Genomic DNA, 115,343 nt, shown 5'->3' on the forward strand with positions numbered 1-115,343 from the left:
AAAGGGTGGTCGCAGGCTGCGGCGCTACCTTGGCCGCTTGCGCGGAGGGGGCGGGGATGTCCGTATTGCGCTGCTCCGCAGCGAGGGAAAGGGTGGTCGCAGGCTGCGGCGCTACCTTGGCCGCTTGCGCGGAGGGGGCGGGGATGTCCGTATTGCGCTGCTCCGCAGCGAGGGAAAGGATTGACCCAGGCTGCAGAACCACCTCGGCCGCTTGCGCGGGAAGAGTGGGGAGGTCCGTCTTACGCTGCTGCGCAGCGAGGAGAGCAAGACCGATCTGCGCCGCGACCTGGTCGATCCCCTCCTCGATCTGCAGGTCATTGAAGTCCGTCAGCTTACGACCGCCGCGGTCGATCGCAAACAACGGCTTGGCGACGGAGGCATTCCCGACCGCCTTCGCGGCAGAATGGCAGCTGGCCAACCCGGCGTTAGAGAACTTCGGGGTGCGGACCGCCCTACCCTTGCGAACGTCCGTGTCAATGAAGGAAATGCCCTGGGCATCCGTGCGCCACCGCGCCATCACTTCCACAACTTGGCCATCGTCGGCCGTCACGCGATGCGTCGCCTCGTCGATCGGCACTGCCGCCGAGATCTTGAATTCATCGAGCAGGTACTTGGCGAACCGCTCGACCAGGAGGTAGTCGTCGTCAGCCAGGAAGAGCAGGTGCGCTTCCGGGTAGCGCTTGCGCAGCCACCGCGCCACGGCCAAGATGTTGCCGGCATTGAGAGCGACCACCACCGGCAGATCGTAGCCAGGTGCGACTGAGTCCCTCGCGGTTTTGCACGTCGCGTAACCTTCGCCAACGGCGATGACAGACGCGCGCTCGAGATGGCCGAGAGCGTGCATGACGCCGACCGCATCCATTCCCTTGTTCAGCTTCTTATCGCCGGTGGGGTCGATCTTCTGCAGCCCGAGCAGTTGGCCATCCCGCACTAACGGGATCAGCAGTTTGCCGTCCTGGCCCACGCGCAACCCCTCGGCCGCAACCTGTTTACGGTCAAGGTAAGGGTGGACGAGCGGTATGCCCTCCGCCTTGCGCCACTGGTCGCGAGCGCGGTTAGCCGCCAAGCGGGCCTCTTCTTGACGCTTCTCTTCCTCAGCCCTCTCCACATCGCGCTGGCGCCGCACGTACTCTTGGCGCTCGCCGTCCGACATTGCCTCGGTGTCGATCTTGACCGGCACCGTGTTGCGATTCTCACCTTGGAAGAACCCGAAGGCGCCGGTAACCACGGTACGGCCGCTATCAAGCGTCAGCTCGCGGAGGATGTACCATCCCTTCTTTTCCGGCCCAAAGCGCTGGAACTTTCCGTTCATTTTCGGATGGCCGGCCGGCAGTGGAGGCATGCCATACTCGGCCATCTGTGCTACGACTTGCTCGCTGCTGCTCATCCGCGCTTATCCTTGCACTCCAATGTGATACTGCTCTTGTAGGCGACGCGCTCGTCCGCATAGCGGGACGGGATGTCGCGGTATTCAAAGGCGCCAGGGCGAATGACCCGGACTGGCGTACGGTGCCGGGGGGACAGGGGAGCCGTTGCCGGCGCCGGCCCGACGGTGGTTCGTACGGGCATAGCAAACTCGGACAGTTCACGGAATTTCATCACGTGCCTTCCTGGCCGGAGTGCGGCGCATAGACATGCACCATCAACTTAACCAACTCGCCGATTACCCTTTGCATTCGTGCAGCATCCTCTTCGAGCAGAGCACGCTCACGGCTGTCGATGTTGTCGTCCTCGACAGCCTCCCTAAAATGACTGGAGAAAGTGCCGAGTTCGGCATAAAGGTCTTGGAATTTTTTCATCAGGTCGACGTCGTCGCAAAGCGGGTCGTCGGGCAGCTGGACGAACATCCCGCCAGATGCTGCGGCGATCGCTTCAGCGTAGAACGTCGTGCCAGAAAGCCGCTGCAGCGCCAGACTGTGCTCGTCGGTCAAAACTTGGCCCTTCACCTCGTAGGCGCGGTTGCGCAGAGCGGCAACGGTCAGGCCCAGGTACGTGGCCGCCACATCCCACCCTCCTGGCGCCGCCGCAATCATCTTTAGCTTTGCATTACGCAGATCCATACACTCCCCCGTTTTATTTTGGTTTTGCCAACATCGCGTGAGCGTTATAGTTCGGCAACATTACAAAAACATAAGAAACCATGACATCAACCGCACTCATCAGAGCGGTCCAGCAACAGCACCTGGTGCGATGGATTGACAACGGCTTCGTCCGCACGCTCGAACCCCACTTCTACGCACGTGTGCGCGGTGGCAGAGAAGTCCTGATTGCCTTCCAAATCGCTGGCGGCCCTTGTACTGAAGATCGTCAGTGCTGGAAGGTGATTGATGTGAAGGACGCCATAGCCGTAGCCGACGCGGAGCGCTTTGCCGTGCGACGAGACGTGCCGCCACACCTGCGGGAACTGATCCAGCTGGCCTATGCGCCGACATCGCTAGACGCCTCAGGATTGACCGATTCACCTAGGAACAACGGGCCACGGAGATAGGCCCAGTCGATGTCCGGGCGCAGGTCTTCACAGAGAATTTCTCCCCTGGATGCTTTATCGATCTTGATGCAGAGATCGGCACCTAGACGCTGCTGGACGCTGATGGCTTTGCGCAGGTATTGCTCACTCGTGCCGCAATCTGCACAAAATGCAGCCCTTTCAGACTTGCCTAGGGCGTTGAGGAATCGAAGTAGTTTGTCCATGGGCAAGCATATTACTAAACGGTAATGAAGGAAGTCAATACCATTTGGTGATTTACTCTTTGGTAATCGGCTAGGACAATTGGAGTTATGGAAATTCAAGACATCCGGCGCGCGCGATTAGCGCAGCTGATAGACGAGCGATACGAGGGGTCGCAAGCCAGGTACATCGACGAAACGGGCGAGAACCAGGGGGAGATTTCAGCCCTACTTCGCACCAAAAAATCGTTTGGGGAAAGGAAGGCCAGAAAGCTGGAGGCGAAGTCAAACCTCCCTATAGGCTGGCTCGACACTCCCATTGATAGGCCAGCACCCACGAAGGTAGGCGAACCTGAAAAGCTCGAGCAAGGGGCCAGGCTGAGGATAGTCGAAACAGTAGAGCCGCAATGGATGGCTCTGGTGTACGTGTCGCAACGCGAGCTGGAACTGCTGACGCACTATCGCCAAGCCGGCGACACCGGAAAAGGCCTTGTCGAGCTTGCCGCAGCTTCTGCAGCCGACAATGAACTAGGAACGGGTTCCGCTCACCAGTCGTAGTACAGGCTGCGCCTGGGCGGGATAACGGGTAGCCATTGCCCTAGCCAGTTTTAGCATCTCCTTACGTGCCTCCGGAGTCATTGCCCGGAGCGCCTCCTTCATTTCTTTGAAATACTCTTCCACGTCGCCACCTGCGTCCTACACGCGCAATATTACGTGTGTGTAATATCCTACACCAAAATTACTGTATGAATATACAGTAGATGACATTTTTTCACTGTACGCCGGCGTTGTATCGTCGGCTTTTTTTTCCCTCAAGCTCCCGCATTACCCCGAATATTACCAAATGGTGTTGACTATTCTCATTACCGTTTAGTAATATTGAGCCGTTATCACTTCCCACATAGGAGGCAGTATGCGGCGCTTTCACGTAACAGTTCGAACAGGCGGACAACCGCAGATGTACTACGCCATCGCACCATCAGCTGCGTTGGCCTACGACTCTGCAGCTGAAGAACAGGGCGATCGTATCTACAGCATTTCAGTGAGGCCGGCATGACTACCGCCCCACGTTTAGGAACCGGAGAACTGCACTGCGCGCTTGAAGCTGCACGCGACCTGGCCGCTTTGAATTCGTTTTGCGCCACTCACGCATGCTCGGCAGAGCAGGTTTCCACGGATGGCCGTCGCCTCGAGCTTCCCAAGGTTTTTGAGCTGATGCGCTCGCGCGGTATCGAGGTTGCTGAGCCTGTTCGGGCACCACTGCAGCCCAAGCCAGGATTCACTGGTTGGCTCGTACACATCCGCATGCCACGGGCTGAGTTTGATATTGGCTTCTTCACCGTCAATCCAGCCCCTGCTGGCGCGCCACCGAAGCGCGCGCGGAAACCGCGCATGGAGCACGCATGACCAACGCCGCTATCACTACACTGGCGCCGGCCGCCTCGGCCATTGTTGTCGACGAGCTCGTCACCGACCAGGGCGTTTATGGCTTGTACGAACTGGCGCGCCTGCGGCGGTCTCCCGACAATCGCAAGCGCTTCAATGAACTCGCGCTGCAGGAGCTGGCCGCCAGCATCAAGGCAATGGGCGTCGCGCAGCCGATCCTGATTCGCCCGGTCACTCCGACCCAAGAGGCACCGGAGGAATACGAGATCGTCGCCGGCGAGCGGCGTTACCGCGCATCGATCATCGCAGGCATGACCACGATCCCGGCACTGTGCCGCAGCCTGAGCGACCTGGACGCCGCCAAGATCCGCATCCTCGAGAACCTGCAGCGTGAAGACCCGCATCCGATCGAGGAAGCTGAAGGCTACCAACTGCTGATGCAGCAGCACGGGTACAACGCCGACGAGCTGGCCGAGGAGGTCAACAAAAGCCGCTCGTACATCTACGGCCGGCTGAAGCTGTGCGCCCTAACCAACCTGGCTCGCGACGAATTCTTCGAGAACAAGATCTCGGCGTCGATCGCGCTGCTGATCGCGCGCATCCCAGTAAAAGCGCTGCAAGAGAAGTGCCTGCTGGAGATCACGGGTCGCTGGGACGGCACACTGTCCTACCGAGCAGCTGCACAGCACATCGAGCGCAACTACATGCTCGACCTCAAAAGGGCAGTTTTCGACATCGCAGACGGTAGCTTGATGCCGGCGGCTGGCCCGTGTGGTGCGTGCCCCAAGCGCGCTGGCAATCAGCCAGAAGTCTTCGTGGATGTAAGTGCAGACGTCTGCACAGACCCCGTTTGCTTCAAGAAAAAAGGCGAGCTTCACCATGAGCGAGCAAAGCTGCAGGCGGCAAATGCCGGCATAGCGGTCCTATCGGGGGAAGCGGCAAAGAGGGTCATGCCGCACGGCTATATCAGCAACCTGAAGGGTGGGTTTGTAGCCGTCGATCATCGCCATTACTTTAACGGCGAGTTCCAGACATTCCGTGACGTTTTGGGCGATGCGCTGCCACCCACTACGCTTCTCGAGGACCCACGCGAACAGGCCTTGCATCACGTAGTCCAGTTGGACCTCGTACAAGCCGCCCTCGAAGCGAAAGGTATCAAGGTGCCAGGCAAAGACACCTCGAGTAGCGCGCGCGAACGGGCAATGGAAGCGGCTGCAAAGCTCGAGCGCGAATACCGCAAGCGCCTGCTGCGCGCAACGCATGACGCCTCGCTGATGATGAACCTGGTCGACGTGGATTTACGCCTTATCGCTACCCAGATGTTCGGCAACCTCCCAGGGGGAATGGCCTCGAAAAAGTTCCTGATGGAGCTTTACGGCTGGACTGAAGAAACGATCGCCCATCCATACCGCGAGAACGTGAGGAAAGCCGTCGACGCGTTCACCCCAGCCCAGCTGAATCAATTCATCCGTGACTGCTCGCTGTGCCTTGAAATCGACGTCCACACCTATACCGATCCCAAGTCGGAACCCACCAATATGCTCGCGTTCGCGGCTCGCACCGACGTCGACGCGAAGAAGATCCGCGCGGGGGTTGACGCTGAGGCGAAGGCCAAGGCCAACAAGAAGAAAAAGCCAGCAGCGCAGCAGAAGGCCAAGAAGGCGGCCGCCGCTAATGCAGAGCCGGTAAAGACCGAGGACGTCACCCCCGACCTGGCGAAGCTGCAGCCGGACCAGCTGCTCGACTTCATCAGGGCTAATCCGGATCAGATCAACGATCTGGCGAGCGTAATCATCATGCGCGGAACTGACGAATTGACCGCAGCCTTCAGCGAAGCAGCCGCGCAGCTTGGCTACGCACCGTATGGAGGCATCTATCGCCCAGTCGAGCAGGCCGACATCGGCGAACTGGTGGCGCCCCTGATTTCCGGAAAACCAACCACTTCCCAAACGAGAACGAACCCATGAAGAACTTCACCATCAAAATTAATACCGAACAATTCAACGGCTCTATTCGCAAGTGGACTGCATCCCTTGCTTCTGCTGCCGCAATCTTCCGGAAGTCCTTGCTCGAGCTGACCGCCGTTGCCGACATGCGCCCCGCCCCTTGCGGCAACATCCTTGGATTACTGGACCACCTTTGTGACCACGATGAGGCCATGCGCATTTGGGTTCTTCGATGGCTCGCCTATCAGCTGCGCACGCCAAGCGCCCACATGTCGACCGCGGTCGTCCTTAACGGCGGCCACAGCTCTGGGAAAAGCCTGTTCCTTCGTTACGTGGTAGCTCAACTGTTCGACAACGAAGTGCCGTTAATCCAGGCACGTCAGCTGCAGAACGTCTTTAATGATTGGGCCAGCGACGGCGGGCTGGTCATCGTTGACGGCCGCTTCTCGGAGACCGATGCCATGTGGATGAAGCGCTACATGACGGCGCCAGAGATCGACATCCATTCGAAAGGACGAGCATCGCGCACGATTCCAAACACGCTCAACTTCATTTACCTGAGTCAGGCGGACGACTTCTGCACTCCCATGGGTTCCCGCCGCTTCACCGTGATCGACGTCCCCCCAGCACGAAACAAAGAGTTCTACCACGCGATCCTGCATGAGATTGCATGCGGCGGTGTGGAGTCCTTCCGCAACTACCTCCTGCACGAGCTCGACATGGCGGGCTTCAACTCGAGCACGCCGGCGCCGGCGCCGCAGCTGATCAACCCCCAGGAGGCCGCGTGATGGAAGGCAAAGCTCACCCAACCATGGCGCATTACGCGTATGCGGTTGGTGCACGCGACGCTACCAACGGGGGCGGCTGGGAGTTGCAGCTGGTAAAAGCTGGCAAGGTAACCGCAAGTGCCGATTTCCCAGCAGCAGAAGGCCCCGCCGAACTCGAGGCCTTCTTCGCCGCCATGGATGCTGGTGAAAGCTGGCTGCTGTCGAAAGCGCTGCTGCACGCTACGCCGCTTACCTATCGCTGCTTATGCCAAGGTTGTCTGCGCGTACCTCGCTTCAAAGCCAGGCCACAGATCGACATCCTCGATGTGGCCGACTACGTGCAGTGCGAATGTGGCGGGCAACTTTGCGACTGTCCCTCATGTATGGCGACTGCGGACCTGCTCGAAGCCGGTGTGCGGGATCACGAGCAACTGAGCGTGGCCAGCCCGATGACCAACTGGACGGCGAACGGCGGTGCTGCATGATCCCGGCAATGACCGACCCGCTGGGTCGCCACTGGCGTCAGCCAAGCGACATCCGTGAGGCACCGATGGATGACAAGCATGTGCTTCTGACGCGGCGCCAGATCGCCGGCCTACCCGAGTATTCCAGCAGCTATCCATCCGGCACCTACGACGGTAAGTGCTGGATGCGCGCCAACGATGGCGTGCGCTACCTCTGCTGGTACCAGCCGCACCCCACGCCAGGAAAGATCGGGATCGGGCACCGCGTCATCTTGGAAATTTAAAACGCCTGATCGAAGCCGGCCGGGACACAGCCTTGGTCGGATCTGCCAACACAAAGACGAGTTTCAAAATGCAAACCGAATTCATGCTCTTGTCGATTTACAACAAGCCACGCTTGACCCTTAAAGAGGTATGCAGCGCGATCGGCATGTCGATCAAGACGGCATATAACCATCGTTCCGCAAACACCTTCCCTATCCCGATGGCCGGCGATCCTCTGCATGCTGACATCCGAGATGTGGCCGCTTACGTTGACGAGCTCAGGGCGGCTGGAAAGAAGCCCACAGAAAAATCGTGAATGTTCACATAAATTCCTTGGGGGAGTAACTAGCATGGGGACGATTAAAGATGGCGCAGAGCCTAAGCCTAGCCCGAGCAAGCGAGGAAGAAAACCGACAGGGAAAGCACTCACTGGTTCCGAGAGACAAGCTCGACGACTTGCGAAACTAGAGGCAGCAGGCAAGACGCTGCTGCCTCAGGTAGTAGTTTCTCAGGAGGTTCAGCAGGCGCTCGCGAAATACATCAAATTCAAGGATATGACGCTCGGCGATGCCGTTGAGCGCATACTTCGCGACAGACTGCTACGCCCCCGATAAGCTGTCCAGGCCACCACCTCCTACACCAAAGGGTGGACACGAATCGTTTTACTCCAGCTGGGTGTCGGCGACGAGCCTTCAATGGCGGAAATCTCTACCTCGCCCACCCAAGCAAACCACATCTGCAGCTCAGCCACGCCCGACTCTGCATCGAAATTCTGCCTGGCGCTATCGTTGTCGTGGTAATCACGTTTTATCCAGTTCATGTACGGCAGAGTAATGAACCAAGCACCCATGCCAGTCTGCCCCTCACGGCGTGGCCCTTTCAGCTCAATGTGAAGTCGAGTACCAGGAGGAATCTCCGCTCGCATGGACACCCGCTCGTCCACATGCACATCCTTCACAGAATTCGCCAAGATGTTCTTGCCATAGTTTCCAGCGGGCGGATAGGTAATCGTGGCCGAAGGCAGGTTCTGTATTGAGCTATTCCGGGCTTCAAAGAAGCTCTTGATCTTGTCGAATATCCGCGCACCTGCCCAGCCCATGCTGAGGAATATGACAGCAAACGTTGCTGCAGCCCATGGCTTAGCGTTAAGCCAGTCCCAGTTTTTTTCGAGGAAGTCCAGAAAAGCCATTTGCCAGAATGGAGGGATGATCGGACTTTTATTGTACGCCTGAAATAGTTCCCGCAACTTCCTTACTAGGATTGCTACGTTCCTATACGCCGCTAACGTAGCAGAGCAGAAAATTCATTGCTACAAAAATGCTACGAAATAGCAAATCCTCCTATGAAGAACATGCCTCATCTGTCCAGTCCATCATGGGGGCGACCGACAGGCGGCGGCCCGGCACCTGCGCGGGGATTGTTTCGAGAGTCATGTGGGGAAAACGAATGGGGACGCCGAGGATGCCGGCGTCAGGGTCCGGTATTGTACACAGCTATGGTGTCCGGTGCTGCGGCCGGTTCAGTCCCAATACCCGGTTTTTGCGACGAGCTCGAGGTAATCCTCGCGGGTCACGCCGACAATGATCTTGTCGTGATATTGCCCATCGCGGAAATACCATTTCCTGCGCACGCCCTCTTCTTTCCAGCCGCATTTCTCCAGGTAGAACCGGATCGAGCGGTGGTTATACGCGATCATGTCGCCATCGAGCCGGTTCAGGCCGAGCTCCATGAAGGCATACCGCATGATGGCGAAGACGGTATCGCGGGCATAGCCCCGGCCGCGCAGATTCGCCTCGCCGATCATCATCCCGTGGAAGGCCGTCCTGTTTTTCCAGTCGATATTGATGAGATTGGCCGTGCCGATGATGCCTTCGTCGGGCGTGTCGATGCACAGGACGTGGTCGGTAAGGTTACCGTCCTTGCGCGAGCGGATCCACTCCTCGGTCGAACGGCTCGAGAAGGGAAAGTGCCATCCGCCCAGCATATTCCATACCTCGGGATCGTTGCTCCAGCGATGCAGCCGCGGCATGTCCTCGTTTTCCGGGGCGCGCAGCTTGACGATTTTTCCGTGGATATTCACGTGGTCTCCTTGGGTGCTTGCATTATCGGTTTACGAACTGCGTGCAGAGCGCAACGATGCGCGCCATGTCGGATTCGTCGTAGCGCTGGTCGCACGGCAGCGGCAACAGCTGCCGCACGAGGCGCGCTTCGGTACTGCCGGCATCGGCCTGTTCGAGTACATCGGGCCAGTAGGTAGCCACGAAAACCCGCTGGGCAATCAGCGCCGCGCGCAGTCCTTCGGCGTCGACCAGCAGCGGATAACACAGCGGCCCGTCGATGCGCGCCGGATCGAGCGCAAGCCGGTTCAGGTGGCCGAGCCGCTCGTGCAGGTAACGGAAATTCCGGTTCCTGCGCTCCCGCACCGAGGCGAAATCGACGGTGGCAAGGATACGCCCCGTCAGCAGCGACATGCGGCGCGGCTCCAGGTCCGCCAGGGAAGCTTCACTCCGCACGTAAGATTGGTAACCGGATTCCGGCGACACGGCCAGGCGTTCCAGCTGCGCCTCTACACGCTGTCTGGACAGCTGATCCTGGACAGCGGGCGCTTCCAGGGGCAAGTCCGTGACGACCAGTCCGCCATCGGGCACACCGAAAAACTTGCGCGGCGAGTAGATGACGGCAAGACAGGGCCGCGGCGGCGCAAAGAACGCCTGGCAATGATCCAGTACCACCTGCCCGGGATTGAACCGCGTCAGCAGGCGCGCGACGACATCGCCGCACACGCCGAAATAATCGACGTAATACAACCAGTCGGCAGCCTGCAGGTCGATGGCGGTGGCGACCTCGAACCCTTCGTCGATCGCGTACGGCACGGCCTCGACGCCGGCTTCGCGCAAGGCGGCGTACATCGAATCGCAGAGATAGCGCGGCATCCATACGCGCCGGGGCTTGCCGACCCTGAGCAGGGCCAGGAAGGCCGACCGCGCCGACTGGTAGCGATGCGCCTGCGGAAAGGGAAGCGCACGGGGCGGCGGCAGCTCGAGTTCGAAATAGCCGCCGATGGCGTTCTCGCTCACGCCGCCCTCCCCGCCTGGACCAGCTCGCGTACGGCGCGTGCGTCGTTGAACATCAGCGCATCGAGTATCGACAGGCCCGGTTGGAATTCGGCGGCAAACTGCCTGTATGCGTTCAGGCGGGGCTGGACGAAATGCAGCCGGATGCCCGCGGCGGCAAAAACGTCTTCGCTGTAGAGTTCGCGGCCACCGGGTGGATTGAAATAGTCGCTCGCCTTTTCACGCCGGCAGATATCCACCACGCGCGCCGCACCCGACAACTGCTCGTTCCCGTAGATGGCCGACGACTCGACGAATTGCGTGTCCAGGCCCGCATAGGCGCACACCATGCGCACGCTCGTGCGTGCGATGGCGGCGATCGACGTTTCTCCGGAATCGAGCGTCGCCTGGAGCAGGTCGTTTGCCGTCTTGAAGTAAGGCGCTTTCGAATACGCATGCCTTACGCTCTCGAGCATTTTCTTCTTCCACGCTGTGCCGGGCTGTACCGCGATCTGCCTGATCTTCAGGAAGGGGCTGGCGCCGGCAAGTGGAATGGTGAAATAACGCACCGCCCCGCCCAGGTACAGCCGGTTGCGGTTGATCCAGCCATTCTTGATGAAATTCACGTCGTCATAAAAGACGAATTTGTCGACGGACGCCGCAAGCTGGAAATACCCCAGGTAGGGAAACAGATAGGGCTGCATGATGGCGAGCCGCATCAGCCGCCCCCCGCAATGACATCGACCACGCGGCGCACGCCTTCATCCGGCAGGTTCGGATAAATCGGCAGGCACAGGACCTGGCGCGCCATGCTGGCCGCCACCGGCAAATTGCCCGGCTGCGCAGACGGCATGCCGCGGTACATCGGGAAATCGGTAATCAGCGGGTAGAAATAGCGCCGGGCGTAGATGCCCTGCGTTTTCAGCTTGTCATACAGGCCGTCCCGGTCGAGCGCATAGCCGGGTTCGACGAGAATCGGGAAATACGAGTAATTCGACACGGTTTGCCCGGCGTCGGCCAGGCACCGTATGCCGGGGACATGCGCCAGCATCTCACGGTACATGCGGTCGATTTCCGCGCGGCGCGCAATGGCACGGTCAACGCTCTTGAGCTGGAGCATGCCGAACGCAGCATTGATTTCGCTCATCTTGCCGTTGATGCCAGGCGCGACAACCGTCAATTCGTCGACAAAACCGAAATTCTTCAGGTGATCGATACGCGTCTTCGTCTTGGCGTCGGGGCAGACGATGGCGCCCCCCTCGAAGGTATTGAAGACCTTGGTGGCGTGAAAGCTCAGCACCGACAAGTCGCCGTGCTTGAGCACGCTTCCATCATGCCGCTGCACACCGAATGCATGGGCGGCATCGTAGATGACCTTCAGGTTGTAGTTGTCCGCGATGCGTTGGATGGCATCGACATCGCACGGGTTGCCGTAGCAATGGACGGGCATGATGGCCGTGGTCTGCGGCGTAATCGCGGCTTCGATCCGTGCGGGGTCGAGATTGAGCGTTTTTGGATCGATGTCGACGAACACGGGCTTGATGCCGTTCCAGAGCAGCGAGTGCGCCGTTGCAACGAAAGAATACGGGGTCGTGATGACCTCGCCGGTCACCCGCATCGCCTGCAACGCGGTCACCAGGGCAATGGTTCCGTTGCTGAACAAGGCAAGATGATCGACGCCAAGGTACTCGCACAGGGCGCGCTCGAGCTGCTGGTGAAACGGACCGCCATTCGTCAGGATCTTGTTTTCCCAGATCTGCTCCAGGTAAGGATAGAAATCCTCCAGCGGAGGGAGAGACGGTTGGGTGACGTAGATGGGTTGATCGTCGTTCATGATTGTTTGTCCGCGCCACGTGCCATGGGAACCGGGATTATCGCTTGTGTTGCCTTGTGGCTATAAGGAGAGCAGGACGGGAAAACACGGTCAATTCGCTGCGCACCGTGCGCTTCATCCCGGCCGGCGCTGGCCAGCCCGGCGACCAGGCGATCGACATGCGCGCGCCAGTCCGGCATTTGCAGGCCGAAGCTGGCTTCGAATAGGTGCGTGTCGAGGCGCGAGTTGCGCGGGCGCGCGGCCGGCGCCGGCCAGTCGCGAGCAAGCACCGGCAGCACCGATTCCGGCCCTGCCTTCAGTTCCGCGCCGCGGGCGAGCGCCTCGGCCAGCAGGTGCTGCGCGTAGCCGTGCCAGGTGGTCGCGCCGGCTGCCGCGAGATGGTAGGTGCCCGACAGGGCGCGCGCCGCCGGGCCCGCATCGCGCAGGCTGTGCAGCGCCAGCGCGGTGGCGTCGGCGATCAGGTCGGCGCCGGTGGGCGCGCCATGCTGGTCGGCAACGACCTGGAGGCTGTCGCGTTCCTGCGCCAGGCGCAGTATGGTTTTGGCGAAATTGCCGCCACGTGCAGAGAAGACCCAGCTGGTGCGCAGGATCAGGTGCCGCGCGCCGCTGGCGCGGATGCGCTCTTCGCCCTCGCACTTGGTGCGGCCATAGACGGACAGGGGGTTGGTCGCGTCGCCTTCGACATACGCGCCCTCTTTCGCGCCGTCGAACACATAGTCGGTCGAGTAATGCACGAGCCAGGCGCCGCAGGCCGCGGCCTCCTCGGCCAGCACGCCCGGGGCCAGCGCATTCACACGGTGAGCGGTGGCGGCGTCGCCCTCGGCCTTGTCGACGGCCGTGTACGCGGCGGCGTTGACGATCACGTCCGGGCCGAAGGCGGCGATCGGCGCGCGCAGCGTTTCCGGATGGGCGAAATCGGCGTCGGCGCGGCCCAGCGCGCGCAAGCTGCCGAGCGGTGCGAGCGCGCGTTGCAGCTCCCAGCCGACCTGGCCGTCTTTTCCGAACAGGAGGATTTTCATGCCTGAACCGTCATAACCCGTGGGTGTCCTGCGTTTGCAGAGCCGGCAGATGCCTGATTGCATCCGCAGTCTCCCTTCATCTAGAATAGCGGGAGCAACATCTCGTTCTTGCGCATCGCCGGCATGTGCACTTCCCCCCACTCTATCTCGTACAACCATGAGCATTGTAATCATTAACTGGCGGGGGGGAGAAAACGATCCCTTCACCTATTTCAGCGCGTGCATGAAGCAGGCGTTCGAACGCATGGGGCGCCCGACGCACGTCGTCAACCTCGACGATTCGTTCATGCAGGAGATGGCGCGCGTCAACGACGAGGGGATCGATTTCGTCATCTCGTGGCAGGGTATCGGCCTGGACATCGGCGCGACCGACGCCGATCCCACCACCCTCTGGGACCGGCTGCAGGTGCCGGTGCTGTGCTATCACGGCGACCATCCATGCCACATGCCGGGCAATCACAAGGCCATGTCGCCCTGGGTCGAGCATATCTACAGCACGGCGTCGTTCGCCATGTTCGCCAACCGGTTCCTGCCGCGCAGGAGCGGTGCCAGCTTCTTCCCGCCACCGGTGTCGTTTACCGATGGCGTCCAGGGCCGCTTCGAGGGCGATTTCTTCGTCTTCCCCAAGAACATCGATGATGTCGAGTCGACCCTGGCAAACTGGCGCGCGGCGCCGGACCGCCCGGTGGCGCGCTTCCTGCTCGGCGCGGCGGACGCGATCATCGGCGAATTCAGGAACGGCAATCGCAACAACCATCACGACATCATCGACGGCATGCTCGATGCGGAGTCGATGGCCATCCTGTGCGAGGACCTGGAGAACGAGGAGCTGGTGGTGCGCGTCCACCTCCATATGCTGCTCGACAAGATTCATCGAAATACGGTCTCCGAGCACGTCATCAACGAGCTCGAGGATGTGCCGCTGAAGATCTACGGGCGGGGCTGGGAGCGGTTCGAGCGCAGGCAGAATCCGCGTCACGAATATCTCTCGTTCGACGCGATGTCGGACAATGCTTTCCAGTATGCGTCGCGCTACGGCATTCTCGATGCGGCGCCGATCCATGATTCCCTGCACGACCGCACCGTCCGGGCCATGGGCAATGGGTCGGGCTTCCTGATGGGATCGAACTGGTCGTACGAGACCTTCCTGGCCGCCGACTACGGCAATTTGTTCTTCGACGGCACGCCTGGCGGATTGCGCGACCGGGCGGAACGCGTGATGCAGTCGCCCGAGGCCCATCGGGCGCTGTGCCGCGATTTCGCGCAGCAATACAAGCGCAATTTCTCGCTCTTTAATTTCATCAAGTATTTCGAGGGAATGAGCGAGATGGTCAAGACCCGGGCCAGGGGCTGATCCGGCACGACGATCGCTATTCGACGCCTTCGTCAACCGGCGCCGGCCGCTCCCCGATCTGCTGGCGCCACATCGCGTAATACAGTCCCTTGAACGCGAGCAGCTCGCCATGCGTGCCGCTCTCGACGATCCGCCCCTTCTCCAGCACGAAAATCGTATCGGCGTGCATTACCGTCGACAGGCGGTGCGCGATCAGGATCGTGATCTGGGTGGCGCGCGCGGAAATCTCGCGCACCGTGTTCGTGATCTGCTCCTCGGTCAGCGAATCGAGGGCGGACGTCGCCTCGTCGAAGATCAATAAAGCCGGCTGGCGCACCAGGGCGCGCGCGATCGACAGGCGCTGCTTCTCGCCGCCCGACAGCTTCATGCCGCGCTCGCCGATCACCGTGTCCAGGCCCTCGGACGAGCGCTCCAGCAGGTAGGCGCAGGACGCCGCGCGCATCGCCGCCACGATCTCCTCGTCGCTGGCGTCGGGCGCCACGAAGCGGATGTTGTCGCGGATGGTGCCGGCGAACAGATAGGTTTCCTGGGTCACGAAGCCGATCTGGCGCCGCACCCGGTTGTAGCGCAAGGCCGTGGTAGCCACGCCGTTATAGAACACCTCGCCCTCGTTCGGCGTGTACAGGCCGACCAGCAGTTTCACCAGGGTCGACTTGCCCGAGCCGGAAGGCCCGACAAAGGCAATCGTCTGGCCCAGCCTGGCGTCGAAGGAAACGCCCCCCAGCGCATCTTCCTGCGCCCCCTTGTGGCGAAAGCGCACGTCCTGGAAGCGCAGCTCGACCAGCGGACCGATCTCGACCGGGTCGGGCGGGCGGCGTTCGATCGGCTTGTCGATCAGGTTCTTGAAGTTCATCAGCGAGGCCTCGGCTTCGCGGTGCGCCAGGATGATGTTGCCCAGCTCCTGCAAGGGCGTGAAGATGGCAACCGAGATGAATTGCATGGCGATCAGCTCGCCCGTACTGAGCACGTCGCGGAAGATCAGCCACAGGAGCGCGAACAGGATCGCCAGCCGCAGCAGGCTCAGGGTCGAGCCCTGCAGGAAAGACAGCAGGCGGATCCGCTTCACCTTCTGCATCTCGAGCGCGAAAATGGCGTCGGTCTGGCTGCGCAGGCGCCGGATTTCCGGGAAAGTCAGGCCCAGGCTCTTGATCAGCTCGATATTCCTCAGCGACTCGGTAATGAAGCCGGAGTTGCGGTTGGTCTCGCGCACGATCGAGCGCTGCTGGGTCTTGATCTCGCGGCTGAGCAGGCCGGTCAGGCCGCCCAGCACCAGCACGCCGACCAGGAATACCGGCACCAGCAGCCAGTGTTTCGTCACCGCATACCAGATCAAAAAGCCCACCCCGACCAGGGCGGCAAACGCCGTGTTGATGAAGGTATTGATGAAGCGCTCGCTGTCGGCGCGCACCTTTTGCAGCAGGGCCAGCATCTCGCCGCTGCGCAGGTCCTCGAATTCCTGAAACTTCAGTCTCAACAGGTGCCGCAGGCCGTCGTTGAAGATCGCCACGCCCAGCTTTTGCACCACCAGCCGGGTCACGTATTCCTGCAGGGCCTTGGCCAGGCGCGACAGCACGGCCACCAGCACGGCCAGGCCGAGCAGGCGCAGCACGCGTGCAACGAGTTCGGTGTCGTCGGGGCGGCGGCTGGTCACGCCGTCGATGATCTTGCCGAAGATGATGGGGTCGACCAGGGCCAGCACCTGGCTGATGCCGGCCAGCAGCAGGGCGAGCAGGCCCAGGCGCCAGTGCGGCTTGAGGTAAGTCCAGAGGATGCGCATGTGTCCATCTTAACAACGCCCGCCGGGGCGCCGCGCACCGATGAGATCGCCGTTCATGCAGGCGACATTGATCGTGCACGATTCCGGTGAAAGAATGGCCGGGTCTCTTTGCGAGGACGACCATGGACTTCTCGACGATAAGGCCCATCCTGGGCGGCCTGGCCGGCGCGGCCGTGGCGGTGCTGATCGTGCGTGCCTGGAAGCCATGGGTCCCGACCGGCATGCCGGGCAAGTCTCCCGATGCCCTCCTGCGCGATTACCGCGCCGCGATCCGGACCGCGAACCTGTGCCTGCTGGCCGGCTTGCTGGTGCCGCTCGCGCTGTACGGCGTGGGCGCCGTCGCGCACCCGGACTGGCGCCCGCTCGCCGCCGGCGTCGGCACCGGTTGCCTGGCCGCCCTGCTGGCGCTGGCCCTGCTGCCGCGGCTGCGCGGGGGCAGCGCGCGCGAGGCCTTTGTCGCCTTTGCCATCTCGCAGGGCGCGCCGCTGTTCTTCCTGTACGGCGTGCTCGGCATCGGCGCCCTGCTGCTGCCGCTGGGCGTGACCCACTTCATAGGCTGAGGCCGGCAATATGCCCGGGCCTGTCAAGGCCGCACGCCCCGTCTGCTTCTGATATGGCTCAGTTGTGGCGCCGGCCGCGTCGCTTATCGTTGATCTCGGCAGCAGCGTTCGTCCGCCTTGCCATCGATCAACCTTCAGTGCATTCACCCGTGAGGTCTATCATGCTCTTACGCAAATATCTGTACGCCCTGGCGCTGCTGCCCATCCTGTTCGCCCCGCTGCAGGGACAGGCGGCGCCGCTGTACACGGTCACCGCCCTGCCCACGGGGTTCAATTCCTACGACATCAATAACCTCGGCCAGATCTCCGGCTACGTCCAGAGCGAACCCGGCGCCGCCACCTATGCCGCGCTGTACGCCGGCGGCACCATTACCGAGCTGGGCGGCCTTGGCGGCAGCTTCAGCTATGCGCGCGCCCTCAACGACGCCGGGCAAGTCATCGGCAGCGCCTCCACCGCGTCGGGCGAATTCCACAGCTTCCTGTACAGCGGCGGCAGCCTGGTCGACCTTGGTGCGGCTGCCAACGCCGTCAACATCAACAACCGCGGCGATGTGGTCGGCCAGCTCAGCATCACTGGCGGCTACACCGGCTTCCTGTACCGCGGCGGCAGCTTTACCAAGCTCGGCAACCTCGGCACCGGCGACGTCGGCATCGCCTGGGACATCAACGACCACGGCAAGATCGTCGGCGAATCGAACATCAATCCCGAGCTGCACGCGCCCTTCCACCCCTTCCTGTACAAGAACGGCAGGCTGACCGACCTCGGCACCCTGGCCGACCGCGAAAACAATTCCGCGCGCGTGATCAACAACGCCGGCCGCATCGCCGGCTACAGCGAAGCCGAGGGCGGCGGCCTGCACGTCTTTGTCTTCGAGAACGGGGTCATGCGCGACGTCGGCTCCTTCGGCGGCCTGAACCTCGACGTGGCCGACATCAACGAGCGCGGCGCCTTTGTCGGCAGCGCCTCCACCTGGGACGGTCCGACCGTCGGCTACATCTCCTTCGGTGGCGAGCTGATCGACCTGAACACGCTCATCGATCCGGCCTCGGGCTGGGTGATCGGCGGCGCCTCGGGCATCAACGACCTGGGCCAGATCGTCGCCAACGCCTGCCGCGACTTCGAGTGCAGCTCGGTGCGGCTCGACCTGGTCAGCGCGGTGCCGGAACCGGGCATGGCGCTGATGCTGCTGCCGGGCGTGCTGGCCGTGGCAGGGGTGCGCCGGCGGCGCATGCGCCAGCACCAGCGCTGAGCGGGTGCTGGCCGGGCATCGAAAGGCATGGGCGCGGGCACTCTGGCGTGTGCGCCGCATGGGCATAAAAAAAACCCGCTGCGAGCAGCGGGTTCTTCGGATACATCGGCGCGGAAGCGGACCTGGGGTCCGCTTCAGTTTCCGCTTCAGTTTCCTATTATGCGCCTTCGCGCGATGCCTTCTTGCGCTCGTGTTCCTTCAGGTAGCGCTTGCGCAGGCGGATCGATTTCGGGGTGATCTCGACCAGCTCGTCGTCCTCGATGAACTCGACCGCGTATTCGAGCGACATCTGGATCGGCGGCACCAGGCGCACGGCTTCGTCGGTACCCGACGAACGCACGTTGGTCAGCTGCTTGCCCTTGATCGGGTTCACGACCAGGTCGTTGTCGCGCGAGTGGATGCCGATGATCATGCCCTCGTACACCGGGGTGTTGTGCTCGACGAACATACGGCCGCGGTCTTGCAGTTTCCAGATCGCGTAGGCCACGGCGGCGCCGTCGTCCTGCGAGATCAGCACGCCGTTACGGCGGCCAGCCAGTTCGCCCTTGGTGTTGTCGACCGGTGCGTACTCGTGGAACACGTGGCTCATCAGGCCGGTGCCGCGGGTCAGGGTCATGAATTCGCCCTGGAAGCCGATCAGGCCGCGTGCCGGGATCAGGTATTCCAGACGAACACGGCCCTTGCCGTCCGATTCCATGTTCTGCAGGTCGCCACGGCGGCGGCCCAGTTCTTCCATCACGCCGCCCTGGTTGGCTTCTTCGACGTCGACGGTCAGGTTTTCGTACGGCTCGTGGCGCACGCCATCGACCATCTTGTACACGACGCGCGGACGCGACACGGCCAGCTCGAAGCCTTCACGACGCATGTTTTCCAGCAGAATCGTCAGGTGCAGCTCGCCGCGGCCCGACACTTCGAAGGTGGTGTCGTCGTCGGTCGGCGACACGCGCAGGGCCACGTTGGCCTTCAGTTCGCGCTCGAGACGCTCGCGCAGCTGGCGGCTGGTGACGAACTTGCCTTCGCGGCCGGCCAGCGGCGAGTTGTTGACCATGAAGTTCATGGTCAGGGTCGGCTCGTCGACGGTCAGCATCGGCAGGGCTTCCGGCACATCGGCGGCGCAGACGGTCGAACCGATGCCGATTTCTTCGATACCGTTGATCAGGCAGATGTCGCCGGCGACGGCTTCGTCGACCAGCACGCGCTCCAGGCCCTTGAAGTTCAGCACCTGGTTGATGCGGCCGCGGATCGGGGTCGAATCAGGGCCGTTCATGACCACGACGTCCTGGCCGGTCTTGACGCGGCCACGGTTGACGCGGCCAATGCCGATCTTGCCGACGTACGAGGAGTAGTCCAGCGAGGTGATCTGCATCTGCAGCGGGCCGTCCGGATTGTCGTCGCGCACAGGCACGTACTTCAGGATGGCGTCGAACAGCGGCTTCATGTCGCCGTCGCGCACGTCTTCGGTCAGGCCGGCGTAGCCGTTCAGGCCCGAGGCGTAGACGATCGGGAAGTCGAGCTGCTCGTCGTTGGCGCCCAGCTTGTCGAACAGTTCGAAGGTCTGGTTGATGGCCCAGTCGGCGCGCGCGCCCGGACGGTCGACCTTGTTGACGACGACGATAGGCTTCAGGCCCAGGGCTAGCGCCTTGCGGGTCACGAAGCGGGTCTGCGGCATCGGGCCTTCCTGCGCATCGACCAGCAGCAGCACCGAGTCGACCATCGACAGAACACGTTCCACTTCACCGCCGAAGTCGGCGTGGCCCGGGGTGTCGACGATGTTGATGTGGGTGCCTTCGTACTCGACCGCGCAGTTCTTCGACAGAATGGTAATGCCGCGTTCTTTTTCGAGGTCGTTCGAGTCCATCACGCGGGTGTCCACGGCCTGGTTCTCACGGAAGGTGCCGGACTGGCGCAGCAGCTGGTCGACCAGGGTGGTCTTGCCGTGGTCAACGTGGGCGATGATTGCAATATTACGAATTGCGCGTTTGGTATTTGACATGTGATTTCAGCGTGGATTTGCGTGATGTACGGATGTGTACGGTGCTGCCAATTTCGGAAACCGACTAGTATAGCACGCGGATGTGACGTATCAATGAAAAAGCCCCGCGTTTTCAATAGCTTGCCGGGATTTCAAGGGTTTTTGCGGTTTCGGGATGGCTACGGATCAGCAACCGTCCCGATTTCCTAATGGAATTAATCAGTGCTGTGCAGCGATCAGGCGCTCCGGCGCCAGGATGGACCACTCCTGCAAGTTCGCCGTCCCCAGCAACTTGCCCTCGTGGTACACGCGTACCCTGCCCTGCTCCGGCGGCACCGTCACCGCTTCCTTGCCGAGCGCCAGGCGCTGGCCGTTCAGGAAGCGCTTGGCCAATTCAGGCGTTAATTCCACCGCAGGGAAGGTCGACAGCAAGGCATCGACCGGGGCCAGCAGCGAACGCGGATCAGCATGTGCCTGCAAGGCTTCCAGCGTGATCATGCCATCGAGCGTGAGCGCCCCGACCTGGATCCGGCGCAGCGCATTCAGGTGCGCGCCGGTGCCGAGCGCCGCGCCGATGTCCTCGCCGAGCACGCGCACATACGTTCCCTTGCTGCAGGTAACACGGATCCGAAGCATTGGTGCTTCATACGCAATCAGCTCCAGCGCGTGGATGGTCACCGGCCGCGCCTCGCGCTCCAGCACAATGCCTTCGCGCGCATATTCGTACAGCGCCTTGCCGTCGCGCTTCAGGGCCGAGTACATCGGCGGCACCTGCAGGATCGGGCCGCGGAAACGCGCCAGCGCCGCTTCGATCGCATCGAGCGTCACGTCGACCGCACGGGTCTCGATGGCCTCGCCCTCGGTATCGCCGGTGTTCGTCGTGATGCCGAGGTGAACCGTCGCCTCGTAGGTCTTGTCCGCTTCCAGCAAGTCCTGCGAGAACTTGGTCGCCTCGCCGAAGCACAGCGGCAACAGGCCGGTGGCAAACGGGTCGAGGGTGCCGGTATGGCCGGCCTTTTTCGCGTTCATCACGCGCTTGGCCTTGATTAGCGCATCGTTCGAGGACAAACCGACCGGCTTGTCGAGCAGGAGCACGCCGTCGACGAGGTCGCGCGGCTTTTTCGGAGGGCGGGCGTTCACTTGCTGTCGTCGTCGGCGTCGGGTGCGGCTGGTGCGGTGCCGTCATCGAAGTCGGCCGCGCGCACGGCATTCGCCTGGTCGATCAGGGCCGACATCTGCAGGCCGCGCGAAGTCGAGGTGTCGTGCACGAAGTGCAGCGACGGCAGCGTGTGGATGTGCAGGCGCTTGCCGAGCATGTTGCGCAGGTAGCCGGACGCCTTGTTCAGGCCGTCGAGCGTCAGCTTGACTTCTTCCTTGCTGTCTTTCAGCAGGGTGAAGTAGATCTTCGCGTGCGCGTAATCCGGGGTGAGCTGGACTTCGGTCAGCGTGACCATGCCCACGCGCGGGTCTTTCAGTTCGAACGCGATCAGTTCCGACAGGTCTTTCTGGATCTGGTCGGCAACGCGCAGGCCGCGCTGGGGAATGTTTTTGCTGTGTTTTGCCATGTTTCTTGATTAGGTTTGGTGACAATGGTACATCGATCGTGCGCGGACGGGCGCAAACGAAAAAACGCCACCGGCCGGGCGCGAGCCCGACTGATGGCGTTCCTGGCATCCCTGCAAATTACAGGGTACGCGCCACTTCCGTCACTTCGAACACTTCCAGAACGTCGCCGACCTGGATTTCGTTGTTGTTCTTCAGCGAGAGGCCGCACTCGAGGCCGGCACGCACTTCTTTCGCATCGTCCTTGAAGCGCTTGAGCGAGTCGATCTCGCCGGTCCAGATGACGATGTTGTTGCGCAGCAGGCGGACCGACGACGAACGCTTGACGACGCCATCGGTGACCAGGCAGCCCGCAATCGCGCCGACCTTCGACACCAGAATGACCTGGCGAATCTCGACCTGGCCGGTGATGGTCTCGCGCTTTTCCGGCGCCAGCATGCCCGACAGTGCCGTCTTGATCTCGTCGATCGCATCGTAAATGATGCTGTAGTAACGGATGTCGACGCCGTTGGCTTCCGCCACCTTGCGCGCCTGGCCGTCGGCACGGGCGTTGAAGCCGATGATGACTGCCTTCGAGGCGACCGCCAGGTTGACGTCGGATTCGGTGATGCCGCCGACCGCCGCATGGACGACCTGCACGCGCACTTCCGAAGTCGACAGCTTCTGCAGCGAGCCAACCAGTGCTTCCTGCGAACCCTGCACGTCGGTCTTGATGATCAGCGGCAGGTTCTTCACCTCGCCCTCGCCCATCTGGTCGAACATGTTTTCCAGTTTCGCCGCCTGCTGCTTGGCCAGCTTCACGTCGCGGAACTTACCTTGACGGAACAGACCGATTTCACGCGCCTTGCGCTCGTCGGCCATGACCATGACTTCTTCGCCGGCTGCCGGCACTTCGGTCAGGCCCTGGATCTCGACCGGGATCGATGGACCGGCTTCGGCGATGGCCTTGCCGTTCTCGTCGAGCATGGCGCGGACACGGCCGTAAGCCGAACCGGCCAGCACCACGTCGCCGCGGCGCAGGGTACCCGATTGCACCAGGATCGTCGCGACCGGGCCACGACCCTTGTCCAGACGGGATTCGACCACCAGGCCACGGGCCGGTGCGCCGACCGGCGCCTTCAGTTCCAGCACTTCGGCCTGCAGCAGCACTTGCTCGAGCAGGTCGTCGATACCGGTACCGACTTTCGCCGACACCGGCACGAATGGCGAATCGCCACCGTATTCTTCCGGCACCACACCTTCGGCGACCAGTTCCTGGGTCACGCGGTCGGTGTTCGCGCCCGGCTTGTCGATCTTGTTGATCGCCACGACCAGCGGTACGCCGGCAGCTTTTGCGTGGGCAATCGCTTCCTTCGTTTGCGGCATCACGCCGTCGTCCGCCGCCACCACCAGGATGACGATGTCGGTTGCCTTGGCGCCGCGGGCACGCATTGCCGTAAAGGCTTCGTGGCCCGGGGTATCCAGGAAGGTGATCATGCCGCGCGGGGTGTCCACGTGGTATGCGCCGATGTGCTGGGTAATGCCGCCGGCTTCGCCCGCGGCAACCTTGGCGCGGCGGATGTAGTCCAGCAGCGAGGTTTTACCGTGGTCGACGTGGCCCATGACGGTCACGACCGGTGCACGCGAGGTCGACTCGAACTCGGCATGCGCACCCTGGTCGGCCAGGATCGCTTCAGGATCGTCCTCGGCGGCAGCGAAGGCCTTGTGGCCCATCTCTTCCACCACGATCATCGCGGTTTCCTGGTCCAGCACCTGGTTGATGGTGCACATCTGGCCCAGCTTCATCAGCTGCTTGATGACTTCCGACGCCTTGACCGACATCTTGTGGGCGAGTTCGGCCACGGTGATCGTTTCAGGAACGTGGACGTCCTTGACGATCGCCTCGGTCGGCGCCTGGAAGTTGGTTTCGCGGTCGTCGCTGTGCGAACGGCGGCCACCGCTGCGGCCACCCGAACGCCAGCCGTCGCGGCCGCTCGGCGCGCCGGTGTTGCCACGGGTCTTGGCGCCGCCTGGAGCGCCGCGCTTCTTGTCGTCCGACCAGGTCGAGGACACGTTCGCCGACTTGATCGACTTCTTGTCGCCCGGCTTCTTGTCGCCCGGTTTCGCGGCGGCGCCGTCGGCCGGCTTCTTGTCGGCAGGCTTGTGCAGCGTGCCGGCAGGTGCGGCCGGCTTGGCCGCCACTGGCGCAGGCGCCGGTTCCGGCGCCTTGATCACGCGGCGCGGCTGGGCCATCATCAGCTTGATCTGGGCCACTTCGTCGGCCACGGCCTTGCGTGCACGCTCGGTGGCGGCAGCACGTTCGGCAGCGGCCTTGGCGGCTTCGTCGGCCTTTTGCTTGGCGTCGGCGGCGGCGGCCTGCTTGGCCTGCTCGCCGGCGGCGGAGCTGGCGGCAGCGGCTGCGGCGGCTTCGCGCTTGGCCTTTTCGTCGGCATCGCGCTTGGCCTGCTCTTCGGCGGCACGGGCCTGCTCGGCGCGCTCGGATTCGAGCTTGGCCAGGCGTTCCTGCTTTTCGCGCAGGTCGGCTTCCTGGCGCGCGACGAGTTCGGCGTGACGGCGCGCCTCTTCCTCGCGGCGTGCGATTTCGGCTTCGTCGATCACGGGTGCGGCAGGTGCGGCAGGTGCGCTCGGGGCCGGGTCGTCACGTTGTACGAAGGTACGCTTCTTGCGCACCTCGACCTGGATCGTGCGCGATTTGCCCGATGCGTCAGCCTGCTTGATCTCGCTCGTTTCCTTGCGGGTGACCGTGATTTTCTTTTTCTCGGTCGATTCGCCCGCGCCGTGGGTACGGCGCAGGTGGTTCAGCAGCTTGTCCTTATCATCTTTCGACAAGGGATCTGACGTCGAACTTTTCTCGACGCCGGCAGAACGCAGCTGCGTCAGCAGCAAGTCTGCAGGCATCTTCAGTTCGGTGGCAAATTGGGCTACGTTGTTACTCGCCATTCAGTCCTCTTTTCTATGTGTCGCGGAGATGATAAAGATTTGCAAATTATGCCTTGGCCGTTTCTGCAAGGCTCCAGGCTTTCGCCTGCAGCGCCTTGGCGCGGTCGTCATATTTACTGTCGACCAGCTTCATCTCATCGTCGGTCACATCATTAAATTCGTTCTTGATCAGTTCACGGGCGCGGTCCGACGGCAGCGACAGGATGGCGCCGAATTCGTCGTATGCGAGACCCGCAAATGCTTCCACCGTCTTGATGCCGGCCAGGCCGAGCTTGCCGGCGGTGCTGCGGTCCATGCCTTCGAGGTTCACCAGCGCCTCTTCCATGCCTTCCAAACCTTCTTCGGATGCAATGGCTTCGGTCACCAGCGCGTCACGGGCGCGGGTACGCAGTTCGTTGACGGTTTCCTCGTCGAAGGATTCGATTTCGAGCATTTCGGAAATCGGGACGTACGCGATTTCTTCAAGGCTCGAGAAGCCTTCTTCGACGAGGATGTCGGCCACTTCCTGGTCAACATCGAGCTTTTCCATGAACAGCGCACGGATTGCCGCCGTTTCCTGGGCCACCTTGTTGGCCGATTCCTCGGCCGTCATGATGTTGATCTTCCAGCCGGTCAGTTCCGACGCCAGGCGCACGTTCTGGCCCGAACGGCCGATCGCGATTGCCAGGTTTTCTTCATCGACCACCACGTCCATGGCGTGCTTTTCTTCATCGACCATGATCGACGAGACGTTGGCCGGGGCCAGTGCGCCGATGACGAACTGGGCCGGATCGTCGGACCACAGCACGATGTCGACGCGCTCGCCGCCCAGCTCGCCGGTCACGGCCTGCACGCGCGAACCGCGCATGCCGACGCAGGTACCGATCGGGTCGATGCGCTTGTCGGCCGTGTAGACGGCGATCTTGGCGCGCACGCCGGCGTCACGGGCTGCCGATTTGATTTCCAGCAGGCCCTGCTCGATCTCCGGAACTTCCAGCTCGAACAGCTTCATGATGAATTCCGGCGCGGTGCGCGACAGGATCACCTGCGGGCCGCGCATGTTGCGGTCGACGCGCAGGATGTAGGCACGGACGCGGTCGCCGATGCGCAGGTTTTCCTTCGGAATCATCTGGTCGCGCGGCAGGCGTGCTTCGATCTTGCCCGACTCGACGATCGCATCGCCGCGTTCCATGCGCTTGATGGTGCCGGTGACCAGCGAATCGCCGCGCTCGAGGAAGTCTTGCAGGATCTGCTCGCGCTCGGCATCGCGCACGCGCTGCAGGACGACCTGCTTGGTGTCTTGCGCGAAACGGCGGCCGAACTCGACCGATTCCACCGGTTCTTCGATGTACTCGTCGACTTCGATGTCGGCGATCTGTTCTTTTGCTTCGAAATGCAGGATTTCCTGGTCCGGCAGTTGCAGGCCGGCTTCATCCGGCACCACGTGCCAGCGGCGGAAGGTTTCGAATTCGCCATTGTCGCGATCGATGCTCACGCGAATGTCGACCTCGCCTTCATAGCGTTTTTTGGTGGCCTGGGCCAGGGCGAACTCGAGCGCCCCGAAGACCACTTCCTTATCGACGTTTTTTTCGCGCGCAAGCGCATCAACCAGTAACAAAATTTCGCGACTCATGCTTTGCGACTCCTAAAATCCACCTGTGGCACCAGACGTGCCTTGTCCAATTCGGCCAGCGTAAATTCCAACAACGCCAGACCATCTTTACCTTCAAATTCCAGACCGATCTTGTCGCCTTCCGGCGCGACCAGGATGCCCGTATAGGTCTTCCGGTTCGCGGTGCCCGGCATGGCGACGCGCAGCTTCACCGTGCATTCGTGGCCGGCGAAGCGCTCGAAATCGGCCAGGGTGCGCACCGGGCGGTCCAGCCCGGGCGACGAAATTTCCAGACGCTCGTAATCGACGTTCTCGACGGTCAGTACGTGCGACAACTGGTGACTCACCGTTGCGCAATCCTCGACCGTGATCGGCCCCTTTTCGTCCGCGACGGCAGCGGGGAAATCGATAAACACGCGCAGGATGCCACGCTCGCCCCGTTCGACATCAACGAGGTCGTAGCCGAGGCCACCGACTGTCTTGGCGATCAAATCAAACTGCTGCACGACACTTCTCCAGGGCTTTAAAACGTTTTACCAAAAAAAAAATGGGCATCTGCCCATCTTTTTGTATTCACTACCCAACCAGATGAAAGCACTTGCACCAAATTAATACTGGGAAGAACTCCGGATTAGGCTGCAAATTATAACGTATTCGAGGGCGTGCTGCAATCGACATACCATTTTATGAGCAAGCAAACAACGGGCGCGCGCGATAAATGTAGGGTGGGTTCTCGAACCCACCACTGCGGTGCTGGCGTCTCGTGGTTTTGTAGGGTGGACATTCGTAGTGCTGGCATTTAGCCAGCCCTACTGTCCACGCTGTCTCACCGCTTGAACATCGATAACGATGATCCCGGGCCCCCCTACATGAGGACGAGGCGCCGATGTTCAAGAGGTGCGACAGCGTGGACTCGGGAGTCCACCCTACGAACGACAACCCGCCCAGTGCTCATCCGCTCAAGCGGTGGGTTCGAGAACCCACCCTACCGGTGATTGCCGGGGCGATCGATCAACCGCGGCGGCCGCGGCGCGGCAGGCCGTGCTCGGAACCGCGCGGACCCTGGCCGCCGCGACGGCCGCCGCCGCCGGTGCCGGCAAAGCCGAACGTGGTCTGCAGTGGATCCGGCTGGCGCGGACGGCTGCTGCCGCCATTGCCACCGCTGCCCGGACGGCCCGAGGCGCCGCCGAAGCCGCCGGCGTTACCGCCACGGCCACCCTTGCCCCCTTGCGGACGTCCGTTCGGGACCGTCGACAGGCCGGCGTTGCGTTGCGGCGCGCCGGCGCGTGCGACCTGCGGGCCGAACGGGTCGACGTTCTTGTTGGCGTCGGCACGGTCGATGCGGTTGCCGTCGGAACGGCGCGGATCGGCCGGCTGGCCACCCTTGGCGCCCTTGCCGCCCTGCGCACCGCCCGCGGTGCCCTTCTTCTCGATGCCGAAGGCCGACATGAAGTTGCGCACGTCGTTTTCTTCCAGCTCTTCCCAGCGGCCTCGCTTCAGGCCCGACGGCAGGGTCATGGCGCCGTAGCGGGTACGGATCAGGCGCGAGACGGTCAGGCCGACCGCCTCGAACATGCGGCGCACTTCGCGGTTGCGGCCTTCGCCGATCACCACGCGGTACCACTTGTTGATGCCTTCGCCGCCGCCGTCGACGATCTTGGTGAATGCCGCCTTGCCGTCGTCGAGCTCGACGCCGGCCAGCAGCTTCTGGCGCATGCCTTCTTCCAGCTCGCCCAGGGTACGCACGGCGTACTCGCGGTCGATGTTGTAGCGCGGGTGCATCAGGCGGTTGGCCAGGTCACCGGAGGTCGTGAACAGCAGCAGGCCCTCGGTGTTGAAGTCGAGGCGGCCGACGGCCAGCCACTTGCCGGTCTTCATGGTCGGCAGGCGGTCGAACACCGATGGACGGCCTTCCGGGTCGTCGTGGCTGACGATTTCGCCGGCCGGCTTGTGGTACACCAGCACGCGCGGCGGCTTGGTGTTGTTCACCTTGCGCTGGATGAGCTTGCCGTTGATGCGCACGGCGTCGGTCGGCAGGATGCGCTGGCCGATGTGGGCCGGCTCGCCGTTCACCGACACGCGGCCGGCAACGATCAGGTCTTCCATGTCGCGGCGCGAGCCGAGACCGGCTTCGGCCAGCACCTTGTGCAGCTTCGGCGCGTCGTCGTCGGCGGTCAGGTCGCGGCGCACCTTCGGCTTCTGCTGGCCCTGGCCGCCGTCGTTGGCGTCGAAGGCGTCCGAGGTGACGAAGGAGAACACGGCGTCGGCATCGTTGCCGCCCTTGCCCGGCTTCTGCTTGCCGCCCTTGCCCTTGTTACCGTGGGCGCCGCGCACCTGCTGGCCCGGCTGCGGGGCCTGGCCCGCCTGCTGGGCGCCTGGCTGGCCAGGCTTCTGGGCATTCTTCTGGTTCTTCTGCTTGCCCTTGCCTTTGCCCTGGCGCTGCTCGCGCACCGGCTCCGCGGCGCGCGGCTCTGCCACGCCCTCGGCGCCGGCTTCCGGCGCAGCAACGGCTTCAACCTGCGATGCCGCAGCCTCGGCCTGGAGCAGTTCGCGCTGGCCGCGCTGCTCGCGCATCTGGCGCGGACCGCGCGGCTTGCGCTGGCCCTGCTCCTGGCGCGGCGCGGCGGCCGCAGGCGCGGCCTCGGCGGCTGCCACCGGTGCGGCCGGGGCCGCGGCTGGCGCCGGCGCGCTGACGGCGGCCTGGACCGGCGCCTCGGCCTGGACCTCGGCCTTTGCTTCGGCGGGCTTGGCCTTGGCCGCGCGCGGCTTGCGTGCGGCCGGGGCCTTCGGTGCAGGCTCGGCGGCGGCGGCGGCAGGCGCAGCGGCGGCAACAGGCGCAGCAGCGGCGGCATCGCCCTCGGCGGCAGCGGCAGCCTTGGTGCGGCGCTTCGGCTTCGCAGCCGGCGCGGCAGCGTCGGCCGGGACCGCGGCGGCGGCGGGCGCTTCGCTCACGGCGGGCGCTGCAGCAGCGGCGGCGGCCTTGGTGCGGCGCTTCGGCTTGGCCGCGTCGCCCTTGCCCGGCTCGGCCGGAGTGGTCTCGGTGGTGTCAGTTGGATTCATCATTCGTGTCATTGTTTTGCTGACCTGGTACCGAGCCGGCGGCCGGTTGCGGGTCATGAATCGGCACTTCCACTTGGGAAGCCCCTTGTTCGTCTTCGGCCGCCGCTCCCGCGGCTGCCCTGTCAAAATTATCGTTCAGCGCCGCTTCCAGCGCTTCCAGCGAGCGCCCGTCGGCGGCGTCGGCGATCGCCTCGAGCGGCGGCAACCCGCCCAGCGACGCCAGGCCCAGGTCGTCAAGAAATTGCTTGGTCGTACCCAGCAGGGCGGGCCGCCCCACCACTTCGCGGTGGCCGATCACGTCGATCCAGCCACGGTCTTCAAGCATCTTGATCGTCTGCGAGTTCACCGCGACGCCGCGGATTTCCTCGATGTCGCCGCGCGTGACCGGCTGGCGATAGGCGATGATCGCCAGCGTTTCCAGCGTCGCGCGCGAATACTTCGGCGGCTTTTCCGGCGAAATCCGGTCCAGGTAAGGCTTCATTTCCGGGCGGCTCTGGAAGCGCCAGCCCGAGGCCAGGCTGACGATCTCGATGCCGCGGTCGCGCCAGTCGTGGCGCAGCTCCTCGAGCAGCAGCTTGATCGTGTCGGAACCGACGCCGATGCCAAGCTGCCTGCCGTTCGCATCGACGTCGGCGAACAGCTTCTTCATGCCATGGATCGACATCGGCTCGCGTGCGCACAGCAAGGCGGTTTCGAGGATCCGCTTGGCCTCGTCAGTCTTCATTCTCGATGTTGTCAGGCTTGTCAGCTCAATATAAATACTTACCTGCCAGCGCCTCCGGGCGCGGCAAATATCATCGTGCGGCTGCCGCCGTGACGCGACCGGCTATCAATGCCGGTGGCCGTCGCGAACGGAACGCGGTTCACGGTACTGCTCGTCGAAACTGGATGCGTGGCCCGCGCCTGGATGGGACGGGCACAATACGGTAGCAGGACAGGACCCGGCTACAGGCTGCTCGCTTGCCAGGCGGGCAACGGGTTGGTGATCTAGCGAAACAGGCTTGCCGGTTTTGCCGGCGCACGCACGGGGCGCGGAGCCATCGTTTCTTCCAACTGCGGGTCATTGTAACCGATAAAACACGGGAACGGCCACTTGCGCAAGGGTGCGCAGTCCGGTTTGGGATCAAGCCGACAGTTTTTCCGCCAGAATCGCCGACACGCCAAGGAAAGCCGGATACTGCGCCGTGATCACGTAGGTCGGCACCTGGGACAGGTAAGAAGAGAACCTGCCCTTGCGCTCGAAGCGGCTGCGGAAGCAGGATGCGGCGAAACGTTCGCCCAGGCGCGGCACGATGCCGCCGCCGATGTACACGCCGCCCTGGGCGCCCAGCGTCACCGCCAGGTTGCCGGCCGCGCAGCCGAGCATGCCACAGAAGACTTCGAGTACCTCGCTCGCGAGCGCGCATTCGCCGGCCATGGCGCGGCGCGAAATCTCGGGCGCGCCGATCGCTTCCGGCTGCTGGCCGCGGTAATCGGCCAGCGCGCGGTAGATCAGCTCGACGCCGGCGCCGGACAGGAAGCGCTCGGCCGACACGTGCTCGAACTCGCGCCAGGCAAATTGCAGGATTGCGACTTCGAGTTCGTTCGCCGGCGAAAAGCCGACGTGGCCGCCCTCGCCGGACAGCGCGGTCCAGCTGTCGCCGACCGGGATCAGGCCGGACACGCCGAGGCCGGTGCCGGCGCCGATCAGCGCCAGCGGTGCGTTCGGGCGCGCGGCGCCGCCGCCGACCTGCACCTTGTCGCTATCGGGCAAGTGCGGCAGCGAACGCGCCAATGCATAGAAATCGTTCACCACCAGCAAAGTAGCAAAACCCAGTTCCTGGCGCATGCCCTCGATCGAGAATTGCCAGTGGTGGTTGGTCATGCGCACCTGGTCGCCATCGACCGGATTCGCGATGGCGATCGCGGCGTGGCTGACCTTGCCGAAGCCTGCCGTTTCCGGCGCAGCGAGATAGCTGCGAATGGCGTCGGCCAGCGTGCCGTGGTCGGCACAGCCCAGCACCTGCACCGCTTCGAATTTCCCAGGCGCCGTTTCCAGCGCAAAGCGGGCATTCGTGCCCCCGACGTCGGCCAGCAGGCGCGGTTGATCGAAACGGGCAACGGAGGAAACGATGGCGTTAGGCAAAGAAGCAGTCATTGCGGCACAGGAGGCGGGTGATCCTCCAAGCTTACTGGATTTCTTTACGGGAGTACAAGTTTATTTTGTAGTTTAGGTACAAAGGTCCCGCTGAAAGTCGCGCAAATACATGTCTTTATGCGTAGTACAGTTACGTCCGGAACGGTGCGAGCTCGGGCGCCAGTTCCGCCGCCGGCGTGGCATGGTGGGCGTTCCAGGCATCGAGCCCGCCCTGCAGCGGCCGCGCGCGGTGGAAACCGTTAGCCAAGAAGGCCTTGGCAACCTGGGCGGCGGTGACGTCGTTCGGGCAGCTGCAATACACGACGATGTGCCGGTCGCGGTCGAGCCCGGCCATCAGCTGGCCCGGCTCGCATTCCGCATACAGCAGCGCGCCGGGAATCGCGTGTTCCAGCGCCTGCGCCGTGACGCTGCGCGCATCGACGATCAGGGGATCGTGGCCGCCGTCGATCAGCGTCTTCAGTTCGGCAACGCCGATGCGCGGCAGGGCCATGCTGGCGCGGTGACGGCGCCGCTCCACATATTTATAGGCAACGAACAGCGCCAGCAGCGTCCCGACCACCATCAGCGCGGTGCTGCCCATGGTTTCCAGGCCGTCGAGCACGCGGTCGACGCTGTCGTGGAAGAGCATGCCGACCGCCAGCCCGCTGCCACCCCAGAGCAGCGCGCCGGTGGAAGCAAAGCCAAGGAAATGGCGGGTGCGGGTGCCGAGGGCGCCCGACATCGGCGCGGCAATCGCATTGAAGCCGGGGATGAACTTCGAGACCAGCAGCGACTTCGGCCCGTAGCGGCGGAAGCGGTCCTCGGTCTGGTTGACGCAGGAATCCGGCGACAGGGAAATGCGGCAGAGCAGGCGCAGCACGCGCTTGCCGTAATAGCGTCCGGCACGGAACCAGAAATAATCGCAGATCAGGCAGGCCAGCAGCACGGCCAGCAGGCACAGCTGCCAGCTGGCGCCGCCATCCATGGCCATGGCCCCGGCCACGACCAGCACGGGAAAGGCGGGAATCGGCAGGCCGAACTGCTCCAGCAGCACCGTGCCGAAGACGAGCAGGACGCCGTAGTTCTGGATCAGGAGGATAAGTTCGGACATGCTGTGATGGTAACGGAAATCTTCCTGCCCGGCTGGCAGCGGCCGGTTTTCCCCGGGGGATTGCAACACTGGCGCAACAGTCAGGCGCCACGCGGGATCGCAGCCAGCAAGGCCCTGGTGTAGTCGTGCTGCGGGTTGCGGTACAGCGCGTCGGAATCGGCCATCTCCACCACGCTGCCCTGGTGCATCACCATCACGCGGTCGGCGATGTAGCGCACCACCGACAAATCGTGGGATATGAAGATGTAGCTCATCTTGTACTCGTCCTGCAGGTCTTGCAGCAGGTTCAATACCTGGGCCTGGACCGACACGTCCAGCGCCGACACCGATTCGTCGCACACCAGGATCTCCGGCTTCATGGTGAGGCAGCGGGCGATGGCGATGCGCTGGCGCTGGCCGCCGGAAAATTCGTGCGGATAACGGTGATACGCCGCGGCCGGCAACCCCACCCGTTCCAGCAGCGCCATCACGATGGCGGTGCGCTCCCTGTCGTTTGCGCCGATGCCGTGGATACGCATCGGTTCCAGCAAAATCTGGCCCACCGTAAAACGCGGGTTCAGCGAGGCATAGGGATTCTGGAAAATGATCTGGATGCGGCGTTTATAGGCGCCGTATTCGCGGTCCGACATGCTGACCAGGTCCTTGCCGTCGAACAGGGCGCTGCCGCCGGTGGCGCGGTGCAGGCGCAGCAGCGTCAGGCCGACCGTGGTCTTGCCCGAGCCGGATTCGCCGACCACGCCCAGGGTCTTGCCGCGCGGGAGGGTGAATGACACATCCTTGACGGCGCGGAACTCGCGCTTGCCGAACAGCCCTTCGCGCAGCCAGAAGCTTTTTTGCAGGTTCTTGACCACCAACACGTTCTCATCGTCCGGCGCATAGCCGCGCGTACGCTGCGGCAGCACGATGGACGCGGCGCCCTGCCCGCGCATGAAGTCGTCGATCACGGGCAGGCGCAGCGGACGTTCGTCCAGCTTCGGGCGGCAATGCAGCAGGGCTTGCGTGTACAGGTCGCGCGGCGCGCCGAACACCTGCGCCGCCCTGCCCTCCTCGCGCACTTCGCCATGGCGCATCACGATCACGCGGTCGGCAATCTCTCCCACCAGGCCGAGGTCGTGGGTAATGAACAGCACCGCCATCCGGTGTTTCTTTTGCAGCCTGGCGATCAGCTCCATGATCTGTTTCTGGATGGTCACGTCGAGCGCCGTGGTCGGCTCGTCGGCGATCAGCAGCTTCGGTTCGCAGGCAATGGCCATGGCGATCATGACGCGCTGCTGCTGGCCGCCGGACATCTGGCTCGGATAGGCATCGATCTTGCGCGCCGGGTCGGGAATGCCGACTTCTTCCAGCAGTTCAAGGGTGCGGGCGCGCGCTTCGCGTTTGCTCATGCCCAGGTGCAGGCGCAAGACTTCGCCGATCTGGAAGCCGACCGTGAACACCGGGTTCAGCGAGGACATCGGCTCCTGGAAGATCATGGCAATGTCCTTGCCGCACAGGCGGCGCCGCTCCGCCGCCGGCAGGTGCAAGATCTCGCGGCCATCGAACTGCACGCTCGACCCGGGGTCCACGACGGTCGTGTCCGGCGGCAGCAAGCCCATCACGGCCAGCGAGCTGACCGACTTGCCGCTACCCGATTCGCCCACCAGCGCCACGGTGGCGTTCGCCGGCACGTCGAAGGAAATGCCCTTGATCGCCTCGACCGTGTTCTTCTTGTCGGTGCGAAAGGCAATGCGCAGATTGCGCACCCGCAGCAGCATCTTGTCCTGGTCCGTCATGCCGGCCTCACTTTAATTTCGGGTCGAGCGCATCGCGCAGCGCGTCGGTGAACAGGGAAAAGGCCGTCACTAGCAGCTCCATGGCGCCGGCGGCCGCCGCCAGCTGCCACCACTTGCCGAGGATCAGTTCATTTTGCGCTTCATTGAGCATGCTGCCCCAGGACACGGTGCCGACCGGCACGCCGAAGCCCAGGAAAGACAGGATGACTTCGGCCTTGATGAAGCCGACCACCAGGATCGACACCTGCACCAGGGCCACGTGCGAGACGTTCGGGAAAATGTGCGAGAACATCTTGCGCCAGCTCGAGGCCCCGATGGCGTCGGCCGCCATCACGTATTCGCGCGCCTTGTGCTTGATGTACTCGGCGCGGATCAGGCGGTAGGGCCCGGTCCAGCCGGTCAGGCCCAGGATCAGGACGATGGTGGTCACGCCCTTTTGCTGGAGCACGGCGGCCACCGTCAGGATCATCAGGATCGAGGGAATCGAGGTGAAGATGCTGTAGAACCAGTTGAAGAAGTCGTCGACGTAGCCGCCATAAAAACCCGAGATGGCGCCGAACAGGGTGCCCAGCGCCACCGCGACAAAGGCGGCAACCAGGCCGACCACGATCGATGTCTCGCCGCCCTTGATCGTTTTCTTGAGGATGTCGTGGCCCCATTTATCGGCGCCAAAGGGCAGCGTCAAGGCCTTGGCCACGGGCGGATGCGTGGCCTGGACCTCGCGCTTCAGGGTGTCCAGTTCGTCGGCCAGCGGGTCGAAAGCATTCGGCGGCGTCGGCCGTTGCGGCTGGGCCAGGGCGGCCAGGGCCGGATTCGCGCCGACAAAGCCTGGTGGCGCGTAATTGACTGCGACCTCGTCTTCCCAATCGGCCGCGACCAGGCCGCCCGCGGACAGGACCAGCATCAGCAGGAACAGGCCGACCACGGCCAAGGCCGCCATGGCGATGCGGTCGGCGCGCAGGCGGCGCCAGGCGAGCGCCCACAGGCCGGGCGAAACGGGGTGATCGGTCATTTGAGCTGCACGCGCGGATCGACGGCCTGGTACAGCAGGTCCGCCAGCAGATTGAACACCATGGTCGCCGCCGCCACGTACACGGTGATGGCCTTGATCACCGGGAAGTCGCTGCGCTCCACGGCCAGGATCACTTCGCGCCCGATGCCGGGAATGCCGAAGAAACGTTCCAGCAGAAAAGCGCCGATCAGTAAGGCCGGCAGGTTCGCCATCACGTGGGTGATGATCGGGATTGCCGCATTCCTCAGCACGTGCACCCAGACGATGCGCCGCTCGCCGAGGCCCTTGGCGCGTGCGGTGCGCACGTAGTCCTGGTTGACCTCGTCGAGCACGAAGCTGCGGTACAGGCGCAGGGTCGGGGCGATCGACACCGCCAGGCCGATGATGATGGGCAGCAGCGCGTAATGCAGCAGGTTTTCTCCCAGGCTGTTGCCCCAGCCCTGAACCGGGAACAGGCCGAGTTTATAGGCGAAGAAGTACTGGAACACGATGATGTAGACCAGGATCGAGATCGACATGCCGACCGTGCAGGCGACCATCACGGCGCGGTCCGTCAAGGAACCGCGCACGAAGGCGATGGCCAGGGCCAGGGCGATGCCGAGGAAGGTTTCCAGCAGCGTGAGCGGCACCAGCACGGTGAGCGAAGGGCCGAGGCGGCTGGCAATGATGTGCGAGACCGGCTCGCCGGTGCTCCAGGCGTTGCCGAAGTCGAAGGTGAGGATTTGCTTCAGGAAGATGCCGAGCTGCACCCAGACCGGCTGGTCGATGCCGAGCTGGGCGCGGATGTTGGCGATCGCCGCTTCGTCCGCCATCTTGCCCGCGAGTAGGTAAGCCGGATCGCCGCCGACCCAGTTGAACAGCACGAACACGAGGACGATCACGCCGGCCATGGTCGGCAACATTTGCCACAGGCGCCGCAGGAGGTATGCTGCCATTCTTGTTCAGGAAGCCCAGCGATAAAAAGGGTAACGATAGCGCATATCAGGCGCGGCGATCCATCAACTTATTGTTGGCCCCTATAACGTAGGGTGGGTACTCGTACCCACCACTCGCCGTCGGCGGCGATGCGGTTCGCTGCCGTTCAACATGGTGGGTACAAGTACCCACCCTACAACTGCGATCACCGTAGGGTGGACACCTGTGTCCACGCTGTCTCATCGGTTGATCATCGGCGCATTGTGCCATTCGCGGCCCACCCCACCCTACCAAGCCATCGCTGGGATCACAAATCTTCGCGCAAACGCCGCTGGCGCACCGCCGCCGCCAACCCCTCCAGCACACCAATACTGGTCTCCCAGTCGATGCACCCATCCGTCACCGACTGCCCATAAGTCAGTTCCTTGCCCGGCACCAAATCCTGGCGCCCCGCCACCAGGTGCGATTCCACCATCACGCCCACGATCCGCTCGTCACCGCGCGCGATCTGTCCGGCAATGTCCGCGCACACCGGCACCTGGTTCTCCGGCTTTTTGGAACTGTTCGCATGCGAGGCATCGATCATCAAACGCGAAGCCAGGCCCAGGCCGGCGATCTGGCGGCACGCCTCGTCGACGCTGGCGGCGTCGTAGTTCGGGGTCTTGCCGCCGCGCAGGATGATGTGGCAATCCTCGTTGCCGGCCGTGGAGACGATGGCCGAGTGCCCGCCCTTGGTCACCGACAGGAAGTGGTGCGGCTGGGATGCCGCCTTGATCGCCTCGGTAGCGATCTTGATGTTGCCGTCGGTCCCGTTCTTGAAACCCACCGGGCAGGACAGGCCGGAAGCCAGCTCGCGGTGCACCTGCGATTCCGTGGTCCGGGCACCGATCGCGCCCCAGCTGATCAAATCGGCGATGTATTGCGGGCTGATCACGTCGAGGAATTCGGTGCCGGCCGGCAGGCCCATCTCGTTGACGTTGCGCAGCAGCTCGCGCGCCATGCGCAGGCCGTCGTTGATGCGGAAGCTATTGTCCATGTAGGGGTCGTTGATCATGCCCTTCCAGCCGACCGTGGTGCGCGGCTTTTCGAAATACACGCGCATCACGATCTCGAGGTCGCCCATGAAGCGCTGGCGTTGCTCGGCCAAGCGGCGCGCGTACTCGAGCGCGGCCTTCGGGTCGTGGATGGAGCAGGGGCCGATGACCACCATCAGGCGGTCGTCCTGGCCGTGCAGGATGCGGTGCAGCGCCACGCGCGCATTCGCCGCGGTCTGCTCCGCCGCCGGCGTCACCGGAAACTCGCGGATCAGGTGCGAGGGCGGCGTCAGTTCCTTCATTTCGCGGATGCGTAAATCGTCGGTGCGGGGCATGCTGTACTCCGTTATCTGGTCTGGAAATAAAAAAACCGCCATCGCTGGCGGTTTCTGGTGTTCGGTCCTGGGTTGCTTGCTGTTGCGTGTACCCGCCGCTACTCCACCGCCTGAAGGCCGGAAAAGCCAAAATAAAACCAGCGGGTAAAGAAAGCAGCGTTGCGCATGAGGGATCCGAAAATGGTCGAATCGACTATAACGCCAATGCGTGAAGATTGGCAAGCCTTTTGTCCGTAGCGTAAACATCGCTTCATTGACAAGCGGTTGCGACAAACGCACAGCCGCGCAAACGCCAGAATGACGTTTGAGAGATATCAGACGTGTCGTTGCCGGCAATGCAAAAGTCAGGACAAGCCCCGGTTCAGCGGTGTTTGTCTTTATCGAGAATCAATTGCTGTGTGTTGATTGTCTGAGTGAAAGCAAACAGGCGCGACATGGACCGGAATTTCCACACGTTCTGGAGTCCGGACATGACTGAAACCCTGATATCCCGTTCCGTGCGCCGCATCTTTGCCGGCGGCGGCGCGGCCGGCCTGGTCCTGCTGGCGCTGCCGCCGGCGCAAGCCCAAGAAGCGGCGCAACGGCCCATCGCGCGCGTCGAAATCACCGGCAGTAACATCCGCCGCGCCGAAGCCGAAACCGCCTCGTCGGTGATCACCGTGAACCGCGCCGACATCGAGCGTTCCGGCAAGAGCACGGTGTCGGAACTGCTGCAGACCCTGGCGGTGGACAACCAGGGCTCGGTGCCCACTTCCTTCGGCAACGGCTTCGCGGCCGGCGCTTCCGGCATCTCGCTGCGCGGCCTGGGCACGGCCTCGACCCTGGTGCTGCTCAACGGCCGGCGCATGGCGCCCTATGGCCTGGCCGACGACGGCCAGAAAGTCTTCAGCGACCTGAACGTGATCCCCACCGACGCCGTCGACCGCATCGAGATCCTGAAGGACGGCGCCTCGGCCATCTACGGTTCCGACGCGATTGCCGGCGTGGTCAACATCATCCTGCGCCGCAACTTCACCGGCACCACGGTGCGCGGCCTGCTCGGCATCAGCGAGGAATGGGACGGCGAAGAGCAGAACTTCGCCATTACCCACGGCTTCGGCGACCCCGACAAGGACCGCTACAACGTGCTGCTGAACTTCGAGTTCAAGCGCAGCAACGACATCTGGCTGCGCGACCGTGGCAGCCGCGACCACATCGGCCGCATCGATCTGCGCCGCTGGGGCTATTCGGCGCTCCAGAACCTCGGCGGCACCGGGGCCATCACCACCAACAACGCGGCCGGCAACGCCATCAACGGCAACGTGCGCAACCCGACGACCCTCGACTACTACAACCGCGGCAACCTCGACCCGGCCACCGGCTTCACCCGCTTCTTCCCCGGCGCGGCCTGCAGCAACTTCACCAATCACCCGCAGGGCGACCCCGGCGGCGGCTGCCTGATCGACTCGACCCTGGTCTACAACCAGATCCAGCCCGAGCAGGAAAACTACAGCCTGTTCGGGCGCGGCACCTACCGCCTCACGCCCACCATCGAGGGCTACGGCGAGGTCAATCTGTACAGCAGCAAGTCCTCGTCCTCGACCACGCCGTCCACCGTCAGCGCCTCGGTCGGCTATCCGGGCGGCCCGGTCAGCAACGCCGCCTCGCTGCTCGGCGCAGCCCACCCCGACAATCCCTATTTCGGCACCGCCGCGCGCCTGCGCTACCTGGCCGGCGACGTCGGCCCGCGGGTGTCGAACATCGATTCCTTCTTCTCGCGCCTGCTGGCTGGCGTGAAGGGCGAAGTCGCTGGCTGGGACTACGACACCTCGCTGCTGTTCTCGCGCAGCACCGTCACCAACGAACGCCATGGCCAGCTGCAGCGCGACGTCACCTTTGCCCTGCTCAATCCCGACGACACGGTGAACGTGGCCTCGGCCCTGGCCACCAGCCCGGCCTATGCGGCGCTGCCGCCGGGCACCTTCTGGCGCATCGGCGAAAACGCCGGCCTGAACGACCCGGCGGTGTATGCGGCGCTGTCGCCGATGATCCGCAACAGCGCCGAGACCAAGATCATCCAGGGCGACTTCAAGGCCACCCGCGAATTCGGGCAACTGGCCGGCGGGCCGATCGGCGTGGCGGTCGGCACCGAATGGCGGCGCGAGGAAACCGAACTCGGCCCGAGCACCGGCACCGAACGCGGCAACGTGATCGGCCTCGGCTACTCGGCCTACCGCGGCGCACGCAACGTGTTCGCGCTGTACGGCGAGGCGCTGGCGCCGGTGCTGCCGGGGGTCGAGGTCACCGGCGCGCTGCGCTTCGACGACTTCACCGACGTCGGCCGTTCCTGGACGCCGAAGGTCGGCGTGAAATGGACGCCCTCGCGCCAGTTCGCCCTGCGCGGCACCTTTGCCAAGGGCTTCCGCGCCCCGAGCGCGGCCGAGAACGGCGTCGGCGGCCTGGCCGCGTTCGCCACCGCCGAGGACCCGCTGCGCTGCGCCCTGGGCGTGACGGCGGCCTGCGACCCGGCGAATATCGCGGTAATCACCTCGCCCAACCCGGACCTGTCGCCGGAGCGCTCGCGCAGCTACAACATCGGCTTCATCTGGGACCCGCTGCCGCGCACCAGCATCTCGGTCGACTTCTGGAAGATCAAGCGCAAGAACGAGATCAACCAGGAGCTGACCGACGCCGCGATTGCCGCCGGCAACGTGGCGCGCGACCCGAGCACGGCCACCGGCATCCCGGGCGACCCGGGCGCCATCACGGCGGTGCTGGCGAACTACGTCAACTCGGCGCAAACCAAGGTACGCGGCATCGACCTCGACGCCCGCCACACGCTGCGCCTGCCCGATGGCTGGGGCAATTTGCTGCTCGACGGCAAGCTGACCTACCTCGACGAATGGGTGCGCACCGAACAGGACGGCAGCTCGCGCGACTTTGCCGGCACCCACGGCAACTGCGACGTCACCAACTGCGTCGGCACCCCGGACTACCGCGCCAACCTGCGCGCGACCTGGGACCGGGCCGACTGGCGCGTGTCGCTGAACGCCAACTACCGCGGGCCGATCGACAACGTGCTGTTCAAGGGCGACCCCGACGGCTGCGCCAGCCACTACGCCAACGGCGACGACGCGCCGCGCAACTGCGAGCTGGCCTCCTTCACCACCTTCGACCTGGTGGTGCGCTGGAAGCCACAGCCGCAGTGGGAGGTGTTCGGCACCGTGGAAAACCTGTTCGACAAGGTGGCGCCGCTCGATCCGCTCACCTACGGCGCCCAGGCCTACAACCCGCTCGACTACCTGGGTGCGGTGGGACGCACCTTCTCGCTGGGAGCGCGCTACACGTTCTGAAGGTGGCTGAAGACAGGATGCGCAGCGGGGCCGGCAGCGGCAGGCCTGCCCCGCGCTCCCGTGTTGCCGGTGCATGCGTTCCCTGTGGTGCGCATGCCACGGCTTCCCGTTCTTACCGTGGGTCCGGCCGGCGAATCGCCCGCCGCTTCCCGCCCCGTTTGACCGAAATCACCCAAACCGGATAAGGCGGTGCAAGACTCGATTCCAGGCACCTCGGCGCAACATCTGTTTATTCCTAAAAACAATTGTTTGTCAAGGAAAGACGATGTGGCGCAGCGAGGCGATCACGACACCATTCGGGAGCTGATCATGCACGAAACCATCCTGTCCCGCGCGCTGCGCCCGCTGTTCGGCGCCGCCGGCCTGAGCCTGCCCGCCTGTCTCTTCCTGTGCCTGCCCGCCGCGGCGCAGGAAGCGCAGCGCCCGCCCGAATCGCCGGCCCTGCAGACGCAGCCGGCCGAACAATCCGCCGCCCAGCCGATCCAGCGCGTCGAAGTCACCGGCTCTTCGATCCGGCGCATCGCCGCCGAAAGCTCGCTGCCGATCACCACCATCCGCGCCGCCGACTTCGCCAAGCAGGGCCTGACCACGGTGCAGGAAGTGCTGAACACGATCCCGATGAACCAGACCTCGACGGTCGCCTCATCCGCGGTCGGCTCCGGCACCGGCGGGCGCGCCGTGGCCGACTTGCGTGGCCTGGGCGGCGACAAGACCCTGGTGCTGCTGAACGGCCGGCGCCTGGCCAACCACCCCTACTTCGCCGACACGGTCGACCTGAACATCATCCCGGTGGCGGCGCTGGAACGGGTCGAGGTGCTGCGCGACGGCGCCTCGGCCATCTACGGCACCGACGCCATCGGCGGCGTCATCAACTTCATCACCAAGCGCTCGGTCGAGGGCGGCGCCCTCACCTACGAGGGCTACGAGCCCTGGCGCCAGGGCGGCGGCAACGAGCAGCGCATCAACCTGTCGGGCGGCTGGGGCAACCTGGGGCGCGACGGCATCAGCATGTTCGGCGTGCTCGACTACCACCAGCAAAGCGCCCTGCGCGCCACCGAACGCGCCTTCTCGCGCACCGGCGTGCGGCCCGAGCGCGGCATGAACGAGGTCAGCGGCACGCCCTTCCCCGCCAACTTCTTTTCCGACCTTGGCGTGACCGGCAACCCCGGCTACGCCAGCGGCTGCCGCCCGCCGGATTCGCTGCCGGCGGCGGACGCCCCGGTCTGCGCATTCGACTACACCCAGTACAACGACAACATCCCGAAGACGCGCCAGCTCAGCGCCATGGGCAAGGTCAACCGCCAGTTCACGCCCGAGCACCTGGGCAGCCTGGAATTCGTCTGGGGCCGCAGCACCAACGAGTCGCGCGTGGCGCCGCCGCCGATGTCGAACATCGGCATCGTCATGACCGCCGCCAGCCCGTATTACCCGGGCAACGGCGCGGTGCCGGCCTTCCCCGGCCTGAGCGGCGAAAACCTGGACATCAGCTGGCGCCCGGTGGAAAGCGGCCCGCGCGAGAACTACGACAGCAGCAGCACGGCGCGCCTTCAGGCCAGCCTCGAGGGCACGATAGCCGGCTGGGACTACAACACCGCCATCTCGCACTCGGTCGGGCGCGCGAAAAGCACCTTCCGCGGCGGCTACCTGGTGGACCAGCGCATCATCGACGGCGTGGGCGCCGGCATCCTGAATCCCTTCGGTCCGCAAAGCCCGGCCGGGGCCGACTACCTGAACAATTCCCTGCTGCTGGGCGAATACGTGCATGCGCGCATCAACAGCAGCGCCATCGACGGCCGCGTCAGCCGCGAACTGATGACCCTGCCCGGCGGCGCGCTCGGCTTCGCCCTCGGAGCCGAGTTCCGGCGCGACCGCGCCAAGTATTTCGTCAACCGCGACCTGGCCGGACAGGCCTCGAGTTCCGGTTATGCCGATGCCCAGAACCAGTCGGGCCAGCGCAGCATCTATGCCGTGTTCACCGAATTGAATGTGCCGGTCATCAAGGACCTGGAGCTGAACTTCGCCGGCCGCTACGACCACTACAACGACGTCGGCGGCAGCTTCAACCCCAAGGTATCGCTGCGCTGGCAGCCGACGCGCCAGGTGCTGGTGCGCGGTTCCTTCAACAAGGGCTTCCGCGCCCCGACCCTGTTCGACCTGTATGGGCCGCAATCGACCACCAACAGTTCCGACACCTACAACGACCCGGTGCTGTGCCCGAACGGCGTGCCGGTGGCGGGCGCCAACCCGAACGTGGTCTGCGGCCAGCAGCAGGACATCCGCCAGGGCGGCAACCCCGACCTCAGCCCGGAACGCTCGCGCACCTACAGCGCCGGCGTGGTGTTCGAGCCGGTGCGCGCGCTGACCGTGTCGCTCGACTACTGGAACATCAAGCTGAAGGACCAGATCAGCGCCCTGGCCGAGCAGACCATTTTCTCCAACTACCCGCGCTACCAGAACCTGTTCGTCTACAACGCGGCCGGCACCAGCCTCGACTACGTGCTCGACATCACCGACAACCTGGGCGAAGTGCAGACGCGCGGCCTCGACCTGTCGCTGCTGTACCGCATGCCGCGCAGCCCGGTCGGCAACCTCAGCGTCAGCCTCGACGGCACCTACGTCAACAAGTACGAATACCAGAACGAGCGCGGCGGCCCCTTTACCCAAAACGCCGGCCGCTACGCCGACGCCTCCCCGGTCTTCCGCTGGCGCCACAACTTGCTGTTCACCCTGGTCCGGGGCGACTACACCTTCAACCTGTCGAACCGCTACATGTCGCACTACGAGGACCAGAACACGGCGGTGGCGCCGGAGTTCTTCAACAAGGTCGGCCATTACTCGACCTGGTCGGTGTCGGCCACCTTTACCGGGAATCCGAAGTTCGAGTTCACGGCCGGGGTCAAGAACCTGTTCGACGAGACACCCCCGTTCACCAACCAGGTGACCAACTTCCAGCTGGGCTACGACCCGCGCTACACGGACCCGCTGGGGATCACGCCGTACATGCGGCTGACGTACAAGTTTTGAAGGTGCCGTAAGACCAGGGCACGTTCGGGCTTCCAGGCCGATCGTGCCCGATACGACGTAATCATTTCTGGTTCGGCCTGACGCACGCTGATTGATTGCTCCTATCTGCGCTAATCGGTAACCCGGCTTCTTCACCCGGCACGCTCATGGTGCGCTGGCATGTCACGGCATGACCATGCTTTGCCTGCCTATCAGCGCGTGAAAAGCGGCGCGGCAGCATTCCCAAGCACTCTTATCTTTTATTCACCTGGCAGACCGTTCGGATACTGCTGGGCAGTCAGCGTATTAATTTCAGACAAGCTGTGCCTTTCAACAAGACGCAACAATTGTCGCTTCGGTACATGCGATCCGCTAGTACCGATGCATGCGGCAAGCTCAGCATCCATGCCTTATATGCCCAGATGCAGAACAAAGAAAATCGACGTCGGAACATCAGCCTGGCTGGCGGCGAGGTTTTCGAACCACACGATACGGCCAATGACCAGCCATGACGATCATTTCCATGTCGAATTGAAGATAACGACCAAATGAAAAATACAGTGTTGATTGTTGCAGCCACAATTCTGGTGTCGATCGTTTGTTCCATCAGCGCAGCCGAATGGCCTGCGCCGTATCGGCAATTCAGTGGCAAATACGCGATCTATTCCGGGGAACTGGGGGATCAACAAGCGCCGACGCGGACCGAAACCAAGGTGTCGTTCATCGTGGACGGGCAGCCTGCGAAAGAGCTGTTCGATGCGATGTATCCCGATGACAAAGAAACTTGTGGAGGCGAAGGCGCTCGCGCTCGTACGAAAGGCAATGTTTGGTGTACTTACCACCCGGGACGAGGCTACAAGTGTTACTTCGGTTTCGATCTCAAGACCGGCAAGAGTATCGGTGGTGGCATCTGCTGAAGATGTATCGCAAGTACAGGGAAACTGCCTGCCTCGGGAAGCGCCTGTGCCCAGTGAGCTGTCATGCTTCTGAATGAAGAACGGCCCGGTCGAACAGTCGACTGGGCCGTCAAGATCTTGCCTCGGCTTTACGCCGTATTCAAACGTATCAGGCCGTCCCGCCCACCGTCACGCCATCGATACGCAATGTCGGCTGGCCCACGCCCACCGGCACGCTCTGGCCTTCCTTGCCGCACACGCCCACGCCCGAGTCCAGGCGCATGTCGTTGCCGATCATGGAGATGCGGTTCATCACGTCCGGGCCGTTGCCGATCAGGGTCGCGCCCTTCACCGGGTAGGTGACCTTGCCGTCCTCGATCATGTAGGCTTCGCTGGCCGAGAACACGAACTTGCCGTTGGTGATGTCGACCTGGCCGCCGCCAAAGTTCACCGCGTACAGGCCGTTTTTCACCGACGCCAGGATTTCGCCTGGGTCCTTGTCGCCGCCCAGCATGTAGGTGTTGGTCATGCGCGGCATCGGCAGGTGGGCAAAGGATTCGCGACGCGCGTTGCCGGTGATCGGCATCTTCATCAGGCGCGCGTTCATGGTGTCCTGAATATAGCCCTTCAGGATGCCGTCCTCGATCAGCGTCGTGCACTGGGTCGGATTGCCCTCGTCGTCCATGTTCAGCGAGCCGCGGCGGTCCTTCAGGGTGCCGTCGTCGACCACGGTCACGCCCTTGGCCGCCACGCGCTGGCCGATCATGCCGGCATACGAAGATGAACCCTTGCGGTTGAAGTCGCCTTCCAGGCCGTGGCCGACGGCTTCGTGCAGCAGCACGCCGGGCCAGCCCGGTCCGAGCACGATGGTCATCGGGCCGGCCGGGGCCGGGCGCGCTTCCAGGTTCACCAGCGCCGCTTTCACGGCTTCGTCGGCATAGCGTTCCAGCACTTCATCGTCGAAGTAGCCATAGTCGAAGCGCCCGCCGCCGCCCGAGGAACCGGTTTCGCGGCGGCCGTTCTGCTCGGCGATCACGGTCACCGACACGCGCACCAGCGGGCGGATGTCGGCCGCCAGCACGCCGTCGCTGCGCACCACCAGCACCACGTCGTATTCGCCGGCCAGGCCCGCCATCACCTGCACCACGCGCGGATCCTTCTTGCGCGCCATTTTCTCGACGCGCTCAAGCAGTTTCACCTTGGCGGTGGCGTCGAGCGAAGCGAGCGGATCGTTCGGCAGGTAGAGCGAACGCCCACCGGTCGGCTGGGCCATCGAGGCCACCTTCACGCGGCCGGCGCCGGCGCGCGCGATGGTGCGCGTGGCCGCCGCCGCGTCCAGCAGGGCGGACTCGGAAATCTCGTCGGAATAGGAAAAGGCGGTCTTCTCGCCGGAGATGGCGCGCACGCCCACGCCCTGGTCGATCGAGAAGCTGCCGGTCTTGACGATGCCCTCTTCCAGGCTCCAGCCCTCGCTCTTGGTGAACTGGAAATACAGGTCGGCATAGTCGACCTTGTGGGTGAACATCGTTCCCAACGTGCGCAGCAGCTTGGCTTCGTCGAGGCCGAAAGGCGTCAGCAGCACGTCGCGCGCCACGGCCAGGGAGGAAAGATTCGGTTCGAATGGGATCATTTTGCGTCTGTTTCTCGTGTGGATTGGGGCATTGTGCCATATCCGCCGGGTTTGCATCGGCGTGCCGCGGCACCCGAAGCGGGGCCGTAGCGGCGGCATTCACACCCTTACAGTTTGCGGTGGCGCAGCGCCGGCAAGCTCTCGCGCACGCCGGCAAGAAAAGCCGGGTCGAGCTCGCCCGCCACCACGCCCTCGCCTTCGCGCAGCACGGCCTTGACTTCGCCCCAGGGGTCGACCAGCATGCTGTGGCCAAAGGTGCGGCGGCCGTTTTCGTGGGTCCCGCCCTGGGCCGAGGCCAGCACGTAGCACTGGTTCTCGATGGCGCGGGCGCGCAGCAGCACTTCCCAGTGCGCACTCCCGGTGGTGTGGGTGAACGCGGCCGGCACCACGATCAGCGCGCATTCGCCCATCGCCCGGTACAGCTCGGGAAAGCGCAGGTCGTAGCAGACCGACAGGCCGACGCGCCCGAACGGCGCCTCGAAGCTGCCCACCGCCTGCCCCGGCACGATGGTGCGCGCTTCGTCGTAGGATTCGCTGCCCTTGGTGAAGCCGAACAGGTGGATCTTGTCGTAGCGGCTGATTTCCTGCCCTTGCGGGTCGTAGACCAGGGTGGTGTTCATGACCTTGCCGGCATCACTGGATACCAGCGGCAGCGTGCCGCCGATCAGCCAGATACCGTGCTCGCGCGCCAGCTGCGCCATGCATTCCTGGATCGGCCCGCTGCCCGGCTGCTCGGCCCGGGCGACCTTGTCGGCGTCGCTCATGCCCATGATCGGCCAGTACTCGGGCAGGGTCACGAGGGTGGCGCCGCCGGCGGCGGCTTCGCCCACCAGGCGGCGCGCGGTGGCAAGGTTGTGCGCCACGTCGGGCGTGGACACCATCTGGACTGCGGCTACGCGGGCTTGCATGTCGCTTTTCATGTCACTCCTCTCAGGTCACTCTTTTCTTGCGGTGGGCGAGCGTGGTCGCTCGGGCGGGCGGTCCGGCGGATTGTCGATCTTGGTAATCGTCGGCGATTTCCACGGTCCTGTCACCTGCATCTGGTAAGTCAGGGCCTTCATCACCGGCGCGCGCAGGAACAATTGCGCCAGGTAAGAGCCAAGGCCGATCACCGGGTTCACGGCCAGGCCATACACCAGCGGTCCGGTGCCGAGATTGAACTCCGGAATCACCACCACGCGCAGGTTGGTCGATTCGTTGGCGATGTCGGCCGTGCCGTCCATCAGCACCGTCGCCGCCACGCCGTGCATCTTGAGGTTCTCGGTGCGCACCACGCCCTTCGAGATCATGGCGTTGGCCGTGATGCCGTCGAACGCCAGGCCTTCCGAGAACACGTCGTGGAAGTCGAGTTTCAGCAGGCGCGGCAGGGCCTGCAGGCTGAGCACGCCGAGCAGCTTGGCCGCGCCCGGGTCCTGCTTCAGGAACTGGCCGCCGCCCACGTTCATCTCGATCTGGCCCGACAGCGAAGGAATGTCCAGCGCATACGGCAAGCCGTTCCAGGACAAATCTCCGGAGATCTTGCCCTTGCCTCGCCTCAGGGTTTCCGGGAAGCCGAGCCGGTCGAGCAGGCGCCCGGCATCCAGGATGTCGAGGGTGAAGTTCATGCCGGTATTGCTCTTGCCGTCCTTGGTCAGCCAGCGCCCAGTGGCGCGCAGCTGGCCGTCGGGATTGGCCAGGCTGAGGCGGTCGATGCGCCATTCCTTGCCGGCCAGCGCAGGCACGTTGCTCGCTTGCAGGTCCAGGCGCCCGAACTGCTTGTTGAACAGTTCGAAGCGCTCGGCCACGATGTCGAGCGCCGGGATGCTGGCCGCGCCGGTGTTCGATTCGAGCAGGTCCTTGACCTCGGCCGCCGCCGATTCCGGAATGTCGAGGAAGGCCAGGCGCGCCGTGACCTTGCCCACGCCCCCCTGCTGCTCGCTCCAGCTGAGGTAGCCGGAGGCCTGGCGCGACTGCAGATTCGCCAGCCAGACGTTGCCGCGGTGGGTGGCGCCGACCACCACGTCGGCCATGCGGCGGTCGGCCACGAAGAGTTCAGTGGCGCGCGCGGCGATCGTGGTCGGCACCACGTATTGCGAGAAGTTGGGACCCGAAGCGCCTGCCGTGCCGCCCTCGCCTTCGCCGTCGCCGGCAATCGTGCGCGCCGCCGCCAGCCAGGCGTCGACGTTCACCGACTTCATGTCGACGTTGATCATCATGCCCTCGTCGGGCTGCGGCGCCGGCACGTTGACGCCGATGCCGCCGCGTTCCACGATCCAGGGTGCGCGCGGCTGATGGCTGCGCTGGTAGCGCGCAAAGACGGCATTCCCGAGCGACAGGCGCAGCTGGTCGCGGCCCACGCCCTCGACGGTCGGCTCGCCCTCGAGCACGAAGCGTAGCGGCAGCGCCGTGTCCTGCGCCTTGTTCAGCGGCGCCGGGAATTCCAGGCCCAGCCCGGCCAGTTCGGACTCCACCGTCACGTTCAGGCGATGGTCACGCACGCCGATCGTGCCGCTGTAGCGGGTACTGCCCGACAGGCGCGTGGCCAGGCGCGCCACCGCGGGCGCCGGCGCGCTGCGGCGCATGCCGTCGGCCGACAGAGTGCCGGCCAGGCGGATCGCGATCGCGCCGTCCTTCTGGCTGCCGCCGGACAGGGCCAGCGGCCCGCCCAGGAAGCTGGCGCCGACCCCGTTCAGATTGAAGCCGCGCTCGTTGAACTCGACCTTGCCGAGCGCCGCCTGCAGCGGCGGCAAATCGGGAAGCAAATTGACGTCGTTGTTCTGCAGCTGCAGGGCGCCTTGCACCCTGGTTTCGTGCAGGTCGGCCAGCGGCATCTGCAGTTTGAGGCTGAGGCCGGCATTGCCGGTGCCGCGCGTGTCTTCGGTGAAGTGGCCGATCCAGCCCAGCACCGGGCTGGCCGCCACGTAGCCGAGGAAGCCCTGCAGCGACCCGCTGGCGCTGCCGTCGATGTCGAGCACGGAATCGTGGGAACCGAGGTTCGGGATCACGGCGCGCACGTTGCGCAAGTCGAGGCCGAAGCTGCGCAAGGTGTCGCCGCGGATTTCCATGCGGTCGCGCTCGAACACGATGCTGCCGTCGATGGCCTCGGCCAGCGGCCAGGCCGGCTTGTTGTCCGGCGTGCGGTGGCCCGGCGCGTATTCGAGCACGGCGCCGGCCAGGCGCCCGGCCACCCGGAACTCGCCGCGCGCGCGCTCGGCCGCGTTCGCTGCGCGGAAAGGGAATTGCGACAAGTCGCCGCGCAGGCGCAGGCGCACGTCTTCCAGCATGCCGCCCTGCAGGGCCGTGGCAAGCCACTCGCGCAGGTGTTCCGGCGTGGCGTTCGGCAGGAAGCGGCCGACCTCGGCGATGCGGAAGCCCTCCAGGCTGCCGGTGAAGTCGGCCACGCCGGGGCCGTGACCGGGCCCGAGCGGCAGCTGGTGGCGCCCGGACAGATTGCCGCGCAGGCTGCCTTGCGCAAAGGCCAGCTTGTCCACTTCCACCAGCAATTGTTCCTTTGGCTCATAGCGCCAGCGCGCCTGCAGCGCCAGGCTGTCGAGCGGCATCGCCGGTTCCGGGAACCAGGCCGGCATGCGCAGCGCCAGGTCGGTCGATTCCACGCTGATGCTGCCGCCGTCCTGGGTGGCGTCGATGCTGCCCGTCAGGTTGTCGATGCCCGGCAGGGCCGGCCGCGCTGTCCCTGCACCTGCGCCCGCGTCCGCGGCCGGCCTGGCCGCCTGCGGCTGCAGGCCCAGGCCCGCCACCCTGCCCTTCACGCGGTAGCCGGCCAGTTGCGGGTAGCGGCCGTCCCAGGAGGCGGAAAAATCGAGCAGCTGGCCGCGCGGGGCGAAGTCGGCCAGCGTCTGGCGCTGCAGGTCCGAGAGCGGCAACTGCGCCGCCAGCTGGGCCAGGGCCGCCAGGTCGACCTGGCTGGCCTCGACCGCGACCCGCTGCGGCTTGCCGGCGCGCGCGGGCGTAAAGGTTTCGCTGACGGTGGCGGGCGGCAGCACGCGGCCGTCGTTCAGGGCCACCGTGAAGTTTTCGATGGCCACGGTGTGGCCGTTGGCGCCGAAGCTCGGCTTGCCCTCGGTGTCGGGCAGCAGTTCCTCGTGCGCCGAGAGCCGGCCCGACACCCGCGCCAGGCGCAGCGGCGGCAAGTCCGGCGCCATGCGCGCGGCCACCCCGGCCAGGGCCAGGTCGGCGGTAAAGCCCGCCAGGCGCGCACGGTCGAGCTGCATCCAGGCGCGCAGCGAGCCCTTGCCCTGGCTCAGCTGGAAGGGGTAATCGATGTATTGCTTCCAGGCCGCCAGGTCGGCTTCGCGCAGGTCGGCATACAGTTCGCCCTTCCAGCGCGCCATGTCCGAAGCGCGCCCGCCGAAGCGCGGATGGGTGAAGCGCGCGCGCACGTCGAGCGGGCGCGCCAGCGCGCTGGGGGGTGTGGCCTTCAGGGCGACGCGGTGGGTGCGCCAGCGGTTCTGCAGCACCAGCGAGACGTCGCGCAGGTCCAGCGGCGCGGCGCCGCGCAGGCCGTCGGTCCAGGTGACCTGCCCTTCGCGGATCACGATCTCGCGCTGGCGGAACACCCAGTCGCCGCCGGCGCCGCCCTTGTCATCCTTGGGGTCGATGCGCACCCCGGCCACGTAGAACACGCCGTCGCCGGCGCGCCGCACGTCCAGCTGCGGGCGGATCAGCTCCAGGGTCTCGAAACGGGGTTCGGCGGCAAACACGCTCCACCAGGAAAAGGTGGCCGAGACCGACGGCAGGGCCAGCACCTGGCGCCCGGCGCCGTCCTTCAGGGTGACGTCGCCCAGGAACAGCGAGGGATGCAGGCCGCTCCAGGAAGCATAGATGCGGGAGATGGCGACCTGGTTGCCGAGCGCGCGGCTGGCCAGGCGCTCGATGTCGCCCTTGTAGATATCGATATTCGGCAGGATCGCGTAGCGCAGCGCCAGGAACAGAATACCCAGCCCGAAGTACACCGCCAGCACCAGCTTGATGGTGAACCCGAGCACATGATGCGAGGCCAGGTTGGCATACCGGTAGGCGGCACGCAGCCGCCGCCAGCGCTCGGCCAGCGGCGAATGGTCCTGAGACGCCTCGGGCGCCTGCGGTTCCGGGTTGTGCATCAAAGTGCTCAAAGGCTCGCCGTAGGTTGTTTCTTCAATATCAGAGCGCTTGCTAGGTTCGCGGCGTCTACCTTACCATCGGTGCTGACCCTGGCAGCACGGCGGGCAATTCTACCGCAAGCACGCCCCCCGGAACGCTTTTACTCTTCTGCAGGACTGCCGATGACCACCCCGATCGCCCCCCCGACGTCAACCATTTCCGCCACCTGCGCCTCGCGCTGGTACCAACGCTGGGTCGACGCCGCCCCCGACCGTCCCGAGCGCGTCGGCAAACTGGCCCAATTATCGCTGGCCCGGCAGGATTTCGGCGCGTTATTGGACACTGAGCTGGCGGCCGGCATTCCCTTGCCGCGCGCCATGCGCCGCCTGCGCAATCTCTTGCTGGCAGGCTTGATCCGGCGCGACCTGGAAGGCCTGGCCGACCTCGACGAAGTCGTCACCGCCATGACCGGCCTGGCCGACTTCGCGATCCGCACCCACCTGCGCGAGCTGATGGCCGAACAGGTGGCGGCCCACGGCATGCCGGTCGGCGCCGAATCCGGGCGGCCCCAGGAAATGATGGTCTTGGCCATGGGCAAGCAAGGCGGCGGCGAACTGAACGTCTCCTCGGACATCGATTTGATCTTCGTGTATCCGGAAGACGGCGAGACGGCCGCCGGCCCCGGCCAGCGCGCGCTGTCGAACCACGAATTCTTCGTGCGCCTGGGCCGCAAGCTGATCGGCGCGTTGTCGGAAGTGATCGAGGACGGCTTTACCTTCCGGGTCGACATGGCGCTGCGCCCGAACGGCAAGTCCGGACCGCTGGCGGCCAGCCTGAACATGGTGGAAGAGTACCTGATCGTGCAGGGGCGCGAATGGGAGCGCTATGCCTGGGTCAAGGCGCGCGCCGTCACCGGCTTTGAGGAAGACATCGCGGCCCTGGACGCCATCGTGCGGCCGTTCGTCTTCCGGCGCTACCTCGACTTCGGCGTGATCGACGCCATCCGCAACATGCACGCCCAGATCCGCGCCGAAGTAAAACGCCAGGAACGCCTGCATCCGGACCGCAGCAATAACGTCAAGCTGGGGCGCGGCGGCATCCGCGAGATCGAATTCCTGGCCCAGGTCTTCCAATTGATACGCGGCGGGCGCGACCCGGCCCTGCGCGAACGCTCCACGCGCCAGACCCTGCGCCTGCTGGCCGAGCGCGAACTGATGCCGCCTGCCACCGTCGAACGGCTGCTGGAAGCCTATACTTTCCTGCGCAACCTGGAGCACCGCCTGCAATACCTGGACGACGCCCAGACCCACACCCTGCCCCCGCTCGAACCTGACCGCGAGCTCGTAGCGCACATGATGGGCCTGCCCGACGTGCCCACCCTGCTCGCCCGCCTGGAAGAACAGCGCGCCTTCGTGGCGGCCGAATTCGACGACATGTTCGCCGACAAGAGCGCCGCGCCCGATGAGGAACGCGCCGAACTGGAAGCGATCGCCGCCGACCCCGAGCAGGTCGGTGCGATCGAGGCCCACCTGGCGGCGCTCGGCTTCGGCGACCCGGCCGATAGCGCGCGGCGCCTGGTGGCGACCTGGCAGGCGCCGCGCCTGCAAAGCCTGCCCGACGCCAGCCGCGCCCGTTTATTGTCGCTGGTGAACCTGGCCCTGCCCCAGGTCGCGGCCACGGTCAAGGAAAGCGGGGTCGGCAGCCACGGCGCGACCCTGGGGCGCCTGCTCGACTTCCTGGAAGCGGTGGCGCGCCGCTCGGCCTACCTGTCGCTGCTGAGCGAATACCCGCACACGCTCGAGCGCGTGATCCGCATGATGCACGCCAGCGGCTGGGCCGCCACCTTCCTGACCCAGCACCCGATCCTGCTCGACGAACTGCTTGACGACCGCGGCGGCATCGACGACCCGGCCCAGGTGGCGGCCAGCCTCGACGCCCGCCTGCAGGAAGCCGAAGGCGATACCGAGCGCCAGCTCGACATCCTGCGCGAAACCCACCATGCCCAGCAGTTCCGCCTGCTGGCCCTGGACCTGGCCGGCGAACTCTCGGTCGAGCGCCTGGCCGACCATTTGTCGGCGCTGGCCGACGTGGTGGTGGCGGCCACCGTGCGCTGGGCCTGGAAGACGGTGGCCTCGCGCCACGTCGAGGAACCGCGCTTTGCCGTCATCGCCTACGGCAAGCTGGGCGGCAAGGAGCTGGGCTATGTGTCCGACCTCGACGTGATCTTCCTGTTCGACGACGAGGACGACATGGCGCCCTCGAACTACGCCCGGCTGGCCCAGCGCTTCATTACCTGGATGACGGCGCATACCCCGGCCGGCATCCTGTTCGACATCGACACCGCCCTGCGCCCGGACGGCGCCAGCGGCATGCTGGTCAGTTCGGTGGCGGCCTTCGAGCGCTACCAGCGCCAGTCGGCCTGGGTCTGGGAGCACCAGGCCCTGACACGCGCGCGGTTTTGCGCCGGCGACGCCGCCATCGGGGCGCGTTTCGAGGGAATCCGGGAGGAAGTATTGCGGCGCAACAGGGAGGACCAGGCCGCGGAGCTGAAGGCCGAGGTCGTCAAGATGCGCCAGCGCATGCACGATGCCGCGCCGAGGCACGGCGTGCTGTTCGACCTGAAGCAGGATGCCGGCGGCATGATCGACCTCGAGTTCATCGTCCAGTACCTGGTGCTGCGCCATGCCCATCTGTATCCGCAATTGACGGCAAATGTCGGCAACATCGCCCTGCTGCACCGCTTCAGCGAACTCGGCCTGATCGACCGTACGCTGGCGTCGGCGGCGGCCGATGCCTACCGCGCCATGCGCAAGCTGCAGCACCAGCGCCGCCTGCAAGGCAAGGAGGCGCGGGTCGATGCCGCCCTGGTCGCGGCGCACGCAGCACGCGTGACCGAACTCTGGAAAAACTGCCTGGATTAAGCAGTACGCAGCGAGCACTTTTTATGTGCTTCGCCGCGCTTTTTTTGTGCATTGCCGCAACATTCACCCTGCATAACGCGCCGGATTTGTGCGAAAAAATGGGGTTGTCTTTTAACAACAACGTGTTTGTTTATATGTATTGACATTGATCAATCATCAATGCTTTCATAGATGAGCGTATTTACTATGCGCAACGCGTTGGATCAATAGACAACAGCCGCCACGAGCGGCAAAAAATCCGGAGAGCACATGCAACAACGTACCAAGATCGCGCTGGCCGTCGCCGTCGCCCTTCAATCCATGATGTCTTTCGCGCAGGCACAAGAAGCCATGCAGCGCGTCGAAGTTACCGGTTCGCGCATCCGCCAGGTCGACCTGGAAACCGCACAGCCGGTCCAGGTGATGACCCAGGAACAGATCCAGAAAACCGGTCTGGTCACCGTGGGCGACATCCTGAATTCGATGGCCGTCGCCGGCACCCCGGCGTTCAGCAAGGGCTCGACCCTGACCTCGAACCGCGAACAGGGCGGCCAATACATCAACCTGCGCAATCTTGGTTCGCAACGCCTGCTGGTCCTGGTCAACGGCAAGCGCTGGACCACCACCGTGGCCGGCTACACCGACACCTCGACCATCCCGGCATCGATGATCGAGCGCATCGAGATCCTGAAGGACGGCGCCTCGTCGATCTACGGCTCGGACGCGATCGCCGGCGTGGTCAACTTCATCCTGAAAACCTCGATGGAAGGCGGCCAGGCCAGCGTGTACGTCGGCCAGAACGAAAAAGGCGACGGCAAGAACCGCGACTACTCGCTGAGCTTCGGCACCGGCAGCGACAAGGCCTCGCTGATGTTCGGCCTGACCCACACCGAATCGGGCGTGGTCTGGGCCAAGGACCGTGAGGAAACCGCCTTCAGCTATGGCCCGAACCACCCGACCGGCAACCTGGGCGGCAGCGGCTGGGGCCGTATCCGCCAGGTCAGCGCCACCGGCGCCGCGACCGGCTTCAACCAGCACCTGAACCATACCGGCGGCTACGACGGCACCGGCGTCGGCCAGAACTCGCGTGACCGCAACAGCTACCACACCTACAGCACCACCAACTTCGACGACACCTTCAACACGACCAGCCAGATGATGTTCCAGTCGCCGAACACGCTGACCTCGATGTTCACGAAAGGTTCGGTCGAACTGCCGTACAACATGCGCTTCAACAGCACGGCCATGTTCGCGAAGCGCGATTCGTCGCGCCAGAACGCCGGCTATCCGGTCAACTCCCTAGTGCAGAGCAAGTATCCGGTCTACATCGACAAGAACAGCTACTACAACCCCTACGGCAACGGGGCACCGGGCGTCGCCGCCGGCGCCGGCCAGGACCTGTTCTTCTACCGCCGCACCATCGAAGTGCCGCGCGTGACCGAGAACGAAAACCAGACCCTGCACATCGACGCGTCCCTGGAAGGCGAATTCTCGCTGCGCGGCCTGCCGTGGAACTGGAACGTCGGCTACAACCACAACAAGGTCAGCGGCAGCGTGCTGTCGACCGGTAACCTGAACCTGCTGAACCTGAAGAAGGCCCTGGGCCCATCCTTCATGGGCTCGTCGGGCGTGCAGTGCGGCACCGCCGCCAGCCCGATCCCGCTGGCCGAGTGCGTACCGTTCGACATCCTCGGCGGCCCGAGCGCCTCGACCCCGGCAGCGCTGGCCTACGTCATGTCGACCGGCCAGGCGACCTATGGCAGCACCGTCAACAGCGCCACCGCCGACATCACCGGCGAACTGTTCTCGCTGCCAGCCGGCGCCGTCGGCATCGCCGCCGGCCTGGAACGCCGCGAAGTGCGCGGCTACGACCGTCCGGGCCAGTTCGAGCAATCGGGCTACTCGACCGACCTGGCCGGCAACTCGACCACCGGCCGCTACTCCGTCAAGGAATTCTACGCCGAGCTGCAGGTGCCGGTCCTGAAGAGCCTGCCGTTCGCCGAACTGCTCAGCCTGAACATCGCCTCGCGCTACTCGGACTACAGCAACTTCGGCCACACCACGAACAGCAAGGCCAGCTTCATGTGGAAACCGATCCGCGACATTCTGGTACGCGGCACCTACGCCGAGGGCTTCCGCGCCCCGACCGTGGGCGACACCTTCGGCGGCGGTTCGCAGTCCTACGACAATTACCTGGACGCCTGCGACATGACCAACGGCGACGCCTCGATCAGCCCGACCACGCGCGCCAACTGCCTCGCTGCCGGCGTGCCGGCCAACTTCCGCCAGGTCAACCAGACCGGCGCCTTCGTCGGCAGCGGCGGCGGCCAGACCCCGACCCCGTTCAGCACCGGCGCCGGGAATGCCTTCCTGACCCCGGAAACGGCCAAGACCAAGACCGCCGGCATCGTCTACAACCCGTCCTTCCTGACCGGCCTGAGCGTGGGCCTGGACTGGTTCAACATCCGCGTCGACAACCGCATCACCGCGGTCAGCGCCAGCTATGTCGTGAACCAGTGCTACGTGAGCGGCGTCGCCGGCTTCTGCTCGGCGATCCAGCGCGATCCGGTCACCGGCCAGATCGTCAACCTGTCGCGCGGCAATGCCAACCTGGGCCAGCTGGAAACCGAAGGCCTGGACCTGAACCTGGCCTACCGCCTGCCGCGCACCTCGTTCGGCCAGTTCGGCGTGCGTTCGGACACCAGCTACGTCGACACCTTCCGCACCCGCACCACCGGCGACTGGACCAACATCGCCGGCGAGTACTACTACAACCGCGTGAAGTCGAACGTCTCGCTGGACTGGAGCCTGGGCAACTGGAGCGCCACCTGGACCGCGCGTTACTACAGCGGCACCAAGACCCACTGCTGGTCGAACACCGCGACCCTGGTCGCCGAGTGCAGCAACCCGCAGGACGTCGTGAGCTGGGGCACCGGCTACAACAAGTTCGGCTCGCTGACCTACAACGACGTGTCGGTTGGCTATGCCTTCCCATGGAAAGGCAAGCTGATGATCGGCGCCAACAACGTCTTCGACAAGAAGCCGCAAGTCGTGTACGACACCGCATCTGCCTTCGGCGGCAACTCGTCGGGCTCGTCGGTGAACCCGGACATGCCGGTCGACCGCTTCGTCTACGTGCGCTACAACCAGGCATTCTGATCCCGCTTGCCTGAAACAAATGCCCGCTTCGGCGGGCATTTTTTTTGCACCGCCGCAGTGCATGCCAAACGCCTGCCGGCAAATCGCTGGCGTTTCAGATTTTGTAACCGTCTTGTCACATTTTGCTCGTCCACCTCACCAGGCAGGTGCGTTCAAGCCTATTCCTACCGACACCGCCTGTAACTATTGGTTTCAATCCGAAGGAAGCATGCACTGGTACGGTGCAGTTTTTAGCATGCATATTCCCACATTACAGGAAAAACAATTCCCGCTCCGGCGGCGATTTAACGCAGTTTTTGCACTGCACAAAAAAATTTTGTTTGGCCAAATCCCGTGGTGTATAGGCTTCATTGCTTCGCCAAGAATCATTATTTCCCGTACGTCAAGTATGCACTTGTAAAAAAGACCATCGTAAATACGCCTCTTTACAACATTAACAAATTTAAATTTCTAGTTGTTGACAAGAACATCTCGTGGATGATTCCATTGACGGGTTGGAAGATTGTCAAGCGTCAAATTTGACCCCGTTGACATCTTTCAGTTGGTCGCAGAGCGACACTTTCCGTCGCGGCGCCGCCAAGGCTGCGCTGCGTTTTCACCCTAGGAGTTTTGCAAAATGATGGAAAAAATCTTGTCCCGGTCGGTCCGTGCGATCTGCCTGGGCGGCATGACCCTCGGCATGCATGCTGCGTTCGCCCAAGAAGCGTCCCAGCCACTGCAGCGCGTCGAAGTCACGGGTTCGCGTATTCGCCAGGTCGATCTGGAAACGGCACAGCCGGTCCAGGTGATGACCCAGGAACAGATTCAGAAGACCGGTCTCGTGACCGTCGGCGACATCCTGAACCAACTGTCGTCGGCCGGTTCGCCGGACTTCAGCAAGGGCGGCTCGCTGACCTCGAACCGTGAAAACGGCGGTCAGTACATCAACCTGCGCAACCTGGGCTCGCAACGCCTGCTGGTGCTGGTCGATGGCAAGCGCTGGTCGCAGACCGTCGACGGCTTCACCGACATGTCGACCGTTCCATCGGCCATGATCGACCGCATCGAAGTGCTGAAAGACGGCGCCTCGTCGATCTACGGCTCGGACGCGATCGCCGGCGTGGTCAACATCATTCTGAAAAAACGCCTCGAAGGCGGCCAGGCCAGCGTGTACATCGGCCGCAACCAGGAAGGCGACGGCCGCAGCAAGGACTTCTCGCTGACCGCCGGCGCCAACAGCGACAAGGTTTCGCTGATGTTCGGTCTGTCGCACACCGAGCAAGGCGTGGTCTGGGCCAAGGACCGCCCGATCACCGCTTACCCGCGCACCGACCGCTACCTGACCGAAGGCCTGGGCGGCGGCCCATGGGCCAACATCTGGAACGCCGACGGCAGCATCGACGTCGTGCTGAACCACACCGGTGGCCCGCAGGGCGACGGCGTGGGCGCCGATTCGCGCAACCTGGCGAACTACCACCCATGGGACGGCAACCTGGTGAACGACAAGTTCAACAGCGCGTCGCAGATGATGTTCCAGATGCCGACCAAGCTCGACACCCTGTTCACCAAGGGCACCGTCGAACTGCCGTACGGCGTGCAGTTCCAGACCACTGCGATGTTCTCGCAGCGTAAGTCGAGCGCCCAGGTCGCCGGCTACCCACTGCAAACCGGTACCCAATCGTCGTACCCGGTCTACATCGACAAGGACAGCTACTACAACCCGGTCGGCAGCTCGGTCGTCGGCGCCGCCGCCGCCCAGGACCTGTCGTTCCAGCGCCGTACCGTCGAAGTGCCGCGCCTGACCGAAAACCGCAACGATACCTTCCACGTCGACGCCAGCCTGTCGGGCGACTTCGAACTGCGCGCCATGCCATGGAACTGGAGCGTTGGCTACAACCACAGCTCGGTCAAGGGTTCGACCCTGGGCACCGGCAACGTCAACCTGCTGAACCTGAAGAAGGCCCTGGGCCCATCCTTCATGAACGCTTCGGGCGTCGTCCAGTGCGGCACCGCCGCCAACCCGATCGCCCTGGCCGAATGCGTGCCGTTCAACATCGCCGGCGGCCCATCGGCCTCGACCCCGGAAGCACTGCGCTACGTCATGTCGACCGGCCAGGCAACCTACGGCAGCACCGTCAACAGCGCCACCGCCGACATCGGCGGCGAGATCTTCGCCCTGCCAGCAGGTAACGTCGGCATCGCCGGCGGCCTGGAGCACCGCGAAGTGCGCGGCTACGACCGTCCGGGCCAGTTCGAGCAATCGGGCTACTCGAGCGACCTGGCCGGCAACCCGACCTTCGGCCGCTACACCGTCAAGGAAGCCTACCTCGAGCTGAACGTGCCGGTCCTGAAAGACCTGCCGTTCGCCGAACTGCTGAGCGTCAACCTGGCGTCGCGTTACTCGGACTACAGCAACGTCGGCGACACGACCAACAGCAAAGCCAGCTTCATGTGGAAACCGGTGAAAGACGTGCTGGTCCGCGGTACCTGGGCTGAAGGCTTCCGTGCTCCGGCACTGGGCGACACCTTCGGCGGCGGCCAGCAGTCCTTCGACGACTACCTGGATCCTTGCGATGCGCTGTATGGCCAGCGTAGCGACCCGGCAGTCGCCGCACGTTGCGCGGCAGCCGGCGCAGGCGCGAACTTCCGCCAGCTCGACCAGACCGGCGTCCCGATCACCAGCGGTGGCGGCGGCCAGAGCCCGTACCCGTTCATGGCCAGCGCCGGCAATGCCGAGCTGACCCCGGAAACGGCCAAGACCAAGACCGTCGGCTTCGTGTATAACCCATCGTTCCTGCCAGGCTTCTCGGCATCGCTCGACTGGTTCAACATCAAGGTCAGCAACATCATCACCGCCATTGGCGCGACCGACGTTGCCGAGTACTGCTACGTGCAGGGCATCCAGGGTTATTGCGATGCGCTGAAGCGTGACCCGATCACCGGCCAGATCATCTCCCTGAACCGCGGCAACGCCAACAAGGGTGTCCTGGAAACCGAAGGTCTCGACCTGTCGCTGTCCTACCGCCTGAAGCGTACCGCCTACGGCCAGTTCGGCGTGCGTTCGGAAACCAGCTACGTCGACAAGATCCGCGACCAGGAAGCTGCTGGCGAAGAGTGGACCGACTACGCCGGCCAGTACTTCTACAACCGCGTCAAGTCGAACCTGTCGCTGGACTGGAGCCTGGGCAACTGGAACGCGACCTGGACCGCCCGCTACTACAGCGGCGTGAAGGATCGCTGCTTCAAGACCAACGAACTCGAGTGCTCGAACATCGGCGGCGAAGCAAGCTGGGGCAAGAACTACAACAAACTGGGCAGTGTCACGTATAACGACGTCAGCGTCGGCTACAAGACCGCCTGGAATGGCCAGGTCCTGGTTGGTATCAACAACCTGTTCGACAAGAAGCCACGCATGACCGTGTCGGGCGCAGCTTCCTCGTCGTACGTCGATGCCGACTACCCGATCGACCGCTTCTTCTACGTCCGCTACAACCAGTCGTTCTAATGGCTGAGGTCCGCAAGGACCTCTCCTGAAGAACCGATGCGTTGAAGACGTCATCGATGCCCGCCAGGTTCGCCTGGCGGGCATTTTCTTTATGCACTGCGGTATCATGACGGATTGCGCGGCGCGTCCGCGGCTACCCCTACTGCAAACATGGCAATCAAACTCAAGAACGACAAGGACATCGCGAAGATGCGCGTCGCCGGGCGCATGGCCGCCGAGGTGCTGGAAATGATCAAGGAATACGTCGTTCCCGGCGTCTCCACCGAGGAACTCGACCGGCGCTGCAACGACTACATCCGCAAGGTGCAGAAGGCGACGCCGGCGAATGTCGGCTACCACGGCTTCCCGAAGACCCTGTGCACCTCGGTCAACGGCGTGGTCTGCCACGGCATCCCGAGCGAAAAGGAGATCCTGCAGGACGGCGACATCGTCAACATCGACGTCACCGTGATCAAGGATGGCTGGCACGGCGACACCAGCCGCATGTACTACGCCGGCACCCCGAGCCCTGAAGCCAAGCGCCTGGTCGACACCACCTTCGAGTGCATGATGGCCGGCATCCGCACCGTGCGTCCGGGTTCGCGCCTGGGCGACGTCGGCCATGCGATCCAGAAAATGGCCGAAGCCGCCGGCTACTCGGTGGTGCGCGACTACTGCGGCCACGGCATCGGCCGCGTCTACCACGAAGACCCGCAGGTGCTGCACTACGGCCGCCCGAACACCGGCCTGCTGCTGAAGGAAGGCATGACCTTCACGGTCGAACCGATGATCAACATCGGCGGCGAGGAAGTCGACCAGCTGGAGGACGGCTGGACCGTGGTCACGGCCGACGGCTCGCTCTCGGCCCAGTGGGAACACATGATCGCCGTCACCGCGAACGGTTTCGAGATCCTGACGCCCTGGCCGAAGGGCTGAGGCCCGCGAACAGAAACACGCATGAAAAAGCCCGCCGGTTCGCACCGGCGGGCTTTTTTTCGGGCTACCCTGCTCTACCCTGCCCTATCCTTCCGGTCAGAACACATAACGTGCGCTGACGTTGAAGAAGCGGCCATACGGATTGTGCAGGTCCGAGTTGTAGCCGATGGCGGCGTAGGTCGGATCGTACGGCGCCTTCTTGTCGAACAGGTTCTGCACGTTGGCGTTCAGGGTCCAGTTGCGCAAACCGGTATAGGTGTAACCCAGGCCCACGGTGACCCATTCCTTGACGGCGCAATCCGGGTAGTAATCCTCGTACAGCGGGATCGAGGTATCGCGGTCCGGCGCGGCATCGGTCGGCTTGCGGGTGCCGAAGGCGCAGAACGGCTCGTCGTACTTGGTTTCGCCGTCGTAGACGCGCTTGAGCGAAATCGGGCCGACATAGTTCACCGACATGTTCACCGAATGCTCGGCCAGGCGCCAGGTGGTCGAGACGCTGGTTTTCCAGCGCGGCGTGGCGTTGCCGGTCGACAGCAGCCAGTCGCGGTAGTTCGGGTACGAGCCGACGACGTTGTTCACCGGATCGCCTTCGAACTGCTGGATCTTGTACGAGTCCGTATAGGTCGAGCGCAGCGTGGTCGACAGCGAACCCCATTCACCGAGCCGGTTGCGCAGGCGCGCTTCGATGTCGGCACCGCGCAGTTCGGTCATGCCGCGGTTGGTCCACGGCGTGAAGACCATCAGCAGCGGGCCGGAGTTCGGGATCGGGTTGCCGTCCGGGCCGATGATGAAGTTGGCCGGGTTCGTATCGCGCAAGACATTCTGCGGCACGCGGTCCTCGTTCTTCAGGGCGTCGCTGGAGGTGCCCAGCACGATCTCGTTGGTGCGCTTGATGCGGTAGAAGTCCACCGTCAGGTCGAGGTAGTTGGTCGGCGAAATGATCAGGCCGAAGTTGTAGCTCTTCGACTCTTCCGGCTTCAGGTCGGGATTGAAGCCGCCGGTGCCGGCGATGTTGCGCGAGCAGTCCTGGGTGGTGCCGCCAGGGCGCGGTGTCGACGTGTCTTCCTCGCAGCGCTTCGGGTCCCAGACGCCGTTCAGGAAGTACTGGGCGCCGCCCGGCACCACCTGGCTCAGCGACGGTGCACGGAAGCCTTCGGCATAGGTGGCGCGCAGCGCGAACTTGTCGTTGATGGTCCACTTGCCGCCGACTTTCGGCACGAAGTTGGTCTTCAGGGTCGGGTACTTGTCCCAGCGGCCGGCGAAGTCGAACTCGAGGCCTTTCAGCACCGGCGTCCGCAGCTCGACAAAGGCCGACTTGACGTTGCGGTGGCTGTCGAGGATGGTGTTGGCCAGGCCGTAGATCTGGCCGGTCGCCACCAGCTCGTCCGGGTTCAGGTTGATGCTCTCGCGGCGTACCTCGGCGCCCAGCGCCAGGCCGACCGCGCCGCCCGGCAGCTGGCCGAACTCGGTGCTGGCCTTGAAGTCCAGCTGCTTGATCTCGGAACGGTTTTCCGTGACGACATCATGGCCGAGGCTGGGGTCGGCCGCCACATCGGCCAGCGAACGGTTCTGCGTCATCAGCGTACGCAGGGTCGGCAGGAACAGGCGGCCGTAGGTCGTGTCTTCGTTCTCGGCACGGTTCCACAGGAAGGCGGTTTCCCAGTCCCAGTTGAAGTGGCTGCCGCGCAGGCCGGCCAGGGCCCGGGTTCCTTCGTTGAGCGCGCGCGAGCCGCCGCGCAGGTTCTCGAAGCGGTAGGACACCGACGCGCGGGCATCCGGGAAAATGTTGTCCGGGTGGCCGATCGGCAGGATCGTCTGGTAAGGCGTGCCGACGCCGTTGGCGGTAAAGGTGCCGACCTGGGTGGTGCCGATCGTGATCGGCGCGCCGGTGAAGTCGCGCTCGGAGCGCGAGTAGGCCAGGTCGGTAAAGGCCGTGATGCTCGGGCTCAGCTTGAACTCGCCGTGCGCCAGCAGGTTGGCATCCTTGCCGGCGCCCTGCGCCTCGAGGAAGCGGTCGGCGTCGTAGTTGCAGAAGGTGCGGCCGATCAGGGTGCTGGTCGCCAGCAGGCCGTCCTTGGTGCCGCCGGTGATCTGCTCGCCGGCCGGGCAGCCGAGATTGAACTGCATGTTGGTCGGCGCCGTGGCGCGGGTGACACCGAAGTTGCGGCTGTTCGGCGCGGTTTCGCGGTAATAGGTCGCGTAGCGCGAAATCGAGCTCGAATAGTCGGAGCGGAAGCGCCCGCTCAGGATCTGGCCTTGTTCGTACTCGATGTCCCTGGCGTCGCGGCGAGCAACGCGGTCGCGCTTGCTGACGTCGGCGGTGACGATGAAGGAATAGCCGTCGCTTTCCAGGTCGCCCTTGCCGAAGACGGCATTGAAGCCATGCTTGGCGAAGTCGCCGTCGTCGTTGGCGCTGGTGCGGGCGGCGATCTCGGCGCCGTTGTAGCTCGACTTCAGGATGAAGTTGATGACGCCGCCGATGGCGTCCGAGCCGTAGATGGCCGAGGCGCCGTCCTGCAGGATCTCGATGCGTTCGATGGCGGCCAGCGGAATGCTGTTCAGGTCATACAGGACCGAATTGCCGGTGTTCGGGTCGGCATACGGCGCCGGCGCCATGCGGCGGCCATTGAGCAGCACCAGGGTCGACGACGAACCCAGGCCGCGCAGCGAAGCCGTTGCCACGCCGCGGGCGAAGCCGGTGCCGCTGGTAAAGTCCTGGTTGGTGTCCGAACCCATCGAGGGCACCAGTTTCATCAGGTCGGCCACGCTGGAGACACCGGTGTTGCGGATATCCTGGGCGGTGATGACGCTGACCGGCGCCGGGCCTTCCTTGTCGGCGCGCTTGATGTTCGAGCCGGTAACGACCACGCGCTGCATCTGGCCCTGGACCTGGCCCTGGCCCTGGTTTTGTTCCGCGGCAGTGCTGACGGCGCCCGCGGTCTGGGCGAATGACAATGGTGCTGCGCCGAATGCCAGCGCGACCGCGACAACACTTTGCTTCAGTACGATCTTTTTATTCACGGTTCCGTCCCTCGAGGTTGTTTGATTTTTGTCAAAAACAATATGCGTACCTCATGCATATAAGTTCAGTCTCTCAGAGGGTTGTGTTAAAGAAAACGTTTTTCGTTAAGAACTGTAAAAAATAGTAAGCGGTGTTGTTTTTTCCTTACTACAAGCACAGTAATCTGCTAAGGATATGCAAACTGCAAAATAAAAAACGCCCGGACGGGCGTTTTGTTTTGCTGCATTGCGCAAATTATCCATATTGCATGACACTGAAAAGTTAATTTATATGCAATTAATAAGAGAATTCTGTTGTTTTTAGGATATAAATTCACCAATTTTGTCTATACAGATCAATACAAAATTGACGTATTTACATTCTCCGTGTTTTATTGCTGATAGCCGAGGTCGCTCTGCGACGCGAGGTACCACGATTACCGACACGGGAGTTTTGTTCATGTTAAAAGAAAAAGTATTAACGCAATCCGTACGCTTGATCTGTTCCGCCGGCGCCCTGGGCGCCACCCTGCTGTCCCTTCCCGCCCATGCCCAAACTGCGCAGGACACCGCCGAGCAGCCGATGCAGCGCGTGGTCGTCACCGGCTCGGCCATCAAGCGCATCGACGCCGAAACCGTGGTGCCGGTCACCGTGGTGCGGATGGAAGACCTCAGGAAGCAGGGCATCAACACCGTCGAGCAGGTGATGTCGAACCTGGCCCCGGTCCAGGCCTCGCAGGGCACCAGCCAGGTCGTCGGCCTGAGCACCGGCGGCGCCTCGTTCGCCGACATGCGCGGCATCGGCGCCAACAAGACCCTGGTCCTGCTGAACGGCCGTCGCCTGGCGAACAACGCCTTCGACAGCTCGGCGCCCGACCTGAACATGATCCCGTTCGCCGCGCTCGAGCGCGTCGAAGTGCTGCGTGACGGCGCCTCCTCGCTGTACGGCTCCGACGCCGTCGGCGGCGTCATCAACTTCATCACCCGCAAGGACTTCACCGGCGGCACCGTGACCGCGGGCTACGACAAGCCGGAACACGACGGCGGCATCGCCAAGAACGCCAACGTCGGCTTCGGCTACGGCGACCTCGACACCGACGGCTTCAACGTCTTCGCGATCGGCGACTTCCAGAAGCAGAACAACATCAACGGCCTGCAGCGCCCGTTCAACACGCGCTACCCGGGCGGCCTGTCGCCGACCACCAGCCCGGCCAACTACTTCCAGGACGGCGACAGCTTCAACCCGGCCGCGCCGGACTGCACCTCGGCGCCGAACCTGATCCCGGGCGATACCGGCACCGACTGCTACATGACGACCTCGAGCTTCGTCGACTACATTCCGAAGAGCGAGCGCGCCAGCGGCCTGTTCAAGGGCACCCTGAAGCTGCCGCAGAACCACGAGCTGGGCCTGGAATACCTGGTCAGCCGCAGCAAGGTGGCCAGCCTGATCGCGCCGGTGCCCTACGGCGGCCTGTACATGAACCGCCTGCGCCCGAATGGCTCGCTGAATCCTTTCTTCCCGGGGAACCCGGGCGCCGTGCCGGCCGGCTTCGCGATCGACCCGACCTTCGTCGACCCGCTGTTCGCCACCACCGGCCTGCCCGCCGGCGTCCAGCCCGGCTACCTGAACGTCAAATGGCGCGACCTTCCGAACGGCTCGCGCGGCGACCAGAACACCAACCGCCAGCACCGCTTCGTCGCTTCGCTGTCCGGCGCCGTGGCCGGCTGGGACTACACGGCGGCCCTGAGCTACAACCAGAACAAGGTCACCGAAAACCTGGTGGGCTACAGCGACGGCGGCATCATCTCGCAGGGCGTGCTGAACGGCATCATCAATCCCTTCGGCGAGCAGACCGCGGAAGGCATGACCCTGATCGAAAGCGCGGCCCTGAACGGCACCATCCAGACCGCGAAAGGCACCACCAAGACCCTGGACTTCAGCGCCAGCCGCGAGTTCGGCGACTGGGTCGGCGCCGGCAAGAACGCGGCGCTGGCGGTCGGCGGCCAGGCCAGCCGCGAGAAGTTCCTGAACCGCGCGAATACCGAGTATGCCGAGAAAGTCGTGGCCAGTACCGGCATCGACCCGAACCTGCTGAACCAGGGTTCGCGCTCGGTGTACGCCCTGTTCGCGGAGCTGAACGTGCCGATCCTGAGCACCCTGGACGTCACCGCCGCCGTGCGCTACGACAAGTACAGCGACTTCGGCAACACCACGAATCCGAAGTTCGGCTTCCGCTTCCAGCCTTCGCAGACGGTGCTGGTGCGCGGCTCCTACTCGACCGGCTTCCGTGCGCCGTCGCTGTACGAGATCAACGCCGCCCAGACCTACACCAACACCTCGCAGCATGACGACCCGATCAACTGCCCGGGCGGCGTCGTCATTCCTGGCAAGACGCGCGCCACCAGCTGCGCCCAGCAGTTCCAGGCCCTGTTCGGCGGCAACCAGAACCTCGATCCGGAAGAATCGAAGAACCTGACCCTGGGCGTGGTGTTCGAGCCGATCAACAACCTGACCCTGGGCCTGGACTTCTACCGCATCGAACTGGAAAAACAGATCGGCTCGCTGAACGAGAACGAAGTCTTCGACGACCCGGCCAAGTACGCGGCCCTGTACCACCGTAACGGCGCCGGCAACCTGTCGACCGACGGCTCGCAGTGCCCGAACCCGGCCACCTGCGGCTACATCGACCTGCGTACCCAGAACCTTGGCGGCCTGAAGACCGACGGCATCGACCTGAGCGCGGCCTACCGCATGCGCACCGCCGGCTACGGCAACTTCAACTTCGCGATGAACACCACCTGGGTCCACAAGTACGACTACCAGAACTCGGAAGGCGGCGAATGGATCAAGAACGTCGGCGTGTTCTCGGGCGTGGGTCCGGTGTTCCGCTGGCAGAACTCGGCCCAGCTGAACTGGAACCTGGGCGAATTCGGCGCCGGCCTGTCGGCCCGCTACAAGACGGGTTACGTGGATGAAGACCCGGAAAACCGCGTGCCGTCGTACACGACCCTGGACACCTATGTGTCCTGGACCCAGAAGCAGGGCTTCGGCCTGACCCTGGGCGTGCGCAACCTGGCCGACCGCGAACCGCCGCTGAGCTTCCAGCAGCAGACCTTCCAGGCCGGCTACGATCCGCGGTATACCGACGCCGTGGGCCGTACCTTCTACGTGCGCGGCACGTACACGTTCTAAACTGCGCGTTCTAACTGCGCGTTCTAAAAAGAAGGGCAACAAAAAACCCGTGCGGCTCGCGCCGCACGGGTTTTTTTATTGTCCGAACGCCCAGGCCGCGCGGCCCGGGCGTTCACCATATTACTTGGCGTTCATCAGCGCGACGGTGGTGTCGAGCATGCGGTTCGAGAAGCCCCACTCGTTGTCGTACCACGACGACACCTTCACCAGGCGGCCCGAGACCTTGGTCAGGGTCGAATCGAAGTTCGACGAGGCCGGGTTGTGGTTGAAGTCGACCGAGACCAGCGGTTCGGTCTGGTAGGTCAGCACGCCATTCAGTGCGCCTTCCGACGCCGCTTTCATGATCTGGTTCACTTCATCGACCGTGGTGTCGCGCTTGGCGATGAAGGTCAGGTCGACGATCGACACGTTGATGGTCGGCACGCGGATCGCGAAGCCGTCCAGCTTGCCGTTCAGTTCCGGCAGCACCAGGCCGACCGCGGCGGCGGCGCCGGTCTTGGTCGGGATCATCGACTGGGTGGCCGAACGGGCGCGGCGCAGGTCTTCGTGCATGACGTCGGTCAGCACCTGGTCGTTGGTGTAGGCGTGCACGGTGGTCATCAGGCCGGTTTCCAGGCCGATGGCTTCGTTCAGCGGCTTGACCAGTGGGGCCAGGCAGTTGGTGGTGCAGGACGCGTTCGAAATCACGGTGTCCGACGCTTTCAGCACGTCCTGGTTCACGCCGTAGACGATGGTCGCATCGACGTCCTTGCCGCCCGGTGCCGAGATGATGACTTTCTTGGCGCCGCCCTTCAGGTGGGCCGAAGCCTTTTCCTTGGTGGTGAAGAAGCCGGTGCACTCCAGCACCACGTCCACGCCCAGCTCGCCCCATGGGATTTCGGCAGGGTTGCGCTGTGCGAATACGCGGATCGGATCGCCGTTCACGATCATGTTGTCGCCTTCGACCGTGACGGTGCCCGGGAACTTGCCGTGGGCGGTGTCGTAGCGGGTCAGGTGGGCGTTCGACTCGGCATTGCCGAGGTCGTTGATCGCCACGATCTGGATGTCTTGTTTCTTGCCGCCTTCGTAGAAGGCACGCAGGATGTTGCGGCCGATACGGCCATAACCATTGATTGCAACTTTGATCGTCATGCTTTGCTCCTGATTAGAAAAAAACTTTTTTCATATGGCACATGCTGCACATGCTGAATCTGGAAAAAGGGCTGCCAAACGGCAGCCCCTGCTGAAACTGATTAGCCTGCGATGACCGCTTTGGCCTTCGCCACGACGTTCTCGACGGTGAAGCCGAAGTGCTTGAACAGCACCGGCGCCGGCGCCGATTCGCCGAAGGTGTCGATACCGACGACCGCGCCTTCCAGGCCGACATACTTGTACCAGAAGTCGGTCACGCCGGCTTCGATGGCGACACGCGGCACGCCACGGGTCAGCACGCTAGCCTTGTAGGCGGCGTCCTGGCGCTCGAACACGTCGGTCGACGGCATCGAGACCACGCGGGCGGCAACGCCCTCGCCTGCCAGCGCGTCAGCAGCCTTCATCGCCAGTTCGACTTCTGAACCGGTGGCGATCAGGATGACTTTGGCGTCGGCGGCGTCGCGCAGCACGTAGCCGCCCTTGGCCACGTTGGCGACGGTGGCGGCGTCGCGTTCCATGAACGACAGGTTCTGGCGCGAGAAGATCAGGGTCGACGGGCCATCCTTGCGAGCGACGGCGGCGCCCCAGGCGACCTGCGATTCGGTGGTGTCGCAAGGACGCCAGTTGTCCAGGTTCGGGATCAGGCGCAGCGACGAGACGTGCTCGATCGACTGGTGGGTCGGGCCGTCTTCGCCCAGGCCGATCGAGTCGTGGGTGAACACGAACAGCGAACGGATCTTCATCAGGGCGGCCATGCGCAGGGCATTGCGGCTGTAGTCCGAGAAGGTCAGGAAGGTCGCGCCGAACGGGATGAAGCCGCCGTGCAGGGCGACGCCGTTCTGGATCGCGGCCATGCCGAACTCACGCACGCCGTAGTTGATGTGGTTGCCCGGGATGCCCGAGCGCACGGCAACCGATTCCTTCCAGTTGGTCAGGTTCGAGCCGGTCAGGTCGGCCGAGCCGCCCAGGAATTCCGGCAGGGTCGCGGCCAGGGCCTGGATCGCGTTCTGCGAGGCCTTGCGGGTAGCGATGGTTTCCTTCTTCTCGATGCAGGCGGCGATCGCGGCGTCCAGCACCTCGTTGAAGTTGGCTGGCAGCTCACCCTTCATGCGGCGCTCGAATTCGGCGGCCAGCTGCGGGTGGGCGCCGCGGTATTCGGCGAACTTGGCGTTCCATTCGGCTTCGAAGGCGGCGCCGCGTTCCTTGGCGTCCCAGGCTTCGTAGATTTCGCCAGGAATGTCGAACGGGATCGGGTCCCACAGCAGGTGCTGGCGCACGGCCGCGATTTCCTTGTCGCCCAGCGGGGCGCCGTGGACTTTATCGCCGCCTTCCAGGTTCGGGGCGCCCTTGCCGATGATGGTCTTGCAGCAGATCAGGGTCGGACGGTCCGATTCCTTGGCTTGCGCGATCGCGTCCGAGACGGCGCTGACGCTGTGGCCGTCGATCTGGCCGATCACGTTCCAGCCGTAGGCTTCGAAGCGCTTGCGGGTGTCGTCGGTGAACCAGCCTTCGACGCGGCCGTCGATCGAGATGCCGTTGTCGTCGTACAGCCAGATCAGCTTGTTCAGGCGCAGGGTGCCGGCCAGCGAGGCCACTTCGTGCGAGATGCCTTCCATCAGGCAGCCGTCGCCCAGGAAGGCGTAGGTGTAGTGGTCCACCACGTCGTAGCCCGGACGGTTGAATTCATAGCCCAGCAGCCATTCGGCCAGCGCCATGCCGACCGAGTTGGCGATGCCCTGGCCCAGCGGGCCGGTGGTGGTTTCCACGCCCGGCGTAATGCCGACTTCCGGGTGGCCCGCGGTCTTCGAGTGCAGCTGGCGGAAGTCGCGCAGGTCGTCCATGCTCAGGTCGTAACCGGCCAAGTGCAGCATCGCGTAGTGCAGCATCGAACCGTGGCCGTTCGACAACAGGAAGCGGTCGCGGTTGAACCAGCCCGGATTGGCCGGGTTGTGGCGGTAGTGCTTGTCCCACAGCGCAACGCCGATTTCCGCCATGCCCATCGGCATGCCAGGGTGGCCGGAATTCGCTTTTTGAACAGCGTCCATCGCCAGCGCGCGGATCGCGTTGGCCATCAGGGTGGTGGTTTGCGTAGATTTCATGGAGTGCGTGAGTCTGGATTGGGAAGCGGAGGGCCTGCGGCGGGCCGTAGCCCGTTATTTTACCAGAGCCCACCTCTGCCGAATTAAAATGCAGGTTTTGCCGCTCATATAGTTTTAACAGGAACCGCATGCCCCGCTTCTATTGCCCCCAGCCGCTCGCCGCCGGCGCCACCGTCGACCTGCCCGAATCCGTCGCCCACCACCTGCACGTGGTGCGCCTGCAGCCGGGCGCGGCGCTGACCCTGTTCGACGGCCGCGGCGGCCAGTACCGGGCCACCCTGCTGGAAACCGGCAAGAAGCGGGCGAGCGCAACCGTGGACGCCTTTGACGCCATCGACGTCGAACTGCCCTACGCCGTGACCCTGGCCCAAGGCTTGCCCGAGGGCGCGAAGATGGACTGGATCGTCGAAAAGGCGGTGGAACTGGGCGTGGCCGCCGTGCAGCCGCTGGCGGCCCAGCGCAGCGTGGTGCGCCTGTCGGGCGACCGGCTCGACAAGCGCCAGGCCCACTGGCAGGGCGTGATCGAGTCGGCTTCCGAGCAGAGCGGACGCAACCGGCTGGCGCAGCTGCTGCCGCTGGCGGAGTTCCGGCGCTGGATCGACACGCCGGCCGCAGGCCAGCCGCCGCAGCCCCGCATCCTGCTCAGCCCGCGCGGCACGGAATCGCTGGCAGGCTGGGCGCAGGCGAACCCGGCGCAGGCGCTGACCCTGCTGGTCGGCCCGGAAGGCGGTTTCTCGCCCGAGGAAGAAGACGCGGCGATCGCGGCCGGCGCCCTGCCCCTGGCCATGGGCCCGCGCGTGCTGCGCACCGAGACGGCGGCATTGGCGGCGATGGCCATGCTGGCGGGGATCTGGGGCGGGATGTAGACCACGCTGTCCGTCCATAAAAAAGCCCCGGCGCAGCGAACTGCCCCGGGGCTTCGTATTTCATGCGGCGGCATCGCTGCCGCCGCCCTCCCTTATCAGAAGGTGTAGTTCAGGCCCAGGCTGTAGAAGCGGCCGATGGCGCCTGCCTGGTGCAGCGACGCGTTGTACGAGGTCTGGGCGCCGGCGTTGCCGTAGGTGGCGACGTCATACGGCGGCTGCTTGTCGAACAGGTTCAGCACGGCAGCGCGCAGGGTCAGGTTCTCGCTCAACTTGTACTGCAGGTTCAGGTTGGTCGTGGTGAACGAGGACACGTTGCAGTACTGCAGAGGCTGTGGCAGGCCGGTGAAGTACTGGCGGCCGCCCACGTCTTCCGCGGTCGAGTTGCAATCGAGTGCGCCGAGGGCCGGGTCGATGGTCGAGAAGCCGCTGGTGTAGTTCACCGTGGCCGTCACGTCCAGCGGGCCGCGGTTGTAGCCGAGGGTGAACTGGGCGCGGTCTTTCGGGTTACCGGTTGCGCCGCCGACCGACGATGGGCCCTGGGTGCCTGCCAGCTGGTAGGTTTCGCCTGCGACCGAGGTTTCATAGCCGAAGGTGTGCGCCGCGCTCAGGTTGGCCGTGATGGCGCCCATGTCGTTGGCCAGGCGCCAGCGGTAACGCACGTCCGCCTCGATGCCGTGGGTCTTGGTGCTGCCGGCATTGATGTATGGCGATTCGGCGTACAGGATCGGGCCGGCGGCCGGGGTACCGATCGTGGTGCCGGTGCCGACGCCGGTGGCGATGGCGATCGGCGCGATCGGGCCGCGCACCCATACCGGCGCATAGCTCGGGTCGTTGCCGGCCTGGGTCACGATCAGGTTGTTGATCTTGATGTTGTAGTAATCCAGGGTCATGTTCAGGCCGCGCAGCGGCTCGACGATCAGGCCCAGGGTGTAGGACTTGGATTTCTCTGGCGACAGGTCCGGATTGGTGGTCTGCACGTACGGCGGCGCGAACGAGCAGGCCGACGGCACGTTGCCGGCGGTGGTACGGCTGCCGTTCGGGCACAGGATCGGGTCGCGGATCGCGTTGAACGTGAAGAAGGAACCGGCGTTGCCGACTTCCGACGGGTTCGGCGCACGGAAGCCGCGCGCGAAGGTGCCGCGCACGCCGACCTGCTGGATCGGGGTCCACTTGAAGTTGGCCGACGGCGTGAACGAATTGCCGTAGGTGTCGAAGTGGTCGTAACGGCCCGAGACGCCGACTTCGACGTTCTGGATCGGGGTGGCGCGGATTTCGGCAAACGCCGCGGTGTTGGTTTCGTCGCCGATGGTGAAGGCCGAGGTGTTGGCCACCAGGCCGTTCGCGGTCAGCGGCGAAGGCGGCGCATTCTGCTCGCGCTCGTGCCAGTGGATACCGGCTGCGATGGCCAGCGGGCCGGCGCCGAGCTGCATCAGTTCGCGCGAACCGACCAGGTCGAAGTAGTTCAGGGTCGAGGTCAGCTTGTTGCTGAAGCGTGGCGAGACCTGGTTGACCAGGGCCGGATCGTTGTTGCCGAGCACGTTCCAGGTACCGTTGTTCAGGGCGTTGTACAGGGCGTTGCGGTTCACGTAGCCGCTGTAGTTGGCGTCCGACTTGACACGGGTCGCGCCGGCGGCGGCCGACAGGTCCCAGCCGTAGGCGCTACCGGTCAGGTCGACCGAGAAGCGGGTGCTGGTCGACTTGTTGTCGGTGGTCAGGGCCGGATCGATATCGGGGATGAAGCCGTACAGGCTCGACGCGGCGCCGAGCTGGTTGGTGACGCCGGCGCCGACCGGTGCGCCCGGCTGGAACAGGGTGCTGGCGATGGCGCCCACGCGCGGGGTCAGGATGCCGTTGGCCAGCACGGTGGTGCCGTTGAAGCTGCGCGGGTTGTAGATCGCAGGCGCGGCGGCGCGGTTGTTCAGGCTCTTGCGCTGGAACATCGAGCCCTTGAAGGCGATTTCCCAGTCCTGGCTCAGCTTCTTGGTCATGCCGATCAGGACGTTGATGTTCTCGGTAGCCGGCTGGATGAAGGAGTCGGTATCGCGCACCGAGCAGGCGCCGGCGCGGTACAGCTGGAAGTTGCAGCTCGGGTCGAGGAACTGGTAGCTGGCCGGATTGTCGACGCCGGTGTTCGGGTTGTACAGGAACGGGCTGCTGGCCGCGGTCAGGAAGGGGTCGGTGTTGACGGCGGTCGGCACGCCCAGGGTCAGGTCGTTGCCGCCGCGCGAACGCCAGTCGCGGTTGGCCCAGCCGTATTGGTCGCGGTCCGCCACGCGGATCGATTTCTGGTCGCGCCACTCGGCGGTGATGAAGGCGTTGTAGCCGTCGGCTTCGATGTCGCCGATACCGGTGCTGATCGAGCCGCGCTTGGTGGCGCCGCCGCCGTGCTGGGTGTCGCCGACTTCGGCGCTCAGGCGGGTGCCGTTCAGGTTCTTCTTGAGCTTGATGTTGATCACGCCCGCGATCGCGTCCGAGCCGTACAGCGAGGAAGCGCCGCTTTTCAGGACTTCGATGCTTTCGATGGCGTCGAAGGGAATCGAGGAGACGTCGACGAACGAGCGCTGGGCATCGTCCGACAGCGGGTACGGCGCCATGCGGTGGCCGTCGATCAGCACCAGGGTGGCGCCGACGGTCAGGCCGCGCAGCGAGATGCCCGATGCGCCGTTGGCGAATGCGCCGGCGAAGCCGGTGCCCAGGGTACCTGCGCCGTTGGCGGCCAGGTCGGTCAGCAGTTCGGCGACCGAGGTCTTGCCGCTTTTCTGGATGTCGGCCGCGGTCAGCACCTGCACCGGGGTCGGGGTCTCGGTATCGGCACGGCTGATCAGCGAGCCGGTCACCACCACGCGCTGCATGGGCTGGGCTTGCGCCGGGGCTTCCTGGGCCATGGCGGGGCTCATGCCGGCCAGGGCGCCGGTAGCGGCCAGGACCGAAATTGCGTACGGCATCGACTTCAACTTAAACGTCATGAATGCTTCTCCTTCTGGGCTTTTCTCAAGGTTGATTTCTTATTGGCACCCGTACCGGTGTACGGGCATGTCTCTTTCGAACCTGGCGCGCCTGCGCGCGCTCCCTTCCTTCACGCAAACCACGTGAATACTTTTTCTTCAGGATGCTTCGGTATTACGTTTAAACATCGTTGCGACTGAAACTGACCGCTTTTAGGCAAACTATTTTTTTATGCCCGTTGGGTTAGGACGTGCACTCTCCAAAACCGTTTATCGAGTAACGAAACGTTGTTGGCATTCGTACATAAAACCATGTGAAAAGTCTGTGTGTCAACGAAACACGACAGGCGAAATGTGTAAAAACAACACATATGCAAAAAGAATCATTTGATGCAACGCACCAGGAAAGTGCGCAATAAATGCCAAAAAGGTGCCTCGGGAATTTTTACCGAGTGTTTATCCTTGTGGCGCGGAAATAACTAAGCGGAAGAGAACCTTTCCCGGCGCCTGATCGACTGTGCTGGCTGAAGTAAAATAGCGGATTGATTTGACCGCCCCCGCTGGCGCCCTACGCGAAACCTATGCTGCGAATTAACGAACTCAAGCTTCCCCTCGACCACCCCGACCACGCCCTGCGCGACGCCATCCTCACACGCCTCGGCATCGAGGCCATTGATCTGGTCGACTTCACCGTCTTCAAACGCAGCTACGATGCGCGCAAGAAAGCCGCCATCGTGCTGATCTACGCCATCGACGTCGAGGTCAGGAACGAGGCGGCGGTGCTGCAGCGCCTGCAGAAAGACCAGTACATCGTGCCCTCGCCGGACACCGGCTACAAGTTCGTCGACGCCCCGCGTCCGCCGGCCGGCACGCCGCGCCCGGTCGTGGTCGGGACCGGCCCCTGCGGCCTGTTCGTGGCCCTGATCCTGGCCCAGATGGGCCTCAATCCCCTGGTGCTGGAACGCGGGAAAATCGTGCGCGAACGCACCGTCGACACCTTCGGCTTCTGGCGCAAGCGCAAGCTCAACACCGAGTCGAACGTGCAGTTCGGCGAAGGCGGCGCCGGCACCTTCTCGGACGGTAAACTGTATAGCCAGATCAAGGACCCCAAGCATTACGGCCGCAAGGTGCTCACCGAATTCGTGAAGTCCGGTGCACCGGAAGAGATCATGTACGTCAGCAAACCGCACATCGGCACCTTCCGCCTGGTGAAGATGGTCGAGCAGATGCGCGCAGAAATCCTGTCGCTGGGCGGCGAGATCCGCTTCGAGACCCGCGTCGACGACGTGCTGATCGACGAACAGAACGGCGTGCGCCAGGTGCGCGGCGTGGTGCTGGCGAGCGGCGAAACGATCCCGACCAACCACCTGGTGATGGCGGTCGGCCACAGCGCGCGCGACACCTTCGAGATGCTGTACAACCGCGGCGTGTATGTGGAAGCGAAACCGTTCTCGATCGGCTTCCGCGTCGAGCACCCGCAATCGCTGATCGACGTCTGCCGCTTCGGTCCGAATGCCGGCAACAAGATTTTGGGCGCGGCCGACTACAAGATCGTGCACCACGCCTCGAACGGACGCTCGGTGTACAGCTTCTGCATGTGCCCGGGCGGCACCGTGGTGGCTGCCTCGTCGGAAGAAGGCCGCGTGGTCACCAACGGCATGAGCCAGTATTCGCGTAACGAACGCAATGCCAACAGCGCCATCGTGGTCGGCATCACGCCGGAGGACTATCCGGGACACCCGCTGGCCGGCATCGCCTTCCAGCGCGAACTGGAGTCGCGCGCCTTTGTACTGGGCGGCGGCACCTACGACGCGCCGGGCCAGCTGATGGGCGACTTCGTGAAGGGCGTGGCATCGAAGGAATTCGGTTCGGTGATCCCCTCGTTCCGCCCGGCCGTGCACCTGACCGACCTGGCGCCGTCGCTGCCGGAATACGCGATCATGGCGCTGCGCGAAGCCTTTGTCGCCTTCGACAAGCAAATCAAGGGCTACTACAAGCACGATGCGGTGCTGACCGGCGTCGAGACCCGCACTTCCTCGCCGATCCGCATCAAGCGCCGCGACGACGACCTGCAAAGCCTGAACACGCGCGGCCTGTTCCCGGCCGGCGAAGGCGCGGGCTACGCCGGCGGCATCATGTCGGCGGCCGTGGACGGCATCCGCGTGGCCGAAGCCGTGGCACTGGCCATGGGCGCGCCCGTCCCTGTCCTGCAGGACTGAGCGCCTTGCAAGCCGCCACGCCAGCACAGACCGGCAGCGCCCTGGCGCCGCTGCTGGCCGTGGCCGGCTCCATCATCTCGGTGAACTTCGGGGCGGCCTATGCCAAGGGCCTGTTCCCGCTGGTTGGCAGCGCCGGCGTGACCGCCGTGCGCGTGGGCCTGGCGGCAATCCTGCTGCTGGCCTTCTGGCGGCCCTGGCGTGCGCCGCTGGCGCGGCGCGACATCGCGAACGTCGTGGTGTATGGCCTGATGCTGGGCTTCATGAACCTCCTCATCTACGCCGCCTTTGCGCGCATTCCGATCGGGATTGCGATCGCCATCGAGGTGATCGGGCCGCTGGCGGTGGTGGTGCTGTCTTCGCGCCACCTGCGCGACTTTGCCTGGGTCGCCTGCGCGGCCGGCGGGCTGTACCTGCTGGCGCCGACCACGGCAAATGCCACCGCGCTCGATCCGGTCGGCGTGGCCGCCGCGCTCGGCGCCGCCTTCTGCTGGGCGATGTACATCGTGTTCGGCAAGCGCGTGTCTACCCTGAAGGGTGGGCACGTCGTCTCGTGGGGGATGCTGGTGGCGGCCGTCTGCACGGTGCCGGTGGGGCTGGCCCAGGCCGGCAGCGCCCTGTTCGCGCCGCAGATCCTGCTCGGCGGCCTGGTGGTGGCGGTGTTGTCGAGCATCCTGCCCTACTCGCTCGAGATGCTGGCCCTGTCGCGCCTGCCGCGCCGGGTGTTCGGCATCCTGGTCAGCGCCGGGCCGGCGGTGGGTGCGCTGGCCGGCTTCTTCGTGCTGGGCGAGGTGCTGACCGCGGTGCAGTGGGCCGCGATTGGCTTGATCGTGGTGGCGACCGGCGGCAGCGCGGCGACTGCCGGCCGCAATTAAAGCCATCCAGCCTTTTTGAACCTGCGGTACATGTAGTAACTCACGGCCACCATCACCACGATGGCGACCGGATACCCATACTTCCACTTCAGCTCGGGCATGAACTCGAAGTTCATGCCCCAGATGCCGGCAAAGGCCGTGAACACGGCAAAGATGGCGGCGTAGGCGGCCAGCTGCTTGTTGATCTCGTTCTCGTCGATGGCGACCATCGACAGCGTGACCTGGATCGCGGTGGCGATGGTGTCGCGGATGGTGTCCAGGCGGCCGGCGATGCGCAGCAGGTGGTCGTGGATGTCGCGGAAATAATCCTGGGCCTCGAAGGCCACCTGCGGCACCCGGCCGCCGTGCAGGCGCCCGACCGCATCGAGCAGCGGCATCACCGCATGGCGCAGTACCAGGGTATTGCGCTTCAAGTCGTACAAACGTTCGATGTTGTCGCGCTGGGCGCCCTTGCCGCCGAAGATGCGGTCCTCGATCGATTCGAGGTCGGATTCGAGCTTGTCGATGATAGGGAAATAGCGGTCGACCACGGCGTCCATCAGCGCATACAGCACGAAGCCGGAACCTTTTTTCAGCAGGTGCGGCTCGCGTTCGGCACGGGCGCGCACGCCGAGGAAGCCCTGGGCCGAATCGCGCCGCACCGACAGCACGTAGTTCGGGCCGACGAAGATGGCCACCTCGCCCGAGCACAGTTCCTCGTGGTCGAGGTAGACCGTGCGCACGACGGCGAACAGAGAGTCGCCGTATTCCTCGAGCTTGGGACGCTGGTGACCGCGCGAGGCGTCTTCCACGGCCAGTTCGTGCAGGCCGAACTCGTGCTGCATGACGGTCAGTTCGACGGGGTCGGGATCGCGCAGCGCGACCCAGACGAAGCATTCGGGTTGTTTCAGGTATTCGCTGATATCCTCGACCGGGATATCGGACAGTTTCTTGCCTTCCTGGTAGGCGACGCAGTTAATCAGCATGAAGTGAAAATGGATGGGACAGCGATGCGTGAGCTTACACCATCCGGCCTGCCCAATCGACGCGCCACAACGGCCCGCGGCGCTCAACCGTACGGTGGGCACCCCGTGCCCACGCGGAACGACGCGTCATGTTGGCGGGTTTGAAGCCGCAGGCCATGCATTGAGACGCAGCGTGCAAGAGCATGCCGCAACATCCAAACATGGCCAACACCCTATCGCTTTTCGCGTGGGCACGGGGTGCCTAGCGCGGCCCGGCCCACCCTACGGTCCAGGCCGCAGGCCTCATTTGAAGCCGCAGGCCTGGAGCCTTCGCGACGCGTTATTCCTCCCGCGCCCCGTCGATGCCCAACTCGACGATCTTGCGCGTAATCGTATTCCTCCCGATCCCCAGCCGCATCGCCGCATCGTTCTTGCGCCCGTGCGTGTGCTTCAGCGCCGTCTTGATCAGCGCCGATTCGAACTGCTTGCCGAGCGTGTCCATCACCTCGAACTGCCCTGCGCTGAGCATGCTCGCGGCCTGCAGTTCCAGCAGTCCGATCCAGCCATCCGGCGACGGCGGAGTAGCCAGCGCGGCCGGCGCCGGCATGCCGCCTTCCACATACGCCGGCTGGACGGCGGCAACCGCCCCCTGCCCGCCCTGGGTCAGGTCGCGCGGCAAGTCCTTGATCTCGACCGTCTGCCCCGGCGCCATCACCGTGATCCAGTTGCACAGGTTTTCCAGCTGACGCACGTTGCCCGGCAATTCCAGGCCGCTGAGGAAACGCATCGCACTGTCGCTCATGCGCTTCGGTTCGACGCCCAATTGGTGTGCGCTCTGCACCAAAAAGTGGCGTGCAAGCAAGGGAATATCTTCGCGCCGCTCACGCAGGCTCGGCAGGCGCAGGCGGATCACGTTCAGGCGATGGAACAGGTCTTCGCGGAACAGCCCGTCGCGCACGCGCTGTTCCAGGTTCTGATGGGTGGCCGCGATCACGCGCACATTCGCCTTGACCGGCTGGTGGCCGCCGACGCGGTAGAAGTGCCCGTCCGACAGCACGCGCAACAGACGCGTCTGCAAGTCGAATGGCATGTCCCCGATTTCATCGAGGAACAACGTGCCGTTCTCGGCCTGCTCGAAGCGCCCGCGCCGCATCGCCTGGGCACCGGTAAAGGCCCCGCGCTCATGGCCGAAGAGTTCGGATTCCAGCAAATCCTTCGGGATCGCCGCCGTGTTCAGCGCAATGAAGGGCTGCTGGGCGCGCGGGCTGTGCTTGTGCAGGGCGCTGGCCACCAGCTCCTTGCCGGTCCCGGATTCGCCGGTGATCAGCACCGTGACGTTCGACTGCGACAGGCGGCCGATGGCGCGGAACACTTCCTGCATGGCAGGCGCCAGGCCCAGGATCTCGGGCGTTTCGGCAGGTGGCGCCTCGACGCTGGCTTCGCGCAGGCTTTCCTCAAGGGCGCGGCGGATCAGCGCCACGGCCTTGTCGATATCGAAGGGCTTGGCCAGGTAGTCGAAGGCGCCGCCCTGGAAGGAAGCAACGGCCGAATCGAGGTCGGAAAAGGCGGTGATGATGATGACCGGCAGGCCTGGGTGGCGTTCCTTGACGGCCTGCAGCAGGTCGATGCCCGATTCGCCGGGCATGCGGATGTCCGACACCAGCACCTGCGGCGTATCGTGTTCGAAGGCGGCCATCGCATCGCGGGCGTTGGCGAAACTGCGCGTCTCAAGATTTTCGCGCGCCAGGGCTTTTTCCAGCACCCAGCGAATCGATGCGTCGTCGTCGACAATCCAGATTGGTTTCATGTAGTTCGTGGCTTTCCGCAATGTGGATTCATAAGCGACCGCGGCGTCCCGCCGCACCCGCTTATGGCAGCGGCAGCAGGATCCTGAAATCCGTCAGTCCTGGCCGGCTTTCGCACTCGATCATCCCCTGGTGCTGTTGCACGAAGGTCTGCGCCAGTGTCAGCCCGAGGCCGCTGCCGCCCTCCCGCCCCGACACCAGCGGGTAGAAGATCCGGTCGCGGATCTCGGGTGCGATACCCGGTCCATTGTCGATGATATGCAAATCTAATGCCAGGCCGTAGCGGACCTTGGCCAGGGTCACCTGGCGCGCCACGCGGGTGCGCAAGACGATCTCGGCGTCGCCCGCCGCGATGCGTTGCGCGAGGGCCTGGGCGGCATTGTGGACGATGTTCAGCACGGCCTGGATCAGCTGTTCCTTGTCGCCCCGGAACTCGGGAATCGAGGCGTCGTAGTCGCGGCGGATGGTCAAGCCGTTCGGGAATTCGGCCAGCACCAGCGAACGCACGCGCTCGCAGACTTCGTGGATATTCACGTCGCCCACGATGTGCGGCTTGCGGTGCGGCGCCAGCAGGCGGTCGACCAGGGTTTGCAGGCGGTCGGCTTCCTTGATGATCACCTGCGTGTATTCCTTCAGTTCGCCCAGGTGCAGCGGCGGCAGCTCCAGCTCCAGCAGCTGCGCGGCGCCGCGGATGCCGCCCAGCGGGTTCTTGATCTCGTGCGCCAGGTTGCGGATCAGCTCCTTGTTGGCCTGGCTCTGGTCGAGGAAGCGTTCCTCGCGGTCGAGTTTGAGTTGCTGCACGTTCTCGCGCAGCTCGATCAGCACTTCGCCATCCTCCAGCGCACTGGCGATGCTGTGCACGTGCAGGGTTTCGCGCCCCGGGCGTTCCAGTGCCAGGTCCTGGCGCAGATCGCTGTATTGGTGGGCGCGGGTCTGGTCGCACAGGGCGGCCAGTTCATCGCCGTTGGTGAACAGGCTGGCCACGGTCTGGCGCGACAGCCATTTCAGCGAGGCGTCGAGCATGTTCTCGGCGGCCGGATTGGCATAGCGCACGCGGTCGTCGGGGTCGACCAGCAGCACGCTCGAGGCCAGCAGTTCGAGACCGGCAAAGCGGGCCGGCTGCGGCGCGGGGAGGTGCGCGTCGTGGTCGCTCATCGGATGTTGCCGATTTCCCGGCGCAGGGCTTCGATATTGCGCTCGGTGCGGCCGATGTCTTCGCGCATCTGGCCGACGCGCTCCTGGTACTTGGCGTAGTTGCGCTCGTTGCCGTTGCGCGGCGGCTCGCCGTTGTTGAATTCGCGGCGCTGCTCGGCCAGCTTCTGCTCTTCGGCGCGCAGTTCCTCGTTCAGGATCTCGCGGCGGTCGTTGTCGCGCGCGCGCTGCTGGCTTGTGTCGACGCGCGGGAAGTCGGACGGAGACGGAGCAGATGCGGGGGCAGCGACCGCATTGGCATTGCCGGCCGGGCTGTTCGTGCGTGCGGCCGTCGCGGGCGCCGGCACAGCGGCGCGCGCCGGCGGCGCCGGAATATAGCCGGGCAGGTCCAGCACCTTGCAGCCCTTTTTATTCGTGTCGGTGAATTCGACCCGCCCCTGCGCATCGGTGCACTTGTAGACCTGGGTCTGGGCCTGGGCCGCGCCCGTCATCGTCAATCCGGCTGCCAGCGCCAGTTTCAGGCCGCGGCAGGTCACACTGGTTGTCATTCGCATCGTCAGAGAAAGCACGCGGGGCGCGCAAGGTGAAAGTCCAGCCGAATATACCGCATCAGAATGAAAAACGCGGGGAAAGCCATCGGCTCGCCCCGCGTCCTTTACATTCGCTTACGGTTTTGATGCCGTAGCGCAACAGCCAGCTTGCAGACGAATTACGACGAGTAGTACATGTCGAATTCGATCGGGTGCGGCGTCATGCGCATGCGCTGCACTTCGGCCATCTTCAGTTCCAGGTAGGCGTCGATCATGCCGTCGCTGAACACGCCGCCGCGGGTCAGGAACTCGCGGTCCTTGTCCAGGGCTTCCAGGGCTTCCTCCAGCGACGCGCACACCGTCGGAATCAGCTTGTCTTCTTCCGGCGGCAGGTGGTACAGGTCCTTGGTTGCCGCTTCGCCCGGGTGGATCTTGTTCTGGATACCGTCCAGGCCGGCCATCAGCAGCGCGGCGAAGCACAGGTAGACGTTGGCCAGCGGGTCCGGGAAGCGCACCTCGATGCGGCGGCCTTTCGGGTTCGCCACGTGCGGGATGCGGATCGAGGCCGAGCGGTTGCGGGCCGAGTAGGCCAGCTTGACCGGGGCTTCGTAGCCAGGCACCAGGCGCTTGTACGAGTTGGTGCCCGGGTTGGTGATCGCGTTCAGGGCCTTGGCGTGCTTGATGATGCCGCCGATGTAGTACAGGGCGGTTTCCGACAGGCCGGCATAGCCGTCGCCGGCGAACAGGTTCTTGCCGTCCTTCCAGATCGACTGGTGCACGTGCATGCCCGAGCCGTTATCGCCGTTCATCGGCTTCGGCATGAAGGTGGCGGTCTTGCCGTAGCTGTGGGCCACGTTCCAGACCACGTACTTCAGGTTCTGGGTCCAGTCGGCGCGCTCGACCAGGGTCGAGAACTTGGTGCCGATTTCGTTCTGGCCGGCGCCGGCCACTTCGTGGTGGTGCACTTCGACCGGGATGCCCAGCGATTCGAGGATCAGGCACATTTCCGAGCGCATGTCCTGGAAGCTGTCGACCGGCGGGACCGGGAAGTAGCCGCCCTTGACGGTCGGACGGTGGCCGCTGTTGCCGCCTTCGAAGTCCTTGTCGGTCGACCAGGATGCTTCTTCGGATGCGATCTGCACCGAGCTGCCAGACATGTCGCTCTTCCAGCGGACCGAGTCGAAGATGAAGAATTCAGGTTCCGGGCCGAAGAAGGCGGTGTCGCCCACGCCCGAGGACTTCAGGTAGGCTTCGGCGCGCTTGGCGATCGAGCGCGGGTCGCGGTCGTAGCCCTTGCCGTCCGACGGTTCGATCACGTCGCACTGCATGAACAGGGTGGTCTCTTCCATGAACGGGTCGAGGTTCGCGGTGTTCGGGTCCGGCATCAGGAGCATGTCCGACGCTTCGATGCCCTTCCAGCCGGCGATCGACGAACCGTCGAAGGCGTGGCCGGATTCAAACTTGTCCAGGTCGAAGTGCGATACGGGAACGGTGACGTGCTGCTCCTTGCCGCGGGTATCCGCAAAGCGGAAATCCACGAACTTGACTTCGTTGTCCTTCACCATCTGCATCACATCTGCGGCGGTCTTTGCCATGCGTTTCTCCTGAATGAAAAGGGGTGGTGCCGACAGGCGGCGGGGTCGTGATCCTGTGCGACCGGTCCAGCCAACGTGCGACATACTCAAGCGAAACATATGCAGGAACCATGCCAGCAGTCCGTCATGAACAAATGCGCAATCGTTCTTTGGAAACCCGTGAGTTTAACCATAAAATCTTCGGCATCGGCGTACAACACCATGGTGCAGCCAATACCGGCGATTGCACCATAATAGTGCAATGCGATTGAACCGCACCGTTTTGATGCGCAGCGCACCGTTTTGGCCGCGATGCGGCACGATGGGGACAAGAGCGCGCTGCACTGGTGCGCACCACTTTAATTGAGGAAACACGATGAGCAAGACCGAATCGATTCTCGACGCTGCCCGCCAGCGCGCCAATGGCCAGCCGTATGCCGGCGCCGTCACGCCGCAGGAAGCTTTCGAGCTGCTGCAGGGCGATCCGAAAGTCAAGATCGTCGACGTGCGCACCAACGCCGAGCGCGACTGGGTCGGCCGCGTGGCGGTGCCTCCGGCCCAGCACGTCGCCGTGGAATGGGCCACCTGGCCGGGCGGCCAGCCGAATCCCGCCTTCGGTGCGCAGCTCGAAAGCGTGGCCGGCAAGGACGAGGTGCTGCTGTTCCTATGCCGCTCGGGCGTGCGTTCGCGCCACAGCGCACGCGTGGCAACCGAACTCGGGTACGCGAACTCCTTCGACATCCTGGAAGGCTTCGAGGGCGACCGCGACCAGGAAGGCCACCGCAAGACGGTGGGCGGATGGTGCAAGGCCGGATTGCCCTGGGTGGGCGCGTGAGCCAGACCGCGCACGAAAGGCTGCATGCAGCCAGGTCGATGACGCTCGAAGGCCGCCATGAGGAAGCCTTGCGCGAACTCATCTGGTTCCACGAGCACGCACTGGAAGAGGAACCGTCGCTGTACGGCGTGCGGAACTCGTACGGGCTGTTCTACTGGATGGACCTGGCGCAGGTGTATCCGCCGGCCCACGCCGCCCTCGAGGCACAGCGCGACCGGCATGCCAGCGCCCTGCTTGACGGCGGCGGTGGCAGGCAGGCATTCGGCGACCTCGCCGCGATCAACGAGCGCCTGGACTGTGCGGCGCACACCTACGGGGTGTTTTGCGAGCTGCTGGCGCGCGATCCCGACACCGCGCAAGCCTGCAGCAGTCGGGCGATGGAGGCGATCATCGCGGCCGGCGACTTCGCGCTGGCCGGACGCTTCCTGCCCGATCCGGAGCGCGTCGTGCGCAGGGCGAGTACGCTCCTGAACTGGGATGTCGCAAACCGCCGCGTGCGTCCTTTTACCATCGCGCCGCGCATCAAGGCCGGCATCTACAACTACGCCGACGAGGTGAAGCAGGTCCTGGCGGTGCTGGAAGGCTGCGGGCGCCACGAGGAAGCACGGCGCATCGCGCAGCTTGCCACCGACCTGATCCCGGCCACCACCATCCGCCGGGCGGTGCGCGCCGCCCTGCTCCCCGGCGCCCGGCCCTGGTATGAGCGCAGCGTGCTGTCCTTGCGGACCATCGGCACGAAGGAAAAGCTGCGTCACCGGCGCCGGTTGGCGAAAGCGGCCCGCGCCGCCTGATCGCGCAGGGTGGACGGCGCCCAGGGGATAGCCGCCTACCCTACGGACGCGCCATCAGTTCGCCGGCATCACCATCAGCTGCAGCCCTGACGCGGCGTTTGGTGCGTGGTACACGCGCTGGGTCGCCTTCACGAAGTCTTCCGGCTTCGCCGTCGGAATGCGGGTAAAGGTCTGCGGGTTCAGGTCGACCAGCGGGAACCATGAGCTCTGCACCTGCACCATGATGCGGTGGCCGCGGCGGAAGGTGTGGTTCACCTGGCCGAGTTCATAGCTGACCGCTTCCACCCTGTTCGGCACCAGCGCTTCCGGCTTGTCGAAGCTGTTGCGGAACTTGGCGCGCAGCGGATTGCCGCGCACCAGTTGCTGGTAGCCGCCCATGGCCAGCGGCGGCGCACCCACGTCGCTGCCACGGCGCTCGGCTTCCGCCTGCGGATAATCGGCCGGATACACGTCGATCAGCTTGACCACCCAGTCGGCGTCGGTCCCGGTGGTCGAGACGAACAGCTTCGGCACCACCGGGCCGGCGATCGTCACGTCGTCTTCCAGCACTTCGCTCTGGTACACCAGCACGTCGGGCCGCTTGGCGGCGAAGCGCTGGTCCGAGACCATGTATTCGCGCGGCACGCCGGTGGCCGGGTAACCGATAAAGGGGACCGGCTTCTTCGGGTCGGCCACGTATTCGTCGTAGCCCGCACCCGTGGCAATGGGCGCCTTCCAATCCAGCTTGCCGCCCGCGCCGAAGTACAGCGTGCGAGGCTTGGCCTGCACCGGCGGCCAGGCCGAATACTGGCGCCAGACATTCGAGCCGGTCTCGAAAGCCGTCACTTCGGCGATCGCACGCGCCGGCTTCACGCCGCGCAGGTGCTGCTCAAAAAACGGGAACTGCAGGTTCTTGCGGAAGTACTCGCTCGTCTTGCTGTCGAAGTTCACGTAGCCCAGGCGGGCGCCGTCGCCGCGCGCCCAGCCGCCATGGACCCAGGGTCCGATCACCAGGCTGTTGCTGGCGTTCGGATTGTGCTTCTTGATGGCGCCGTAGATCGAGAAAGGCCCCTGCGGATCTTCGGCGTCGAACCAGCCGCCCACGGTCAAGACCGCCGCCTTGACGTTCTTCATGTGCGGCGTGATCGCGCGCGTTTGCCAGAAGCTGTCGTAACTGTCGTGCTCGATGTTCGGCATGAAGTAGGTGCGCTGCGCCGGGCTCATGGCGGCGGCGATGTTCGCCAGCGTCAGGCGCTGCAAGAAGAAGTCGTAGCCGTCGGTGGTGCCGTAGTCGAATTCGGTACGCGCCTTCGGTGGCGGCGCCGGGTTCGGCGCTTCGGTGAAGGAGGCGTAGAAGTCGAAGTTCGCGGCCAGCATGAAGGCGCCGCCGTGGTAGGAGTCGTCGCCCATGTACAGGTCGGCAATCGGCGCCTGCGGCGAGGCGGCCTTGATCGCCGGGTGCGAATCGATGATGCTGGCCGCCGTGTAGAAGCCCGGGTAGCTGATGCCGTAGATGCCCACCTTGCCGTTGTTGTTCGGGACGTGCTTCAGCAGCCAGGCCACGGTGTCGTGCATGTCCTCGCTCTCGACGCCCTCGCCCGGCGCGCGCTGTTTGTTGGCATGCGGCGTCATCTCCTGCCACTTCCCTTCCGACATGTAGCGTCCACGCACGTCCTGCTTGACGAAGATGTAGCCGGCTTCCTCGAACTCGCGCGAGGGGCCGATCGCCTCCGGCATCCAGTCGACGCCGTAGCGCAGCTCGCCCTGGGCGTTCACGCCGGCGCTGTAGGGGGTGCGCTGCATCAGGAAGGGGTAGTTCTGCGAGGCGTCCTTCGGCACGTAGACGACCGTGAACAGCTTCACGCCATCGCGCATCGGGATGCGGTATTCGTATTTGGTGTAGCTGTCCTTGATACTGCGCCTGGCGGCGGGGGCGTCGGCGTCGCCGGCGGCGTGGACTGGAGCGATTGCGCCGGCGCCGAAGGCCAGCATCAGGCTGATGGAGAGGACGGACAGCGGACGGCGAAGCATGGTGACCTTTGCGGATGAACGAAGCCCGCCAGTGTAATCCGATTCGCCGCCTTCTTGTTACTTTGCCAGCGCGCCAGGCTCGCCATCCAGCGTTGTCTGCACCCGCTCGCGCACGAAGTCGATGTGGCTGCGCAAGCGGTACAACTCGTCCGCATACGCGAGCGGAATCGAGATGTGGTTCACGCGCGTCTCGATGTCGTCCAGGCGGCGCACCAGGTCTGCACGGACGCGGTCTTTGCGCTGGCTTTCGGGCATGCCCGTCGTCACCCCTTCCAGCGCCTGCTCGACCGCGCGCAGTTCGCCGTACCAGCGGTACACGCGCGAGCGCACCCGCCACACGTACAGTGGCGGCACGATCTTCGACAGCGGAATGACGAGGGCGGCCAGCGCCACCACCACGACCCACAGGCGGTCGAACAGATTCGCCAGCCAGAAGCTCATGTAGCGCTGCAAGAGCGGCGGCCCGTCGCGGTAATACTTCGCCGCTTCCTGCGCCACCGGAATCTCGGTGTACTTCGGCGACGGGAACTGGCCCTGCTGCTGGAACCACCCTGCCCCGCCGTGGATGCCGCCGGCCGCCTTCACGAACAAGTCGACCAGGGCCGGATGCAGGTCTTCGCGCGCCACCAGTGTGGCCGTCGGCGCGATCAGGTGGTAGTCCTGGGCCGGGATGTCGCGTCCCAGATCGACGATCCCGCGCGGCAGGGTCACGTGGGTGAGGAAAGGCAGGCGCCGCGTATAGGCCTCGGCCTGGCTGAAGTTGAACAGGCGGATGCCCGGCGTTTGCAGCAGCATCTGGATCAGCGGCGCTTCCGGCGCGGAGCTGAACACCAGGCCGTCGATGCGGCCGGCCAGCAGTTCGACGGTGGCCGGCGTGTTTTCCAGCGCGCCGATGCTCAACTCCTTCGGCTCGACGCCGTTCACCGCCAGGATTTGCCGGAACAGGTTCGGCACGCCCGTGCCTTCCGGCCCCAGGTTGATGCGCAGTCCACGCAAGGCCGTGAGATTGGTGGCTTTCACGTCCTCGCGCAGGAACAGCCAGACCGGCTCGGTGAACAGACTGCCGAGCGAGGCCAGGCCCAGGCCGGCGGCTTCTTGTTCGCTCGTGGAGCCGCTTTGCACGAAGGCGATATCGGCTTCGCCGCGCTGCAGGCGTTCCAGGTTTTCCTTCGAGCCGAGCGAGGGCTGCACCGTGACCGCGATGTCGTCGCGCTCCAGCTCCTGCGCATAGCGCTTGCCGAAGGTTTCGTAGGCGGAGTTTTCCTGTCCGGTGGCCAGGCGCACCGAACGCGGCGGCGCCGGATCGACCACCAGCCAGGCGATGAAACAGGCCACGGCGACCAGCACGATCGTCGGCCCGGACGCGACCAGCAAATCGCGCAGCGAAATCAGACTGAAGCTGCGGATGGTGGAGACGGCGCGCCGGCTGGCCCGGCGCGCACGTTCGGCTGCGCTCGCCCCTCTCAACGCACGCACTGCGTCTGTGCGGCCACGCTGCCCTGGGGCGGTTCGATCATCGGCATCAGGCTCGGCGCCAGCGTCACCAGGAGCTGCACCGGCAGCGCGCTGGTGAAGTCGTAGTTCTCGGACTGCGGGCCGTGCACGTAGGCGGTCATGGAACCGAAGAAGCGCTCGCCGATGTTGAAGACGAAGGTGGCCGAACGGTTCACGTAGCGCGACTCGATCAGGCGCCCGCCGCGTGCATACACGTCGAAGCGCTGGTCGCCGGTACCGGTCTTGCCGCCCACGGCGATCACGTTGCCCTCGGACGTGGTGAAGGCGGTCTTGGCGCGCTTGGCGGTGCCTTCCGACACCACGCCGCGGATCGCATCGGCCACGGCGCGCGCGACTTCCGGCGCCAGCACCACTTCCTGCTCGACCTTGTTGGCGCGCTTGACCAGGGTCTCGTAGGGCGTGTTCTTGGCGAAGTGCAGCGAGTCGATGCGCTCCACCGGTTTGCGCACGCCGCCGTTCACGATAATGCCCATTAGCTCGGCCAGCGCGGCCGGACGGTCGGCCGACGCGCCGAGCGTGGTCGCATACGAGGGCACCAGCGAATCGAAAGGGTAGCCCATCTTCTTCCACTGCGCGTGGATTTTCAGGAAGGCCTCGACCTCGATCAGGCCGGCGATACGCTTGTCCTGGGCATTCTTGCGGCTGGTCTTGAACAGCCACGAGTACACCTCCTGGCGCTCCTTGGTGCTGGCGCCCACCACTTCGCTCCAGCCGGCCTTTGGATGGTCGCGCAGGTAGCCGACCAGCCAGAGTTCCAGCGGGTGCACCGAGGCGACATAGCCGCGGTCGGCCAGCGACATGTTCTGCGGCGCATACTGGTCGTACAGCTTCTCGATGCGCTCCTGGTCGACCTCGTTGCTCGGCAACGTGTCGTTGATGAAGGCGCCGAACTGCTGCAGGGTCGCGTTCGGGGCGATGGTGCGGTGCGCGGCAGAGAGCTTCGAGGCGAGCGGACGCACGCCGGCAAACAGCAGCGCCTGCGCTTCGTCCGGGGTCTTGCCCTTGTACTTGTTCCAGAACTTGGCCAGGAAGACCTTGCCCTCGTTGTCGGCGAAGCGCGCCAGGTAGCCGGCGCGGCGCGGGTCGTCGGCGTCGGCCAGCAGGGCCGCCGAGGAACCCGGCAGCTGGAACATGTAGTAGCGCACCACGTCGCGCATCAGGCGCACGAACACCAGGTTGGTCGACTGCTGCAGCGCGTGCTGCACCGTCATGATCTTGCTGTTATCGAGCTTGCTGAAGTTGCCGAAGTAATGCAGGCCGCCGCCGGTGAAGAAGCCCTCGCCCGGGTTGCCGGAATAGGTGCGGTTCATGGCGGCGCTGAGCATCGGCGCCAGGCCGCGGTCGGCGTTCGCCGGCAGCGCCAGGAAGTAATCGACGGCCCACTGGCTCAGGCGGTCCTTCGGATCGATGCGGGTTTCGCGCAGCGCCTTCGGGTCCATCGGCTCGTAGCGGCGGTGCAGCTGGTCGATGATGTCGAGGTAAGTCACCAGCGTGCGCAGCTTGGCCGTCGAACCCAGGTCGAGCTTGGCCTGCTCGTTGATGTCGAGCGGCTGGTCGTAGTTATCGGTCTGCACGCGCAGGTAGTTCACGTTGTCGCCACGCTCCATCAGCGTGAAGCTGTACACCACTTGCGCCGGGTCGCCGTTGCCGAGCATGCCCTTGCCGGTGAGGCCGGCGGCCTGCGCGGATTCGGCGCTGGTCAGCTGGCGCAGCGCGGCCGTCACGGCCTGCTGGGCTTGGGCGTCCAGGGTCGAGACCACCGACAAATCCAGGCGATCCAGGTTGTACAGGCGCGGCTCGCCCAGCAGGTAGCCGAGGTGGTTGCGCACCGCGTTCGAGGCCTTGCGCGACACGAAAGCGTTCGCCGGCGGCGCTTCCACGCCCGAACCGAGGGCCGGATGCAGTTTCACGGCCAGCGCGGCGTCGCGCAGCTGCGGCGTGATCACGCCGGCCTGGGCCAGCACGCGCAGGTGGCTGTTGGTCAGCGTTTCCAGGTCGGCTTCGCCGGCGCCCAAATAATAGGCCGGTCGGCGCTGCGCGATCATCAGCGACAGCGCTTCCTTGTAGGCCAGCACGGCGTCGGGATTGTCCATGCCGCCCTTCAGCGCGGCGGTGACCTTGTTGAAATCGCGGCCGTACCAGACCCACATGCCGTCGCCGATGCCGTTCACTTCGCCGTAGCCGACTTTCGCCGACAGCGGCACCGTGTTCAGGTAGTCGAGCACGATCTGGCGCCGGTGGCCGGTGGTGTCTTCGCCGTCCTGGTAGGCGCGCAGCGTGGCCGAGGCCATCTGGATGAGTTTATCTTCGAGCGAGGCGGTGCGCCCTTCCGGCGAGTGGCGGTATTTTTCGATCTGGGTGGCGAGGGTGGAACCGCCGGCCACGCGGCTGCCGCTGCCCAGGCCGACCGAGTGCAGGGTCTTGTCGAACACCGCTTTCGAGAAGCGGTCCCATTCGACGGCCGGATTGCGTTTCGGGTAGGCCGGATCCAGCAGCTCGCGGTTCTCGATGAACAGCAGGCTTTGCACCAGCAGTTGCGGCGCGTCGTCGAAGCGCGCGTACTGGCGCTCGGGGAACTGCGAGCCGAACAGCGGCTGGCTGCGGCAATCGAGGATCTCGAGGCCGGCACGGGTCTTTTCGCGGTAGGCGGCGAACAAGCCGCGGTCGGCCAGTTCCAGCATCTTCGGCGACATGCGCGCCTGGGCGTCGACGGCGTAGTCGCGCGTCTGCAGCTTGCTCAGGAAGGCCGGCAAATGGGAATAACCGAGGCGGGCGTCGTAGGGGCTGTCGGCCGGGAAGCGGATCGCGTTGCTCGGGCCCTTTTCCATGCGGAAGCTGACTTCCTTCATCATGCCGGCGAAGATCTTCGCCTGCAGCGTGGAGGTGCGGGTCTCGTACACCGCGTAGGCGGCGCCGGCGGCCACCACGACCAGCACCAGGCCGAGCAGGATGCGTTTGGTATAGCCGCGCCCTTTCGGCGGCTCGCCTTCGCTTTCCGGCTCGCCGGCGTCGTCGGGGATGTCGTCCTGCTTGGGGTCGGTGACCAGCGACAGGTGCGGATAACTTTCGTACAGCGGTGCATCCTGCTCGGCTGCATCGGCAGCCATGGCAGGCGCGGCACTGCCGCTGTCCGGGCGCCCGCGCAGGATGCGCACGGCGCGAAACACATTACGTGGCCGTTTGAAACGGCGTGTACTTTCCATGATGGCTCAACCGGTTTGAATCATTGTGCCCCGATACGCCAACAACCTGCTCGCCATCCTTGCTGCGGGTCTGTTCGAGTGATCGGAGTCATTATTAGTTCGTGTCTGGCAGCTGTTCTTTACCCGAAAATCAGCACGCCACAGCCATCATTCCACCACACCAACAGGTCTTCCATGTAGCGCTGTTCAACAAATTTGACCTGCCCAGATTATTTTCGCAAAAAAACAACGGCAGAGTTATTGAGACGGCATTAATGCCTACAAGCATCGGTATTACTTTCCTACAAGACCTTGTTTCTTAAATGGATTGACTGCTTTTTCAGGCAGCGGTCTGGGCCGTCGCATTTGCCGCGCGCATGTTTTCCAGTGTCTGCAAGCAGTAGTACTGGAACCACAGCCCGGTGAACAGGAAGATCAGCACGTACAGCCAGGCCGACAGGATCGCCAGGAAGGGGAACAGCACCACCGACAGCACCGCGCCGCCCATCCAGGCAATCCCTGGCATGGCGCCGAGCACGCCGGAGACCATGCCGATCGCCAGCAGCGGCCAGCGCTGCGCACGCATCAGGGCCTGGCGTTCTTCCGTGCTGGCGTGGGCGGCCAGGGCGTCGTAGCTCATCACGCGCGAAGTCACCCAGCCCCACAGCGCGGCCTGCACCAGCACCGCCACCGGCGGCACCGCGTACAGGGGCACCGTCATCAGCCACAGGCCGGCGAACACGATCACGCTGGTCAGGTTCATCCAGACGCTGCCGGCGAAGCTGCCGCCCTCCTTTTGCTCGAGCTGCGGGAACTGGCGCCGGCCGACGTAGCGCTCGATGGCCGGCATCGCGACGATGCCCATGAACAGCAGCGCACTGGCAATCATCAGCGGCAGCAGCAGGATGATGGCCATCAGCGGCACCACCAGCACCGTCAAGGCGCCCAGGCCGAGCGAGGACAGCATGCCGCCGCCCGACTGGAACCAGCCGTATTCCTGGAACACGCCATGCAGCCAGTCGAGGAAGGGCTGCAGGCCGAGCCACAGCAGACCGCCCCAGACCAGCAGCGACAATAGCAGCGGCACCAGCGACAGCAGGATCATGCGCCGCGAGAACTGCGCGCGCAGGGCGCGGCCCCAGGCGGTGGCGATGCCCTTCAAGCTGGGCTCCGTGGCGTGCGGAGAAGGCGTGCGGTCGTGTCCATGTGGCTCCCCGTGTCAAAAGCGTATTGTAGACAGAATCGGCCAGCCCAGGCCGCTGCACGGCTGGCGCTCGATGGCGCTTCGGCTGGTCATGCACTACAATCGCCGCTCAACTTGAACACTGAAGGAAAACCATGTCCACTACCACCACCGCTTCCGGCCTGCAATACGAAGACACCGTCGTCGGCGAAGGCGCCGAAGCGAAAGCCGGCGCTTACGTCACCGTCCACTACACCGGCTGGCTGCGCAACGACGACGGCAGCACCGGCGCCAAGTTCGATTCGAGCAAGGACCGCAACGACCCGTTCCAGTTCCCGCTGGGCGCCGGCCACGTGATCCGCGGCTGGGACGAAGGCGTGCAGGGCATGAAGGTCGGCGGTGCGCGCCGCCTGACCATCCCGGCCAGCCTGGGCTACGGCGCCCGCGGCGCCGGCGGCGTGATTCCGCCGAACGCGACGCTGATCTTCGACGTCGAGCTGCTGGCTGTGTAATGCAATGGTGGGTTCGAGAACCCACCCTACGCATGGCTGTTTTTGTAGGGTGGGTTCGAGAACCCACCCTACCCCTGAGCATCCCCTCTAAAATTCCCGCCAGAAGCACGTACATTGCCACCTGTTACGCTAAGATGGCCGCGCGCCTTGCCGTTCAGGCAATGCACCATCCAGCAATCCAGACAACAGGAGTTTTTATGAGCTTGCAAGACCAGTTCGCCCAGGCCCAGGCCGATTCGAAGAACCTGCCGGAGCGTCCGGACAACATGACCCTGCTGAAGATCTACGCGCTGTTCAAGCAGGCGTCGAGCGGCGACGCCACCGGCGAGCGTCCGGGCTTCACCGACATGGTCGGCCGCGCCAAGTTCGACGCCTGGGACGGCCTGAAGGGCACCTCGCAGGAAGACGCGATGCAGCAGTACATCGACCTGATCGAGGAACTGAAGGGCTGATCCTTCACGTTCCGCCGGCGCCCTGCACAGCCAGGGCGCCATCACCACAAGGGCCGCTCAGGCCGCCGCAAACACCTTGCGCATCTTGTCGCTCACCTTGGCTTCGATCGCCGGACCGAAGGCGCTCATCAGGAAGCCCAGCTTGATCCGCAGCGCCGCGCGCTGTTCTTCCAGGGTCAGGGCACCCTCTACGCCGCTACGCTCGAAGCGCAACACGTCGCCGTCCCAACGGCACTGCATGCCGAACTCGGCCGCGACCTTGTCCGCCACCTGCTGCGCCGCCGCGCGCGCCTTTTCCGGGCTCAGGCTGTGTTCCTGGACGATGTGAATGTCGGCCATCCGATTTCCTTCCTCATATAAACGCAACAGCCCGCCATGATGCCAGTTGCATCGCGGTCGTGCCAGTCCGCTATGCAATTGATCTTAGTCAAGACCGAAACCCGGCAGGGGCCGACTATCGACTGAGCTAACGCAACCACACGAGGAATCACCATGGAACAACGCGCCCTGTTGCCGGACGACCCAGTCACGACCGAACGCGACCAGCCTCCGGTCGCCTTCATTCCCACGCCCAGCGCGGCCTACCGCCAGCACCGCAAGGCGGCGCAGCTGCTGGACCAGCCCGGCGCCCCGCGCGGCGCCGGCGAGCCGGCGTCCGAGGTGCCCCTGCCCTACGCCTTCGGTGCGCGCGTGCTGATGTGGAAGCAGGACCCGTCGGTGCTGGACATGGGCACGCGCAAAGCCTTCCTGCCCGGCATCGTGCTGGCGGGCCCGCGCGATGCGCGCATCGCCAGCGGCATGCCGGGCATCGACGCGGTCGAGCCGAACGCCTTTGGCGACTTCGTCACCATGCCCGACACACCGCAGTTCGACGCCGTCCACACCTTTGCCGTGGTGCGCCAGACGCTGACCATGTACCAGCGCTCGCTGTCTTCCAGCGGCGCCGAGATGCCGCTGCCCTGGCAGTGGAACAGCAGCATCGACACGGCGCCGCTGCAAGTCTTCCCCTACGGCTTGCCGAACGTGATGAACGCCTTCTACAGCCGCACCCAGAACTGCCTGAAGTTCGGCGACTTCGTGCCGAGCGGGCAAAGCGAGCGCGTGTTCACCTGCCGCTCGTTCGACATCGTGGCCCACGAGACCGGCCACGCCGTGCTCGATGGCCTGAAGCCCTACTGGCTGCTGGCGGACGCCCCGCCGCAGACCGGCGGCCTGCACGAGTCCTTCGGCGACCTGACGGCGATCTTCCTGGCCCTGGCCCAGCTCGACCAGTGCGAAGCGGTGGTGGCCCAGACCAAGGCGCGATTGCACGACAAGACCTTCCTGGCCGACATCGCCGAGCAGTTCGGCCTGGCGCTCGGCAGCACCACGGGCCTGAGGAATGCCGACAACGACCTGACCCTGTCCCAGGCCGGCACCCAGGTGCATGCGATTTCCCAGGTGTTCACCGGCGGCGTCTATGACATCCTGGCCGATCTGTTCGCGCTGGAACGCAACCCGGCGCTGGAAGACGATGCCGCCGTGCTGCACCAGGTGGCGTCGTATCTGCGCGGGCTGGTGCTGCGTGCGCTGATCGCCGCGCCCGACATCGCCGCCACCTATGCCGACGTGGTCAATGAGATGCTGCGCCTGGCACTCGAAGACGGCAAACCGGAAGGCTACATGGCCTCGATCCGCCAGCAATTCACGGTGCGCGAAGTGGTGGGCGGGCCCGAGGTTGCCAACGATGCGGCCGGTGATGCGGCCACTGAGGTGCCGGCCGGAGAATCCGAAGCGCCGACGCCAATGCCCGATGGCGTACCGCCGATGGACGCCAAACTGCCCGGCAAGCCCATGGCCCCAGCCTGCCGCGTGCACGTGCGCCTGGCGGCCGGCGTGTGCGACGTCCCGGGTGCCCAGCAGGACCGGCGCGCCTGCTGCGGCACCATGAACCTGGCCGAGTACTACAACATCGAACGCCTGCTCGATGCCGAGGCCCAGGCCCTGGCGCGCTGGTGCGCCGACCGCGGACGCAATGGCCCGGCGGGCGAAGAGCCGGTGCTGGACGACGGCACGGCAAGCACATCATGAAGATCACGGCGAAACAGGAAGGCGGCTTTGCCGGCGGCGGGCAGTGCTTCGAACTCGACACGGCCTGCCGCGCCGACGGCGGGTCGGTCGAGGCGCTGCTGCGGCAGGTGGATTTCTTTGGAGCGGCGCCGACGTGCACCGTGGGGGCGGATATTCCGCGCTGGGAGATCACGGTGGAGGACGCGGGGCGCACGCATACCGTGGTGCTAGCGGACGATGGGTCGCTGGGGGCGACGGGGTGGCCGGCGTTGCTGGCGCGATTGCAGGGGGCGTCATGAATGAGTGTCGAGGCGCCACCGTGCGTTGAACGCGTGGACGGGGAACCCGTCCACCCTACCGCCGAAGTCGACCGTAAGGTGGGCACTCCGTGCCCACGCGGAAATATGAATATGTTGGCGGGCTTTGCACCGAACACCACGACCCCGGTTGGCGCGTCCAAATGATCATTCGAGATGCCGCCTTGATGCATCATCTGCCATCCTGGCCAAGCCAACACGGTGCCACGTTCCGCGTGGGCACGGGGTGCCCACCCTACGATATCCCCCGCTGCCGCAGAGAACACGGCTGTGGAACTGGCACGCAGCCATCATTTCCACGCCAAACCCAAGCACGGGCAACACATTTGCTTATGTATATTGTGTCTAAACCTAATTTGTAGGAAAACTCGAATTGCCCTAAAATACAGTGCTTTGCCAGTTGGCGGCTCCCTCCTGCGCGCTAACGCTGCGTCACCCCACCATAGATAGGACTGTTATGACCCACGTTGTCACCGAATCGTGCATCCGCTGCCGGTATACCGACTGCGTCGATGTATGCCCGGTCGATTGTTTCCGGGAAGGCCCGAATTTCCTCGCGATTGACCCCGACGAGTGCATCGACTGCGCCGTGTGCGTGGCCGAGTGCCCGGTCAATGCGATCTATGCCGAGGAAGACGTGCCGGGCGACCAGCAGCAATTCATCAAGATCAATGCCGATCTGTCGCGCTTCTGGCCGTCGATCACCAAGACCAAGCCGGCGCTCCCCGACGCCGAAGAGTGGAAAGACGTCACGAACAAGCTGGACCAGCTGGCTCGCTGAAAACCCGCACAGCGGTGACGCGCCGGCTGTTTCGGGCCGCCGTCGCCGCACGCTGTTTTCGCTCGTCTCCGGCAGGCTCGCGTCATCCATGGCACACTAGCGGCCATCGCGTCACCGCCCCCTCTTTTACAAAATCAACAGGACCATTGCGCATGACTATCAGTGCCACCCACGATGCGGGCAGCATCGCCCCCAACAGCTCGTTCGCCGGCGCCATCGACGCCGACGCCGTCATCATCGGCGCAGGCCCGGTCGGCCTGTTCCAGGTCTTCGAACTCGGCCTGCTCGAGATCAAGGCCCACGTCATCGATTCGCTGCCGGCCGTCGGCGGCCAGTGCGTGGAACTGTACCCGGACAAGCCGATCTACGACATCCCTGCCGTGCCCGTGTGCACCGGCCAGGAACTGACGGACAACCTGCTCAAGCAGATCGAGCCGTTCGAGCCGACCTTCCACCTGGGCCAGGAAGTGACCACTGTGCAGCGCCGCGAAGACGGCCGCTTCAACGTCGAAACCTCGACCGGCACCCAGTTCATCACCAAGACCATCTTCATCGCCGCCGGCGTCGGTTCGTTCCAGGCGCGCACGATCAAGGTCGAGGGCATCGAGAAGTTCGAGAACACGCAGCTGCACTACCGCGTCAAGGACCCGAGCATCTTCGAAGGCAAGAACATCGTCATCTGCGGCGGCGGCGACTCCGCCCTGGACTGGGCCCTGAACTTCGTCGGCAAGGCCGAGTCGGTCGTGCTGGTGCACCGCCGCGAAGACTTCCGCGCCGCGCCGGCATCGGTCGCCAAGATGAAACAGCTGTGCGAAGAGTACGAGATGCAGCTGATCACCGGCCAGGTCACCGGCTACGACGAAAAAGACGGCCAGCTGAGCGAAGTGAAGGTCACCGGCGCCGACGGCGTCACCCGCCGCGTGCCGCTCGACATGCTGATGGTCTTCTTCGGCCTGTCGCCAAAGCTCGGCCCGATCGCCGAATGGGGCCTGGACATCGAGCGCAAGCAGCTGAAGGTCGTGGACACCGAGAAGTTCGAAACCAACGTGCCGGGCATCTTCGCCGTGGGTGACATCAACACCTACCCGGGCAAGAAGAAGCTGATCCTGTCGGGCTTCCACGAAGCCGCGCTGGCCGCCTTCGGCGCTGCGCCGTACATCTTCCCGGACAAGAAGATCCACATGCAGTACACCACCACCTCGCCGAAACTGCACAAGATCCTCGGCGTCGAGACCCCGGTGTTCGACTAAGATTTTCGGTTCAGTTACGCAAAAACGACAATGCCCCGCTTAGCCGGGGCATTTGTTTTTATGTGTGGCGCATCACCGACGACCTATGAAAAACGGTGCTATAAACCTTCTAAGCACAGATCAAATTCGCACGAGGGTGCGGGAAATTTCCACCCGCCAATCATTTGACCCTATAATGATTTGATCAAAATTCGCGCACGGCAGGCGTCATTGGGCGTCCCGGCGCAGCGAATGCTTCACCGAAGAAGGATTACTATGCTCTACCAATTGCACGAGATGCAACGCTCCTTCCTGACCCCGCTGATGCAATGGGCGGATGCGTCCTCGAAGTTGTTCTCGAACCCGGTTTCTCCGTTTGCCCACACCCCCTTCTCCCAACGTATCGCCGCCGGCTACGAGCTGATGTACCGGTTGGGCAAGGACTACGAAAAACCGGCCTTCGGCATCGACACCACCACCATTAAAGGCGAAGCGGTCGGCATCATCGAACACACCGCCGTCGACAAGCCATTCTGCAAGCTGCTGCACTTCAAGAAGGATTTGCCGGACGCGGCCTTCGAAGCACTGGCCCAGCCGACCGTGCTGCTGGTTGCCCCGCTGTCGGGCCACCACGCCACCCTGCTGCGCGACACCGTGCGCGCCCTGCTGCCGGACCACGACGTCTACATTACCGATTGGGTCGATGCACGCATGGTGCCGTTGTCCGCCGGCCCCTTCCACCTGGACGACTACATTTATTACGTCCAGGACTTCATCCGCACCCTGGGCCCGGACGTGCACGTGATTTCCGTGTGCCAGCCGACCGTGCCGGTGCTGGCCGCGATCGCGCTGATGGCGTCCGATAACGATCCGAAGCTGCCGAAGACCATGACCATGATGGGCGGCCCGATCGACCCGCGCAAGTCGCCGACCGCCGTCAACGACCTGGCCACCGAAAAGCCGTTCTCGTGGTTCGAGAACACCGTGATCTACGCGGTGCCGGGCAATTACCCGGGTTTTGGGCGCAAGGTGTACCCGGGCTTCCTGCAGCACGCCGGTTTCATCGCCATGAACCCGGGCCGCCACGCCCAGTCGCACCGCGAGTTCTACCAGCACCTGGTGCGCGGCGACGAAGAATCGGCCGAAAGCCACCGCCAGTTCTACGACGAATACAATGCCGTGCTCGACATGCCGGCCGAGTACTACCTCGACACCATCAAGACCGTGTTCCAGGAATTCCGCCTGCCGAAGGGCACCTGGGAAGTCGGCGGCAAGCTGGTCCGTCCGCAGGACATCAAGACGGTGGCCCTGTTCACCATCGAAGGCGAGCTCGACGACATCTCCGGCGCCGGCCAGACCCAGGCCGCGCACGAGCTGTGCAGCGGCATCCCGGCCGACATGAAGCTCGACTTCGTGGCGCCGAAAGCCGGCCACTACGGCATCTTCTCGGGCCGCCGCTGGCGCGAGATCATCTGCCCGAAGATCGGCGAGTTCATCAAGGCGCACGGCTGAACGGCGCGACGCCCATAAGGAAAATGCCGCGATCTCCCGCGGCATTTTTTTTTGCTCTTGTAGGGTGGACACCTGTGTCCACGCTGTCTCATCGCATGCGGGAATGCGATGCTTAACCCATCGATAGTGCATGCCATTCGATATGGTTTGCCGCGTGAATGCCCATCGGTTAAGACCGCGTGGACACAGGTGCCTGGCGCGGCCCGGTCCACCCTACAAAAACAATGCCGCGGAAGTCCGCGGCATTTTTTCCATACGACAAGTAGCTCAAGCTGTGCTGTCGCGCCGATCCTCGCCCCGCCCGAAATCGTCGTCGGTATCGACATGCGGTTCACGCCGGTCGGCGCCGCGGCGGTCGTCGGCGGCAGGTTCGGGCTTGGCCGTGGCGGCGGCGTCGCTCTCCCCGGGCCGGTACACCGGGCGCGAGGTGGGGTCGGTCGCCAGCAGGGGCGCGACAATCCATTCAGTCATTTCGTTCTCCTATAAACAGGCTGGAGAGACGCCCCCCGCGTCGGCGGGCTGGCGCCTGCGCCAACCACTCAATTACCCAGCAAGACGCTGGCGATGACGCCGGTGGCAATCGCCGCCAGCACGTAGTCATTCCCCACCTGCACCCAGTGATGGCCGCGTGGCGGCGCGCTCAGGCGGTGCGCGCGCCAGTTGTCGACCACGTATTGGCGGTGGTTGTAGTTCGACGGCAAGCGGTTGCCGCGGTACAGGTCGTGGCGCGGGCCGGCGCCGCGGCGGGCGTCGCGGTGGTCACGGCGGTCGTCGCGGCGTGTATCCCGATAATCCCGGCGGTCTTCACGGCGTTCGTCGCGGAAATCACGGCGGTCTTCGCGCCGGTCGTCGCGGTACTCGCGGCGGTCGTCGCGGCGATCATGGTTCTGGGCAAATGCAGGCGCGTTGGCAGCCAGCATCAGTGCGATCATGCTCTTGGCGATGAGGCGTTTATTCATGTTTTTTCCTCCTTAAAAGATGGCGCGCGTCGACGCGCAGCCGGTACCGTCAGTAAGCCATGGCGACCGCGAGGGCTCTGTACGCTGCACCACTTACTGGACGAAACATTAACCCCGGTCGCGCCCTCCGCGCTTTTGTCGGATAATGACGGCTTTACGCCGCCGCATCACCGTGACCAAGACTCTTGCCGACCAGATCGAAGACCTGCTGCCGCAGACGCAATGCACCAAGTGCGGCTACCCGGCCTGCCGGCCCTATGCCGAGGCGATCGCGAACGGCGAAGCGCCGATCAACCAGTGCCCGCCCGGCGGCATCGAGGGCGTGCGGCGCCTGGCGTCGCTCACCGGCCACCCGGTCATTCCGATCAACCCTGCCAACGGCGTCGAACGCCCGCGCCCGGTTGCCTTCATCGACGAAAGCCTGTGCATCGGCTGCACCCTGTGCATCCAGGCCTGCCCGGTGGACGCCATCATGGGCGCGGCCAAGCAGATGCACACCATCCTGCCGAGCCTGTGCACCGGCTGCGATCTGTGCGTGGCGCCCTGCCCGGTCGACTGCATCAGCATGGTCCCGGTAACCGAAGCCACCGGCTGGGCCGCCTGGTCGCAGGAAGCGGCCGATGCCGCCCGTGCACGCCACGATTTCCGCACCCTGCGCCTGCAGCGCGAGCGCGAGGAAAACGATGCGCGCCTGGCGGCCAAGGCGCTGGAGAAGATGCGCGCGGTCACGGCGGAAGTCACGAACACGCCGGAAGAACTGGCCGAGAAGGAACGCAAGCGCGCCATCATCGCCGCCGCCATGGAAAGGGCGCGCCAGCGCGCCGCGCCGCCCGATGCCACGCCACCCGATTCGAACAAGAACTGAGCGAAGAAAAACTGAGCGATGAATCCCGCCAAACGCCTCGAGATCTTTACCCGCTTTCGCGCCGCCAATCCGCATCCGACCACCGAACTCGAATACACCACGCCCTTCGAACTGCTGATCGCGGTGCTGCTGTCGGCGCAGTCGACCGACGTGGGCGTGAACAAGGCCACGCGCCGCCTGTATCCGGTGGCGAACACGCCGCAGCAAATCCTCGACCTCGGCATCGACGAGCTGAAGAGCTATATCGCGACCATCGGCCTGTACAACACCAAGGCCAAGAACGTGATGGCGACCTGCCAGATCCTGGTGGAGCAGCACGGCGGCGAAGTGCCGCGCCAGCGCGAGGCGCTCGAAGCCCTGCCCGGCGTGGGCCGCAAGACGGCGAACGTGGTGCTGAATACGGCGTTCGGCGAGCCGACCATGGCGGTCGACACCCACATCTTCCGCGTCTCGAACCGCACCAAAATTGCGCCCGGCAAGAACGTCGACGAAGTCGAAATGAAATTGCTGAAGTTCGTGCCGAAGGAGTTTTTGCAGGACGCCCACCACTGGCTGATCCTGCACGGGCGCTACACCTGCGTGGCGCGCCGGCCGAAGTGCTGGAACTGCATCATCAATGACTTGTGCGAGTTCCGCGACAAGACGCCGACGCCGGACGGCATCATCGCCCCCGGCGTCATAGAATCCGCGCCGCTCCCGGCAGCCTGAGCGCCAGGCGCGCCAGCAGGAAGCTGGCGACCACGCCCACGGCGCCGGCCAGGGCGAACTGGAGCATGTTCGGCAGCGGTAGCGCCGCAACCAGCAGGCCGGCCGCCGTCAGCAGCGGCGGATGCAGGATGTAGGCGGCATACGCTTGCCGCGCCAAGGGCTGCCAGCGCGGCGACGAATGCTCTGCGCGCCGGAAGTGCGTCAGCATCGCGAGGATGATGCCCCAGGCCACAAAAGGCTCCCAGAACGCGTAGGCAAGCGCCGGCAGGGTCCAGCCGCCCGCGGTCTCGAAGGGCTGGCCCTGGACCAGGCTGATGTAGATTCCATACACGAACAGCAGCGGCGCCACGAGCAGCGCCGCCAGCGACCAGCGCCCGGCCTGCTGCGGGCCGACCCGCTCGATCCAGCGGCTGCCCGCCATGGCGCAGCCGCCTGCGAACAGCACGGTGTAGGACGCAAAATAGCCGACCTGCAAGCCCAGGCGCTCCTCGCCGACCGGCACCAGCAGGCGCAGCAGGAAAGCGGCGGCGCCGGTGGCCAGGGCGGCCAGCAGCAGGGTGCGCCGGCCGGGTTCCCAGTTGCCCAGGCCGGTGCCGCCGCGCAGCCGGCGCCACAGCAGGTAGGCCGCGCTGAACAGCAGAAGCGCCCAGGCAAACCACAGCGGGCCGATCTCGAAGCGCAGCGCCGCCATCATCGCCGTCCAGTTGGAAAGGAAAGGTTCGCCTTCGCGCATGTCCGCCAGCGCCACCGTGAGCGGCCCCAGCACGAAGCCATACACCAGCAGCGGGATGCCCAGCCTCAGCAGGCGGTCACGGGCGAAACGCGCGGCGCCCTTGCGCTCGTACGATAGCGCAGTGAAATAACCGGACAGCAAAAAGAAAAAGCCCATGAAAAAGGCCTGGTTAACCGAGACGAACATAGCGAACGGCAGCTTTTCCGCCACGCCGTGGGCGGGATAGGTCAGGTACCAGCCGCCGGGCGCGCCGAACATGATGGCGGCGTGGTGCAGGATGACCAGCGCGGTCAGGACGACGCGGATGCGGTCGAGGAAGTCGGTGCGGGCCATCCTGGCATTCCTGTGGTCAGAAATAAAGTTGCCACAAAGATAGCACAGCTGGCGGATGCCAGGTGATGCATGACGACGATGTTGGCGGCGACCGTAGGGTGGGCCGGGCCGCGCCAAGGCATCCTGTGCCCACGCGGAAGGATGCACGGTGGCTGCTCATTCCGATGCGTAGTAAATGATCATTCGCCAGCGCGTGGAAAAGTGTATCGTTAGCTCATCGTTCCGCGTGGGCACGGAGTGCCCACCGTACGGTCACGGCCAACGATACGGTCGATGATGACTGACTGGACGTAAAAAAACCGCGCGGCAGGTGCGGCGCGGCTGCTTGATAAAGCGAAAACCTTAGAACTCTTCCCACTCCTCGCTACGGGCCTTCGCGCTTGCCTTCGAACGCACCGGCTCCCTGCGGACAGGGGACGGCGCCTTGGCCACCGGCGCCGTCAGCCGTGCCGGCGCCATGGCTGGGCGCAGCGGCTGCACACTCTGGGCCGCCATTGCATCGCCCTCGAGCTTGAACACGCCGACCACCTCGTTCAGCGCCACGGTCTGCTCGCGCAGCGCCTGCGCGGCGGCGGCCGCTTCTTCCACCAGCGCCGCGTTCTGCTGGGTCGTGGTGTCCATCTCGGTGACTGCGATGTTGATCTGCTCGATGCCGGCGCCCTGCTCGGCGCTGGCGGCGCTGATCTCGCCCATGATGTCCATCACCCGCTTCACGCTGGCGACGATCTCGTTCATGGTGGTGCCGGTCTCGTTGACCAGCGCGCTGCCCGCTTCCACGCGCGCCACCGAGTCGCCGATCAGGGCCTTGATCTCCTTGGCCGCGCTGGCCGAGCGCTGGGCCAGGTTGCGCACTTCGGACGCGACGACCGCGAAGCCGCGGCCCTGCTCGCCCGCGCGTGCCGCCTCGACCGCCGCGTTCAGCGCCAGGATGTTCGTCTGGAAGGCGATGCCGTCGATGACGCCGATGATGTCGACGATCTGTTTCGAGGATTCGCTGATCGCGCCCATGGTGGTCACCGCGCGCTCGACCACGTCGCCGCCCTTCGCCGCCACGTCGCAGGCGCTGATCGCCAGCTGGTTGGCCTGGCGTGCGTTGTCGGCGTTCTGCTTCACGGTCGAGGTCAGTTCCTCGATCGAGGACGCGGTTTCTTCCAGCGCGCCGGCCTGCTGCTCGGTACGCGACGACAGATCCATGTTGCCGCTTGCAATCTCATCCGAAGCAACCGTGATCGTTTCGGCGCCGCTGCGCACCTTGCCGACAATCCGGGTCAGGCTGGCGTTCATGTCCTTCAATGCCTGCAGCAGCTGGCCGGTCTCGTCGTTCGACGTCACCTCGATGCGGGCCCGCAAGTCGCCGCCGGCAACCGTCTGCGCAACTTCCACGGCGCGCTCGAGCGGACGCACGATGGAACGCGATACGAACACGCCGGCCACGATGGCGGCGCCCGAGCCGAGCGCCATCGCGAGCAGGCTCAGCAGCGTAGCGCGCTCGCTGGCCGCTTCGGCCGCCGCGGCACTGGCGCGGGTGGCGGCAACGATCTGCTTGCTGGCCTGGTCCAGCAGTTCAGCCGGCTCCCGGTCCTTGCCCTTGACCGCCGCATCGCCCGCGGCCGGATCGAAACCGGCGGCGGCAAACTGTTCGTAGCCCTTGCGGAAGTCTTGGCCCATCTGCGCATGGGCGCGGCCGAATTGTTCGAGCAGCGCACGCTCCTTGCCCGGCGCCAGTGCGGCATTCAGCTTCGCGAGCTGGGCGCTGACCTCGCGCTCGCTGTCCTGGAAAGCCTGCCAGTACTTGTTGCGCTCGGCCTCATCCTTGCCGCGCAGGAGAGTGTTCTTCCATTCCTGGATTTGCGTCTTGAAGGTCGAGAGCATGGCCTCGACTTCCCCGGCGTGGCTGTAGCTGACGACGGCGCGGTCGTAGGTGGCGATCGAACCGTTCAACGCCCACAGGCCGAACAGGCCGGCGCAGGCCACGACCAGCGCAACGGCGGCAAAGCAGAGGGGAAGTTTACGACTCAGTTTCATGATGGCCCTGGTTAACGTCAATACGAGTTTTCCAGGCGAGTCTACGGGAGGTTCTATCCAGGCGGCAACTAAAAGACATGCCCTGCAATACTATGCAGACGGAATGTGTGTTTGCCACGACAGAGTTATTTTTACGCTAAGGAGAAACTTATCGAGGCTGCCACGAACGGGCAGCCTGCGGGGGTGCCGGCTCAGGCCAGCATGGTGGTGGCGCCGGTGGCGAACGAAGCACGCGCAATGCGTCCGTCGATGACCTCGTACACGCACAGCATCTCGACCGTGCCGCGTCCTTCCGGGAAGTTGCGGTAGACCAGTTCCAGGTCGGTGACGAAATTCCCGGCCACACTGCGCGTTAGCAGCTGGGCGCGCAGGTCCGGCTCGGCAAAGCGCGCTGCGTAGCGCGGGCGAATTTGATCATGGCCTTCGGCCAGCAGCGCGCCGTGCAGCGCGAACTGCCGGGCATCCGGTGCATAGGTGGCCATCAGGGCGTCGAGGTCCTTGGCGTTGTAGGCCTCTAACTGGGCCTGGACCACGGCGGCGGGCGAAAGCGACATCGGGAACTCCATCAAAGTAAAACCAGGTTATCGCGGTGCACCAGCTCCGGCCCTTCGATGTAGCCGAGGATGGCTTCGATCTCGTGCGAAGAATGGCGCATGATGCGGCGTACTTCGCTGCTGGTGTAGCTGGTCAGGCCGCGCGCGATCGGGGTGCCGTCTTCGCGCACGCAGGTGATCACCTGGCCGCGCCCGAATTCGCCGCTTACCTTGATGACGCCGATCGGCAGCAGCGACTTGCCCTCTTGCGTCAGCTTCTGCACGGCGCCGGCGTCGAGCACGACCTCGCCGGCGGTGTGCAGGTGGTCGACCATCCACTGGCGGCGCGCGGTCAGGCGCGTCGTTGGCGCGTTCAGCTGCGAGCCGATCGCTTCGCCGCTGGCCAGGCGCGTGAGCACGTCCGGTTCGCGGCCCCAGGCGATCACCGTGTGGGCGCCGGAACGGGCGGCGCGGCGCGCGGCCAGCACCTTGGTCAGCATGCCGCCACGGCCGATGCTGCTGCCGGCGCCGCCGGCCATCGCTTCCAGCGCCGGGTCGCCGGCTTCGGCTTGCTCGATCAAACGTGCCGCCGGGTCCTTGCGCGGATCGGCGGAGAACAGGCCGCGCTGGTCGGTCAGGATCACCAGCGCGTCGGCTTCGATGAGATTGGCCACCAGGGCGCCGAGGGTGTCGTTGTCGCCGAACTTGATCTCGTCCGTGACCACCGTGTCGTTCTCGTTGATGATCGGGACCACGCCCAGGCGCAGCAGGGTCGTGAGGGTAGCGCGCGCGTTCAGGTAGCGTTCGCGGTCGGCCAGGTCGGCATGGGTCAGCAGCACCTGCGCCGTTTTCACGCCGTGGGTGGCGAAGCTCGATTCGTAGATTTGCGCGAGGCCCATCTGGCCGACGGCGGCGCAGGCCTGCAGTTCGTGGATGTCGTGCGGACGGCTGGCGAAGCCGAGGCGCAGCATGCCTTCGGCGATCGCGCCGGAGCTGACCAGCACGACCTCTTTACCGAGGCCGCGCAGCGCGGCGATTTGCGTGGCCCAGCGGGCGATGGCCTCGTGGTCGAGACCGCGGCCTTCGTCCGTGACGAGGGAAGAGCCGACCTTGACGATGATGCGGCCGGCTTGTTGAATGCAGGAGGAATGCGCGGAATTCATGGCGAGTGTTTTCTATCTCGCGGGCGCAAGGCCAGCAGGCCCACGCCCGCCAGCAGCTCGATCCCGCTCACGATCAACAGGGACCCATGCGGCAGGCCGATCGCGAATGCCGCGACCAGGCGCCCAACCGGCTGGGCCAGCAGGAAGAATGCAACGAGATCGCCGAGGATGGGCTGGTCGCCCCGCCTTGCCGCCAGCATAGCCAGCCCCGCGATCGCGAGACGGACTCCGACATAGATGGCGTAGAACTGGCTGTAGCCGTTCACGCCAACGAGAAACAGGCCCATGACCGCCGCGACCATATCGGGGTCGAGCAGGGCCACGAGCGCCGCCAGCGAACTGGCGGTGGCCACCAGCTGCAGCAGCTGGCCGCGCGCCCAGGCACGGGTAAAGGTGAACCCGGGGCGCTTGTTGATGACGCGGTCCTCAGTCTTCAAGGATCTTGAAGCGTGGATCGTCGGGATCGATCGAGTTGATGCCGCGCGCTTCCTCGGTCATCTGCGTCGTTTCGTCGACGCGTACTTCGGTGGCGCGCTTTTCTTCCAGGTGCAGGTAGATCGCGTTGATCAGGTCCTGGCAGCCTTCGCGGTTCAGGGCCGAGATCTCGAAGACCGGGCCTTTCCAGGACAGCTTCTTGAGGAAGTCCTTGACCTTCTTCTTGCGTTCTTCTTCCGGCACCATGTCGAGCTTGTTCAGCACGAGCCAGCGCGGCTTGTTCAGCAGGTCTTCGTCGTACTTCTCGAGTTCCTTGATCAGCGCCTTGGCTTCCTTCACCGGATCGACGGTCGCCTCGAACGGCGCCAGGTCGACGATGTGCAGCAGCAGACCGGTACGCGCCAGGTGGCGCAGGAACTGGTGGCCGAGGCCCGCGCCTTCGGCCGCGCCTTCGATCAGGCCCGGGATGTCGGCGATGACAAAACTCTTCGCGTGCGACACGCGCACCACGCCGAGGTTCGGATGCAAGGTCGTGAACGGGTAGTCGGCAATCTTCGGCTTGGCGTTCGAGACGGCCGTGATGAACGTCGACTTGCCGGCGTTCGGCATGCCCAGCAGGCCCACGTCCGCCAGCACCTTCAATTCCAGGCGCAGCTGGCGGCGTTCGCCCGGCTTGCCGTCGGTCTTCTGGCGCGGTGCGCGGTTGGTGGACGTCTTGAAGTGGATGTTGCCCCAGCCGCCCTCGCCGCCCTTGGCCAGCAGTTCGGTCTGGCCGTGTTCGGTCAGGTCGGCGATGATTTCGCCGTTCACGTTATCGACGATCAGGGTGCCGACCGGCATGCGCAGGGTCACGTCGTCCGCGCCCTTGCCGTAGCAGTCCGAGCCGCGGCCGGGTTCGCCGTTGCGCGCGGTGTGCACTTTCGAATAACGGAAATCCACCAGGGTATTGATGTTGCGGTCAGCAACCGCCCAGATCGAGCCGCCCTTGCCGCCGTCGCCGCCGTCCGGCCCGCCGAATGGGCGGAACTTTTCGCGCAGGAACGATGCGCAGCCGTTGCCGCCGTCGCCCGCGATGACTTCAATTCTTGCTTCGTCGATAAACTTCATGATGACCGCCAAAAAACTAAAAAGGCTCTACCGTGGGCAGAGCCTTTCGATGGAAGGCTTGCGCCTTACAAGGATGCGCCGCTGTGTGCGGCGCTTTGCGTCAATTAAGCTGCGACTGCTTCGGCAGCTGCTGCAACGACGGTCACGTACTGCTTCGAACCGACGCCTTGCTTGACGAACTTGACCGTGCCGTTCACCAGGGCGAACAGGGTGTGGTCTTTGCCGAGGCCGACGTTGACGCCTGGACGAACCTGGGTGCCACGCTGACGCACGATGATGCCGCCGGCGTTGATCGCCTGGCCGCCGTACACTTTCACGCCGAGGCGCTTGCTTTCTGAGTCGCGGCCGTTACGGGTAGTGCCGCCGCCTTTTTTGTGTGCCATTTAGTTACTCCTTGATGACTGTTTAAATAGACCGGGGCAATTAGCCGTTGATCGAAACGACTTCGATCTCGGTGAAGTTCTGGCGGTGGCCTTGACGCTTCTGGTAGTGCTTACGACGGCGCATCTTGAAAATGCGGACCTTGTCGTGGCGACCGTGGGAAACGACCTTCACCAGAACCGTCGCGCCTTCGACCAGAGGAGCACCAAACTTGATGCTTTCGCCCGCGCCAACGGCGAGGACCTGATCGATGGAGAGTTCGGAACCAATGTCTGCCGGTATCTGTTCTACTTTAAGTTTTTCGCCAGCGACAACTTTGTATTGCTTGCCACCGGTTTTTATGACCGCGTACATGATTGAAACCTCATCAAATGTTTAAAGAATTCCCACCGGCGCCATTGCGCTGAGCTGGTCTGAAGCCGGGGAACAGAGGATTATACATAGTTCGCCGCATTGCGTCAAAAGCCGGCATCATCCGTCAACAGTGTGTCATCCCAGCAACGACGGCCCTGGGAGCGGGAATGGCTGGGTATTTCCTTACAGTTGGGCAAATGGCACGGCTTATGCATGCTTGTCGTATAATCGCCGCACTCAACGCCCTCAACGACTACGCAGGTTCGCCTTGTCCGCCGCTACCCAACACGCTCAACAGAACAATATTACCCAGACGATCGCCGACGACATGGCGGCGGTGAACACGGTGATCCGCCAGCGCCTGCACTCCGACGTTCCCCTGGTGAACCAGATTTCCGAGTACATCATCAGCGCCGGCGGCAAGCGCATCCGCCCCGTGCTGGTGCTGCTGCTGGCGAACGCGCACGGTTACCGGGGCACGGCGCACCACGAACTGGCGGCGGTGGTCGAATTCATCCACACCGCCACCCTGCTGCACGACGACGTGGTCGACGAATCCTCGATGCGCCGCGGCCGCGAAACGGCGAATGCCCTGTTCGGCAATGCCGCCTCGGTACTGGTCGGCGACTTCCTGTACTCGCGCTCGTTCCAGATGATGGTCAGCCTGGAAAGCATGCGCGTGATGCAGATCCTGTCGGACGCCACCAACGTGATCGCCGAAGGCGAAGTGCTGCAGCTGCTGAACATGCACAACCCGGACGTGACGCACGAGAGCTACCTGACCGTGATCCGCTCGAAGACCGCCAAACTGTTCGAGGCCGCCGCCGAGCTGGGCGCCCTGGTGGCTGGCGCCAGCAACGCGCAGATCGCCGCGGCCGGCGAATTCGGCCGCTCGCTTGGCACCGCGTTCCAATTGATCGACGACGTGCTGGACTACGCCGGCGACGCCGCCGAGATCGGCAAGAACGTCGGCGACGACCTGCGCGAAGGCAAGCCTACCCTGCCGCTGATCTACCTGATGGAACACGGCACGCCGCAACAGCGCGAACTGGTGCGCACCTGCATCGAGCAGGGCGACGAGCAGCATTTCGATGCGGTGCTGGCGGCGGTGACGTCGAGCGGTGCGCTCGATTACACGCGCCGCGAAGCGGAGGCGGCGGCACGCCGTGCGGCCGAGTCGATCGCCGATTTGCCGGAGAGCGCGTACAAGGACAGCCTGCTCCAGCTCTGCAGCTTTGCAGTTGACAGGAACCACTAAGAATATTTATAGTAATGCCATCCCGAGACGTCGTTCTTCCGGCGTCTCAAACCAGTCGGGGTGTAGCTTAGCCCGGTAGAGCGCTACGTTCGGGACGTAGAGGCCGGAGGTTCGAATCCTCTCACCCCGACCACAGAATTCGAAAGCCAGACCAGGCATCAGCCGGTCTGGCTTTTTGCATATCCGAGGCCATGAATGCGTAAGCTTGCCAGGCGTGCTCCACCCCTCCTCCTGCTCACCCTGGTTCTGGCCGGCGCCGTCGCCATCAGCGTCGACGGCTTGCGCGACAATGCCCAAGCCAGCGATGTCGGCGTGGTCCTCGGTTCGAAAGTCATGCCGGACGGTACGCCCTCGGACCGCTTGCGCGCACGGCTCGACAAGGCTGCCGAACTCTACCGGCAAGGCATGTTCGGGCACATCATCGTCAGCGGTGGAACCGGCGTCGAGGGATTCAGCGAGGCCCGGGTCATGGCTGACTACCTGGCCGAGCGGCAAGCGATTCCGCGCACTGCCCTCCTCCTCGACGAACAAGGCAATACGACCGAAGCAACCGCCCGCAACAGCGCCGCCATCATGCGGGCGCAGGGTTTTAAAAGCGCAGTGGTCGTCACGCAGTTCTTCCACCTGACACGCAGCCGCTATGCCCTGCGGCGCGCCGGCATCGATACGGTTTATACGGCGCATGCCAATTACTTCGAAGCGCGCGATGCGTACTCGCTGGCGAGGGAGCTTGCCGCGCTGCCTGCCTACTGGTTCCAGGTTCGCTGAACAGGCCCCGCAGAATGCGAAAAGGCAGATCGACTCGATCTGCCTTTTTCGTTTTTACATGCCTGGGACAGCGATAGAACCGGAGTCGCCAGGATGCCGTGTTGCTCAGGCCAGTTCGGTAACGAACTGCGAAATCGGACGGCGCACTTTCTTCAGGTTGACGAGCCAGTCGCCTTCATCCGCACGATAGCCAACAGGCAGCAGGATCACCGAACGCAGTCCGCGTTCGCGCAGCTTCAGGATCTCGTCGACCTTGGCCGGATCGAAGCCTTCCATCGGCGTAGCATCGACCTTTTCCTCGGCAGCGGCAATCAATGCGCTACCCAGGCCGATGTAGGCCTGGCGTGCGGCGTGCTCGAAATTGGTCTCGGCATCGCGCTGCGGGTAGGTCGACAGCAGTTGCTGGCGGTAGGCTTCCCAGCCTTCGTTCTTGAAGCCGCGCTCGTCGTTCACCAGGTCGAACATGGCATTGATGCGCTCGGGCGTGTAGTTATCCCATGCGGCGAACACCAGCAGGTGCGAAGCGTCCGTCACCTGGGACTGGTTCCAGGCATGCGCCTTGATCTGTTCGCGCAGGCCTGGATTGGTTACCACGAACATCTCGTACTGTTGCAAGCCACTGGAACTGGCCGTCAGGCGCACCGCTTCGAGAATGCGGTCGATCTTCTCTTTGGCGACCTTCTTCGCAGGATCCATTTTTTTGGTGGCATAACGCCACTGCAAGGTTTGCAGGAGATCAGACATGCAAATTTCTTTCTATGTGAAGTGAAGAACGCGTCATGATGCCTGACCCGGCAATTTCTTGCCGAGCAGGGCCTCATTTTCCGACAGCACTACGTCACCTCACCGTCCGATGTGTCTCCTGCGCCACCTTACCGCGCTCTCGGCCGCCGCAAGCCGTACCAGCCAGCCACCGCCACCACCACGCCCAGCGACACGGCGGACACCGCATCCCAAATGCCGTCGCCCAGCAATGCGCTGATCAGGCCGATGACGGTCAGTACGCCGAGCACGATCGGCGCGGTCCAGATGGGCCCAAAGATGCGCGTCATACCGCTGCCTCCTCGGCCCGCACTTCCGCCGGCTTGGCTGCCGCTGCCTTGCCGCGCTTGAGCCACAGGTAGAGTCCGGTGATGAGCACGGCGATGGTGGCGATATCCAGCAAGGCCCACAGCAGTTTCAGGGCCTGGCCGCCGTAGTCGCCGAAGTGCAGCGGCTGCGATACGCGCAGCGCGACCATGTACCACGGCAGATCGACGCTGGCGATTACCTGCTCGGTCTGGGCATCGACCAGCACGGGCTTCTGCAGGCGCGAGGTCAGGGGCGAGGTGCCCTGCATGAAGACGATGTAATGGTGCGGCGTCGCGAACTTGGTACCGGGGAAGGCCACCAGGCGCACGTGCATGCCGGGCTCGGTTTTCTCGGCCGCGGCGATCACGGCCGTCATCGAACCCAGCTTGGTCACCGGCGGCAAGCCCTCGTAGGGCTTGGTCATCTCGGCCAGTTCGGTCTTTTGAAAGACCTTCAGCAGCAAGTCGGCCCAGGTATTGATCACACCGGTCGCGCCCACCACCAGCAGCCACACCAGCGTGACGATGCCGAGCACGTTGTGCAGGTCGAGCCAGCGCACGCGGCGGCTGCGCTCGTGCCGCACCGTGCCGAAGGCCAGCTTGCGCGTGAACGGCGCGTACAGCACCACGCCGGACACCACCGCGACGATCAGCAGCAAGCCCATGAAGCCGAGGAAGAGCTTGCCCCACAGGCCTGCATACAGATCCACATGCAGGTGGAACATCATCGACATGAAGGGTCCGCCCTCCACCGGTGGTTCGGGCAGCAATTGGGCGGTACGGGAATCCACCAGCAAGGGCTTGTAGTTCTTGTCGCGCGGCGTGTCGCCCAGGGTCATGGCCCACATGCCCGGCTCGTCCCTGTCCTGGGACAGGTACATCATGACCTTGCCGGGATAGGCGGCCATGCCGGCGGCGACTACCCGGTCGATGTCGGCACGGGGCGTGTCCACCGGCATCTCAGGCGCCTCGACCTCGTTACCGAGAGCGTGGACGATTTCGTGGTGATAGATCAGCGGCAGGCCGGTAATGCAGAGCAGCAGCATGAACACCGTGCAGACGAGGCTGCTCCATTTGTGAATCCAGGACCAGCGGCGCAGGTTCTTCGGTGTCATGGGGATTTTATTCGTAGGAAAGCCCAGGATAATAATAGTTCTCATTTACCTCGGCAACCCATTACGCATATAATGCGAACCATTCTCATTTAGAACGATCCTCCTATCCGATGACTGCCGCCCGCTTTTCGCTGACTCCCCTCGCCCTCGCCGCCCTCCTGATGACCTCCGCCAGCGCCAGGGCGCAAAGCACCGAAAATGCGGCTGACACGGACACGCAACCGATGGCAACCGTTGTCGTCACCGCGTCTGCCGATGCATCCGCCCAGGGCTTGCCGGCGGCGTATGCGGGCGGCCAGGTGGCGCGCGGCGGGCGCATCGGTTTGCTCGGCAACGTGGACATGATGGACACGCCCTTCAACACCACCAACTACACGCTGGGCGTGATCCAGGACCAGCAGGCGCGCAGCGTGGCCGACGTGGTGCAGAACGATCCGTCGGTGCGCGTGGCGCGCGGCTCCGGCAACTTCCAGGAGCTGTACGTGATCCGCGGCTTCGCGGTCAATTCGGACGACCTGGCCTACAACGGCCTGTTCGGCCTGCTGCCGCGCCAGTTCGTGTCGGCCGAACTGCTGGAGCGTGTGGAAGTGTTCCGCGGCGCCAGCGCCTTTGTCAACGGCGCGGCGCCGGGCGGCGGCGGCATCGGCGGCACCATCAATTTGCTGCCGAAGCGCGCGA

88 protein-coding genes, 1 tRNA gene and 1 pseudogene (1 of these 90 running past the window's edge) are annotated in these 115,343 nt (G+C 64.4%); 36 read left to right on the forward strand and 54 right to left on the reverse strand.

The window, feature by feature from the left end:
- From LK540_RS13380 to LK540_RS13390, 3 genes and pseudogenes are all read right to left on the reverse strand, one after another.
- Positions 1-1,387, reverse strand: a pseudogene (locus LK540_RS13380) (hypothetical protein); the annotation flags it as partial.
- Positions 1,388-1,598: 211 nt separating this feature from the next.
- On the reverse strand, positions 1,599-2,060 hold the full coding sequence (locus tag LK540_RS13385) for a YmfL family putative regulatory protein (protein WP_229437791.1): 462 nt from the start codon (positions 2,058-2,060) through the stop codon (positions 1,599-1,601).
- 358 nt (positions 2,061-2,418) lie between these two features.
- Positions 2,419-2,691, reverse strand: coding sequence for a YdaS family helix-turn-helix protein (locus LK540_RS13390; protein ID WP_229437792.1), 273 nt, complete (start codon positions 2,689-2,691; stop codon positions 2,419-2,421).
- 87 nt (positions 2,692-2,778) lie between these two features.
- Here LK540_RS13390 and LK540_RS13395 point away from each other — a divergent pair, with 87 nt between their 5' ends.
- The 7 genes from LK540_RS13395 (at position 2,779) to LK540_RS13425 (ending at position 7,810) form a co-directional block, all read left to right on the forward strand.
- A complete protein-coding gene (locus tag LK540_RS13395) occupies positions 2,779-3,225 on the forward strand; it encodes a hypothetical protein (protein WP_229437793.1) in 447 nt (148 codons plus the stop codon).
- A gap of 495 nt (positions 3,226-3,720) precedes the next feature.
- Positions 3,721-4,074: a hypothetical protein gene (locus LK540_RS13400; RefSeq protein ID WP_229437794.1), complete on the forward strand. Its 354-nt coding sequence runs from the start codon at positions 3,721-3,723 to the stop codon at positions 4,072-4,074.
- On the forward strand, positions 4,071-6,020 hold the full coding sequence (locus LK540_RS13405) for a ParB/RepB/Spo0J family partition protein (RefSeq protein WP_229437795.1): 1,950 nt from the start codon (positions 4,071-4,073) through the stop codon (positions 6,018-6,020). Before LK540_RS13400 ends, LK540_RS13405 begins: the two co-directional genes overlap by 4 nt.
- Complete coding sequence (locus LK540_RS13410; protein WP_229437796.1) at positions 6,017-6,787, forward strand: primase-helicase family protein; 771 nt, start codon at positions 6,017-6,019, stop codon at positions 6,785-6,787. The genes LK540_RS13405 and LK540_RS13410 overlap by 4 nt, the downstream gene beginning before the upstream one ends.
- Complete coding sequence (locus LK540_RS13415) at positions 6,787-7,251, forward strand: hypothetical protein (RefSeq protein ID WP_229437797.1); 465 nt, start codon at positions 6,787-6,789, stop codon at positions 7,249-7,251. The genes LK540_RS13410 and LK540_RS13415 overlap by 1 nt, the downstream gene beginning before the upstream one ends.
- Positions 7,252-7,259: 8 nt before the next feature.
- Positions 7,260-7,514 (forward strand): hypothetical protein, encoded by a 255-nt coding sequence (locus LK540_RS13420; protein ID WP_229437798.1) that lies wholly within the window; start codon positions 7,260-7,262, stop codon positions 7,512-7,514.
- 68 nt (positions 7,515-7,582) lie between these two features.
- Complete coding sequence (locus LK540_RS13425; protein WP_229437799.1) at positions 7,583-7,810, forward strand: AlpA family transcriptional regulator; 228 nt, start codon at positions 7,583-7,585, stop codon at positions 7,808-7,810.
- 318 nt (positions 7,811-8,128) lie between these two features.
- On the opposite strand, the gene LK540_RS13430 is transcribed toward LK540_RS13425, so the two are convergent.
- The 6 genes from LK540_RS13430 to rfbD form a co-directional block, all read right to left on the reverse strand.
- Positions 8,129-8,683, reverse strand: coding sequence for a hypothetical protein (locus LK540_RS13430; protein ID WP_229437800.1), 555 nt, complete (start codon positions 8,681-8,683; stop codon positions 8,129-8,131).
- A 330-nt stretch (positions 8,684-9,013) separates the two neighbouring features.
- Positions 9,014-9,574 carry a GNAT family N-acetyltransferase gene (locus LK540_RS13435; RefSeq protein ID WP_229437801.1) on the reverse strand — a complete coding sequence of 187 codons (561 nt, stop codon included), beginning with the start codon at positions 9,572-9,574 and terminating at the stop codon, positions 9,014-9,016.
- Between the two features lie 22 nt (positions 9,575-9,596).
- A complete protein-coding gene (locus tag LK540_RS13440) occupies positions 9,597-10,571 on the reverse strand; it encodes a hypothetical protein (protein WP_229437802.1) in 975 nt (324 codons plus the stop codon).
- On the reverse strand, positions 10,568-11,266 hold the full coding sequence (locus LK540_RS13445; protein ID WP_229437803.1) for a WbqC family protein: 699 nt from the start codon (positions 11,264-11,266) through the stop codon (positions 10,568-10,570). The genes LK540_RS13440 and LK540_RS13445 overlap by 4 nt, the downstream gene beginning before the upstream one ends.
- A complete protein-coding gene (locus LK540_RS13450; RefSeq protein ID WP_229437804.1) occupies positions 11,266-12,381 on the reverse strand; it encodes a DegT/DnrJ/EryC1/StrS aminotransferase family protein in 1,116 nt (371 codons plus the stop codon). Before LK540_RS13450 ends, LK540_RS13445 begins: the two co-directional genes overlap by 1 nt.
- Entirely contained in the window at positions 12,378-13,400 is a 1,023-nt protein-coding gene (rfbD, locus tag LK540_RS13455) for a dTDP-4-dehydrorhamnose reductase (protein ID WP_229437805.1), read from the reverse strand. The genes LK540_RS13450 and rfbD overlap by 4 nt, the downstream gene beginning before the upstream one ends.
- A gap of 157 nt (positions 13,401-13,557) precedes the next feature.
- Here rfbD and LK540_RS13460 point away from each other — a divergent pair, with 157 nt between their 5' ends.
- Positions 13,558-14,754 carry a hypothetical protein gene (locus tag LK540_RS13460; RefSeq protein WP_229437806.1) on the forward strand — a complete coding sequence of 399 codons (1,197 nt, stop codon included), beginning with the start codon at positions 13,558-13,560 and terminating at the stop codon, positions 14,752-14,754.
- A 16-nt stretch (positions 14,755-14,770) separates the two neighbouring features.
- On the opposite strand, the gene LK540_RS13465 is transcribed toward LK540_RS13460, so the two are convergent.
- On the reverse strand, positions 14,771-16,531 hold the full coding sequence (locus LK540_RS13465) for an ABC transporter ATP-binding protein (RefSeq protein ID WP_229437807.1): 1,761 nt from the start codon (positions 16,529-16,531) through the stop codon (positions 14,771-14,773).
- A gap of 122 nt (positions 16,532-16,653) precedes the next feature.
- On the opposite strand from LK540_RS13465, the gene LK540_RS13470 reads away from it, so the two are divergent.
- The gene (locus tag LK540_RS13470) at positions 16,654-17,091 is read left to right on the forward strand and encodes a hypothetical protein (protein WP_229437808.1); all 438 of its coding nucleotides are present in this window, start codon (positions 16,654-16,656) and stop codon (positions 17,089-17,091) included.
- Positions 17,092-17,252: 161 nt separating this feature from the next.
- Positions 17,253-18,341 (forward strand): hypothetical protein, encoded by a 1,089-nt coding sequence (locus LK540_RS13475; RefSeq protein WP_229437809.1) that lies wholly within the window; start codon positions 17,253-17,255, stop codon positions 18,339-18,341.
- Between the two features lie 157 nt (positions 18,342-18,498).
- Here the strand turns inward: LK540_RS13475 and typA are convergent, their stop codons facing one another.
- From typA to aroG, 14 genes are all read right to left on the reverse strand, one after another.
- Entirely contained in the window at positions 18,499-20,334 is a 1,836-nt protein-coding gene (typA, locus tag LK540_RS13480) for a translational GTPase TypA (protein WP_229437810.1), read from the reverse strand.
- Positions 20,335-20,532: 198 nt separating this feature from the next.
- A complete protein-coding gene (gene truB, locus LK540_RS13485; RefSeq protein ID WP_229437811.1) occupies positions 20,533-21,453 on the reverse strand; it encodes a tRNA pseudouridine(55) synthase TruB in 921 nt (306 codons plus the stop codon).
- Complete coding sequence (gene rbfA, locus LK540_RS13490) at positions 21,450-21,878, reverse strand: 30S ribosome-binding factor RbfA (protein ID WP_229437812.1); 429 nt, start codon at positions 21,876-21,878, stop codon at positions 21,450-21,452. Before rbfA ends, truB begins: the two co-directional genes overlap by 4 nt.
- A 118-nt stretch (positions 21,879-21,996) precedes the next feature.
- Positions 21,997-24,816, reverse strand: a complete 2,820-nt coding sequence (gene infB / locus LK540_RS13495; protein WP_229437813.1) for a translation initiation factor IF-2 — start codon at positions 24,814-24,816, stop codon at positions 21,997-21,999.
- 46 nt (positions 24,817-24,862) lie between these two features.
- Complete coding sequence (nusA, locus tag LK540_RS13500; RefSeq protein ID WP_229437814.1) at positions 24,863-26,428, reverse strand: transcription termination factor NusA; 1,566 nt, start codon at positions 26,426-26,428, stop codon at positions 24,863-24,865.
- A complete protein-coding gene (rimP, locus tag LK540_RS13505) occupies positions 26,425-26,913 on the reverse strand; it encodes a ribosome maturation factor RimP (protein WP_229437815.1) in 489 nt (162 codons plus the stop codon). Before rimP ends, nusA begins: the two co-directional genes overlap by 4 nt.
- A gap of 505 nt (positions 26,914-27,418) precedes the next feature.
- A complete protein-coding gene (rluB, locus tag LK540_RS13510; protein WP_229438044.1) occupies positions 27,419-29,467 on the reverse strand; it encodes a 23S rRNA pseudouridine(2605) synthase RluB in 2,049 nt (682 codons plus the stop codon).
- Complete coding sequence (gene scpB, locus LK540_RS13515; protein WP_229437816.1) at positions 29,454-30,191, reverse strand: SMC-Scp complex subunit ScpB; 738 nt, start codon at positions 30,189-30,191, stop codon at positions 29,454-29,456. Before scpB ends, rluB begins: the two co-directional genes overlap by 14 nt.
- A 399-nt stretch (positions 30,192-30,590) precedes the next feature.
- The gene (locus tag LK540_RS13520) at positions 30,591-31,604 is read right to left on the reverse strand and encodes a glucokinase (protein ID WP_229437817.1); all 1,014 of its coding nucleotides are present in this window, start codon (positions 31,602-31,604) and stop codon (positions 30,591-30,593) included.
- 130 nt (positions 31,605-31,734) lie between these two features.
- Entirely contained in the window at positions 31,735-32,694 is a 960-nt protein-coding gene (locus LK540_RS13525) for a VTT domain-containing protein (RefSeq protein WP_229437818.1), read from the reverse strand.
- Between the two features lie 80 nt (positions 32,695-32,774).
- Positions 32,775-34,466, reverse strand: coding sequence for an ABC transporter ATP-binding protein (locus LK540_RS13530; protein WP_229437819.1), 1,692 nt, complete (start codon positions 34,464-34,466; stop codon positions 32,775-32,777).
- Positions 34,467-34,473: 7 nt separating this feature from the next.
- The gene (locus tag LK540_RS13535) at positions 34,474-35,478 is read right to left on the reverse strand and encodes an ABC transporter permease (protein WP_229437820.1); all 1,005 of its coding nucleotides are present in this window, start codon (positions 35,476-35,478) and stop codon (positions 34,474-34,476) included.
- On the reverse strand, positions 35,475-36,413 hold the full coding sequence (locus LK540_RS13540; RefSeq protein WP_229437821.1) for an ABC transporter permease: 939 nt from the start codon (positions 36,411-36,413) through the stop codon (positions 35,475-35,477). Before LK540_RS13540 ends, LK540_RS13535 begins: the two co-directional genes overlap by 4 nt.
- Positions 36,414-36,700: 287 nt before the next feature.
- Complete coding sequence (aroG, locus tag LK540_RS13545; RefSeq protein WP_229437822.1) at positions 36,701-37,762, reverse strand: 3-deoxy-7-phosphoheptulonate synthase AroG; 1,062 nt, start codon at positions 37,760-37,762, stop codon at positions 36,701-36,703.
- A gap of 470 nt (positions 37,763-38,232) precedes the next feature.
- Here aroG and LK540_RS13550 point away from each other — a divergent pair, with 470 nt between their 5' ends.
- From LK540_RS13550 to LK540_RS13560, 3 genes are all read left to right on the forward strand, one after another.
- Positions 38,233-41,094, forward strand: a complete 2,862-nt coding sequence (locus LK540_RS13550) for a TonB-dependent receptor (protein WP_229437823.1) — start codon at positions 38,233-38,235, stop codon at positions 41,092-41,094.
- Positions 41,095-41,403: 309 nt separating this feature from the next.
- Positions 41,404-44,118: a TonB-dependent receptor gene (locus LK540_RS13555; protein WP_229437824.1), complete on the forward strand. Its 2,715-nt coding sequence runs from the start codon at positions 41,404-41,406 to the stop codon at positions 44,116-44,118.
- Positions 44,119-44,645: 527 nt separating this feature from the next.
- Entirely contained in the window at positions 44,646-45,014 is a 369-nt protein-coding gene (locus LK540_RS13560; protein ID WP_229437825.1) for a hypothetical protein, read from the forward strand.
- Positions 45,015-45,162: 148 nt separating this feature from the next.
- Here LK540_RS13560 and tldD read toward each other — a convergent pair whose 3' ends face one another.
- The 3 genes from tldD to LK540_RS13575 all read right to left on the reverse strand — a co-directional run bounded on the left by tldD (position 45,163) and on the right by LK540_RS13575 (position 51,722).
- A complete protein-coding gene (gene tldD / locus LK540_RS13565; protein ID WP_229437826.1) occupies positions 45,163-46,623 on the reverse strand; it encodes a metalloprotease TldD in 1,461 nt (486 codons plus the stop codon).
- A gap of 107 nt (positions 46,624-46,730) precedes the next feature.
- Entirely contained in the window at positions 46,731-47,531 is an 801-nt protein-coding gene (locus tag LK540_RS13570; protein ID WP_229437827.1) for a carbon-nitrogen hydrolase family protein, read from the reverse strand.
- 27 nt (positions 47,532-47,558) lie between these two features.
- On the reverse strand, positions 47,559-51,722 hold the full coding sequence (locus tag LK540_RS13575) for a YhdP family protein (RefSeq protein WP_229437828.1): 4,164 nt from the start codon (positions 51,720-51,722) through the stop codon (positions 47,559-47,561).
- Positions 51,723-51,884: 162 nt separating this feature from the next.
- Between LK540_RS13575 and glnE the strand changes: the two genes are divergently transcribed.
- The 4 genes from glnE (at position 51,885) to map (ending at position 62,160) form a co-directional block, all read left to right on the forward strand.
- Positions 51,885-54,623, forward strand: a complete 2,739-nt coding sequence (gene glnE, locus LK540_RS13580; RefSeq protein ID WP_229437829.1) for a bifunctional [glutamate--ammonia ligase]-adenylyl-L-tyrosine phosphorylase/[glutamate--ammonia-ligase] adenylyltransferase — start codon at positions 51,885-51,887, stop codon at positions 54,621-54,623.
- A 249-nt stretch (positions 54,624-54,872) separates the two neighbouring features.
- A complete protein-coding gene (locus LK540_RS13585; RefSeq protein ID WP_229437830.1) occupies positions 54,873-57,761 on the forward strand; it encodes a TonB-dependent receptor domain-containing protein in 2,889 nt (962 codons plus the stop codon).
- A gap of 631 nt (positions 57,762-58,392) precedes the next feature.
- Entirely contained in the window at positions 58,393-61,245 is a 2,853-nt protein-coding gene (locus LK540_RS13590; RefSeq protein ID WP_229437831.1) for a TonB-dependent receptor domain-containing protein, read from the forward strand.
- A 150-nt stretch (positions 61,246-61,395) separates the two neighbouring features.
- The gene (map, locus tag LK540_RS13595; protein WP_229437832.1) at positions 61,396-62,160 is read left to right on the forward strand and encodes a type I methionyl aminopeptidase; all 765 of its coding nucleotides are present in this window, start codon (positions 61,396-61,398) and stop codon (positions 62,158-62,160) included.
- 96 nt (positions 62,161-62,256) lie between these two features.
- Here map and LK540_RS13600 read toward each other — a convergent pair whose 3' ends face one another.
- On the reverse strand, positions 62,257-65,181 hold the full coding sequence (locus LK540_RS13600) for a TonB-dependent receptor (protein WP_229437833.1): 2,925 nt from the start codon (positions 65,179-65,181) through the stop codon (positions 62,257-62,259).
- A gap of 475 nt (positions 65,182-65,656) precedes the next feature.
- On the opposite strand from LK540_RS13600, the gene LK540_RS13605 reads away from it, so the two are divergent.
- Positions 65,657-68,353, forward strand: coding sequence for a TonB-dependent receptor (locus LK540_RS13605; protein WP_229437834.1), 2,697 nt, complete (start codon positions 65,657-65,659; stop codon positions 68,351-68,353).
- Between the two features lie 120 nt (positions 68,354-68,473).
- Here LK540_RS13605 and gap read toward each other — a convergent pair whose 3' ends face one another.
- Together gap and tkt are read right to left on the reverse strand one after the other, a co-directional pair.
- Positions 68,474-69,484: a type I glyceraldehyde-3-phosphate dehydrogenase gene (gene gap, locus LK540_RS13610; protein ID WP_229437835.1), complete on the reverse strand. Its 1,011-nt coding sequence runs from the start codon at positions 69,482-69,484 to the stop codon at positions 68,474-68,476.
- Positions 69,485-69,585: 101 nt separating this feature from the next.
- On the reverse strand, positions 69,586-71,583 hold the full coding sequence (gene tkt / locus LK540_RS13615) for a transketolase (RefSeq protein WP_229437836.1): 1,998 nt from the start codon (positions 71,581-71,583) through the stop codon (positions 69,586-69,588).
- Between the two features lie 128 nt (positions 71,584-71,711).
- Between tkt and LK540_RS13620 the strand changes: the two genes are divergently transcribed.
- A complete protein-coding gene (locus tag LK540_RS13620) occupies positions 71,712-72,449 on the forward strand; it encodes a 16S rRNA (uracil(1498)-N(3))-methyltransferase (protein WP_229437837.1) in 738 nt (245 codons plus the stop codon).
- Positions 72,450-72,544: 95 nt separating this feature from the next.
- On the opposite strand, the gene LK540_RS13625 is transcribed toward LK540_RS13620, so the two are convergent.
- Entirely contained in the window at positions 72,545-75,415 is a 2,871-nt protein-coding gene (locus tag LK540_RS13625) for a TonB-dependent receptor (RefSeq protein WP_229437838.1), read from the reverse strand.
- A 560-nt stretch (positions 75,416-75,975) separates the two neighbouring features.
- Here LK540_RS13625 and LK540_RS13630 point away from each other — a divergent pair.
- Both LK540_RS13630 and LK540_RS13635 read left to right on the forward strand, forming a co-directional pair.
- Positions 75,976-77,613: an NAD(P)/FAD-dependent oxidoreductase gene (locus tag LK540_RS13630; RefSeq protein ID WP_229437839.1), complete on the forward strand. Its 1,638-nt coding sequence runs from the start codon at positions 75,976-75,978 to the stop codon at positions 77,611-77,613.
- 5 nt (positions 77,614-77,618) lie between these two features.
- Positions 77,619-78,485, forward strand: coding sequence for a DMT family transporter (locus LK540_RS13635; protein ID WP_229437840.1), 867 nt, complete (start codon positions 77,619-77,621; stop codon positions 78,483-78,485).
- Here the strand turns inward: LK540_RS13635 and corA are convergent.
- From corA to glnA, 5 genes are all read right to left on the reverse strand, one after another.
- Complete coding sequence (gene corA / locus LK540_RS13640; protein ID WP_229437841.1) at positions 78,482-79,450, reverse strand: magnesium/cobalt transporter CorA; 969 nt, start codon at positions 79,448-79,450, stop codon at positions 78,482-78,484. The genes LK540_RS13635 and corA overlap by 4 nt on opposite strands.
- 319 nt (positions 79,451-79,769) lie before the next feature.
- Positions 79,770-81,236 carry a nitrogen regulation protein NR(I) gene (ntrC, locus tag LK540_RS13645; protein WP_229437842.1) on the reverse strand — a complete coding sequence of 489 codons (1,467 nt, stop codon included), beginning with the start codon at positions 81,234-81,236 and terminating at the stop codon, positions 79,770-79,772.
- A 61-nt stretch (positions 81,237-81,297) separates the two neighbouring features.
- Positions 81,298-82,389 carry a nitrogen regulation protein NR(II) gene (gene glnL / locus LK540_RS13650; RefSeq protein WP_229437843.1) on the reverse strand — a complete coding sequence of 364 codons (1,092 nt, stop codon included), beginning with the start codon at positions 82,387-82,389 and terminating at the stop codon, positions 81,298-81,300.
- Complete coding sequence (locus LK540_RS13655; protein WP_229437844.1) at positions 82,386-82,934, reverse strand: DUF4124 domain-containing protein; 549 nt, start codon at positions 82,932-82,934, stop codon at positions 82,386-82,388. The genes glnL and LK540_RS13655 overlap by 4 nt, the downstream gene beginning before the upstream one ends.
- Before the next feature lie 161 nt (positions 82,935-83,095).
- A complete protein-coding gene (gene glnA / locus LK540_RS13660) occupies positions 83,096-84,511 on the reverse strand; it encodes a type I glutamate--ammonia ligase (RefSeq protein WP_229437845.1) in 1,416 nt (471 codons plus the stop codon).
- Positions 84,512-84,866: 355 nt separating this feature from the next.
- On the opposite strand from glnA, the gene LK540_RS13665 reads away from it, so the two are divergent.
- Together LK540_RS13665 and LK540_RS13670 are read left to right on the forward strand one after the other, a co-directional pair.
- Positions 84,867-85,325 (forward strand): rhodanese-like domain-containing protein, encoded by a 459-nt coding sequence (locus LK540_RS13665; protein ID WP_229437846.1) that lies wholly within the window; start codon positions 84,867-84,869, stop codon positions 85,323-85,325.
- A gap of 38 nt (positions 85,326-85,363) precedes the next feature.
- A complete protein-coding gene (locus LK540_RS13670; RefSeq protein ID WP_229437847.1) occupies positions 85,364-86,116 on the forward strand; it encodes a hypothetical protein in 753 nt (250 codons plus the stop codon).
- Between the two features lie 54 nt (positions 86,117-86,170).
- Here the strand turns inward: LK540_RS13670 and LK540_RS13675 are convergent, their stop codons facing one another.
- From LK540_RS13675 to LK540_RS13690, 4 genes are all read right to left on the reverse strand, one after another.
- Complete coding sequence (locus LK540_RS13675) at positions 86,171-88,126, reverse strand: CocE/NonD family hydrolase (RefSeq protein ID WP_229437848.1); 1,956 nt, start codon at positions 88,124-88,126, stop codon at positions 86,171-86,173.
- A 57-nt stretch (positions 88,127-88,183) separates the two neighbouring features.
- Positions 88,184-89,593 carry a TAXI family TRAP transporter solute-binding subunit gene (locus LK540_RS13680; protein ID WP_229438045.1) on the reverse strand — a complete coding sequence of 470 codons (1,410 nt, stop codon included), beginning with the start codon at positions 89,591-89,593 and terminating at the stop codon, positions 88,184-88,186.
- Positions 89,590-92,844 (reverse strand): transglycosylase domain-containing protein, encoded by a 3,255-nt coding sequence (locus LK540_RS13685; protein WP_229437849.1) that lies wholly within the window; start codon positions 92,842-92,844, stop codon positions 89,590-89,592. The genes LK540_RS13680 and LK540_RS13685 overlap by 4 nt, the downstream gene beginning before the upstream one ends.
- Before the next feature lie 319 nt (positions 92,845-93,163).
- A complete protein-coding gene (locus LK540_RS13690; RefSeq protein WP_229437850.1) occupies positions 93,164-93,985 on the reverse strand; it encodes an EI24 domain-containing protein in 822 nt (273 codons plus the stop codon).
- A gap of 176 nt (positions 93,986-94,161) precedes the next feature.
- Between LK540_RS13690 and LK540_RS13695 the strand changes: the two genes are divergently transcribed.
- Complete coding sequence (locus LK540_RS13695; RefSeq protein WP_229437851.1) at positions 94,162-94,518, forward strand: FKBP-type peptidyl-prolyl cis-trans isomerase; 357 nt, start codon at positions 94,162-94,164, stop codon at positions 94,516-94,518.
- A gap of 197 nt (positions 94,519-94,715) precedes the next feature.
- Positions 94,716-94,970 carry an acyl-CoA-binding protein gene (locus tag LK540_RS13700; protein ID WP_229437852.1) on the forward strand — a complete coding sequence of 85 codons (255 nt, stop codon included), beginning with the start codon at positions 94,716-94,718 and terminating at the stop codon, positions 94,968-94,970.
- Positions 94,971-95,027: 57 nt separating this feature from the next.
- Here the strand turns inward: LK540_RS13700 and LK540_RS13705 are convergent, their stop codons facing one another.
- Positions 95,028-95,309, reverse strand: a complete 282-nt coding sequence (locus tag LK540_RS13705; protein WP_229437853.1) for a polyhydroxyalkanoic acid system family protein — start codon at positions 95,307-95,309, stop codon at positions 95,028-95,030.
- A 153-nt stretch (positions 95,310-95,462) separates the two neighbouring features.
- Between LK540_RS13705 and LK540_RS13710 the strand changes: the two genes are divergently transcribed.
- The 5 genes from LK540_RS13710 (at position 95,463) to LK540_RS13730 (ending at position 100,858) form a co-directional block, all read left to right on the forward strand.
- Positions 95,463-97,040, forward strand: coding sequence for a hypothetical protein (locus tag LK540_RS13710; protein ID WP_229437854.1), 1,578 nt, complete (start codon positions 95,463-95,465; stop codon positions 97,038-97,040).
- The gene (locus LK540_RS13715) at positions 97,037-97,318 is read left to right on the forward strand and encodes a protealysin inhibitor emfourin (protein ID WP_229437855.1); all 282 of its coding nucleotides are present in this window, start codon (positions 97,037-97,039) and stop codon (positions 97,316-97,318) included. Before LK540_RS13710 ends, LK540_RS13715 begins: the two co-directional genes overlap by 4 nt.
- A gap of 475 nt (positions 97,319-97,793) precedes the next feature.
- Complete coding sequence (fdxA, locus tag LK540_RS13720) at positions 97,794-98,117, forward strand: ferredoxin FdxA (RefSeq protein WP_229437856.1); 324 nt, start codon at positions 97,794-97,796, stop codon at positions 98,115-98,117.
- 152 nt (positions 98,118-98,269) lie between these two features.
- Entirely contained in the window at positions 98,270-99,367 is a 1,098-nt protein-coding gene (locus LK540_RS13725) for an NAD(P)/FAD-dependent oxidoreductase (RefSeq protein WP_229437857.1), read from the forward strand.
- Positions 99,368-99,622: 255 nt separating this feature from the next.
- Positions 99,623-100,858: a polyhydroxyalkanoate depolymerase gene (locus LK540_RS13730; protein WP_229437858.1), complete on the forward strand. Its 1,236-nt coding sequence runs from the start codon at positions 99,623-99,625 to the stop codon at positions 100,856-100,858.
- Between the two features lie 267 nt (positions 100,859-101,125).
- Here LK540_RS13730 and LK540_RS13735 read toward each other — a convergent pair whose 3' ends face one another.
- On the reverse strand, positions 101,126-101,329 hold the full coding sequence (locus LK540_RS13735) for a hypothetical protein (protein ID WP_229437859.1): 204 nt from the start codon (positions 101,327-101,329) through the stop codon (positions 101,126-101,128).
- Positions 101,330-101,397: 68 nt separating this feature from the next.
- Complete coding sequence (locus tag LK540_RS13740) at positions 101,398-101,817, reverse strand: RcnB family protein (RefSeq protein WP_229437860.1); 420 nt, start codon at positions 101,815-101,817, stop codon at positions 101,398-101,400.
- Positions 101,818-101,962: 145 nt separating this feature from the next.
- On the opposite strand from LK540_RS13740, the gene rsxB reads away from it, so the two are divergent.
- Positions 101,963-102,682: an electron transport complex subunit RsxB gene (gene rsxB, locus LK540_RS13745; protein WP_229437861.1), complete on the forward strand. Its 720-nt coding sequence runs from the start codon at positions 101,963-101,965 to the stop codon at positions 102,680-102,682.
- 18 nt (positions 102,683-102,700) lie between these two features.
- On the forward strand, positions 102,701-103,390 hold the full coding sequence (nth, locus tag LK540_RS13750) for an endonuclease III (RefSeq protein ID WP_229437862.1): 690 nt from the start codon (positions 102,701-102,703) through the stop codon (positions 103,388-103,390).
- On the opposite strand, the gene LK540_RS13755 is transcribed toward nth, so the two are convergent.
- The 8 genes from LK540_RS13755 to rplU all read right to left on the reverse strand — a co-directional run bounded on the left by LK540_RS13755 (position 103,359) and on the right by rplU (position 110,454).
- Positions 103,359-104,456 (reverse strand): acyltransferase, encoded by a 1,098-nt coding sequence (locus LK540_RS13755; RefSeq protein ID WP_229437863.1) that lies wholly within the window; start codon positions 104,454-104,456, stop codon positions 103,359-103,361. The genes nth and LK540_RS13755 overlap by 32 nt on opposite strands.
- Before the next feature lie 342 nt (positions 104,457-104,798).
- On the reverse strand, positions 104,799-106,481 hold the full coding sequence (locus LK540_RS13760) for a methyl-accepting chemotaxis protein (RefSeq protein WP_229437864.1): 1,683 nt from the start codon (positions 106,479-106,481) through the stop codon (positions 104,799-104,801).
- Positions 106,482-106,672: 191 nt separating this feature from the next.
- Positions 106,673-107,035: a nuclear transport factor 2 family protein gene (locus LK540_RS13765; RefSeq protein WP_229437865.1), complete on the reverse strand. Its 363-nt coding sequence runs from the start codon at positions 107,033-107,035 to the stop codon at positions 106,673-106,675.
- An 11-nt stretch (positions 107,036-107,046) separates the two neighbouring features.
- On the reverse strand, positions 107,047-108,177 hold the full coding sequence (proB, locus tag LK540_RS13770; protein ID WP_229437866.1) for a glutamate 5-kinase: 1,131 nt from the start codon (positions 108,175-108,177) through the stop codon (positions 107,047-107,049).
- Positions 108,174-108,614 (reverse strand): hypothetical protein, encoded by a 441-nt coding sequence (locus LK540_RS13775; protein ID WP_229437867.1) that lies wholly within the window; start codon positions 108,612-108,614, stop codon positions 108,174-108,176. Before LK540_RS13775 ends, proB begins: the two co-directional genes overlap by 4 nt.
- Positions 108,604-109,719 carry a GTPase ObgE gene (gene obgE, locus LK540_RS13780; protein ID WP_229437868.1) on the reverse strand — a complete coding sequence of 372 codons (1,116 nt, stop codon included), beginning with the start codon at positions 109,717-109,719 and terminating at the stop codon, positions 108,604-108,606. The genes LK540_RS13775 and obgE overlap by 11 nt, the downstream gene beginning before the upstream one ends.
- 104 nt (positions 109,720-109,823) lie before the next feature.
- Positions 109,824-110,102 carry a 50S ribosomal protein L27 gene (rpmA, locus tag LK540_RS13785; protein ID WP_229437869.1) on the reverse strand — a complete coding sequence of 93 codons (279 nt, stop codon included), beginning with the start codon at positions 110,100-110,102 and terminating at the stop codon, positions 109,824-109,826.
- 40 nt (positions 110,103-110,142) lie between these two features.
- On the reverse strand, positions 110,143-110,454 hold the full coding sequence (gene rplU, locus LK540_RS13790) for a 50S ribosomal protein L21 (RefSeq protein WP_136220275.1): 312 nt from the start codon (positions 110,452-110,454) through the stop codon (positions 110,143-110,145).
- 268 nt (positions 110,455-110,722) lie between these two features.
- On the opposite strand from rplU, the gene ispB reads away from it, so the two are divergent.
- The 3 genes from ispB to LK540_RS13805 all read left to right on the forward strand — a co-directional run bounded on the left by ispB (position 110,723) and on the right by LK540_RS13805 (position 112,480).
- Entirely contained in the window at positions 110,723-111,712 is a 990-nt protein-coding gene (gene ispB, locus LK540_RS13795) for an octaprenyl diphosphate synthase (protein WP_267498785.1), read from the forward strand.
- A gap of 56 nt (positions 111,713-111,768) precedes the next feature.
- Positions 111,769-111,845, forward strand: a tRNA-Pro gene (locus LK540_RS13800).
- A gap of 62 nt (positions 111,846-111,907) precedes the next feature.
- Positions 111,908-112,480, forward strand: a complete 573-nt coding sequence (locus tag LK540_RS13805) for a YdcF family protein (protein ID WP_229437870.1) — start codon at positions 111,908-111,910, stop codon at positions 112,478-112,480.
- A gap of 105 nt (positions 112,481-112,585) precedes the next feature.
- Here LK540_RS13805 and LK540_RS13810 read toward each other — a convergent pair whose 3' ends face one another.
- From LK540_RS13810 to LK540_RS13820, 3 genes are all read right to left on the reverse strand, one after another.
- Entirely contained in the window at positions 112,586-113,224 is a 639-nt protein-coding gene (locus LK540_RS13810; protein ID WP_229437871.1) for an NAD(P)H-dependent oxidoreductase, read from the reverse strand.
- A 128-nt stretch (positions 113,225-113,352) separates the two neighbouring features.
- The gene (locus tag LK540_RS13815) at positions 113,353-113,532 is read right to left on the reverse strand and encodes a hypothetical protein (protein ID WP_229437872.1); all 180 of its coding nucleotides are present in this window, start codon (positions 113,530-113,532) and stop codon (positions 113,353-113,355) included.
- Positions 113,529-114,665: a PepSY domain-containing protein gene (locus LK540_RS13820; protein WP_229437873.1), complete on the reverse strand. Its 1,137-nt coding sequence runs from the start codon at positions 114,663-114,665 to the stop codon at positions 113,529-113,531. Before LK540_RS13820 ends, LK540_RS13815 begins: the two co-directional genes overlap by 4 nt.
- Positions 114,666-114,889: 224 nt before the next feature.
- Here LK540_RS13820 and LK540_RS13825 point away from each other — a divergent pair, with 224 nt between their 5' ends.
- Positions 114,890-115,343: the 5' end (the start) of a TonB-dependent siderophore receptor gene (locus tag LK540_RS13825; protein ID WP_307729180.1), read on the forward strand. The gene runs 1,616 nt beyond the window's last position; the window shows 454 of its 2,070 coding nt (coding positions 1-454); the start codon lies at positions 114,890-114,892; the stop codon falls past the right edge of the window.

The organism is Massilia sp. IC2-278 (assembly GCF_020708045.1).
Taxonomy (GTDB): Bacteria; Pseudomonadota; Gammaproteobacteria; order Burkholderiales; family Burkholderiaceae_D; genus Telluria.

What these genes read in the sequence shown, in the direction of transcription:
- LK540_RS13675 (WP_229437848.1), bottom strand. Translation starts at nt 88,126, where the DNA reads ATGCTTCGCCGTCCGCTGTCCGTCCTCTCCATCAGCCTGATGCTGGCC.
- nusA (WP_229437814.1), bottom strand. Translation starts at nt 26,428, where the DNA reads ATGAGTCGCGAAATTTTGTTACTGGTTGATGCGCTTGCGCGCGAAAAA.
- LK540_RS13520 (WP_229437817.1), bottom strand. Translation starts at nt 31,604, where the DNA reads ATGACTGCTTCTTTGCCTAACGCCATCGTTTCCTCCGTTGCCCGTTTC.
- LK540_RS13810 (WP_229437871.1), bottom strand. Translation starts at nt 113,224, where the DNA reads ATGTCTGATCTCCTGCAAACCTTGCAGTGGCGTTATGCCACCAAAAAA.
- LK540_RS13755 (WP_229437863.1), bottom strand. Translation starts at nt 104,456, where the DNA reads ATGGCCCGCACCGACTTCCTCGACCGCATCCGCGTCGTCCTGACCGCG.
- LK540_RS13700 (WP_229437852.1), top strand. Translation starts at nt 94,716, where the DNA reads ATGAGCTTGCAAGACCAGTTCGCCCAGGCCCAGGCCGATTCGAAGAAC.
- LK540_RS13400 (WP_229437794.1), top strand. Translation starts at nt 3,721, where the DNA reads ATGACTACCGCCCCACGTTTAGGAACCGGAGAACTGCACTGCGCGCTT.
- rluB (WP_229438044.1), bottom strand. Translation starts at nt 29,467, where the DNA reads ATGAATCCAACTGACACCACCGAGACCACTCCGGCCGAGCCGGGCAAG.
- LK540_RS13450 (WP_229437804.1), bottom strand. Translation starts at nt 12,381, where the DNA reads ATGAACGACGATCAACCCATCTACGTCACCCAACCGTCTCTCCCTCCG.
- LK540_RS13535 (WP_229437820.1), bottom strand. Translation starts at nt 35,478, where the DNA reads ATGACCGATCACCCCGTTTCGCCCGGCCTGTGGGCGCTCGCCTGGCGC.
- LK540_RS13555 (WP_229437824.1), top strand. Translation starts at nt 41,404, where the DNA reads ATGCACGAAACCATCCTGTCCCGCGCGCTGCGCCCGCTGTTCGGCGCC.
- LK540_RS13705 (WP_229437853.1), bottom strand. Translation starts at nt 95,309, where the DNA reads ATGGCCGACATTCACATCGTCCAGGAACACAGCCTGAGCCCGGAAAAG.
- proB (WP_229437866.1), bottom strand. Translation starts at nt 108,177, where the DNA reads ATGAATTCCGCGCATTCCTCCTGCATTCAACAAGCCGGCCGCATCATC.
- LK540_RS13735 (WP_229437859.1), bottom strand. Translation starts at nt 101,329, where the DNA reads ATGACTGAATGGATTGTCGCGCCCCTGCTGGCGACCGACCCCACCTCG.
- LK540_RS13685 (WP_229437849.1), bottom strand. Translation starts at nt 92,844, where the DNA reads ATGGAAAGTACACGCCGTTTCAAACGGCCACGTAATGTGTTTCGCGCC.
- LK540_RS13765 (WP_229437865.1), bottom strand. Translation starts at nt 107,035, where the DNA reads ATGTCGCTTTCGCCCGCCGCCGTGGTCCAGGCCCAGTTAGAGGCCTAC.
- aroG (WP_229437822.1), bottom strand. Translation starts at nt 37,762, where the DNA reads ATGCCCCGCACCGACGATTTACGCATCCGCGAAATGAAGGAACTGACG.
- LK540_RS13550 (WP_229437823.1), top strand. Translation starts at nt 38,233, where the DNA reads ATGACTGAAACCCTGATATCCCGTTCCGTGCGCCGCATCTTTGCCGGC.
- glnL (WP_229437843.1), bottom strand. Translation starts at nt 82,389, where the DNA reads ATGAGCGACCACGACGCGCACCTCCCCGCGCCGCAGCCGGCCCGCTTT.
- rbfA (WP_229437812.1), bottom strand. Translation starts at nt 21,878, where the DNA reads ATGGCAAAACACAGCAAAAACATTCCCCAGCGCGGCCTGCGCGTTGCC.
- rfbD (WP_229437805.1), bottom strand. Translation starts at nt 13,400, where the DNA reads ATGAAAATCCTCCTGTTCGGAAAAGACGGCCAGGTCGGCTGGGAGCTG.
- tldD (WP_229437826.1), bottom strand. Translation starts at nt 46,623, where the DNA reads ATGATCCCATTCGAACCGAATCTTTCCTCCCTGGCCGTGGCGCGCGAC.
- LK540_RS13395 (WP_229437793.1), top strand. Translation starts at nt 2,779, where the DNA reads ATGGAAATTCAAGACATCCGGCGCGCGCGATTAGCGCAGCTGATAGAC.
- LK540_RS13530 (WP_229437819.1), bottom strand. Translation starts at nt 34,466, where the DNA reads ATGACGGACCAGGACAAGATGCTGCTGCGGGTGCGCAATCTGCGCATT.
- glnA (WP_229437845.1), bottom strand. Translation starts at nt 84,511, where the DNA reads ATGGCAAAGACCGCCGCAGATGTGATGCAGATGGTGAAGGACAACGAA.
- fdxA (WP_229437856.1), top strand. Translation starts at nt 97,794, where the DNA reads ATGACCCACGTTGTCACCGAATCGTGCATCCGCTGCCGGTATACCGAC.
- LK540_RS13585 (WP_229437830.1), top strand. Translation starts at nt 54,873, where the DNA reads ATGCAACAACGTACCAAGATCGCGCTGGCCGTCGCCGTCGCCCTTCAA.
- nth (WP_229437862.1), top strand. Translation starts at nt 102,701, where the DNA reads ATGAATCCCGCCAAACGCCTCGAGATCTTTACCCGCTTTCGCGCCGCC.
- LK540_RS13655 (WP_229437844.1), bottom strand. Translation starts at nt 82,934, where the DNA reads ATGACAACCAGTGTGACCTGCCGCGGCCTGAAACTGGCGCTGGCAGCC.
- typA (WP_229437810.1), bottom strand. Translation starts at nt 20,334, where the DNA reads ATGTCAAATACCAAACGCGCAATTCGTAATATTGCAATCATCGCCCAC.
- LK540_RS13570 (WP_229437827.1), bottom strand. Translation starts at nt 47,531, where the DNA reads ATGCAAGCCCGCGTAGCCGCAGTCCAGATGGTGTCCACGCCCGACGTG.
- LK540_RS13760 (WP_229437864.1), bottom strand. Translation starts at nt 106,481, where the DNA reads ATGAAACTGAGTCGTAAACTTCCCCTCTGCTTTGCCGCCGTTGCGCTG.
- LK540_RS13625 (WP_229437838.1), bottom strand. Translation starts at nt 75,415, where the DNA reads ATGACGTTTAAGTTGAAGTCGATGCCGTACGCAATTTCGGTCCTGGCC.
- LK540_RS13390 (WP_229437792.1), bottom strand. Translation starts at nt 2,691, where the DNA reads ATGGACAAACTACTTCGATTCCTCAACGCCCTAGGCAAGTCTGAAAGG.
- infB (WP_229437813.1), bottom strand. Translation starts at nt 24,816, where the DNA reads ATGGCGAGTAACAACGTAGCCCAATTTGCCACCGAACTGAAGATGCCT.
- LK540_RS13575 (WP_229437828.1), bottom strand. Translation starts at nt 51,722, where the DNA reads ATGCACAACCCGGAACCGCAGGCGCCCGAGGCGTCTCAGGACCATTCG.
- LK540_RS13725 (WP_229437857.1), top strand. Translation starts at nt 98,270, where the DNA reads ATGACTATCAGTGCCACCCACGATGCGGGCAGCATCGCCCCCAACAGC.
- ntrC (WP_229437842.1), bottom strand. Translation starts at nt 81,236, where the DNA reads ATGAAACCAATCTGGATTGTCGACGACGACGCATCGATTCGCTGGGTG.
- obgE (WP_229437868.1), bottom strand. Translation starts at nt 109,719, where the DNA reads ATGAAGTTTATCGACGAAGCAAGAATTGAAGTCATCGCGGGCGACGGC.
- LK540_RS13465 (WP_229437807.1), bottom strand. Translation starts at nt 16,531, where the DNA reads ATGCGCATCCTCTGGACTTACCTCAAGCCGCACTGGCGCCTGGGCCTG.
- LK540_RS13670 (WP_229437847.1), top strand. Translation starts at nt 85,364, where the DNA reads ATGACGCTCGAAGGCCGCCATGAGGAAGCCTTGCGCGAACTCATCTGG.
- LK540_RS13815 (WP_229437872.1), bottom strand. Translation starts at nt 113,532, where the DNA reads ATGACGCGCATCTTTGGGCCCATCTGGACCGCGCCGATCGTGCTCGGC.
- LK540_RS13540 (WP_229437821.1), bottom strand. Translation starts at nt 36,413, where the DNA reads ATGGCAGCATACCTCCTGCGGCGCCTGTGGCAAATGTTGCCGACCATG.
- glnE (WP_229437829.1), top strand. Translation starts at nt 51,885, where the DNA reads ATGACCACCCCGATCGCCCCCCCGACGTCAACCATTTCCGCCACCTGC.
- LK540_RS13470 (WP_229437808.1), top strand. Translation starts at nt 16,654, where the DNA reads ATGGACTTCTCGACGATAAGGCCCATCCTGGGCGGCCTGGCCGGCGCG.
- LK540_RS13460 (WP_229437806.1), top strand. Translation starts at nt 13,558, where the DNA reads ATGAGCATTGTAATCATTAACTGGCGGGGGGGAGAAAACGATCCCTTC.
- LK540_RS13730 (WP_229437858.1), top strand. Translation starts at nt 99,623, where the DNA reads ATGCTCTACCAATTGCACGAGATGCAACGCTCCTTCCTGACCCCGCTG.
- corA (WP_229437841.1), bottom strand. Translation starts at nt 79,450, where the DNA reads ATGCTGATTAACTGCGTCGCCTACCAGGAAGGCAAGAAACTGTCCGAT.
- LK540_RS13695 (WP_229437851.1), top strand. Translation starts at nt 94,162, where the DNA reads ATGTCCACTACCACCACCGCTTCCGGCCTGCAATACGAAGACACCGTC.
- LK540_RS13630 (WP_229437839.1), top strand. Translation starts at nt 75,976, where the DNA reads ATGCTGCGAATTAACGAACTCAAGCTTCCCCTCGACCACCCCGACCAC.
- LK540_RS13420 (WP_229437798.1), top strand. Translation starts at nt 7,260, where the DNA reads ATGACCGACCCGCTGGGTCGCCACTGGCGTCAGCCAAGCGACATCCGT.
- gap (WP_229437835.1), bottom strand. Translation starts at nt 69,484, where the DNA reads ATGACGATCAAAGTTGCAATCAATGGTTATGGCCGTATCGGCCGCAAC.
- LK540_RS13405 (WP_229437795.1), top strand. Translation starts at nt 4,071, where the DNA reads ATGACCAACGCCGCTATCACTACACTGGCGCCGGCCGCCTCGGCCATT.
- LK540_RS13620 (WP_229437837.1), top strand. Translation starts at nt 71,712, where the DNA reads ATGCCCCGCTTCTATTGCCCCCAGCCGCTCGCCGCCGGCGCCACCGTC.
- LK540_RS13805 (WP_229437870.1), top strand. Translation starts at nt 111,908, where the DNA reads ATGCGTAAGCTTGCCAGGCGTGCTCCACCCCTCCTCCTGCTCACCCTG.
- LK540_RS13820 (WP_229437873.1), bottom strand. Translation starts at nt 114,665, where the DNA reads ATGACACCGAAGAACCTGCGCCGCTGGTCCTGGATTCACAAATGGAGC.
- scpB (WP_229437816.1), bottom strand. Translation starts at nt 30,191, where the DNA reads ATGAAGACTGACGAGGCCAAGCGGATCCTCGAAACCGCCTTGCTGTGC.
- LK540_RS13715 (WP_229437855.1), top strand. Translation starts at nt 97,037, where the DNA reads ATGAAGATCACGGCGAAACAGGAAGGCGGCTTTGCCGGCGGCGGGCAG.
- LK540_RS13740 (WP_229437860.1), bottom strand. Translation starts at nt 101,817, where the DNA reads ATGAATAAACGCCTCATCGCCAAGAGCATGATCGCACTGATGCTGGCT.
- rplU (WP_136220275.1), bottom strand. Translation starts at nt 110,454, where the DNA reads ATGTACGCGGTCATAAAAACCGGTGGCAAGCAATACAAAGTTGTCGCT.
- LK540_RS13410 (WP_229437796.1), top strand. Translation starts at nt 6,017, where the DNA reads ATGAAGAACTTCACCATCAAAATTAATACCGAACAATTCAACGGCTCT.
- LK540_RS13665 (WP_229437846.1), top strand. Translation starts at nt 84,867, where the DNA reads ATGAGCAAGACCGAATCGATTCTCGACGCTGCCCGCCAGCGCGCCAAT.
- LK540_RS13385 (WP_229437791.1), bottom strand. Translation starts at nt 2,060, where the DNA reads ATGGATCTGCGTAATGCAAAGCTAAAGATGATTGCGGCGGCGCCAGGA.
- tkt (WP_229437836.1), bottom strand. Translation starts at nt 71,583, where the DNA reads ATGAAATCTACGCAAACCACCACCCTGATGGCCAACGCGATCCGCGCG.
- map (WP_229437832.1), top strand. Translation starts at nt 61,396, where the DNA reads ATGGCAATCAAACTCAAGAACGACAAGGACATCGCGAAGATGCGCGTC.
- LK540_RS13445 (WP_229437803.1), bottom strand. Translation starts at nt 11,266, where the DNA reads ATGCGGCTCGCCATCATGCAGCCCTATCTGTTTCCCTACCTGGGGTAT.
- rsxB (WP_229437861.1), top strand. Translation starts at nt 101,963, where the DNA reads ATGACGGCTTTACGCCGCCGCATCACCGTGACCAAGACTCTTGCCGAC.
- LK540_RS13430 (WP_229437800.1), bottom strand. Translation starts at nt 8,683, where the DNA reads ATGGCTTTTCTGGACTTCCTCGAAAAAAACTGGGACTGGCTTAACGCT.
- LK540_RS13525 (WP_229437818.1), bottom strand. Translation starts at nt 32,694, where the DNA reads ATGTCCGAACTTATCCTCCTGATCCAGAACTACGGCGTCCTGCTCGTC.
- LK540_RS13415 (WP_229437797.1), top strand. Translation starts at nt 6,787, where the DNA reads ATGGAAGGCAAAGCTCACCCAACCATGGCGCATTACGCGTATGCGGTT.
- LK540_RS13710 (WP_229437854.1), top strand. Translation starts at nt 95,463, where the DNA reads ATGGAACAACGCGCCCTGTTGCCGGACGACCCAGTCACGACCGAACGC.
- LK540_RS13425 (WP_229437799.1), top strand. Translation starts at nt 7,583, where the DNA reads ATGCAAACCGAATTCATGCTCTTGTCGATTTACAACAAGCCACGCTTG.
- LK540_RS13475 (WP_229437809.1), top strand. Translation starts at nt 17,253, where the DNA reads ATGCTCTTACGCAAATATCTGTACGCCCTGGCGCTGCTGCCCATCCTG.
- LK540_RS13560 (WP_229437825.1), top strand. Translation starts at nt 44,646, where the DNA reads ATGAAAAATACAGTGTTGATTGTTGCAGCCACAATTCTGGTGTCGATC.
- rpmA (WP_229437869.1), bottom strand. Translation starts at nt 110,102, where the DNA reads ATGGCACACAAAAAAGGCGGCGGCACTACCCGTAACGGCCGCGACTCA.